This is a genomic window from Streptomyces sp. NPDC052396 (genome assembly GCF_044593195.1).
In the GTDB taxonomy this organism is placed as follows: Bacteria; Actinomycetota; Actinomycetes; order Streptomycetales; family Streptomycetaceae; genus Streptomyces.
The window spans coordinates 52798-166081 of record NZ_JBIUAW010000001.1 but is presented as its reverse complement, the minus strand read 5'-3'; the positions used below and the strand labels follow the sequence as shown (position 1 = coordinate 166081).

The following is a 113284-nucleotide window of genomic DNA, read 5'->3' as shown; positions in this document are numbered from 1 at the left end:
CCACCATCCCCATCCCGCTCGGTTTGCCAAGCCAGCGCCGACGCGCATTCAACGGCCGCTCCCTGGATGAGGTGACCGCCGAGCTCACCGACGAGATCCGCGAGCTCTACTCCGCTGACCAGGTCCCGTGGGTGATCGGCTACAGCGGCGGCAAGGACTCCACCGCCGTCCTCCAGCTCGTCTGGACCGCCTTGAAAGAGCTGCCAGCCGACCAGCTCACCAAGCAGGTCCACGTGATCTCGACCGACACTCTGGTCGAGAACCCCGTCGTCGCTGCCTGGGTCACCACCTCACTGGAGACCATGGCAAAGGCCGCCGATGAGCAGGGCCTGCCCATCAAGCCGCACCGACTCACGCCAGAACTCAAGGACACCTTCTGGGTCAACCTAATCGGCCGCGGCTATCCGGCGCCGCGCCCCAAGTTCCGTTGGTGCACCGAGCGTCTCAAGATCAAGCCGTCGAACTCGTTCATCCGCAACGTCGTCGCCGCCCACGGCGAGGCAATCATGGTGCTGGGGATCCGCAAGGCCGAGAGCCAAGCGCGCGCCCGTGCCATGGAGAAGCACGAGAAGCGCCGGGTGCGCGACCGTCTCTCCCCCAACGCCAACCTGCCCAACTCGCTCATCTACAGCCCTGTCGAGGACTGGACTGACGACGATGTGTGGGAGTTTCTCATGCAGCGCCCAAACCCCTGGGGCTACAACAACGAGGACCTTCTCACCATGTACCAGGGTGCCTCCGCTGACGGTGAGTGCCCGCTTGTTGTCGACTCCACCACCCCGTCCTGCGGCTCCTCCCGCTTCGGCTGTTGGACCTGCACCCTGGTCGAGCAGGACAAGTCGATGTCCGCGATGATCCAAAACGACGAGGAGAAGGAGTGGATGCTTCCACTCCTTACTCTCCGCGACAAGCTGGACGCGCCCTTCGGCTACTACACTGACGGCGACCCGGACCTGCCCCCGGGCCGCAAAGCGCCCTTCCCCCGCCCAGACAAGCCAGCCCGCGACTTTCGCCGCATGAACGGCAAGGTCATGCTCTTCAATGACGACGCCATCCACGGTCCGTATAAGCAGGACTATCGCGAGCGGTGGCTGCGGGAGCTGCTGGAAGCGCAGACCTGGATTCGTGCCAACGCTCCCGAGCACGTTCGCAACATCGAGCTGATCACTCTCGACGAGCTACGCGAGATCCGCCGCATCTGGGTCTTCGACAAGCATGAGATTGAGGACACGCTCCCGCGCATCTATCGGGAAGCGACCCTCGAGGAATTCCCTGGCGGCCCACTGGACGAGCAGCTGATCATGGGTGCCGATGCCATGGAGATCCTCAAGGAGATCTGCGGCGACGACCCGCTGCACTACGGTATGGTCCGCGAGTTGCTCTCTGTCGAGCGTCAGTACCGCACCATGACCCGCCGCGCCGGCCTTTTCGAAGCGCTGCAGAAGGCCGTGGAGAAGGGCTACTACGAGGACGACGGGGACGCCGTCGCATTCGCCCAGCGCAAGAAAAAGTGGCGTAACGAAGCCGTCCAGACCCTGACCTTCGACGAGGACAACGAACTCGATGCTCCTGCGTAAGATCACCCTCTCCGAGTTCGGGGCCTACCGGGGTGAGCAGTCCCTCGACCTCACGCCGAAGAAGAACAAGCCGATCATCCTCGTCGGCGGCCTCAACGGCTGCGGCAAGACCACCCTGCTCGATGCCATCCAGCTCGCCCTGTACGGCCCGCGCGCCCGCTGCTCCGGCCGCGGCGGCAAGTCGTACGAGACTTACCTGCGTGAGTCCATCAACCGCCAAGCCGACCCCACCCGCGGCGCCGCTGTCACGCTCGACTTCACGGTCACGGTCGAGGGCCGCGAGCAGTATTACTCGGTCGTTCGGAGCTGGCGCGTCTATGGCAAGTCAGTCAAGGAATTCCTGAACGTCCTCGTCGACGAGCAGTACGGCGAGCACGCCAAGAGCTCGCGCAAGCAACCCGTGCTCAAGTTCAACCGGCTACTCAGCGAAGGCTGGGCCGACCACGTCGAGGACCTGCTGCCCCTGGAGGTCGCCTCCCTCTCCTTCTTCGACGGCGAGAAGATCGAGTCGTTGGCCGACCCCGACCGGGCCGCCTCCGTCATCGAATCCGCGGTCCGCTCCCTCCTCGGCGTCAGCACCGTCGAACAGCTCCGCACCGACCTCCAAGCTCTGCAGCGTCGGCAGAAGCTCTCCGACGAGGAGCAGCACTTGCTGGACGGGATCCGGGAACAGGAGCAGAAGCGTGAGCGCGCTCAGCAGGAGGTCGATGAGGCCCTCCAGAAGCTCGCCCAGCTGCGTGTTGAACACGACACCGCCAAGCGCACTCTCAAAACCGTCGAGCAGGTGTACAAGAAGGAAGGCGGTGCCCTCTTCGAACAACGCGTCGATCTGGAGAGCGCCCGCAAGGCCGCCGCAGCCCGGCTAGCGGAAACGCGCGCCACGCTCATCGCGAGCGCCAGCGGTTCCCTGCCGCTGCTAATGGCCGCTGACCAGCTCAACGCCGTCATCAAGCAGGCTCGCCGTGAGCGCGTGGCCGCCCAGTCCCGCGAAGTCCTCGACGTCCTCGCCGAGCGCGACGTCTGGCTGCTGGAGCAGCTGCCCGAACAGGCCCGCGAGGAAGCGCTCAAGGCCATGGAGGCTGACCGGGCCGATCGAGCCGCCGCCGCTGAACTCGACGTCGACTTTCAGCTGCCCGCCAACATGCCATCACAGCTGGAGGCACTCACCCGGTCCATGAACGTCGAGCGTGACCGCTCCCGCAAGCTTCTCGCCGACGCCGAAGCCGTGAGCGAAGAACTCGCCCAGCTGGACCGCCAGCTGGCCGGCGTCCCCGAGAAAGATAAGGTGTACGCGCTGCAGGAAGAGCGTGCCGAACGAATGCATGCCGTCGCCGCCGCGGCCAACGCTGTCGAACGGGCTGCCGAGCGCCTTGAAGCGGCCAAGCGGGACCGGGCCAACGTCGCTGCCGACCTGGAGCGCGCCCACAACGACTACATCCGCACCAAGGTCAAAGCAGAGGAAGTCGAGCGCATCATCCGCTTCTCCGAGAAGGCTCGCGAGACCCTCGCCCGCTTCTCCGACGCGCTGCTAGCGCGGCACATCAGCCGCCTCGAAGTCGCGATGTTGCAGAGCTTCCAAACCCTCATGCGCAAGCAGGGACTGGTGAAGGACGTCCGCATCGATACGAACAAGTTCACGCTCACTCTCTCCGATGCCGCGGGCGAAGAAATCAGCCCGGGACGGCTCAGCGCCGGTGAGCGCCAGCTACTCGCCGTCTCCCTGCTGTGGGGTCTGATGAAGGTTGCCGGCAACCGGCTGCCCAGTGTCATCGACACCCCACTCGGCCGCCTCGACAGCCGCCACCGCGAGCACCTCGTCGACCGCTACTTCCCCTACGCCAGCGATCAGGTCCTGCTCCTCTCCACTGACGAGGAGATCGACGAGCACCTTCTGGGCCGCCTCAACAAGTCCATCGCCCAGACCTACACCCTCACCCACGACGACACCGAGCTCACCACCAAGGTCGTCGAGGGCTACTGGTGGAACCGAGGAGCCAGCCATGTCGCTTGAGAACGTCCGCCTCTCCCAACCGGCCAAGGATCGCCTCATCCGCCTCAAGCGCACCACCGGCATCACGCAGTGGAACGTCCTGTGCCGCTGGGCCCTCATCCTCTCCTTGAAGGACCCGTCCACCCCGCTCGTCCGAGACATCGTCACCGACTCCAACGTCGAGATGAGCTGGAAGACCTTCGCCGGCGCCCACGGCGACATCTACCTCGCCCTCCTCAAGCAGCGCTGCATCGAGGACGGCGAGGTCCCGACGGATGAGAACGCCGCGAAGATCCTCACGGTCCATCTGCACCGCGGCATCGGCTACTTGGGCGGTCAGAAGGAACTGACTACGATTGAAGGGTTGATCGGGTCAGTAGCTTCCTGAACTAAGCAATCACTTCCGGGAGTTCGGGTTGGCACGCCCCTGTATGGCATCAGCATTAAGTCACCCGAACACTCATTCCTGCGGCTAGACTGCAGCGTATGGCATCGGGGCACGGCAGTACCACCCTCCAGCTCAACCTCGTCGGCATCGGCGAGATCCTGCGCAACGACCGGCTGGTCGTCCCTCAGTTCCAGCGCGCGTACTGCTGGAACGTGGACCGAGAGGTCCGGGACTACTGGACAGACCTGAGCCGCGCGATCCGCACGGGGGTAGACGAAGAGTATTTCTTCGGCACGATTGTCCTCACCCAGGACGGCCCGGAGAGCCGCAAGAAGATCATCGACGGCCAGCAGCGGCTCGTCACGTCCTCTCTTCTGATCGCTGCCATCCGCGACGAGCTACATCGCCTGGGCCACTCCCGCGCTCACCTCATCGGCGATGAGTTCCTGGCCAGTCAGGCTTGGGATGCCGAAGGGACCGAGCCGCACCTCAAGCTCAATGAGGACGACAACCCGCCCTTCCATGGCATCGTGACCCGCAGCACGCTGCCCGCTTATCCGGCCAAGCGCTCGGACTCTGAGGTCGTCAAAGCGTACGGTTTCTTTCGCGAGCAGCTCGCAGAGCTTACGGCGCGGTACGGTGCGGAGGCCACGCACGAGCTCCTGAAGTGGGTCAAGTATGTCCAGCAGCGCGCGCAGCTCGCCGTGGTCGAGACCCCCTCCGAGGCCGATGCCTACGTCATCTTCGAGACCCTCAATAACCGTGGCGCCGACCTGACTACCGCCGACCTGCTGAAGAACCACCTCTTCGGCGCAGCCAAGCTGCACCTCGACTCCGTGCGCAACAACTGGCACAAAGCGATCGGCGCCCTGTCGCTGACAGCAGCCAACGATAAGTTCACCAAGTTCCTGCGGCACTACTGGAGCTCGCAGGTTGGCAAGGTCACCGAACGGGACCTGTACGCGCAGATGCGGAAGCGGGTGGCGCAAAGTCAGGATGCGCTGGCCTTCTCAGAGGAGCTCCTGACGGCCGCGCGTATCTACGCCGCGGTGTCCGACCCCAGTCACGAGATCTGGGCCGAGAAGTGTTCGGGCCGCCGCCCGGCGCTCGACACCCTTGCCCTGTTCAACCTCGCCCCCAACAGGATCCTTCTACTCGCGGCCGTTGAGCACCTACCGCCCGCGCAGATCGAAAAGCTACTCAAGGCCATGGTCAACTGGTCTGTGCGCGGCATGATCATGGGAGCCATGAACCGGGGCCGCTACGAGGACCTCTACTCACAGGTCGCCGTAGACATCCGCCGAGGCAAAATCACGAACGTCTCCCAGATTCGCGAGCGCTTGAACGACCTCATTCCCTCCGACAGCGACTTTAAGGCGCAGTTCACCCTCGCCACCCTGGGGCGAGGCGACGCCAGCAAGATTGCTCGCTACTACCTGAGCGCTCTGGAAAAAAGCTACAAGAAGGACGGTCAGCCGGAGTTCGTCCCCAACGACAACCCCAGCGAAGTCAATCTGGAGCACGTATACCCGCAGAACGCGGCAGCTGAGGACTGGTCAGAATTCATCAGCGAGAGCGGCAACCGTGAGGACGCCGACAGCTGGGTCTACCGCCTCGGCAACATGGTGCTGCTGCCCGCTGGTTCCAACTCCCGCCTCGGCAATAGACCGTTCAAGGACAAGGCCGAGATCTTCCAGCATTCGCAGCTCGCTTTGACCCGCGAGGTCGGCGAAAGCCCCACCTGGACTCCGGAGGCGATCCAGGCACGGCAAGAGCGCCTGGCAGCACTGGCAGTGCACACCTGGCCGCGGTGACATAGCTACCTGCTCCGAGCCGCACTGTAGATGTGAGATAACGAGGATGGGCCTGTTCCGGAGCTAGCGCACGAGCCAGGGAGGGCTATCCGCGTACAGTCTTCCGCCTGACAACGCTACCCGTTCGCGACCCAAGAGTAAGGGCTCACGTCCTCCTACCGAAAGGTCGTACCCTGAGAAGGGCAGTCATCACTCGGAGTAGCAGCGTAAAGATCCAGAGGGGTGCTCGGACCCTTATCCGAGCACCGCCCCTGGTCCGCCACCACTACCAATCCAGCGCAGCGCTCGACATCAATTCTCCAATGTCGTCCTTCTTTTCCGCCGGCGAAGCCTTGAGGGCTTCGAGGACAAGTTTGGCTACGACGGTGTCGAGGTTCTGAGTGGGCTGGCGATTGATTTCGACCTTCAGATAGCCGAGGCCACCGTTGGCGTACTCCTCGAAGATGAGGATGCGTTCGGGGAGCCGATCATCGGCGAGGATCTTCGGATCGTCCTCCTGCTCGACCGCCGCGAGCATATCGAGGAGGACGTCACCATAGAGACGGCCCTCCATGAGAGCTAGGCGGATAGGTTCGCCGTGCTGCTCAAAGGGCTCTCGGCGACCCTTGCGGCGCCCCAGCATCGCGGCGAACATCATCGCCTCGACCATGGTGCCGAACGGCCCGGTCTTCTTGTCGGTGAGCTCGGCGAGCAGTGCGTCGTGAGTGTGGGGGCGCCGGAAGCGGTCTGCAGCAGCCATCAGACGATCACCTTCTCCAGGACGGTGTGCTCGAAGTCACCACGGGAGACGTACGGTACGGCGCGGTTGTTGATCTCGATCGTCTTCTCCTCCGCCGACGGTTTCGACGTATAGGTGCGCAGCACATACATGCGGCTGGCTGCCTGCTGCAAGTTCTCCATGACCTTGCCGCGCGCCTGCGACTGCGAAAGCAGTGTGATGATCTGCGAGGTCAAGGCAGGCAATGCCTTCGAGATCTCATCCTGATAGGTGAGGTCAAGGCTGCCAAAGGGAGCGTCCATGACGATCGGGTAGATGCCACCACCGCCCCTCAGTGCGCTCTCGTCCGTGCGGTTCTTGCGGTCGTTGAAGTTCTTAGCGACCTCGGAGACAGCTCCGACGAAACTGAGGCCGAGGATCTGGTTCTCGCCAGTGGAGCGGATCGCAACCCCATTCGGCGAGCGCAGCTCCAGCTCGAAGGAGTCGCTCAGCTCGGGCACATAGGTCTTAATGAAGATCCGAGAGAAGACCTCCTTGACCTTTCTATCGAGCTGATTACGGACCTCCTCCGTCTTGATCACGAGAATCTCGGTGAGAGCGTCACAAACCTCGTTGACCAGGTTGACCTGTCTTTGGATCTTGCGAGAATCTTCATTCTTAGCCTCTGCAGATTTGTAATGGCGGGCAACGCCCTCCAACTCCTGCTTGATCGCGACAACCCGGTTCTCGGCCTCGCGGTGCGCAACGCGAGCCTCGGTCTCCTTCTCACCAAGCTGTTTGCGGCGATCGACCAGGCGCTTTACGTCCTGGATGTTCACACCTTCCAGCTGGCGGTCGACCTCAGTGCGCTCAGCCTCTAGCTGGCTAATCGCCGTATCCGACTGCTGGATATCGCTGGCGTTGGTGGTGAGCTGGTCAAGGAGCTCCTGCCGCTTGTCTCGCATGTTTCGCATCTGACCATTGACAAAGAGCCATCGAGATTCGACGTCAGCAAGGCCGGCGTTATATCGGCGTTGACTGAGCTCCTCGTACTCAGGGGTGCCCTCCTTGACTGGGCGGCCGCACATACACAGATGGTCTTCGAGTAGCTCCTCAATGAAGCTGCGCTGAATCCCAGCCGGGAGCTGGCGGCGTTCCCGCATCCTATCTGCGAGTTCGATGACTTTGTCATCGAGACCGCCGGTGAAGGCCAGGAAGCCGTGCTTAGACAGCAGATCGCGCTTGCGGCTCTTAAAGCCCGCGAGCTTCTCTCGCTCCTGACCGATGCGGCGGGTCAGGCGCTCGCGCTCCTTCTGCAGTGGCTCTGCCTGCTCGTTCTGGCGCAGCGCACGGCCGATAGAAACGATCTCCTGCTGGAAGGCACTAATCTCGGCGGACAGGCGAAGCATCTCTTTTTCTTCGGCTCGTTGCCGCGTTTCCAACTCCTCCGTGCGGTCGGTGAGCTGCTTAAGACGGCTGTCACCCTTGGAGTCAATCTCGCGAGCAAGCTTACGGGCCGCCTTTGGTAGGTCCTCGATGGCGCACTCGATGGCCTCCAGATTGAGGAGGGTCTTGATAGCCTTCTTGACCTCCTCGTTGTTCCCATCGCCAGAAAACATCTTCTCCATACGCTCACCGTTGAAGAAAAAGAACCGGCGTAGACCTTGTGGCAGGATCTTCTCAATCCGATCCTGGCCGTTGGCGACGGTCCGGGCCTCCCCGTCTGGGCCGATCTCGGTGACGGTGAGTGTGGGAGCAACCAGCTGTTGGTCGTCCGACTGCTTGGTAACGGTGACATCTCGGGTGACAGAAAACCGGATGCCCTCATGCTCGAAATCGAGGCGTACCGAGGAGGAGACCGCCTCGCCGAATGGCGTATCGGTCCACTTCTTGTCGTGGATGACCCGCTGCTGCTGCTCGACGTCATCCGAGAAAGTACCGTACAGCGCCCAGGCGAAGGCGTTGAGCAAAGTGGTCTTCCCTGCGCCATTCTCCCCGAAGATGAGCACGGCGGGCCTGTCGTCGTCGACGGAGAGATCGAGGGCCTGTTCACCGTAAAAGGCGCGGAAGTTCTTCAGAGTAAGTTTGAGCAGCTTCACTTGATGAGCCCCCTAGCAGCCTCCACGATACCGGGGACGACCTTCGTCGAGTTCCGGATGTGAATATTCTCGTTCTCCAGATCGATGACTTTCTGAACGAGTTCGAAGGCTTCGGGCGACAGCTCGCTTAGCACGTCGCGCACCGTCCGGACCGGGGGCTGGCCGGCGGCTTCGTCACTCACGGTTACTCCTGTGTTGATTTCGGAGGCGGGTGGATGGGGCATGAGGGGTCTGAAGTTCTCGGTGGTCTGGGGACTCAGGTATCGAAGAGGCCGTACCGCTCTCGGACCGGACGCAGCACATCAAGAGTGGTCGCTTCGTTGTCAGCGAGGTGGGCGAACTCCTCGACGCGCGCAAGCTCGCGGCGCAGCAGGTTGCGCTCCGTCTCGAGCTGGATCGCGTCGTCGCCTGAGGGTGGGACGACGACGAAGTCGACGATGTCGGCGCGGTCCTTGCCAGGCGCCTTACGCAGCACGCGGCCGCGACGCTGGATGAATTGGCGGGGATTGGAAGAGCTCGCCAGCAGGTAAGCGGTATGTGAGGCGGGGACGTCGACGCCTTCGTCCAAGCAACGCATAGAGACGATGGCCTGCAATTCGTCGCGTTCGAAGCGCCACAGAATGTCCTGGCGCACGAGCCGCTTTGTCTCGGAGGTATAGCGGGCAACGGCCATGCGGAGATCGTTGCCGACCATGCGCATCACCTGGTCGAGCTGGCGCGGCCCGTCGATGCCCTGCTCATGCAGGAGCGGATGCTTACCCTCCGCGCAGTAGATCAGCTGGTGCCTGCCCTTGTGCCTCTTCTCGATCTCCACGTACAGGGCTTCCAGCTTGCCGCGGGCATGGCCGATGATATCTGCGCGCTTCTTCAGCAGTTTTCCAAGCGGGCTGTCCTTGTCGGCGGACTCCTTCAAGTCCGTGCCCGCCGCGATCAATCGCGCGATCTTGGCACTGACCTGGGCGTACAGCTCTGCCTCCTCGTCGTCCAGCTCGACGAGGACGGGCGTGTATGTGTAACGGCACAGGGCATCGCGGCGGATAGCCTCGCCAATGCCCATCTCGAAGACGATCTCGTCGAAGTAGCACTTGAGGGCGTCCGTGCCCTCCTCGTCGAACCAGCGCTCCGGAGTGGCGGACAGGCCAAGCCGGTACTGGGCCTTCTCCGGCAGCTGGGTGCGTAGGTAGCGGGCGCCGAGATTGTGCACCTCGTCGGCGATGAGCAGTAGCTGACCAGCATAGGAGTCAAGGAGGTTCTGGAAGGTCTCGCCACCGAAGGTGGCGTTGGTTGTCACCATGACGCCCCCACTCGCGGCACCGAGGGCGAGTGCATGAAGCAGATCGTGGGCCCGCAGAGACCAACTGCTGATGGATTCGTACGCACGGATAGGTGTGACGCCAAACCGCTCGATGTCTTTCGCCCACTGGTCGACGAGGTGCTGGTACGGCGCTACGACGACCGTGAGCAGAGAGGCGTCTTCCTTTTCGCGAAGAAAAGAGCTGAGCTGGGCTGCGGCCGACAGTGCAGTCAAGGTCTTTCCGGTGCCGGTGGCCATGCGCAAGATTCCGCGGCCCTGGTTGCGGAACCAGTTCTGCACGGCCTCCTTCTGGTAATCACGTACGGCCAGACTGTGCGGGATGCCGAGCACGCCGGTCGGTGCCTGGACGGTGGTAGCAATGGGGGCGCCGACCGGCAGCAACTCATCCAGATCGTCCCGGCCAGCCGTCGCTTGTGCGCTGCGTTGGACGACTCTCTTCGCAGCCTCGGTGAACGGGACGACGCGTAGCGTGGGCGTGCGGTCGTTCCACAGGTCATCGAAGTTCTCGCTGATGCGAGCGGCGCGATCGGCGTCACGCGGATCCCAGCTACGGAAGACCTCGATCGCCTCGAAATTGCCCACGAGCCCCGAGCGAGTCTCGTTCGCACTCCCCTTGAAGGCAACGACATCGCGCCCGTCGCGAAAGACGCCCATCTTCTCGTGATACATCCCAACGCGGCCGCGCTCCTCGACGTAGGCCAGCTTGAAGTCGATCTGGCCCTCGGCAACCAGCCGCCCGAGCTTGCCCAGTCCGCGCGCACCTCGAAGATCCTCCGTCGCCTGCTCTAGATCTCGCAGGGCAGCACGTTTCATCACCGCGCGCACCTCGTAGCCGGCTTCGATGTCGTTGATGTCCTCCTGATCGAGATAGGGGGACGCGACGACTCGCATCGTGCCACCACGCGCGGCGAACATGTCGATGCCCTCCCCGAGCACGGCGAGCACGGACGCGGTGAAGTAGCCGACGGCCCGGTCATAGCTGGTGGACGAGGCCAAGGCCGGGAGGTAGAAATCCTTGACCATGCTGCTTCGGTCGCTGCGGTAGTCGGACGCCACGCCGCAAGCGCGCAGGGGACGGATACCGGTCATCAGATCAGCCCCATCTTGTTCATAAGGTCGTCCACGTCAGGCGCGCTGTCGTTGGACCGGGGCTGGGAAGCGTGGGTGGGCGTGACGGATGGCTCCGTGGCAAGGCCGTCCGTAAGGCGGCGGACTACGCCACCGCGAGCGGTGAAGGGCGGGGAGGACATGGTCTGGCGCAGGCTCGACTCCTTGACCCCGAAGTCGCGGCAGAGCACGCGCACCACCTCGTCCGCGTCGACTGCACCACCGTGCTCATCGACCATGTCAGACACCAGTTCCTTGATCGGCTTGTACATCGGCAGGCCCCACTCGGTTAGTGCCCACTGGTCCTTCTGACTGCGGCTAAAGCGCGGGTCGGCGTCGATCTGCTGCTTTAGGTAGCTGGCACCAATCGAGACACCAGCTCGGGTTTTCAACTCATCGAGGGTCAGAGAGTGGTCAGCTTTGCGGAGTACGGCCTCAACCGCGTCGAGGCGGTCGTCGTCGCGGCGGGTTCCGCCGTACAGGTTGGCATCACCGCAGGCACGCCTGCTCGTACCCGTCCCGCGTACATCAATGGTCCAGGTGTCCCAGCCCGCCGAGACGAAGCGTCGGTCGCTCACCAGCCCCTGACGCAACGTCCGCAGTTGACCCTCCCGACCTAGGGTTGCAAGGATCTCGCGCGAACTCAGCGGTGCGGCGCTGCGGGCGAGGATGCCATGAGCCTCGTCGATCAGCTGTTTCAGCCAGGCTGCGCGCTGCGCCTCCCGGGTGCTGGAAGGACTGCCAGGTGAGGCGAGGAAGAAGTCCTCAGTTTCGTCTATGTCATCGTCCTGGGTAGCGGCGCTGGCGTCGAGCAAGATGGGGACGGGAGCAGCTGCCGTCGGCTCGGCTGACGGGGCGTCGACTATGCGGGCCCCTTCGACAGGATCGGTGGGCTGTACCGCGAGTTGGAAAGCGTGGGCGGATCCCAGGGCTTCCAGCTCCTCCTGGACAGTCGCGGCGGCGGGTGCCTCGGCGATCAAATCCAGCTCGGCGGCGGGCGCGGGTGCCTCTGCCGGGCTCTCAGCGGGCTCACGCAGTAGGTACCAAGTGCCGGCCAGGGTGATGGCGAAGCAGTCGTTGGCGAAGAGGACCTTGGCTACCTGAGTTTGGGAGACGGAGGGGCCGAGGGCACCCTTGATGCGCGAGGTGGTTAGGCCCTTGGGCTCGGCGTCGAGGACCGCGACGATGCGGTCAACAATGGATGGGAACGCGCCGACGTCCTCCGCAGTCGGTACTTCGCCCCGTTCAACTAGGCCGGCTGCATCGAGTAGGGCCGACTCGCTGTCGTCGGCTAGGAGTTCGGCATTGTCCTCCACGACCTCGGCTTCCTCAGCCTCCTCGAAGCTCCTGCTACGTCCCGTGACCAGCTCCGGTCCCGGCTCAGCATGACACTCTGTCGGTTCCAACTGGCTGGAGAGTCCTGGCGCAGGGGGCATCCAGCCTCCTGTCGCTCCCAGGAGGCTGTCGCGGATGGAGCGGGCGGTCGCTCCGAGGTCGTCATGAAACTCGTTAGCCTTCTGGAGGACCTCACCGAGGGTCATCGGAAGTCGGAGATTTTCGTTTATTTGAAGGAGGTTAGCCAGACGCTGGAGGTGCTGGGCGAGGTCAGCCGGGGCGGCGGGGGCTCCCTCGCCGGAGGCGGGCAGAGGAGCCGAGACCTGGCGGTCGTCGCAGGTGAAGCCACAGTGAGTGAGCCAGCTGCGGAGAGTGTCCGGGGCCTCTGGGATGGGGACGGCGCGCTGGTCGAGGAGGCGGCAGGCGGCGGGCAGGCTGATGGATTCGCCGGGGGCTAGATCGAGAGCGCGGGCGGTGGCAATTGCGCATTCGCCAAGGTCACCGTCATAGGACCACTGGCCGGTGGGGTCATCGGCGGCACCTTGCCAGCGCAAACCCGTGAGCAGCTGGAGGACGGTAAGGCGTTCCCCAAGGCGGTCAGCGAGCAACGGGTGGCGCCGCAGGAGCGCACTGGTCTCGCAGGGCGTCTGCAGGTCACGTTCCGCCTGAGCTATGGCCTCACCAACGGCCCGGTCCCGGGCAAGGACACCGTCGAGGCTGAGCGCGACGACGTTGCGGCGGAAGCGGACGTGCTCCCAATCGAGGGCGTGCCGCCGGGCGAGCTCCTCAAGTGGGAGCGGGGCGTCGGCACAGAAGTGCTGCAGGACGATGTCCCGATCGAGGCTGGTGAGCTGCTCGTACCAGAGGTGGAATGCGTTCATGGCCCTCGGACGTCCGGTCAGGTGGTGGCGATCTCCGGGAAGGGCAGTTAGCGGATCGCTGCCCGCAGCGGGCTGGGGCAGCCGGCGCGGGTGCCGATGGCGCCTTTCGTCTCCTGGCACGGCAAACTCGTACTGTAAGGCCACGGCTGGCTGCACTCGCCCCTCCCCTCGGCGCTTGCATGTTTGATGTCATCGAATCGTGTGGTCTGAGACAAACGTAGCGGCCACCACTGACGTTGATATTGCCAGGCAGGTTCCGGTGGTTGTGGCTCGGCCGCTGACCGGCGTCTTGTTGGGCTGTCTCCTTTTTGTCAACCGGCTCATCCGGGCCAAGCGGTGGATCGACCAATCCGAACCCATCCCACCACGGGCCTGAGAGCCCGCGTCACGATCGGTAGAGCATCTCCCAATCCCACCGCAGATCACGCTTGACTTAATGACACAATCATTGTGTCATTACAGGGTGCTATACGTGACACCCTCCCTAGACGCTGATGACCTGCGAGTCCTCGATGAGATTCAGGCGATGCGCCATGGCCTGCGGCACATGCTGCGAGCTACTCCGCACTGGACCCGGCAGCTGCGGCGCAACCTCACCGCGAGGGCGATCGCCGGCTCGAACACCATCGAGGGATACGCCGCGACGGTGGACGACGTGGAAGCCCTCATCACCGGTGAGGAGCCACTGGAGACCGGTGAGAAGACACGGGCCGAACTCGAGGGCTACCAGCGGGGTGTGACCTACATTCAGGCCCTGGCCGACGCCGACGAGGACTTCCGGTACGACGCCGGGCTCCTCAATGGCCTGCACTTCATGCTGCAGGGCCACCATCTCGACAAGCGTCCCGGCCGATGGCGCGACGGCCCGGTCTACGTCACCAGCCCCGACGATCCGGTTGTTCCCGCCTACACCGCTCCGGACCACGAAGACGTCCCTGGGCTGATGCGTGAGTTCATCGACTGGCTCAACGAAGGCGACCTTGACGTCCCGGTCCACGTCCGGGCCTCCATGGCCCACCTCAACCTCGTCAAGATCCACCCATGGAAGGACGGGAACGGGCGCATGTCCCGGGCCCTCTCTACGCTGGTCTTCTCCCGTGAGGCCCTGATGCCGCCCGAGTTCTCCTCCATCGAGGAATGGCTGGGCCGGGGCCAGAACACCTACGCGTACTACCAAGTCCTGGAAGAGGTCGGCGGCCCACGCTGGAGTCCGAAACGCGACACCTACCCCTGGATCCGCTTCTGCCTCACCGCCCACCACCGCCAAGCTCAGCAAGCCCAGCGGCGCTTCGATCTCATGTCCCGTGCCTGGGTCCGCCTTGTCGAGGCCGTGGAGGAGACCGGTTTGGACGAGCGGGTCGTCTACGCGCTGCTACCCGCCTTCTCTGACGCCAAGGTCCGCCGCACTGTCTACCAGCATGACGCCGACCTCAGCGATCAGCAGGCAATCCGCGACATTCGGGAGCTCGTAACCCGTGGCTGGCTCGTCCCCCACGGCAATGCTCGCGCCCGCTACTACGCCCCCGGCCCTCTCATGAACCCCGTCCGGGAAGAGATCCGCCAGTCCCTGGAGCCGTACATCGATCCTTACCGCCGGGAGCGGTGCCCCTCTCCCCGCCTCCGAACGCGTGCTCGCGAAATGAACAGGCTGGTGTGATGTGAGGTCTCAGGAGTTGGTGGGTGTGTCCAGTGGCGTACAGGCTCTGGCGAACGACGAGTTCGGGTACCCAGTTCGACTGGAACAGGAACGCGTCCGATTCTCCGCACTCGAGTCGGCGTCGGCAGAGTTCCGGACATCGCACGTGTCCTGGCCGTGACGTCACCGGCGACCTACGTCGCCGCGTACAGGGACGAGATGTCCTGCGCAGCCTCGATGCGCCGCTCCAACTCCTTGACCTGGCCGCTGATGCAGTGCGCATATGCGGCAAAGAGCATCGCCACGCTGGTACCGGCCCACTCCGCGACCTGGGCCGGTGGAATGCCGTTATTCAGCCACGTCGTCAGGCACGTGTGCCGCAGGTCGTAAATGCGCTTTCCGGTCGGGGACGCGTACACGTGGGGTGGCAATGTCGCGTGTCGGGCGCGGTCCCAGGCGCGTCGGTAGACAGATCCTGCAAGGACGTCACCTCTCTCACCCTGAAACAGGCGGTCGTTGGGCCTCAGACGTTCAGCGCGTATGTGTTGACGCAGGGTGCGGGTGAGGGCGGGGTGGCAGGGTACGACTCGTGTCTCGCCTACGGCCCGGGCCTTGAGCGGTCGACGCTCGTGGGCAGTACCGGTGCCGGTCCAGTGCCGTCCGACCTCGGGCTCCGCAGCATGGACGGTCAGTTCACCCCACTGATCCGAGGCCCCCACCTCAGGCAGTGTGGCATCCGCAACTGTCAGGGCGATGGCCTCCTCTGGCCGCGTTCCCGTGTAATAGAGCGCGGCGAAGAATGCGTGGAGTCGGCAGCCGCTGCGCGGCCGGCTCCGTATCCAGGCGAGCAGCCCGGCCGCTTGTCGCGGATTGAGCAGACAGCGGCGGTCAATGGCGCTGGCCGTCCGCGGCACGCAGCCCCTCTCCTTGGGAAGGGGATTGACCAACAGGACGCCGTGGTCAATGGCGTATCCCATGACCAGGTTCAGCACTCGGCGATGGCGCTTCACCGAGGAGGCGGCCGCTGCCGAACCGTCCAGCAGCGTGCCGAGGACGAGCATCACGTTATCGATGACAGCGGGGTCGTTCCAGGCTTTCATGGTCGGGGTGTGCCGCTGCACCCAGCCAAGGGCTGCCGCGACGTCGTCCGGCGCGCTGGCACGGCGGTCGGTGTTGAAGGCCCATTCCGAGAGCGCCGTGCGGAGTCTGCGGGAGCTGACGCCGGGCGGGACCCGGCTCAGCAAAGCAGTCGTAGTGATCATGAGTGTCCGGGCGGTGTTCTTGCGGTGGTTCGCCGAGACATACGGCCACTGGGCATCGACGAATTGAAGGGCGAAGTCGTACCAGCCGACCGACGATGCCCTGGGCTCGTGCCCCACCGGCAAGCCGGTGGATACGTTGAACGGATCACCGCGGTGCGTCGCGGTCACCAGTTCCGCGCGGAACCCGTCCGCGAGTGCGAGTGTCTGGAACGTCTTGCGGTGACGCTCCCCTGCAACCGACCAGCGCACCCCGTACGACACACGCTGGCACCCCGAGCCGGGTTCGATCTGCCACACCCGGACGTCATAGGTAGTCTCCATCAGTCCGCACCTCCATCAAGCATCGCCCTCGATGCCGGGTCGCAGCACGTACCGGAGCACCGACGACGCTCTCCCCCTCACCTGCACGATCCCACCGGCGCCAGGCCCCACCACCGCAGCGCTGGGGCACCTTGCCCTGAACACGGCAAGCTCTCATCTCGGCGGCCGAGCCCATGGCCGTGTGATGCCACACGGAGTCTCGATGCCGCTGCCGCTGACCGCCGCCGATGCGCTGTTCGTCCCCCGCCCTCAGGGCGACACGGATGGCCACATGGCAGGCATGACCGACGACTCGATCAACCAAGATCGTCCCCTATACGTCCCACAAAACGTCTGACGCCGCGTCATGTCTGCCGAAAGGTGCAGGTCAGAGAGGCAAGAGCCACGGCAGAGTGGGCCTCTTCTAAGCGCTTGGCCGCAGGTTCGAGTCCTGCCGGGGGCGCCATCGGTCTTCCGCCGGCGACAGTGGTGAACCGGCCATTTCGCATCGCACGGCAACGCGTCCCACGCTTGGCATCGCCCTCCCGAACTCGGCTGCCCACGGGCCCTTTTGCCGGCCGGCACCCCTTGATCACGGCGGCTCGCCCTTCCCTCTCTCCCCCCTGCCCGTATAGCCTCAATCCGGGCGCGAGAGGCGGGCCCGGGGGTCAACTCGGCAGGCAGCGGGTTGAGTTCCGTCGTGAGAAGCCGAGAAGAACAGCGAAGGACGTCACCGTGCCCACCGGGAATCTGCTGGCCATCAGTGATCTGCATGTCGCCTACCAGGAGAACCGGGCTGTCGTGGAGTCCCTGCGACCGGACACCGACCAGGACTGGCTGATCGTCGCGGGCGATGTCGGCGAGCGGTACGCGGACATCGAGTGGGCGCTGGGGCTGCTGGCGCGGCGGTTTGCCCGGGTGATCTGGGCGCCGGGCAACCATGAGCTGTGGACCGTCCCCAAGGACCCCTGCGACCTGCGCGGCGAGAAGCGCTATCTGCACCTGGTGGAGCTGTGCCGGAGCCTGGGCATCGACACCCCCGAGGACCCGTACCCGGTGTGGGACGGGCCGGGCGGGCCGGTGGCGGTGGCGCCGCTGTTTGTGCTCTACGACTACTCGTTCCGGGTGCCGGAGGCCCACAGCAAGGAGGAGTCGCTGCTGCGGGCCCGGGAGGCCGGGGTGGTGTGCAGTGATGAGTACTTCCTGCACCCGGACCCCTACCCGGGCCGGGAGGACTGGTGCCGGGCCCGGGTCGCCTACAGCGAGCAGCGGCTGGCGGCCGTCGACCCCGCCCTGCGCACGGTGCTGGTCAACCACTGGCCGCTGGTGCGCGAACCCACCCGGATCCTGCGCTATCCCGACTTCGCCCAGTGGTGCGGCACCGAGCTGACCGCCGACTGGCATGTACGGTTCCGGGCCGCCGCCGCGGTGTACGGGCATCTGCACATCCCCCGGGTGACCCGGCACGACGGCGTGCGGTTCGAGGAGGTCTCGGTCGGCTATCCGCGCGAGTGGCGGCCACGCGGACCGCGGCGGCTGCCCCGGCAGATCCTGCCGGTGCCGGCGGACGACCGGGAGGGGTTCATCCGGTGATCGAGCGGCTGGTGCCGTCCTGGGCGGTCGCCGAGGAGGCGTTCGAGGACGCGGCACAGGATGTGACAAGCGTGCTGTTCCCGGAGGAGGCCGCCGCGGTGGCGCGCGCCGTGCCGCGCCGGCAGCGGGAGTTCGCCACCGTACGGGTCTGCGCCCGGGCGGCGCTCGGACGGCTGGGCCACGCCCCGGCACCGCTGCTGTCCAGCCGGCGCGGTGCGCCGCGCTGGCCGGACGGGGTGGTCGGCAGCATGACCCACTGCGACGGCTACCGGGCGGCCGTGGTGGCCGGTGCGGCGGACGCGGCCTCGCTGGGCATAGACGCCGAGCCCAACGGCCCGCTGCCGGACGGGGTGCTGCGCATGGTCTCGCTGGAGAGCGAGCGCGCCCTGCTGGCGCGGCTGGCCGCCGAGCGGCCGGAGGTGCACTGGGACCGGCTGCTGTTCAGCGCCAAGGAGAGCGTCTTCAAGACCTGGTATCCGCTCACCCAGCGGGAACTGGACTTCAGCGAGGCTGAGTTGAGCATCGATCCGGGGGCCGGGACGTTCCAGGCCCGGCTGCTGGTGCCGGGGCCGGTGGTGGGCGGTGAGCGGCTGGACGGGTTCACCGGCCGCTGGCTGGCCGACCAGGGACTGGTGGTCACCGCCATCGCTTTGCCCGCGCCCGCCGGCGAGGCGGGCCGGGAGCCGGCCGAGGAGCTCCGGGTCCGGTGAAGCGGGTCCGGTGACGGACACGGGTGTGGCGCCCGCCGACCAGGTCGGGGGCGCCACACCGGCGGACGTTCCGCTTGTGGCGGCCGTCCGGTTCGCGGAGGGTGTTCCGCGCGTCAGGCGTTGATGCAGGTGTTACCGCTCGCCGCGTTCAGCAGGGCGATGATGTCGATGGAGTTGCCGCAGAGGTTGATCGGCACATGGATCGGGATCTGAATGACATCACCCGAGAGAACACCCGGCGAGTGAGCGGCCACGCCCCTCGCGTCCGCGTCGGCTACGGCGGTGCCGGTAACGCCGGCAAGAGCGACGCCCACGGAGGCGGTCAGTACAGCTGCCTTGGCGAATCGTGACATGTGGTGACACCTTTGTTCGGTCTGACGGAACGAGCTCACGGCCGGTGACCGGTCGCAGCCCGGATAAACGCCTGCCAGACACAAAGGTTTCGTCGGTGAAGCGGACGGGTGACGGTCTGTCACCAGAAGGGATGCGTCCGGAAACATACCGGTTCGCCCCGGCGTCCCGGGCCGTCTGTACAGCGCGCCACCGCGCCCCTTACAAAAAAGAGGAGGGACGGGCCCAGGGGAGGCAGTGATGCGCAGGATCGCGATCGTCGGGGCGGGACAGGCCGGGCTGCAACTGGCGCTGGGGCTGCGGACCCTGGCCCCGGACGACTATGAGGTGCTGGTGGTGTCCGCGCGGCGGCCGGCGGAGATCCGGGCCGGGCGGGTGCAGTCCACCCAGCAGATGTTCGAACCGGCGCTGGCCCTGGAGCGGGCGCTGGGGCTCGGACTCTGGGATGCCGTCGCGCCCCGGATCACCGGCGCCGAGCTGGTCACCGCCGACCCGCCGGGCACCCGCGCCCTGACCGTCACCGGGACCCTTCGGGCACCCGCGCAGTCCGTGGACCTGCGGCTGAAGACCGCCCGCTGGCTGGAGCTGTTCGAGGAGCGCGGCGGCCGGGTGGAGTACCGCTCGCTCACCGCCGGGGAGCTGCCCGCGCTGGCCGCCGCCCAGGACCTGACCTTGGTGGCCACCGGGCGCGGCCCGCTGGGCGAACTCTTCGGCCGGGACAAGCGGCACAGCCCCTATGACGGTCCGCGCCGCACCCTGGCCGTGGTCTATCTGCACGGGGTGGCCCCGCAGCCCCGGCTGCCCGGCCATCTCCGGCTGATCGCCACCCCGGGGGCGGGCGAGCTGTTCCTCATCCCCGGCCTGACCCTCTCCGGGCCCTGCGACATGCTGCTGTGGGAGGCCGTGCCCGGCGGGCCCCTGGACCGCTGGCACCAACTGGCCACACCGGAGGCCGTGTTGGCACGCTCACTGGAGCTGATGCGCCACCACGCACCCTGGGAGTACGAGCGGTGCGCCGGCGCGGAACCCACCGACGCCGGGGCCTCGCTGGTGGGGGCCGTCACCCCGGTGGTGCGCCATCCGGTCGCCGAGGTCGCCCCCGGCTCCCATGTCCTGGGCCTGGCCGACGCGGTGGTGCTCAATGACCCGCTGGCCGGGCAGGGCTGCAACACGGCCGCGCACTGCGCCGACCACACCCTGCGCCGCATCCTGGACCGTGGCGAGCGCCCCTTCGACCGGGCCTGGCAGCAGCAGACCTTCGCCGGCTGGTGGGAGGAGCGCGCCCGGCACTCCACCGCCTTCACCAATCTGCTGCTGGACGGCGCCCCGGAGCATATGCGGCAGACGCTCCGGGCGGCCGCCGGACATCCCGAGATCGCCCACCGCTATGTCAATGGCTTCGCCGACCCGGCCGACTACCGGGAGTGGCTGCTGGAGCCCGAGCGGGCGGCTGCCTATCTGGCGGCCGTGACGGGGCGGCCGCCGGGGCCATGAGTTAGCGTGACCCGGTGAACAGGGCGGATCCGGGAGCGGTGGCAAGAGCGCGGGGCCAGGGACCGGTGGTGTGCGCGGTCTCGGTCGGCGGCGGCCTGGGCGCGGCCGCCCGCTATGCGGCCGGGCTGTGGTGGCCCACCCCCGGCCATGCCTTCCCCTGGACCACCCTGGGGATCAATGCCGTGGGCTGCGCGCTGATCGGCGTGCTGCTGGTGACCATCGCCGAGCGTGGCACCCCCCATCCGCTGGCCCGGCCCTTCCTGGGCACCGGGGTGCTCGGCGGGTTCACCACCTTCTCCACCTATGCGGTGGACATCCAGCAGCGGCTGGCCGGCGGCCACCCGGCCGCGGCGCTCGGCTACCTGGCCGGTACCCTGGCCGCCTCGCTGGCGGCGGTCTGGCTGGCGGCCACCGCCACCCGCCGGCTGCTGGCACCCGGACCGGGGAGGCAGGGATGAGAGAGCTGCGGGGCCAGGCGCTCCGGCTGACGGTGCTGCTCGGCGAGTCGGACCACGCCCATGGCAGGCCGCTCTACTCCGAGCTGGTGCACCGCGCCCATGCCGCCGGGCTGGCCGGGGCCAGCGTCTTCCGCGGCATCGAGGGCTTTGGCGTCTCCTCGCTGATCCACACCACCCGGCTGCTGTCGCTCAGCGAGGACCTGCCGGTGGCCGTGGTGATCGTGGACACCGAGGAGCGGGTACGGGCCTTCCTGCCGGAAATCGGCCAACTGGCCGGTGACAGTTGCCTGGTGACCCTGGAACAGGTCGAGGTCCTGCACTACCGGGGGTCGGCCCCCGCGTGAACTGGCTCCTGGTCATCGCCGGCGCCATGGCCGGCGCCCCACTGCGTTACCTCACCGACCGGGCCGTGCAGTCCCGGCATGACTCGGTCTTCCCCTGGGGCACCTTTGTCGTCAATGTCGTGGGCTGCCTGATCCTGGGCGTGATCACCGCCATGGCCCCGGAGAAGCTGCGGCTGCTGCTGGGCACCGGCCTGTGCGGTGGTCTGACCACCTATTCGACCTTCTCCTATGAGACCCTGCGGCTGGCCCAGGACGGCGCCCGTGGCTACGCCGCCGCCAATGTCCTGGCCAGTGTGGTGTGCGGGCTGGGTGCGGCGTACGCGGGCGCGGCCCTGGGCCAGGCCCTGCGGTAGGCAGCGTCCCCATCGGACGATGGCTACCGCAGTACCTGTTCCATCAGCACCGCCCGCAACTCCCGTGCCGCGCGCGGCGGTGGGGCGTCCGTGCGGTGGGCCACCGCCACGGTGCGCCGCATCCGCTCGCCCTCGAACGGGGTGACCCGCAGCCCCGACCGGGCCGCCACCATGCCGGGCACCACGGCCAGGCCCAACCCGGCCCGGACAAAGCCCAGTACGGCGTCCATCTCCCCGCCCTCCACGGTGAAGGAGGGCTCGAAGCCGGCCGTCCGGCAGGCGCCGATGGTCATTTCCCGCAGGTCATAGCCGCGCCGGAACATCACCATGGGCTGCCCGCGCAGTTCCTCGACCCCGATCCGCTTCCGCCGGGACGGTGGCGGGACGGACGGCGAGGTGACCACCACCAGCTCCTCATGGAGCAGTTCGGTGGTGGTCAACGCCGGGGCGCCCACCCCCAGCGGGGTGATGATCAGCGCCAGGTCCAGGCCGCCCGAGGCCAGGGTGCGTACCAGGTCCTGGGAGCCGCCCTCGTCGATCAGCAGCTCGATGCCGGGGAAACGGGCGTGGTAGGCGCGCAGCACATCGGGCACCAGGCTGGCGCAGAGGCTGGGCGGGGCGCCCAGCCGTACCCGGCCGCGCCGCAGCTGGGCCACCTCCTGCACCTCCCGGTGGGCGGTCTCCGCATCGGCCAGGATGCGGCGGGCCAGCGGCAGCAGCGCCTCCCCGGCGTCGGTGAGGGTGATGTTGCCGCGCGCCCGGTGGAACAGGGCGGCCCCCAACTCCCGTTCCAGCGAGCGGATCTGCTGGGACAGCGAGGGCTGGGCGACATGCAGCGCCTCGGCGGCCCGGGTGAAGTGGCGGACTTCGGCGATGGCCGTGAAATAGCGGAGCTGCTGGAGTTGCACCTCACCAGCTTAGATAGGCATTGCCTATGGAAACCAGCCGGACCATGTCTTGGACGCATCGCCGGTTCCCGGCCTAGCGTCGGCTCCATGGCACTGGCGACGACCCGGACGGCACGCCCCCCGTCCCTCCCCCGATCCCTGTGGCGCTCGACCGTGGGCAAGAAGGCGGTCATGGCCGTCACCGGCCTGATCATGCTGGCGTATCTGGTCGCCCATATGCTGGGCAACCTCAAAGTGTTCTTCGGCGCCGGGGAGTTCAACCACTACGGGCACTGGATCCGCACCATCGGCGAACCCTTCCTGCACCATATGTGGTTCCTCTGGCTGGCGCGGGTGGTGCTGACCGCCTCGGTGCTGCTGCACGGCGTGGCCGCGTACCAGCTCAGCCGCCGCGACCGGGCGGCGCGCCCGGCGAAGTACCAGCACACCCGGCAGCGCACCAGCTATGCCACCCGCACCATGCGCTGGGGCGGGGTGATCCTCGCCCTGTTCATCGTCTGGCACATCCTGGACCTCACCACGCTCACCGTGAACCCCAACCACCAGGAGGGCCACCCGTACCAGAACCTGGTCGCCTCCTTCGACCGCTGGTATGTCTCCGCCTTCTATATCGCCGCGATGCTCGCCCTGGGCCTGCACATCCGGCATGGCTTCTGGAGCGCCGCCCAGACCCTGGGCGCCAACTCCCCGCGCCGCGACCGAGTGTTCAAGGCCCTGGCCAATCTGCTGGCGGCCGTACTGACCTGTGGCTTTATCGCCGTCCCCGTGGGCGTCCTGACCGGAGTCGTGAGCTGACCATGTCCTCGTACCCGCGCTACACCACCGGCGATCCGGTGGCCGACACCAAGTCCCCCGAGGGCCCGATAGCCGAACGCTGGGACCGGCGCCGCTTCACCGCCAAGCTGGTCAACCCCGCCAACCGCCGCAAGCACACGGTGATCGTGGTGGGCACCGGGCTGGCCGGCGGCGCCGCCGGGGCCACCCTGGCCGAACAGGGCTACCACGTCGTCCAGTTCTGCTACCAGGACTCCCCGCGCCGGGCCCACTCCATCGCCGCCCAGGGCGGCATCAACGCGGCCAAGAACTACCGCAACGACGGCGACTCCATCCACCGCCTCTTCTATGACACCGTCAAGGGCGGCGACTTCCGCGCCCGTGAGTCCAATGTGCACCGCCTCGCCCAGATCTCGGTCGAGATCATCGACCAGTGCGTGGCCCAGGGAGTTCCCTTCGCCCGCGAGTACGGCGGCCTGCTGGACACCCGCTCCTTCGGCGGCGTCCAGGTCTCCCGCACCTTCTACGCCCGTGGCCAGACCGGCCAGCAGCTGCTGCTGGGCGCCTACCAGGCGCTCTCCCGGCAGATCGCGGCCGGACAGGTGGAGATGCATCCGCGCACCGAGATGCTGGACCTGATCGTGATCGACGGACGGGCGCGGGGCATCGTCGCCCGCGACCTCATCACGGGTGCCGTCTCCACCCACTTCGCGGACGCCGTGGTGCTCGCCAGCGGCGGCTACGGCAATGTCTTCTACCTCTCCACCAACGCCAAGAACTCCAATGCCACCGCGATCTGGCGGGCGCACCGGCGCGGCGCCTACTTCGCCAACCCCTGCTTCACCCAGATCCATCCCACCTGCATCCCGCGCTCCGGCGACCACCAGTCCAAGCTGACGCTGATGAGCGAATCGCTGCGCAACGACGGCCGCATCTGGGTGCCCAGGGCGAAGGGGGACCGCCGGCCGCCCGGAGAGATCCCCGAGTCCGAGCGCGACTACTACCTGGAGCGGATCTACCCCTCCTTCGGCAATCTGGTGCCGCGCGACATCGCCTCCCGCGCCGCGAAGAACGTCTGTGACGAGGGACGCGGCGTCGGCCCCGGCGGCCAGGGCGTCTACCTCGACTTCGCGGACGCGATCCGCAGGATGGGGCGGGCGGCGGTGGAGGCCAAGTACGGCAACCTGTTTGAGATGTACGAGCGCATCACCGCCGAGGACCCGTACCAGGTGCCGATGCGCATCTATCCCGCGATCCACTACACCATGGGCGGGCTGTGGGTGGACTACGACCTCCAGACCACCGCCCCCGGCCTGTTCGCCATCGGCGAGGCCAACTTCTCGGACCATGGCGCCAACCGGCTGGGCGCCTCGGCGCTGATGCAGGGCCTGGCCGACGGCTACTTCGTCCTGCCGGCCACCATCAACGACTATCTGGCGCGGCACCCGCACGACGAGGTGCCGGACGACCACCCGGTGGTACGGGCGGCGGTGTCCGAAGTCACCGGCCGCCTGGACCGTCTGCTGGCCGTGAACGGCGACCGCACCCCCGACTCCTTCCACCGCGAGCTCGGCGAACTGCTCTGGGACGAGTGCGGAATGGCCCGTACCGAGCATGGGCTGCGCAAGGCGCTGGACCGGATTCCCGCGCTGCGGGAGGAGTTCTGGCGCCGGATCAAGGTGCCGGGGAGCGGCGAGGAGCTCAACCAGTCCCTGGAGAAGGCCAACCGGATCGTGGACTATCTGGAGCTCGCCGAGCTGATGTGTCTGGACGCTCTGCACCGCGCCGAGTCTTGCGGCGGCCACTTCCGGGAGGAGAGCCAGACCGGCGACGGGGAGGCGGCCCGCCGGGACGAGGAGTTCGGGTACGCGGCCGCCTGGGAGTTCACCGGTACGGGCGGCGCGCCCGTGCTGCACAAGGAAGAGCTGGTCTTCGAGTACGTCCAGCCGACGCAACGGAGTTACGCGTGAATCTGACCCTGCGTATCTGGCGGCAGCGCCAGGCGGATGAGGCCGGCGCCATGACCACATATGAGGTCACCGGCATCAGCGAGGACATGTCCTTCCTGGAGATGCTCGACCAGCTCAATGAGCGGCTGATCCTGGAGGGCGAGGAGCCGGTCGCCTTTGACCATGACTGCCGGGAGGGCATCTGCGGCGCCTGCGGGATGGTCATCAACGGCCAGGCGCACGGCCCCGAGCGGACGACCACCTGCCAGCTGCATATGCGGCACTTCACCGACGGCGACACGATTGATGTGGAGCCATGGCGGGCGGCGGCATTCCCGGTGGTGAAGGACCTGGTCGTCGACCGGTCGGCCTTTGACCGGGTGATCGGCGCGGGTGGATATGTCTCGGTGCCAACCGGCTCCGCGCCGGAGGCGCATGCCACGCCGGTACCGAAGCCGGTGGCGGACCTCGCGTTCGAGCACGCGGAGTGCATTGGGTGCGGGGCATGTGTGGCCGCCTGCCCCAACGGCTCGGCGATGCTGTTCACTTCGGCGAAGGTGGTGCATCTGAATGTGCTGCCGCAGGGGGCACCGGAGCGGGAGTCCCGGGTGCGGGGGATGGTCGACTCGATGGACGCCGAGGGCTTCGGCGGCTGCACGAATACGGGTGAGTGCGCGGTGGCCTGTCCCAAGGGGATTCCGTTGTCCTCGATCGGGCGGATGAACCGCGAGTATCTGCGGGCGATGGTGAAGGGGACGCCTTCGGGGGGTCGATGACCGTACGGGGTACAGGGGTTGCGCATTCTGCCCTTGTGCATCGCGTTTCACCCGCGGGCCGTCAGTGGCTGGTCGCGCCCACGCGGCGGAGCCGCATGGGAGAGCCGCCTAGCGCCCCTTACGGGGCACCCGGCGCCGGTAATAGCCATAGGTCTGCGCCAGCAACAACGGCCCCCACAGGGAGAACAGACCGCTGACCGTCAGCGCCAGCACATCCCAGCCCGGCGCATAGGGATAGCGCAGACCGGACAGCTGGAACGCGGTCAGCAGCCAGTACCCCAGCAGCCCGGTGAACGCCAGCCCGGCGAGCCCGGCCGGCGCGATGACCGCCATCGGTGGCACTCGCCTGCCACCTATCCTCGGCACCCACTCCGGCACGGTCTCGCCCCACCACCGCACCAGCCCGAAGCAGAACAGCGCCAGGCACTCGGACAGCACGCTGAGGCTGACCACATAGGGCACGTTCCAGACCGACGGCGGCATCACCGCGCCACCCATGCCGTAACCGAAGCCGATCGGCAGCCGCCAGAAGCACACCGGCAGTCCCAGCAACGGGATGAGGTGGGCGACCCGCTCCGCCCAGCGCGGCACGGGCCGCTCCGTACTCCTGACCGGCACGTCCGGGCGTGCCACCATGTTGATCGCCATGCCATGAGCCTCTCGCGGCCCCGGCGGCCCGGGATCGGGCCATGGCATGAGCCGCATCCCCCGCCCGGTGGAGGCGGGGCCCGGCCTCAGCGGGCGTAGGAGCCGATGCCCTCCAGGCAGTAGACGTACTGATTGATCGTCAGCCCGCCCCGCGTGGACCGCTCCGAGAAGGTGTACTGCGTACCGTCGATGCTGCGGCACCGCTCCATGTCGCTGGTCGCGTAGAAGACATGGATGACCTTGTAGTGGGCGTCGGCGGCCGTGCAGGAGACCTCATGCACACCGCTGACGCTCACCGGCGTCGTGGAGTCCGGGATCTTGCCGTTGAGGCAGGTCCCGGTGATGTGCGGCAGCACCGGCGGCGGTGCCAGCGTGATGGGCGGCAGGCTGAACCGTGGAACGGGAGGTACGTAGTGGTAGGTCGGGGCGGCCGGCGGGGAGTAGGTGTCGGTGGGTCTGGCATACCCCGAGGGCGAGCTGTCGCTGGACGCCGAGGACGTGGAATCGCTGTGGTGGTTCAGCGCGAAGACCAGGGCCAGCACGGCGGCCAGGCCGAGGACGGCGAACAGCCCCACCACCGGGCCTTTGCTGGCAGGCGGCCGGGCCCCTGCCACCTGGATCCGGATCAGCACCTCGCCCTCTGCGGTGGGCACCGTGATGACCGCACCGTTCTGCACCGGCGGAATGCGCACGGTGACCGGGCCGGTCGGCAGCTGAACGATCTGGATGACACCCTGAGCCGCCTGTTGCGGGGTCAGCGTTAACGGGACTTCTATCGGCACCGAGGCTCCATGAAGCTCTGGAGGCGGCGCGACTCCCCCGGGCGACCGCCTCGTCAATGCCCCAAGTGTGGCCAGCTACTGGCCAGTTGCCCAGCGGTATGGCATAACACCTCTGCCGGCCCGGGAGAGAAATGGATCACACCCCGCCTCCGCCGGGAGCCTGCGGGGTGGGGAAACCCTTATGAATCAGCCCTTGGGCCGATGGTTTCCCCACCCTGGCACGAGCCGGCTCAGCGGGCCCCGAAGTCCTGGGTCCAGCGCGGGCCGCCCGGGGCCTGGTTGATGCCTACGCCGAGGTCCTTGAAGGAGCAGTTGAGGATGTTGGCCCGGTGGCCGGGGCTGTGCATCCAGGAGTCCATGACGGAGGCGGGGGTGGCCTGGCCATAGGCGATGTTCTCGCCGTAGGTGCTCCACTGGTAGCCGGCGGCGGTGATCCGCTCACCGGGGCCCTGGCCGTCCGGGTTGGTGTGGTCGAAGAAGTTACGGGCCGCCATGTCGTCGGAGTGGCGCTGCGCGGCGGCGGCCAGCTGGGAGTTGTTGCGCACCGGGGAGCAGCCGACCTTGCCGCGCTCGGCGTTGACCAGGGCTATCACCTGCTGCGCCAGCGAGCCGGAGGCATCGTCCACGGTGGGCGACACCGGCTTGGGGACCGGGCGCTCGGAGGTGGCGCTGGGCTCGGGGGCCTCGGTGCTGGGCCGGGCCGAGGGCTTGGCGGTGTGGGAGGCCGAGGCGGAGGGCTTGGCCTTGGGGGAGGGCGAGGCGCTGGGTCGCGCGCTGGCGGAGGGGCTGGGGGAAACCACCGACTGTGTACGGTCGTTGAGGGCGCGCACCTGGCTGGGCTCACTGGCGGACTGGCCGCGTACCTCCCGGTCCGAGGAGTCGGTGAAGAGGTAGACACCACCGGCCACCGCGGCCAGCACGGCGGCCGTACCGGCGGCCAGGACGCCCTTGCGGCTGCCGGGGCGGGCGGCCCGCCGGTGTCCCCGGCCCTTGACGTGCGAGGCATGCGACGCGTGCGAGGCGTGTGAGCTGTGCGAGACGGAGGGGGAGGCGGAGGTGGCCGGTATGGACTGGGTGGCCGCCATCGACTCGGTCCGCAGCACCGTCGCGCCGCGCCACCAGTCCAGCAGGGCCGCCGTCACCGGCACCAGGCCGAAGCCCACCAGCAGGCCCTCGGCCGGCACCAGGGCGGACCAGGCGCCGCCGCACTGGGCGCAGGTACGGGCGTGGCGGGCGATGCGCTTGCGCCACAGGGCGGAGGGGGTGCCGTCCCAGGGTGCGAGCAGGGCGGCGAGTTCGGGGCAGCGGGGGCTCGCGGACAGCGCCCGTACCACCCCGCGCGCGGTGTCCAGCTGGGCCTTGGTGCGCTGGACGCGGACGGCGGTGTGCTGCGGGGTGAGTTCCAGTGCGGCCGCCACCTCGGCGCGGGTCAGCTCGCCCGCGGCCTCCAGCCACCACAGGGAGAGGGCCTCCCGCTCGCCCGGGTCCAGCCAGCGGGTGGCCTCCACCACCTCGCGGCGCTGGCCCTGCAGGCCGAGGCGGACGATGGTCAGGGAGACAAAGTCCCCGGCGGGGTCGGCGACCTGGGCCACGGTCTCGGGCAGTTCGCTGACCGGGGTCTCCGGCCGCTGGTTGCGCCAGTGGCCGCGTATCTGGTTGGTGGTGATGGCCACCAGCCAGGAGCGGAAGCTGGCCGGATCGCGCAGTTCCTGGAGGCCGTTGACCACGCGGAGCATGGTCTCCTGCACCACGTCGTCCACGTCCGCGTGCCCGTTCAGGGCCCGTCCGACGATGTTGTAGACGAGCGGCATGCAGGCGGCGACCAGCTCGTCCTGCGCGGCGGTGTCCCCCGCCCGGGCCGCCTCTATCAGGGCCACATTCTCCATGTGCACGCCCCACACACCCCTCTCGTTGGTTTACGGCCGACATAGAGGAGACGGCTCGGGGAGGACTGGATAACAGAAATTCGAGCCGAGGAGAGTGGCGCGCGTCACATCGAGGATGCGTTACAGGGAACGTCACACCAGGAACTCGCGGAGCAGGCCGGGTGACACCTCCTCGACAAAGGCGACGGCCTCGTCCGCCGCCAGGTCGCGGATGTGGTGGCCGTCCGAGCCACGGGCGACGGCCAGCGCGGCGGTGGCGGTGACCACCCCGGCCCGGCGGGAGAACGGGGAGTCGGTGAAGGTCCAGGCGATCACGGCATCACGGTCCAGGGCCACCGTCCGGCGCCACAGGGTGCCCGAGCGGATGACCAGCCAGCGGCCGCGCCGTTCATGACCCAGGGCGCGGTAGGCGCTGTGCGCCAGGGCGCGGGCGAGCGGGACGGAGAGCAGGAGCCAGCCCAGGGCGCACCAGAGCAGGACCGGGGTGAGCAGGGCGCCGAGCACGGTCAGGGCGACGGCCGGCGGAAGGACCACCCAGGTCAGGACCCTGGTGACCCGGCGGCGCCGGGCGACCAGGGGGTGGGCCCTGAGGCGGTCGGTGTCGATCTCCTCGCCCAGCACCCCGGCCCGTACCCGCAGGGCTTCGGCCCGGGGGCCGGGCGGCATCAGAACGCTGCGCTTCTGGTTCTCCTCGCGGTTGCCCAGGCCGCCCGCCACGGCATGCACGGTGGCCCCGCCGCCGGAGCGCAGCAGCAGCGGTTCCTCGATGCTGACGCCGCGCAGCCGGGCGCGCTCGATGGACACCGAGTGGGTGGTGAACAGGCCCCGGCTGACCCGCAGGGTGGCGGGGTCGGACCACTCCAGCCGGTAGCGCCACCAGTCCTTGATGTAGAGGACCACGGCGCCCAGGGTGCCCAGGGCGAGGACGGCCAGCAGGGCGATCGGAACGGTCAGCCACAGGGCGCGGTGGCCGAGTTCGGTGAAGCTGTGCCGTACCCAGCCGATCCGCCAGGGTTTGATGCCCATGCCGTCCAGCGCCCGCCATAGGCCGCCGCCGGCGGTCAGCACTCCGCCGAACACCCAGAAGGTCAGCGGGGCGTAGCGCAGCCAGCGGGCGTCGGCGGTGGCGAGCACCGCGTCGTCGGACGGTCTGGTGTGGCTGAGCAGTTCGGCCCTCAGCCGCTCGGCCTCGGTGCGGGAGAGCGCCTCCAGGGCGATCCGGCCCTGATGGCCGCCGGTTCCGGCGCGCAGCACCACCAGGCTCAGGGCGCGCTGGACCGGAGTGGCGGTCAGGTCGACATTGCGGATCCGGTGCAGGGGTATGGAGCGGGACTGCCGGGTGAGCAGGCCGGTACGCAGCTCCAGCGAGTCGGCGGTGATCCGGAATCTGGTGCGACGCCAGGTGATGAAGCGGGAGGTGGTGAGGGTGGTGAAGACCAGCGCGATGATGCCGAGGGTGACCCACTCACGGGTGGTGAGGTGACCGCCGGTGGCCAGGGCGGCCAGCGCCAGCGACCCCAACGGCGGCCCCAGCCAGGCGCAGTGGGCGAGCAGGGTGCGCGCGTCCAGCCGGCGCCAGGACTGCTGGCCGGTGGCGGTCACGCCGCGTCCTCCCGTACCAGTCGGGCGGCCTCGGCGATCCGCTCGGCCATCTGCCGGGCATCGTCGTCGAGCAGGCCGGAGATGCGCACCGCGCCGGCCGTGGAGGCGGTGGTGACGGTCACGGTGGCCAGCCCGTACCGGCGTTGCAGCGGCCCGCGCACGGTGTCCACGGTCTGCACCCGGCTCAGCGGGGCGATCCGGCGGCGCTGCCAGAACCAGCCGTCGGCGGTGTAGACGGCCGACTCCCCCACCTCCCAGGCGTGCACCCGGTAACGCAGGCCGGGCATCAGCAGGATGACGGCCAGGGCGGGCAGCACCAGGACGACCACGGTCAGCGGGGCCAGCCAGGGCAGAGCACCGGGGAAGAACAGGACGCAGAGCACCAGCAGGGCGGTGGCGGCCAGCAGCAGCGGGCCGCCGGGTATCAGCAGCGCCCGTACGGTCCACCAGCGCCGCGCCCGGGGATCGACCCGGTTGCGGGGCGGACGGAGCCTGAGCCGTGTCTCGGACATGGTGGATCCCCCTTTTCGGCGCTGCCGGTAAGGTATAGCAATACAGCTGACTTGAAAAAGGGAAGGCGGCATCACCGGTGCCCAGGCGCGTGGACCACGAGGAACGGCGGCGGCGGATCGCCGGAGCGCTGTGGCGCATCGCCAGCACCCGGGGACTGGAGCGCGCCAGCCTGCGCGAGGTGGCCGCCGAAGCGGGCATCTCACTGGGGCAGTTGCAGCACTACTTCGCCGGCCGGGAGGAGATGCTGCGCTTCACCCTGGAGCACTTCGGCGCCGTGTCCGAGCAACGGATCCAGGCCCGGCTGGCGGCCGGCTATCCCGAGCCGACACCCCGGGCCGTACTGCGGGAGATCGCCGCGGAGTTGCTGCCGCTGTCGGAGGAGCAGCGGATAGGACTTCGGGTGCAATTGGGCTATTTCGTCCGGGTGTTGCACGACGAGGCGCTGCGGCCCTACGCCCGGGAGGGGGCGCTGGCGCTGCGCGGGGTGCTCGTCGATCAGCTGCGACTGGCCGCCGGGCGCGGCGAGTTGGTGGCCGGTGCCGATCCGGAGCGGGAGGCGGTGCTGCTGCTCGCCCTGACGGACGGGCTGGCGAACGCGGTGCTGCTGGATGTCCTCGACCCGGAGCGAGCCATGGACTTGGTGGACGCCCACCTTGGGCGGTTGTTCAGCGGTGCGGGCTGATCACTCGGGGGCCGTCTTTCGGCTGCGGGCCGCCTGTGGCCGGTCGCGCCCACGCGGCGGAGCCGCAGGGGAAACGGCCCCGCGCCCCTGACGGGGCGCCCCCCGCGGACGAACTACACCCGCCGAGCCGCCCGGTTGCGCCCGCCCGGCCCCGGGGAGAGCGCGGAGGCGAGCTCCTCCAGGGCGTCCACCAGCAGCTCGGAGCCGCGTACCGCCACCCCCTCGTCGCCCTCGGCGGCGTGCCACTCCTCCAGTGCCCGGCGCAGCGCCACACAGTCCAGGGCCCGGCGTTCGCGGACCGCGGCCACCGCCTCCGGCAGGGCCTCGCGCAGCGCCGACGCGAACTGCCCGGCGGCGGGCGAGGGCTGGGCCTCCCGGTCGGGCAGATGGGCCTCCATCAGCATGGTGACCCGGCCCAGCGTGGCCAGCGCCGCCTCCGCCGCCCGCTCGGCGGTGCGCGAGATGCCCCGGTGCCGCACCGGCTCCTTCAGGGCGCGTTCGGCGGCGTCCTCCCAGGTCACCCGGGCCGCCCGGGCGTCCAGCAGCGCCTCGCGCACCCGGCGTGGCTTACGGTCGGCGGGCCGGGCGTGGGCGTCCAGCACCGCCAGCGCGTACTGGCCGTTGGCCGCCAGCCAGTCGGCCAGCCGGTCGCGCAGCCGTGGGGTCTCCCAGATCGGCAGCAGGGCGTACCCGGCCATCGCCAGCAGCCCGCCCAGCAGGGTCAGCGCCACCCGGGCCTGGACGGTCTGCGACCAGCCCTCGCCCACCATGCCCAGCAGGAAGATCACATAGGCCCCGATACAGGCGGAGACCACGATGTAGCCGGTGCCGGTGAGCAGATAGCCCAGCCCCACACAGACCACCGCCAGCGCGGCGCAGACCGTCACCCCGGGGTGCAGCAGGGCGGCCAGCGCGGCGCCGATCAGCACGCCGATGACGGTGCCGACAAAGCGGGCCACACCTCGGGCGTAGGTCTGGCCGAAGTCGGGCCGCATGATCATCACGGACGCCATCGGCGCCCAGTAGCCATGGCCCAGCGGCAGCGCGGTGCCCAGCAGATAGCCGAGCGAGGCCACCGCGGAGACCCGTACCGCGTGCCGGCCGATGGGTGAGGACCAGCGGGCCTCCCGGCTCAGCGCGCGCAGCGCCACCGGCACCAGGCGGGGCATGGTGGGGCGCGGCAGATGCCGGCGCTCCTCCCCCGGTGTCCGGGCGGGTGCCCGCCGGGTGCCCGGCTCGTCGGTCTGGTCCACCGCGTCGCCCAGCAGGGCCATCAGGCGGTACGCGGAGCGGCGGGCCGGACCGGTGAGCATCGGACCGGACTCCGGCACCCGCAGCACCGCCACCGCCTCCGGCGGCAGCTTCACCGGCTTGCCCCAGCGGATGGCGCGGGCCACCGCGTCCAGCACCACGGCGGTGGCGCCCAGCAGGTCCCGTACCCGGTCCCGTTCCGGGCCCTCGGCGGGGGCGCCGACCACCGGGTCGGCCAGCGCGGCCAGCACCGGGCGCAGCCGCTCGGCGATACCGCGCGGGCCGCCCAACTGGCGCGGGCGGTTGCGGGCCTGGCGGGGAGTGAGCTCGGCGGCCTCGCGGGCCTCCATCAGCGGGTGCGGGTCGAAGGGGGCCATCGGGTCGTGCCGGAGCCGGCGGGCGTAGTCCGCCTCGGCGGCCAGCGCGTCGGCCAGCGCGTCCCGTTGCAGCCCCCAGGGCCGGATCGGGAACACCACGATCAGCAGCGCCTGCACCAGACCGCCCACCACGATCAGGGCGGCATGGTGCACCGCGCCCCACACCGAGGTGGGCAGGGTGACGGTCACCAGCATCACCGCGACGGTCTGGGTGGCGATCAGCCCGGAGACCGGGCCCACCGCCCAGGCCATCCCGGCCAGCAGCGTCCACACCACCAGCAGCGCCACAAACACCACATGGTTGAAGGCGGCCAGATAGCCCAGGAAGGTGCTGACGCCCAGCCCGACCGCCACCCCCAGCGCCAGCACCGGACGCGGCCGCCAGCTGCGCTGGAAGCTGGCCAGGCCGGCGGCGAAGGCGCCGAAGGCGGAGGAGACGGCCAGGGCGGGCGTGCCAAAGGCCAGCAGCACGCCGATGACCAGGGCCACACCACAGGCACTGCGCAGGGCGAGCTTCGGCTCGAGCGGGATCCGCTCGATCGTCAGCCCCGCTCGGGCGGTGTCCTTCAGGGCGGAAGACCAGGTCATGGCCTGAGCTTACGGAATGGCCTGTTCTAGTCGGTTCCCAGCGCCCGTCAAGGAGCCCTCAACGATGGCTGGGGAAGCCCAGGTCCACGCCGCCGTCCGAGCCCGCGCCGAAGGCGCTGATGGATTCCGTGGGCCAGCGGGTGGTGACCACCTTGCCCCGGGTGTAGAAGTGGACGCCGTCGTTCCCGTAGATGTGGTGGTCCCCGAAGAGCGAGTCCTTCCAGCCACCGAAGGAGTGGTAGCCCACCGGCACCGGGATCGGCACATTGACCCCCACCATGCCCGCCTGCACCTCCAGTTGGAAGCGCCGGGCCGCGCCGCCGTCCCGGGTGAAGATGGCGGTGCCATTGCCCCAGGGCGAGGAGTTGATCAGGGCCACGCCCTCCTCATAGCTCTCGGCCCGCAGCACACACAGCACCGGCCCGAAGATCTCGTCCCGGTAGGCATCGGCGGTGGTGGACACCCGGTCCAGCAGGGAGAGCCCGATCCAGTGCCCGTTCTCATGGCCCTCCACCGTGAAGCCGGTGCCGTCCAGCACCACTTCGGCGCCCTGGGCGGCGGCCCCGGCCACATAGGAGGCGACCTTGTCCCGGTGTTCCCGGGTGATCAGCGGGCCCATCTCCGAGGTGGGGTCGTTCCCCGGCCCGATCTTGATCTTCTCGGCCCGGTCCCGGATCTTCGCCACCAGGGCGTCGCCGGTGTCGCCCACCGCGACCACCGCCGAGACGGCCATGCACCGCTCCCCCGCCGACCCGTAGGCCGCGGACACCGCGGCGTCCGCGGCCACGTCCAGGTCCGCGTCCGGCAGCACCAGCATGTGGTTCTTGGCGCCGCCCAGCGCCTGCACCCGCTTGCCGTGCGCGGAAGCGGTGCGGTGGATGTGCCGGGCGATGGGAGTGGAGCCGACGAAGGAGACGGCGGCCACGTCCGGGTGCTCCAGCAGCCGGTCCACCGCCACCTTGTCGCCGTTGACCACATTGAGCACCCCGTCCGGCAGCCCGGCCCGCTGGGCCAGTCCGGCCAGCAGCAGCGCGGCCGAGGGGTCCTTCTCGCTGGGCTTGAGGACAAAGGTGTTGCCGCAGGCGATGGCCAGCGGGAACATCCACAGCGGCACCATGGCCGGGAAGTTGAACGGGGTGATGCCCGCCACCACCCCGAGCGGCTGGCGGATGGCGGCCACATCGACCCGGTTGGAGACCTGGGTGGACAACTCCCCCTTCAGCTGGGTGGTGATGCCACAGGCCAGCTCCACGATCTCCAGCCCACGGGCCACCTCGCCCAGCGCGTCGGAGTGCACCTTGCCGTGCTCGGCGGTGATCAGCCGGGCCAGTTCCTCGCGGTGCGCGTCCAGCAGCGCCCGGTAGGCGAACAGCACCGAGGTACGGGTGGCCAGCGAGGAGGTTCCCCAACTCCCGTACGCCGCCTTGGCGGCGGCCACCGCGGCGTCGACCTCGGCCGCCGAGGCCAGGGCCACCCGGGTGGTGACCTCGCCGGTGGCGGGATCGGTGACGGGCCCATATGAACCGGAGGCGCCCTCGACGGCCTGGCCGTCGATCCAGTGGTTGACGGTCTTCATGTCCTGCTGCCTCTCAGTGACCTAGGTAGCGGCGACGTGCGGCGGCGTTCTTGTCGTACTCCGCCCGGGCCGCCAGGGCCGCCGGGCGGGTCGCGGTCCGGGCGACGGGCACATCCCACCACGCCTGGGCGGGTGGCGCGCCCGACACTGTGTCGGCCGTTTCGGTCTCCACATGGACACAGACGGGTCCCTCGGCGGTACGGGCCGCCGCCAGCGCCTCGGTCAGCTCGGCGGTGGTCCGCGCCCGCAGCACCGCCATGCCCAGCGAGGCGGCGTTGGCGGCCAGGTCCACCGGGAGCGGGTCCCCGGTGTACGAGCCGTCGGGCGCCCGGAAGCGGTAGGCGGTGGCGAAGCCCTCGCCGCCGACCGAGGCGGACAGCCCGCCGATGGAGGCATAGCCATGGTTCTGGATCAGGACCACCCTGACCGGGATCCGTTCCTGGACGGCGGTGACCAGTTCGGTGGGCATCATCAGATAGGTGCCGTCACCGACCAGGGCCCACACCGGACGGCCGGAGGCCAGGTGCACCCCCAGCGCGGCCGGGATCTCATAGCCCATACAGGAGTAGCCGTACTCCACGTGGTAGTCGCCGGTGCCCCGGGAGGGCCAGAAGCGGTGCAGGTCGCCGGGGAGCGACCCGGCCGCGTTGATCACCACGTCCCGGTCGCCGGTCACCCGGCTGAGCGCGCCCAGCACGTGGAGCTGGGTGGGACGGGCGTCCGGCTGCCCCGGCGCCAGGGCGCGCTCGGTGACATGGCGCCACTCATGACGGCCCCGGATGTACCCCCGCTCGTAGTCCTCGGGCACCCGGTAGCCGGCCAACTCCGCGCGCAGCGCCGCCAGTCCGGCCCGGGCGTCACCGGTGAGGGCCAGGCCGCAGAGCTTGTGGGCGTCGAAGGAGGCGATATTGAGGTTGGCGAACCGCACCCCGGGGGCGGCGAAGAGGGTGGCCGAGGCGGTGGTGAAGTCGGTGTAGCGGGTGCCCACCCCGATCACCAGGTCGGCGTCCCGGGCGAGTTGGGCGGCCACCGCGGTGCCGGTGTGGCCGATGCCGCCCAGGTCCATGGGCAGTTGGTGGTCCACCGCGCCCTTGCCCGCCTGGGTGGTGGCCAGCGGAATGCCGGTGGCCAGCGCGAAGGAGGACAGCTCCGCCTCGGCCCCGCTGTGCCGTACCCCGCCGCCGACGACCAGCAGCGGGCGGCGCGCGGCCCGTACCGCCCGGGCCGCCTCGGCCACGGCGGCCGGGTCCGGCACCGGGCGGCGGACCGGCCAGATCCGGTCGGCCAGGAACTCCTCGGGCCAGTCGAAGTCCTCGGCCTGCACATCCTGCGGCAGCGCCAGGGTCACCGCGCCGGTCTCGGCCGGGTCCGCCAGCACCCGCATGGCCTGCAGGGCGGCCGGGATCAGCGCCTCGGGGCGGGTGATCCGGTCGAAGTAGCGGGAGACCGGGCGCAGGCAGTCATTGACCGAGACATCGCCCGCGGTGGGCAGTTGGAGCTGCTGGAGCACCGGGTCGGCGGGGCGGGTGGCGAAGGTGTCACCGGGCAGCAGCAGCACCGGCAGATGGTTGATGGTGGCCAGGGCGGCGCCGGTGACCAGGTTGGTGGCGCCGGGGCCGATGGAGGTGGTCACCGCCTGCGCGGACAGCCGGCCGCGCTCACGGGCGTAGCCCACGGCGGCGTGCACCATGGCCTGTTCATTGCGGCCCTGGTGGAAGGGCATGCCCGCGTCGCCGGTCTGCCCGGTTTCCAGCAGGGCCTGGCCGATGCCGGCCACATTGCCATGGCCGAAGATGCCCCAGCAGCCGGCGATCAGGCGCTGCCGCCGCCCGTCCCGCTCGCTGTACTGATGGGCCAGGAACTCCACCAGTGCCTGGGCGACGGTGAGCCGTCGGGTCATCGGGGGTCTCCTGCCGGGTAGAGCGGCAGCCGGGGGTCCACCGGCTGCCGGGGCCAAGTGCCGCGGATCCAGGCGTGGTCGGGGTGGTCCCGGATGAGCCAGGCGCGCTCGGCGCCGGGCCCCGCCATGACATTGAGGTAGTACATATCGTGCCCGGGGGCGGCGATGGACGGACCGTGCCAGCCGTCCGGGATCAGCACCGCGTCGCCGGTACGGACCTCGGCCAGCACATCCGTGCGGTGGCCGGGGCCGGAGGGGGTCACCCGCTGGTAGCCCAGGCCGGCGGTGCCCTGCGCTTCGGCGATCTCGTAGTAGTAGATCTCCTCCAGCGCGGACTCCTCGCCCGGGTGCTCCTGGTCGTGCTTGTGCGGCGGGTAGGAGGACCAGTTGCCGCCCGGGGTGAGCACCTCCACCGCGATCAGCCGGTCGCACTCGAAGGTGTCCGCCGCGGCGAAGTTGTTGACCTGGCGGGAGCAGGGGCCGCTGCCGCGGAGCTCCACGGGGATGCCGGAGGCGGGGCGGTAGCGGGCGGGCAGCCGGCGTTGGCAGCGGGCGCCGGGGAGGGCGAAGCGGCCGCCGAGGGCGGTGGCGAGGGTGAGATGTGTGTCGCGAGGGGCGTAGACGAAGTCGGTGGTGGCGGTGAACGGGCTTGCGCGGCCCTGAAGTTCAAAGGCCTCGCCCTCGGTGAAGACGGTGCATCCGCCGGTGAGCGGGAGCACGATCCACTCGCTGTCTCCGGTGGGGAAGGTGTGGCGGCCGCCGGGGGGCAGGTCGAGGATGCGAAGAGAGGTCCAACTTGCCCATGAGGGGGTGATGTTGAGGGAGTAGGGGCCGGAGCGAGTGGAGTTGGCGGGGAGGTGGTGGCGACTGTTGGTGGTCAAGGTTGCGGTCTCCTGTGGTTGCGTGTCCTCAGACTCCGAACGGGCTGAGCAGCAGCGCCACCGCCCGGTCCACCGCCCCCGCCACATCCCCGTCCGCCGGGTAGAGCAGGGCGCGGCCGGCCACCAGGCCACGGACTCCCGGCAGCCGCAGGCCGGTTCGCCATCGTTCGTACACCCCTTCCTCCTCGTCACCGCCCAGCAGCACCACCGGCAGCGTGGTGGCCCGCAGTGCCCGTTCCAGGTCGGCGGGGTCCGCGGTGACCGGGACCTTCAGCCAGGTGTAGGCGGAGCTGGCGCCCAGCCCGGAGGCGATGGCCAGGGAGGTGGCCACGGCCTGGGCGCCCAGCTCGCTGCGCAGCCGTCCGTCCGAACTGGTGCACAGGAAGGGCTCGATGAACAGCGGCAGTCGCCGTGCGGCCATGGCGTCCACCACCCGGGCGGCCGACTCCAGAGTGCGCAGCGAGCCGGGGTCCTGGTAGTCCAGGCGCAGCAGCAGCTTGCCCGCGTCAAAGCCGCGCCGGGCGAGGTCCTCGGGGCCGGGTCCGGTGAAGCGGTCGTCCAGTTCGAAGGAGGCCCCGCGCAGTCCGCCGCGGTTCATCGAGCCCATCACCACCTTGTGCTCCAGGGCGCCGAGCAGCAGCAGGTCGTCCAGGATGTCGGCGCTGGCCAGCACCCCGTCGACGCCGGGGCGGGACAGTGCCAGGCACAGGCGTTCCAGCAGCCCGGCCCGGTCGGCCATCACCGGGCCGCGGCCGCCCACCTCCAGTGCGCCGCGCGCCGGGTGGTCGGCGGCGATGACCAGCAGCCGGCCGTGTTCGCCCAGCAGCGGGCGCCGGGCCCGCCGGGCGGCGGCCTCGGCGATGGCCTCGGGGTGGCGGCTGCGCACCGTGGTGAGGTCGGCGATGGCGATGCTCATGGGCGCCGTCCGGCCAGCAGGGCCTCGATCTCGGCCGGCTCCGGCATGGCCGAGGAGCAGGCGAGCCGGGAGGCCACCAGCGCCCCGGCGGCATTGGCGTACCGGAGCACCTCGGTCAACTCCCCTCCGGCCAGGAGCCCATGGCACAGGGCGCCGCCGAAGGCGTCGCCCGCGCCCAGGCCGTTGAGCACCGCCACCTCGACCGGCGGCACCTCGGCGACGGTCCCGTCCCGGTGCACGGCCAGGACGCCCTTGGGGCCCTGTTTGACCACCGCCAGCTCGACCCCGGCGGCCAGCAGGGCCTCCGCGGCGGCCCGGGGTTCCCGCACCCCGGTGGCCACCTCGCACTCGTCGGCGTTGCCCACCGCCACCGTGGCCCCGGCCAGCGCGGCCGTGTAGTACGGCCGGGCGGCCGCCATGGCGTCGGCGGCGGTGCGTCCGCCGTCCCCGGAGGCGCCGCCTTCACCGCCCCAGAACACCGGCCGCCAGTCCAGATCGAACACCGTGATGCCGCGCCGGTCGCGGGCCCGGAGCGCGGCCAGGGTGGCGGTGCGGCTGGGCTCCTCGCACAGGCCGGTGCCGGTCATCCAGAAGACCCCGGCGGCCCGGATCGCCGCCAGATCCAGGTCCTCGGCGGTCAGATGCAGATCGGGGGCCTTGGGGCGGCGGTAGAAGTAGATCGGGAAGTCATCGGGCGGGAAGATCTCACAGAAGGTGAGCGGGGTGGGATACCCGGTCACCGGGGTCACCCAGCGGTCGTCCACCCCGAAGCCACGCAGCGCCCGGTGCAGAAAGGCGCCGAAGGGGTCCGCCCCGGTGCGGCTGATCAGCGCGGTGCGGCGGCCCAGCCGGGCGGCGGCCACGGCCACATTGGCGGCCGAGCCGCCCAGGAACCGGCCGAAGGTCTCCACCTCGGCCAGCGGCACCCCGGGGCGCAGCGGATAGAGGTCCACGCCGAGGCGGCCCATGGTGATCACGTCATACGGTCCGGCGGGCGGCTCGCTCATGGGCTCAGGTCTAATGGCGCCCGCTCGACCCTGTCAAGGAATTGTCCTTACATATAGACGTGTTGGGCATCCGGCATGACCTTACGTCCGTATGTCCTGTCGAAGCCTTGACACCTCCTCCGCCCGGGCCGGAGGCTGGCCTCAGCCCCGTCCCGGCGACAGAAGGGCCCCGCCGCATGGCCTCCACCCCCCATCCGGTCCTGGACCGCATCCGGATCGGCTCGGCGCCCGACTCCTGGGGCGTCTGGTTCGCCGACGATCCACTGCAAGTGCCCTGGCGGCGCTTCCTCGACGAGGTGGCCGAGGCGGGCTACGAGTGGATCGAGCTCGGCCCCTACGGATATCTCCCCACCGATCCGGGCCGGTTGCGCGAGGAGACTGCCCGGCGCGGGCTGCGGGTGTCCGCGGGCACGGTCTTCACCGCGCTGCACCGGGGGCCCGCGGTCTGGGACGAGACCTGGGCGCAGGTCTCCCGAGTGGCCTCGCTGGCCCGGGGGATGGGGGCCGGGCATCTGGTGGTCATCCCCGCCTTCTGGCGCGACGACCGCACCGCCGAGCCCCTGGAGGACCGGGAGCTGACGGCCGTCCAGTGGCGCCATCTCGCCACCGGGACGGAGCGGCTGGCCCGCGCGGTGCGGGAGGAGTACGGGCTGGAGATCGCGGTCCATCCGCACGCCGACACCCATATCGACACCGAGGAGCATGTCACCCGCTTCCTGGACGCCACCGATGCCGGCCTGGTCAACCTCTGCCTGGACACCGGGCATTACGCCTACTGCGGCGGGGACAGCGTCCGGCTGATCGAGACCTATGGCGAGCGGATCGGCTACCTCCATCTCAAACAGGTGGACCCGGCCGTGCTGGCCGAGGTCACCGAGCGGGGCACGCCCTTCGGTCCGGCGGTGCGCCAGGGCGTGATGTGCGAACCGCCGCTGGGGACACCGGCGTTGGAGCCGGTGCTGAGCGCCGCCCAGCGGCTGGGCGTCGACCTCTTCGCCATCGTGGAACAGGACATGTATCCCTGCCCGCCGGACCGTCCGCTGCCCATCGCCCGCCGCACCCGCGCCTTTCTGCGCTCCTGCGGGACCTGACCGCCACCACCCTGGAAGCGAACGCCGCCCAGGAAGCGAACCGGGAAGACAGCCCATGAGCCTGCGCATCGCCCTGCTGGGAGCCGGCCGGATCGGCTCGTTCCACGCCCAGACCCTCAGCCGGATGCCCGAGGTGGCCGAGCTGGTGATCGCCGACGCCGATCCGGCCCGGGCCGCGGCGCTCGCCGGGCGGACCGGCGGCCGGGCGGCCCCCGGAGTCGACGAGGCCCTGGCGGGCGGGGCCGACGCCGTGGTGATCGCCACCGCCACCGCCGCGCACGCCGAGCTGATCGGCCGGGCGGCCGCCGCCGGGCTGCCCGCCTTCTGTGAGAAGCCCATCGCCGTGGACCTGCCCGGCACCGCCCGCGCCCTGCGCGAGGTGGCCGCGGCCGGCACCCTGCTCCAGATCGGCTTCCAGCGCCGCTTCGACGCCGGCTATCTGGCCGCCCGCGAGGCGCTGCGCTCGGGCCGGCTGGGCCGGGTGCACACCATCCGGACGGTCACCTCCGACCCCGCTCCCCCGCCCGCCGAGTTCCTGCCGCTGTCCGGCGGACTGTTCCGCGACTGCATGGTGCATGACTTCGACGCGGTGCGCTGGCTGACCGGGCGGGAGGTGACCGAGGTCTACGCCCGTGGCTCGGCCGGCGGCGCCCCCTGCTTCCGGGAGGCGGACGATGTGGACACCGCCACCGCCCTGCTCACCCTGGACGACGGCACCCTGGTCAGCGCCACCGCCACCCGCTACAACGGCGCCGGCTACGACGTGCGCACCGAGCTGTGCGGCGAGCGGGACCAGTGGGTGGTGGGGCTGGACGGCCGTACGCCCGTCACCTCCGCCGAGCCGGACGGCCCGGCCGCGCCCCGGCAGCCCTGGACCGGCTTCCTGGAACGGTTCGCGGGGGCGTACCGGGCCGAGCTGGCCGCCTTTGTGGGTGCCGTGCACGGCGCGCGGAACAGCCCGTGCCCCGGCACCGAGGGCCTGCGCGCCCTGCTGGTGGCCGAGGCCTGTGAGCTGTCCCGGCGGGAGAACCGGCCGGTCAGGACGGCGGAGCCGGCCGAGCGGGCCGGGCTCGGCTGACCGCCGGCCCGCGCGGGGCACGTCACCCCCTGGTTACGGTCGTCACGTTTGGGCGAGTCTTCTGTCACAGCCGCTCGACAGCCCGCTCCGGGGCGCCGGCCGCATCGTTCACCCGGGCCATGGTGCTGATCAAGAAGGCCGCGCCGCAGTCCCCCCGCCGGAGCCCCCTCCGCGGCTGCGGCGCAGCGGAGAGGCGCGAGAGATGACCGACCGTCGACTCTGGTCCTACCGGGAGATCGCAGCGCACATCGGGGTGCAGACCGACACCGTGCGTTCCTATCGCAAGCACGGCCTGCTGCCCAGCCCGGATCTCACCGAAGGCGGAAAACCTTATTGGTTCGCCGACACCATCCGGATCTGGGTGGCCCAGCGCCCCGGCAATCGCCCCCGACGCTAAGACCCCGACGCTCCTCATACCCCCTGGGGGAATACCCCCAGGGGGTATAGTGTTGACGCAGGAACCGGCCGATCGGGCACCTGCCGAACGGCCGGCACATTGTTCACAGCCTTCACAAGGAGCACCGGCATGACTTCCGAGACGAACACCGCCTCCACCGTCGTCTACCAGGTGAGCGGGATGACCTGCGGCCACTGCGAGGGTGCGGTCAACAGCGAGATCTCCGCCATCGCGGGGGTCACCTCGGTCAAGGCCGATGCCACCACCGGCCGGGTCACCGTCACCGCCACCGGCCCGCTGGACGACGAGGCCGTACGGGCCGCCGTGGACGAGGCCGGCTATGAACTGGCCGGGCGCGCCTGAGCGAGCTGCCCCCTACCGCCTCACCTGAGCCCTGATTTCCCCATCAGGGCTCTTGCCCTTTTACACCCCTTTTGCCAAGAGACCTAGATCACAAGCATTTGGGGGTAACCATTTCGGCCATCGATTGGTCTAACCAGGCAGTGCTGGACCGTCTTGGGGGACGGTCGGGCCACGCGTGGCCGGGGCACGTACCCGGGGAGCTTTGAGCGGCCCTCCCGTACGTACGCGTCCCGGCAGATGCGTGCCGCCACGGACTCCCGGGCGGATCCCGTGGGGGGAATCCGAGCCGGGCGGAAAACGCCCCGTTCCGACCCGTGGGGGGATCGGACACGGGGCGTTTTTCATTTGCCGTCCGTCTTTCGCCCGAGATGCGGGCTTACTTCGCCTTTACCTGTATAAAAACCGGACGCCCCGGCCCCGCCTCCGCAAGGAAGGCCGGGCCGGGGCGCCTGGGTGCGGGCGGCCGGTGCGTCAGCGCTGTGCGACGGGCACGAAGTCGCGCTCCACCACACCGGTGTAGATCTGCCGCGGGCGGCCGATCCGGGAACCCGGCTCCTTGATCATCTCGTGCCACTGGGCGATCCAGCCGGGGAGCCGGCCGAGCGCGAAGAGCACGGTGAACATCTCGCTGGGGAAGCCCATGGCCCGGTAGATCAGGCCGGTGTAGAAGTCCACGTTGGGGTAGAGGTTGCGCGAGACGAAGTAGTCGTCGCTGAGCGCGTGCTCCTCCAGCTTGAGCGCGATGTCCAGCAGCTCGTCGGACTTGCCGAGGGCGGCCAGCACATCGTGCGCCGCGGCCTTGATGATCTTGGCGCGCGGGTCGAAGCTCTTGTAGACCCGGTGCCCGAAGCCCATCAGGCGGACGCCGTCCTCCTTGTTCTTCACCTTGCGGATGAAGGCGTCCACATCACCGCCGGAGGCGGCGATGGACTCCAGCATCTCCAGCACCGCCTGGTTGGCGCCGCCGTGCAGCGGACCCCACAGGGCGTTGATGCCGGCCGAGATGGAGGCGAACAGGTTGGCCTGCGAGGAGCCCACCAGGCGCACCGTGGAGGTGGAGCAGTTCTGCTCGTGGTCGGCGTGCAGGATCAGCAGCTTGTCCAGGGCGCTGACCACCACCGGGTCCAGCTCGAACTCGGCGGCCGGCACCGAGAAGGTCATGCGCAGGAAGTTCTCGACATAGCCGAGGTCGTTACGCGGGTAGACCACCGGGTGGCCGATCGACTTCTTGTAGGCGTAGGCCGCGATGGTGGGCAGCTTGGCCAGCAGGCGGATGGTGGAGAGGTTCCGCTGCTTCTCGTCGAAGGGGTTGTGGCTGTCCTGGTAGAAGGTCGACAGCGCGCTGACCACGGAGGACAGCATGGCCATCGGGTGCGCGTCACGCGGGAAGCCGTCGTAGAACCGCTTGACGTCCTCGTGCAGCAGGGTGTGCCGGGTGATCTCGTCCTGGAAGCGCGACAGCTCGTCCGCGGTGGGCAGCTCGCCGTTGATCAGCAGGTACGCGGTCTCGATGAAGGTGCTGCGCTCGGCCAGCTGCTCGATCGGGTAGCCGCGGTAGCGCAGGATGCCCTGCTCACCGTCGAGGTAGGTGATGGCGGACTTGTAGGCGGCGGTGTTGCCGTAACCGGAGTCCAGGGTCACCAGACCGGTCTGGGCACGCAGCTTGCCGATATCGAAGCCCTTGTCGCCGACAGTGCTGCCGACCACCGGGTAGGTGTATTCGCCGTCCCCGTAACGCAGTACTACAGAGTTGTCGCTCACGTCATCCCTCACCGACGTTGTGCCTCTTCTTTGAGGTGCCCTGACTACCCCTACCTTCCCCCATTTGGCCCAGGAACGTGCACTCGGGGTCGGCCATAGGGCCTATGGACGGCACTCAGTGCCGCCAACCTGGCCATACTGCCCCCTTCGTCCAGATTGGTAAACCGTTCAGAGACGAACAACACCTCCGGCCCCGAGCCGGTGATCGAGGGCGGTGCAGCGCCGGCCCGCTCCGACCGTACGCACCGCCTGCCCCAGGGCCCGCCGGGAGCCCACCAGCACCACCAACCGTTTTGCCCTGGTCACCGCGGTATAGAGCAGATTGCGCTGGAGCATGGTCCAGGCGCTGGTGGTGACCGGGATCACCACGGCGGGATACTCGCTGCCCTGAGAGCGGTGGATGGTCACCGCATAGGCGTGCGCCAGCTCGTCCAGCTCGTCGAAGTCATAGGCGATCTCCTCATCCTCGTCGGTGCGGACGGTCAGCCGCTGCTCCACCGTGTCCAGCGCGGTGACCACCCCCACCGTGCCGTTGAAGACGCCATTGGCGCCCTTCTCATAGTTGTTGCGGATCTGGGTGACCTTGTCGCCGACCCGGAACACCCGGCCGCCGAAGCGGCGCTCCGCCAGGTCCGGGCGGGCGGGGGTGATGGCCTGCTGGAGCAGGCCGTTGAGGTGGCCGGCGCCGGCCGGGCCGCGGTGCATGGGGGCCAGCACCTGGACATCCCGGCGCGGGTCCAGGCCGAATCTGGCGGGGACGCGCCGGGCGGCGACATCCACCGTGAGCCGGCCCGCCTCCTCGGTGTCCTCCTCCACAAACAGGAAGAAGTCGGCCAGGCCCGAAGTGATCGGGCTCTGCCCGGAGTTGATGCGGTGGGCGTTGGACACCACCCCGGACTGCTGGGCCTGCCGGAAGATCCGGGTGAGCCGGACCGCCGGCACCGGGCTGCCCGGGGCGAGCAGATCGCGCAGCACCTCGCCGGCGCCCACCGAGGGAAGCTGGTCCACATCCCCCACCAGCAGCAGATGGGCGCCCGGCGGCACCGCCTTGGCCAGCTTGTTGGCCAGCAGCAGGTCCAGCATGGAAGCCTCGTCCACCACCACCAGGTCGGCGTCCAGCGGGCGGTCCTTGTCATAGGCCGCGTCCCCGCCCGGCTTGAGCTCCAACAGCCGGTGCACGGTGGAGGATTCGGCCCCGGTGAGCTCGGCCAGGCGCTTGGCGGCCCGGCCGGTGGGCGCGGCCAGCACCACCTTGGCCTTCTTGGCCCGCGCCAGCTCCACCACCGAGCGCACCGTGAAGGACTTGCCGCAGCCCGGGCCTCCGGTGAGCACCGCCACCCGGCTGGTCAGGGCCAGCCGGACGGCCTGCTGCTGCTCGGGCGCCAACTCGGCGCCGGTGCGCGCCGCCAGCCAGGCCAGCGCCTTGTCCCAGTCGATGTCCCGGAAGGCGGCCAGCCGGTCCTCGGAGCAGCGCAGCAGTCTCGACAGCTGCCCGGCCAGGGAGAGTTCGGCCCGATGGAAGGGGACCAGATAGACGGCGGTGACCGGCTGCCCGTCCTCCGGCCCGGGGACGGTCTCCCGCACCACCCCCTCGGGATCGGCGGCCAGTTCGGCCAGGCACTCGATGACCAGCCCGGTGTCCACCTGGAGGAGTTTCACCCCGTCCGCGATCAGCCGCTCCTCGGGCAGAAAGCAGTGGCCCTGGTCGGTGGACTGCGAAAGGGCGTACTGCAGACCGGCCTTGACCCGGTCCGGGCTGTCATGCGGGATGCCCACGGCCTGGGCGATGCGGTCGGCGGTCAGGAAGCCGATGCCCCAGACATCGGCGGCCAGCCGGTAGGGCTGGTTGCGCACCACCGAGATGGAGGCGTCGCCGTACTTCTTGTAGATGCGTACCGCGATGGAGGTGGAGACGCCCACGCCCTGGAGGAAGACCATCACCTCCTTGATGGCCTTCTGCTCCTCCCAGGCGGCGCCGATCATCTTCGTCCGCTTGGGGCCCAGGCCGGGGACCTCGATCAGCCGGCCGGGCTCCTTCTCGATGACCTCCAGGGTGTCGATGCCGAAGTGCTCGGTTATGCGGTCGGCGATGCGCGGGCCGATCCCCTTGATCAGGCCGGAGCCCAGATAGCGGCGGATGCCCTGGACGGTGGCGGGCAGCACGGTGGTGTAGTTCTCCACCGTGAACTGGCGGCCGTACTGCGGGTGGGAGCCCCAGCGGCCCTCCAGGCGCAGCGACTCGCCGGGCTGCGCGCCGAGCAGCGAGCCGACCACCGTGAGGAGTTCGCCCCCGCCGCGGCCGGTGTCCACCCGGGCGACGGTGTAGCCGTTCTCCTCATTGGCATAGGTGATCCGCTCGAGAACCCCTTCGAGGACCGCCAGTTGAACCATGGTCCGACGGTACAGCGGGGGTCGGACAGCACTTGGCGGCCCCTGGAATTCGAGGGGCCCGGTCCCTGACCGAGCCCCTCGTCTCCCCCCGCCGGCTTCCCCTTATCCCCCCGGATGTCTCCCCCCGGGAAGCCGGATGCCAGATACGACCCGTGGGAGCGGCGCAGGGTTGCAGCCGATCCGAAGCGTTATCAATCCGTTACCCGCGGTGGTGGCCGTCCCGCCCGCCGCCCGGGAAGCCGTTGACCATGAAACTGGCTTTCTCCACCCTCGGTGTCCCCGGTCTGCCGATCCCCGATGTGCTGCGGCTCGCCACCACCCATGGCTATGCGGGGGTGGAACTGCGCGCGCACCCCGAGGAACCGGTGAATCTCGGCTTCCCGCCCGAGATGCGGGCGGAGACGGTGCGGCGGTTCGCCGACGCGGGCGTGCTCCCACTGTCCGTGGCCGGCTACGCCCAGGTGGCGGCGCCCGGACCGGACGAGCCGGTGGTGGACCAGCTGACGGAGCTGATCCATCTCGCCGCGGACCTGGGCGCCCCCTTTGTCCGGGTCTTCCCCGGCGGCGGCGACCAGCCGGCCGGGCAGGCCGACGCGCAGGCGGCGCGGCGGCTGGGCGCGGTGGCCCCGGCGGCCGCGGACGCCGGGGTGCGGATGCTGCTGGAGACCCATGACTCACACCGCCGGGCCGAGGATGTGGAACGGGTGCTGGGCCTGGTGGGGCACCGTCAGGTGGGCGCGCTCTGGGATGTGCTGCACACCTGGCTGGCCGGCGAGGCACCGGAGACCAGCGTTCCGGCGCTGACGCCCTACCTGGGCTATGTCCAGGTCAAGGATGTCGCCTCGGCGGACGACCTGACTCCGCTGCCGCCGGGCAAGGGCGCGCTGCCGCTGGGTGCCGCGGTGGCGGCGCTGTACCGGGCCGGCTGGGACGGGTGGCTGTGCTGGGAGTACGAGAAGCGGTGGCATGCGGGGGCCGCGCCGTTCACCCAAGTCGCGGACGCCGGGCGGGAGTTCCTGGACCGCCTGGTCGCGGGGTAGCCCGTCCGGGCCGCCCTCAGTCCGTCGCCACGGCCACCGCGCACCCGGCCAGCACCACACCCATCACCCCGCGCTGCGCCCGCAGCCACCCGGGCCGGGCCCGCAGGAAGGCCGACAGTGATCCCGCGGTCAGCGCTATCAGCGCGTTGACGCTCACCGCCACCGTGATCTGGACCAGTCCCAGCAGCAGGGACTGCACCGGCACCGCGCCCCGGTCCGGGTCCACGAACTGCGGCAGCACCGACACATAGAGCACCGCGATCTTGGGGTTGAGCAGATTGGTGACCAGCCCCATGGTGAACAGCCGGCGCGGCGGGTCGGGCGGCAGCGGCCTGGGCGCGAAGGGCGAGTCCCCGCCCGGCCGCAGCGCCTGCCAGGCCAGCCAGGCCAGATAGCCCGCTCCGGCCAGCTTGACCGCCTGGTAGACCACCGGCACCAGGGAGAACAGGGTGGCGATGCCGGCCACCGCGGCCAGCAGATAGACAAAGAAGCCCGCGGCCACCCCCAGCAGCGAGACCAGCCCGGCCCGCCGTCCCTGGGTCACCGACCGGGACACCAGGTACATCATGTTCGGTCCGGGAGTGAGCACCAGGCCCAGCGCCACCAGCGCCATGCCCAGCATGGCGTGCACAGAGATCACATGCATGCGAGGAGCATCACCCGCACCAACCATGTAGCACCAGCGCGTGGTTCTGCATGATGGGATTCAGCAACGCTCAACAATGCTCGACCAGGAGGGGGCCGGGACATGCTGGACCTGACGCGGCTGCGCGCCCTGCACGCCGTCTCGTTGCATGGCTCGGTCAGCGCCGCCGCCCTCGCCCTGGGCTACACCCCGTCCGCGATCTCCCAGGCCATCGCCAAGCTGGAGCGCGAGACCCGCACCACCCTGCTGGAGCGGCGCGGACGCGGGGTGGTGCTCACCGATGCCGCCGAGGCGCTGGCCCGGGCCGCCGCCGAACTGCTGGCGCTGGCCGAGCGGGCGGAGAGCGAGCTGGAGGAGCGGCGCGGCAAGCCCGCCGGCCGGCTGGCCATCGGGGCCTTCGCCACCGCCGCCCGCGATCTGCTGCCCGGGGTGCTGGCCGCGCTCGCCCGGGAACACCCCGCGCTGGATGTGCGGATGACGGAGGTGGACCCGCATCTGTCGGTGGACCTGGTGGCCCGGGGCGCCCTGGACCTGGCGGTGGCGCACGACTGGGACTCGGTGCCCCGCCCCGCGCCGGAGGGCATGGAACGGGCGGAGATCGGCACCGACCACTGCGATGTCCTGGTGCCGGCCGGCCATCCGCTGGCCGGCCGGGACACCCTGGTCCCCGCCGACCTGGCGCACCACCGGTGGATCTGCCAGCCGCCCGGCACGGTCTGCCACGCCTGGCTGATCCGCACCCTGCGGGCCACCGGCCATGAGCCCGAAGTCGCCTACCAGGTGGCCGAGTTCCACACCCAGCTGGCCCTGGTGGCGGCCGGCCTGGGCATCGCCCTGGTCCCCCGCCTGGGCCGGGGTCCGCTGCCCCCGGAAGTACGGGCCCTGCCCCTGGAACCGGCGCCGGTGCGCCGGGTGTCCGCCTACTGGCGCACCGGCGCCGCCCGCCGCCCCGCCGTCGCCGAAACCGTCCACCTCCTGCGCACGCGCTGGGGCGCCCGGTAAGGGGCGCGGGGAACTGCGCGACCAGCCACCCATGGCCCGCGGCCGAACGACAAGGGACATCGGCAGACGCCCGTATCGTCACCAGGCGCAGCCCGGTGGGCGCAACCGCGCGGGAACCCCCGAGCCCGGCCCCGCGTCAAAGCGCCGTGCCGTCGGGGAGTCCGCGGTGCGCGGCCGGCGCCCCCGCCCCCGCCCGCGGCCGACGGCACGCCGCCGCCCGGTGCGCCCCCTGCCAACCACACCGGCGGCGGCCCCACTTGGCGCGCCGGGCCACACACCCATGCGCCCCCGGAAGTCACCAGCACACCTGGCGAGCCACACCCCCATGCGGTAACCCTGGTGGGAACCCTGCTCGTTGGGAGCTGTATGCGCCATCCCGCGCTACCGACAGCGCTGTTCGTCCTCGCCGTGCTCTACGCACCGGTCGCCCTCACCGACTGCCACACCCCGGGCCGCGAGGACCCCGGAGCGGCGGCGGCCGGCGGTGAGCGGGAGACACCCCCGCCCGCCCCGGTCTACCTGGCGCGGGACGCCTGTGCCGGGCCCGCTCCGGGCCACACCCAGCTGGACTGCGCGGATCCCCGGGCCGTCGCCCGGGTGCTGGCCCGCTACAACGGGCCGCCGGACAGCGGCCCCCGCTGCCCGGCGGACACCGACTTCGTCCTCCGCCTCTCAGCCGTGAACGCCGGGGACTCGGAGGATCTCAGCGCCCCCGAGGGCTATGCCTGTATGCGCGGTCTGCACCCACCGCACCCGGGCGACCCGGGCATGGGCGGCGGTCCGCTGACCGTGCTCGGCGACTGCGTCTACACCGAGCGCCCCGGGGTGGTGAAGGAGACCGCCTGCGACGGCTCGCACGCCCACCCGCCGGAGTACCGGATCGCGACGGCGGCGCACACCCGGGACGCCTGCCCGGATGGCACCGACCTCTATGTACACATCGGCGGCGGGACACCCATCGGGTGTGCCCGCCGCCTGAGTTGACGCGAAACCGGCGCGAAACCGGTCGGCTACGGCCGCAGGGAGGTCATCCGCTCCGGCTGCGCCTTGTCCAGCTTGGCGTCGTACGGCGCCAGCGGCTGGGCACGCCGCTCGTCCCGCTGTACGGCCGCGGGCGCCACGCCCGCCCAGCGCAGCACCTCGGCGGTGGCGGTGGCCCGCTCATCGGCCACCAGCTGCGCGATGTTGGAGCCATGGTTGCCGCCCGGCGCGAAGAACCGGTAGTCATGCCGGGCCTCGGCGCCCTTGCCCACGCTGAACGGCTTGGCACCCCACGGATCGTTCTGCCCGTAGACGAACAGCATCTGCCTGCTGTCCTGGCGCACCCAGCGGTCGACGTCCGCCATCTCTCCCGGGTGCCACTTCATCGGTATGTCGCGCGGGACGTAGACCCGCGGCTGGTTGATGCCCGGGTAGCGCAACTCCCCCTTGAGCTGGGGGTACTTGACGTGGGGGTAACCCAGCTCGGTGCCCGCCTGGTAGTAGTACGGGGTGAACCGCTCCATGCCCTGGTCGGTGTAGCCGTCAAAGCCCGAGATGTCGTCGATGAACTTGTACAGCACATCGGTGGACGCCTTGGTGGCCGGCACCGAGGCACAGTCGCTCTGCAGGTGGTACTGCCAGAACGACCACACCAGGTCGAGCACCACATTCTCGTACGCCTTGTCGGCGCTGCCGACGACCTTGAAGGTCTTGCCGTTGTCCCGGGCCCACTTGGTGTAGCGGTCGACGATCTCCTTGCGGCGCACCAGCGCCTCACGCTGCACCGAGTTGAGCTGCTTGCGGCAGGCCGCGTCGCCCACGGTGGCGAAGAACTTGTCGTAGGCCGAACCCTCCTTGGTCACCACGTCATTGGGAGCGACATAGGCGACGGTGCCATTCATGTCGTGCGGGAAGAAACGGCGGTAGTAGGTGGCGGTCATGCCGCCCTTGCTGCCGCCGGTGGCCAGCCAGTTCTTGTTGTATACGGGCTTGAGCGCCTGGTAGAGGCGGTGCTGGTCATTGGCCGCCTGCCAGATGTCCAGCTTGGACCAGTCGGCGGGCTGCGGCCGGGACGGAGTGAAGAAGCGGTACTCCATCGAGACCTGGTTGCCGTCCACGATCCGGGTCGGCTCGCTGCGGCTGGGGGTGGTGGAAACGTTGTAGCCGGAGGTGTAGAAGACGGTGGGCCGGTCAGTGGCCTTGTGCAGCAGGGTGAAACGCTGCTCGAAGGTCCCCCGGTCCGGGTGACGGTGGTCTATCGGCTGCCGGTAGGTCAACACGAGGTAGCGGTAGCCCGGATAGGACTTCTCCTCGACAAACCGCATCCCGGGAATCTTCAGGATGCGGTCCTTGATGTCCGGCTCGGTGGCGGTGGCCGCCCCGGCGGTCACGGTGCCGGCGCCGAGTGCTCCTATCAGCACTGCCAGCGCCAGCAACCATCTGAGAGCCTTGCGCATACGCCCTCCCCTGGGTTCGCAAAGGTCGCGGCGAACCTATCGGGGGAAACATCGGACGCGCCAGACCCCTCTTGTCACACGGTGCTCGTCTCGAACTCCCCGGTGAACGTGCGCCAGAGCTGTGCGTACCGGCCGTTCAGGGCCAGCAGTTCACCATGGGTGCCGTCCTCGACCACCCGGCCATGGTCCAGCACCACCACCCGGTCGGCACGGGCGGCGGTGGTCAGCCGGTGCGCCACCACCAGGGTGGTGCGCCGCCCGGCCAGCCGGTCGGTGGCCTCGTTGACCAGTGCCTCGGTGGCCAGATCCAGGGCGGCGGTGGCCTCGTCCAGCAGCAGAATGTCCGGATCCACCAGTTCCGCCCGGGCCAGGGCGATCAACTGCCGCTGCCCGGCGGAGAGGTTACGGCCCCGCTCGGCCACCGGGTGCATAAAGCCGCCGTCCAGCCCGGCGATCATCTGGTGGGCGCCCACCGCCCGGGCCGCCGCCTCCACCTCCGCGTCACTGGCCTCCGGACGGCCATAGGCGATGGCGTCCCGGACCGTGCCGGGGAAGAGGTACGGCTCCTGCGGGACCACGCCCAGCCGTTGCCGGTAGCCGGTCATATCGAGCTCGCGCAGGTCGCGCCCGTCCACCCGGACCGCGCCCGAGGTCGGGTCGTAGAACCGGGCGACCATCTTCACCAGGGTGGACTTGCCCGCGCCGGTCTCGCCCACAAAGGCCACCGTCTGCCCGGCCGGGATGGTCAGCCGGATCCCGGCCAGCGCCTCCTCCGCCGCGCCCCGGTAGTTGAAGCACACCTCGTCGAAGACCACCTCACCGGTCAACTCCTTGACCTCGGCCGGCCGTTCGGCGGCGGGGGTGGTGGTGGGCTCACGGAGCAGCGCCTGGATGCGGCCCAGGGAGACGGTGGCCTGCTGGTAGCCGTCGAAGACCTGGGAGAGCTGCTGCACCGGCGCGAAGAACAGGTCGATATAGAGCAGATAGGCCACCAGCGCACCGGCGGTGAGGGTCCCGTCGCTCACCCGGCCGGCACCCACGATCAGCACGGCGGCCGAGGCCACCGAGGACAGCAGCTGGACAAACGGGAAGTAGACCGAGATCAGCCACTGCCCGCGCACCCGCGCCCGCCGGTACTCATCGCTGCGCCCGGCGAACCGGTCGGCGCCCGCCGCCTCCCGGCGGAACACCTGGACGATGCGCAGCCCGGCCACGCTCTCCTGGAGGTCGGCGTTGACCACCCCGACCCGTTCCCGGGCGAGTTCATAGGCCCGTACGCTCTGCCGGCGGAAGAACACCGTGCCGATCACCAGCAGCGGCAGGGTGGCGAACACCACCAGGGCCAGCTGGACGTCCAGCACCAGCAGCGCGACCAGGATGCCGAAGAATGTGAGCACCGAGACCACCGCGGTGACCAGACCGGTCTGCAGGAAGGAGGACAGGGCGTCCACATCGGTGGTCATCCGGGTCATGATCTTGCCGGTGAGCTCGCGCTCGTAGTAGTCGAGACCCAGCCGCTGCAACTGCGCGAAGATCTTCAACCGCAGGGCATAGAGCACCCGTTCACCGGTCCGCCCGGTCACCCGGGTCTCCCCCACCTGGGCGGCCCACTGCCCCAGCACCACCAGCAGGGCCAGACCGGAGGCGGCCCATACCGCGCCCAGCGCCATCCGCTGCACACCCTGGTCGATGCCATGCCGGATCAGCACCGGCAGCAGCAGTCCGGCGACCGCGTCCGCCGCCAGCAGCAGCAGGCCCAGCGCCAGCGGCGCCCCGAAACCGCGCAGCAACTGCCGCAGGCCATAGCGGGATTCGCCGCGCAGCGCGCGCTCCTCGTCCACCTCCGGGGTGTCCTCGGCCGGCGGCAGCGCGGCCACCTTGGCCAGCAGTCCGGGGTCGGCTGTCATGCCGGGGGCCGCGGACTGTTCGGCGTTGTCGGGGCGTACCCACAGCGACGGGGTGACGCCGTCGATGACCTTCCGGCCATGGCGGCGGGGCGGCGCCTCGCCGTCGAAGGCGCCGCCGGCCAGCCCGGCCGGGTCCCTGGGCGTCTCGGCCAGTTCATCGGGGTCGGTCAGCAGCCGCCGGTACAGCTCACAGCGCTCCTGCAACTCCTCGGCGGTGCCCACGTCCACCAGACGGCCGCCGTCCAGCACCGCGATCCGGTCGGCCAGTTGCAGGGTGGAGGCCCGGTGGGCGATCAGCAGGGTGGTGCGGCCGCGCATCACCGAGCGCAGCGCGGTGTGGATCTCATGTTCCACCTGGGCGTCCACCGCCGAGGTGGCGTCGTCCAGCAGCAGCAGCCGGGGGTCGGTGAGGATGGCCCGGGCCAGCGCTATCCGCTGGCGCTGGCCGCCGGAGAGGGTGAGCCCCTGCTCGCCGACCTCGGTGTCATAGCCCTCAGGCAGCGCGGAGACAAAGCCGTCGGCCTGGGCGGCGCGGGCGGCGGTGCGTATCTGCTCGTCGGTCGCCTCCGGCAGACCGTAGGCGATATTGGCGCGGATGGTGTCGGAGAACAGGAAGCTGTCCTCGGGCACCAGCCCGATGGCGGCGCGCAGCGAGGAGTGGGTCAGCTCGCGCACATCCTGGCCGCCGATGCGCACCGCGCCGGAGGTGACGTCATAGAAGCGCGGCAGCAGCAGCGCCAGGGTGGACTTGCCGCTGCCGGAGGCGCCGACCACGGCCACCGTCTCGCCGGGCTCGATGCGCAGCGAGACCTCGTCCAGCACCGGGCGCCGGTGGTCGTAGCCGAAGGAGACCCGGTCGAACTCCACCGAGGCGTCCGCGTCGGCGGGCAGCTCCCGGGCCTGCGGGTGCTCCGCCACCACCGGCTCGGTGTCGATGAGTTCCAGCACCCGCTCGACCCCGGCCCGGGCCTGCTGGCCCACGGTGAGGACCATGGTGAGCATCCGCACCGGGCCGATCAGCTGGGCCAGGTAGGTGGAGAAGGCGACAAAGGTGCCCAGGGTGATCTGCCCCCGGGTGGCCATCCAGCCGCCGAGCGCCAGCATGGCCACCTGTCCCAGGGCGGGCACGGCCTGCAGCGCGGGGGTGTAGCGGGCGTTGAGGCGCACGGTGCGCAGGCGGGCGGCGAACAGTTCGCGGCCCACCGCGCGGAGCTTGCCGGTCTCCTGGGCCTCCTGGCCGAAGCCCTTGACCACCCGGACTCCGGTGACGGCACCGTCCACCACCCCGGCCACGGCGGCCGCCTGGCCCTGGGCGTACCAGGTGGCGGGGAAGAGCCGGGCCCGGCTGCGGATGGCCAGGAACCACAGGGCCGGGGCCACCGCCAGGGCGACCACGGTCAGCAGCGGGGAGAGCACCGCCATCACCACCAGGGAGATGACGAACAGCAGAATGTTGCCGATCATCATCGGCAGCATGAACAGCAGGCTCTGCACCAGTTGCAGATCGCTGGTGCCCCGGCCGACCACCTGGCCGGTGGAGAGCTCGTCCTGGCGGACGCCGTCCAGCCGGGCGATCGAGGCGTACATCTCGGTGCGCAGATCGTGCTGGACATCCAGGGCCAGGCGTCCGCCGTAGTAGCGGCGGACATAGGTGAGGCCGTAGACCACCAGCGCGGCGACCACCAGCAGGATGGCCCAGGGGGCCAGCGGGCGCCGGTGGGAGCCGATGACATCGTCGATGATCAGCTTGGGTATCAGCGGCACCAGGGCGGTGACGGCCATGCCCAGCAGTGAGGAGCCCAGGGCCAGCAGGACCGCTCCGCGATACCGCCAGCAGTACCCCGCCAGTCTCCTGGCCCAGCCCTGCCCGGTTCCTTCCGCCGCCACCGGCCACCTCCCGTATGTGCTCAGCTGCCGGAAGGCCCCAACACCACAACCGGCGGATTTCATCCCGCCGCAACAGGGGGCAACACCGCGGTGACCGGCCGGATTCCTGGCAGCTGCCGGATTACCGGGGAAATGTCAGATTCCTGGGAGGTACTGGATCAGCAGATCGATCAGCTTGATGCCCAGGAACGGGGCGATCAGCCCGCCCAGGCCATAGCGCCCCAGGTTGCGGCGGAGCAGATCATGGGCGGAGGACGGGGCGTAGCGCACCCCGCGCAGGGCCAGCGGGATCAGGGCGACGATCACCAGGGCGTTGAAGATGATCGCCGAGGCGATGGCCGAGGTGGGGCTGTGCAGGCCCATGATGTTGAGCTTCTCCAGGCCCTCATAGCCGGCCACCCCGCCGAACATGGCGGGCACGATGGCGAAGTACTTGGCCACGTCATTGCAGATGGAGAAGGTGGTCAGGGCGCCCCGGGTGATCAGCAGCTGTTTGCCGACCTCGACGATCTCGATCAGCTTGGTGGGGTTGGAGTCCAGGTCCACCATGTTCCCGGCCTCCTTGGCGGCCGGAGTGCCGCTGTTCATGGCCACCCCGACATCGGCCTGGGCCAGCGCGGGGGCGTCATTGGTGCCGTCGCCGGTCATGGCGACCAGATTGCCGCCCTGCTGCTCCGCACGGATGCGGGCCAGCTTGTCCTCGGGGGTGGCCTCGGCCAGGAAGTCGTCCACCCCGGCCTCGGCGGCGATGGCCTTGGCGGTGAGCGGGTTGTCACCAGTGATCATCACGGTCTTGATGCCCATGGCGCGCAGGTCGGCGAAGCGCTCGGCGATGCCGGGCTTGACCATGTCCTTGAGGTGGACGGCGCCCAGCACCCGGGCGCCGTCCACGTCCTCCATCGCGACCAGCAGCGGGGTGCCGCCGCCGGCCGCGATGGAGTCGGCGATCCAGCCGGCCTCGGCGGGCACGCTGCCGCCGCGCACGGCGACCCAGTTGAGCACCGCCGAGGCGGCGCCCTTGCGGATCCGGCACACCTCGCCCTCCCAGGCGAAGTCCACGCCGCTCATCCGGGTCTGGGCGCTGAAGGGAACGAACCGGCCGTGTGCCAGCTCCTGTTGGGGACGTTCGCGCAGCCCGTACCGCTCCCGGGCCAGCGTCAGGATGGAGCGGCCCTCCGGAGTCTCGTCCGCCAGCGAGGCCAACTGGGCGGCGTCCGCCAGCAGTTCGGCGGCCACGCCCTTGACCGGGACGAACTCGGCGGCCTGCCGGTTGCCCAGGGTGATGGTGCCGGTCTTGTCCAGCAGCAGGGTGCTGACATCACCGGCCGCCTCAACGGCCCGTCCGGACAGGGCGATCACATTGCGCTGCACCAGCCGGTCCATGCCCGCGATGCCGATGGCGGACAGCAGCGCCCCGATGGTGGTGGGGATCAGGGTGACCAGCAAGGCCACCAGCACGGTGATGGTCTGGGGGGCGCCCGCGTAGTCGGCCATCGGCTGGAGGCTGACCACGGCCAGGATGAAGACCACGGTCAGCGCGGCCAGCAGGATGTTCAGCGCCAGCTCATTGGGGGTCTTCTGCCGGGAGGTGCCCTCCACCAGCCCGATCATGCGGTCCAGGAAGGTGTTGCCGACCCGCGAGGTGATCCGGACCACGATCCGGTCGGAGAGCACGGTGGTGCCGCCGGTGACCGAGCTGCGGTCGCCGCCGGACTCCCGGATGACCGGCGCGGACTCGCCGGTGATCGCCGACTCGTCCACGGCGGCGACCCCGTCCACCACCTCGCCGTCACCCGGCACCACCTCGCCGGCCTCCACCACCACCACATCATGGGGCTGGAGCCCGGCGGCCGGAACGCGCTCTTCCGCCCAGTCCCGGGGCCCGCTGCCGACCCGCCAGGACCGCAGCCGACGGGCCACCGTGCCGGCCCGGGCCCGGCGCAGGGTCTCCGCCTGCGCCTTGCCACGGCCCTCGGCCACCGCCTCGGCCAGATTGGCGAAGATCACCGTGAGCCAGAGCCAGCCGCTGATCAGCCAGCTGAACACCGAGGGGCTGAACAGCGCGGACAGCGTGGTCAGCGCGGAGCCGACCTCCACCACAAACAGCACCGGGTGGCGCACCATCACCCGGGGGTGCAGCTTGCGCACCGCCTCCGGGAAGGCGGTGACCAGCTGCCGGGGGTCGACCGCCCCGCCGGCCACCCGCCGGTGCCGTCTGCGGCGCGAGGGCTCCGGCGGCGCGGGGATCGGCGGGGTGACGTCCTGCTCGGGGGCCAGGTGCAGCATCGGGTGCCTTTGCCGGTTCGGGGTGGTTGATCACCCCAGCCAACCGTGCGGGGATCCGGCGGCACCGGCTTCCTGACGGCCCCTTGGCGCCCTGCGGCCCCGGACTTACGCGGCCTTTACGCCTGGCTCCGACTCGCCGCGATCTGTCGGGACATGATCGTCGTCAGCTCATAGGCCGTGTGCGAGGCCGCCACCGAGGTGATCTCGGCGTGGTCATAGGCCGGGGCGACCTCGACCAGGTCGGCGGAGACCAGGTGACAGTCGGACAGCCCGCGGATGATCTCCAGCAGCTCCCGGGAGGTCAGACCGCCGGCCTCGGGGGTGCCGGTGCCGGGGGCGTGGGCCGGGTCCAGGACGTCGATGTCGATGGAGATGTAGAGCGGGCGGTCGCCGATGCGCTGGCGGAGCTGGTCGGCGATCTCGTCCACGCCACGGCGCATCACATCGGCGGAGGTGACGATGCCGAAGCCCATCTTGGCGTCGTCGTCCAGGTCCTTCTTGCCGTAGAGCGGACCCCGGGTGCCCACATGGGAGAGGGCCGAGGTGTCCAGGATGCCCTCCTCCACGGCGCGCCGGAACGGAGTGCCATGGGTGTACTCGGCACCGAAGTAGGTGTCCCAGGTGTCCAGGTGCGCGTCGAAGTGCAGCAGGGCCACCGGGCCGTGCTTACGGGCCACCGAGCGCAGCAGCGGCAAGGCGATGGTGTGGTCACCGCCCAGGGTCATCAGCCGGGCGCCGGTGTCCAGCAGCTCGTCCGCGGCGGCCTGGATGGTGTCCACCGCCTCGTCGATGTTGAACGGGTTGGCGGCGATATCACCCGCGTCGGCGACCTGCGCCAGGGCGAAGGGGGAGGCGTCCTGCGCCGGGTTGTAGGGGCGCAGCAGCCGGGACGCCTCACGGATGGCATTGCCGCCGAAGCGGGCGCCGGGGCGGTAGGAGACACCGGTGTCGAAAGGCACGCCCACGACGGCGACATCGGCCGAGCCGACCTCGTCAAGGCGCGGCAGCCGGGCGAAGGTGGCCGGACCCGCGTAGCGCGGGATGCGGGAGGAGTCGACGGGGCCGCGCGGTTCACGCGGGGCTGCGGCGGTGGTCATGCGTGGAGCCTCTCGGGACGCTGCCTGGGACGTACCCGAGGGTAGGCAGGGGCCCGGGCCCCGCACATATACGGAACTGAGGATCCGGATTCGTTTTATGGACACCACGTCCATCGCGCCGCCGCCCGGGGAAGAATGGCCCCATGCCGATACCGCTGTCCGTGCCCGGCCGCGCCGAACTGCTCGACCACCTGGTCCATACCCATATCGCGGGCGTGGTGGCGACGCCCCGGGCCAACAGCCTGGACCACTACCGCAAGCTCGCCCACGGCGACCGGCTCCACTGGCTGGGGGTGGACCTGGGCGACCGCTGGGTGGACGAGCAGGACGTCCTGGCGGTGATGGCCGAGCGGTGCGGGGTCAGCGACGATCCCGAGCTGCGCACCGGCCAGGACTACATCGACCCGGAGCTGACGGTGGCCGCGCTGGAGCGGGCCGCCGCCTTCCTGCGCAAGGCGGCGGAGACCGGGCAGCGGGTGCTGCTGGCCACCGGCCACCCGGGCGGACTGCTGGATGTGCACCGGATGACCGCCGCCGCGCTGCGCGCCGCGGGCTGTGAGATCACCGCCCTCCCGCTGGGCCTGACCGCCGACGAGGGCCGGGTGCACCCGGTCGCGGACGTGGCCGTGTACGAGCGCGGCGCCACCCTCTGGCACACCCACTCCCCTGCGCCGATGGCCGCTGTCCTGGACGGCCTGGCCCGGAGCGGCCGCCCGCTGCCGGAGCTGGTGATCGCCGACCATGGCTGGGCGGGCTGCGCGGCCCAGCGCGGCATCGACGCGGTCGGCTACGCCGACTGCAACGACCCGGCCCTCTTCCTCGCCGAGGCGGAGGGCACCCTGGGGGTGGCTGTACCGCTGGACGACCATGTCACCGACCCGCGCTTCTACGAGCCGATGACCGCCTATCTGCTGTGGTACGCGGGGCTCCTATAGGGGCGCGGGGTCGTCACCCGACGCGGCTCCGCCGCCGTTCCAGCCGCGCACCGCCAGCCAACTGCCCCCGTACAGCACGCCCGCCTCGACGCCCCGCAGCGCCAGCCCCGATATAAACCGTCTGACGCCGCTGAGTTCGAGCACGCGCTGATGCCAGAAGAACATCAGCACCACCCCCAGCATGATGACCACCACCCCCGCGGCCATCAGCAGCACCCGCGACACCATCCCCAACCGCCCGTCCCCATAGGGCATTTCGTACCTCCCCCGGCCAACTCCTCTTGGTAAAGAGAGTACAAGTGCCCACTGACAGAGCCCCACCGGGATCCGGTCAGCGCGGTACCCGCACAACCCCCTCCTGGATCACCGAGACCGCCAGCCGCCCGTCCTGGGTGAAGATCCGGCCCCGGGCCAGGCCCCGGCCGCCCTGGGAGGTGGTGCTCTCCTGGTCGTAGAGCAGCCATTCATCGGCGCGGAACGGGCGGTGGAACCACATGGCGTGGTCCAGGCTGGCGCCCACCACATCGCCCACCACCCAGCCGCCCCGGCCATGGGCCAGCAGCACCGAGTCCAGCAGGGTCATATCGGAGACATAGGTGGCCAGGCAGACATGGAGCAGAGGATCGTCCGCAAGCTTGCCATTGGTCCGGAACCACACCTGTGACCTGGGCTCGCGCGGCTCGCCCGCGCTGCCGAACGGCGGGTCGTCCACATACCGCAGATCGACCGCGGCCCGTGCCCTGAGCAGCCGCTCCACCACGGCCGGCCCGCCTATCCGGTCGGCGTGCCGGGCCAGCATCTCGGCCGGCGCGGGCAGGGTGAGCGGGTCCGGCGCGAAGGGCATCGGCTCCTGGTGCTCCAGCCCCTCCTCCCAGGTCTGGAAGGAGGCGGAGAGGTGGAAGATCGGCTGCCCGTGCTGGACGGCCACCACCCGGCGGGTGGTGAAGGAGCGCCCGTCGCGGATCCGGTCCACGGTGTAGACGATGGGCACCCGGGGGTCGCCCGGGCGCAGGAAGTAGGCGTGCAGGGAATGCGCAAGCCGGTCCTCGGGCACCGTGCGCCCGGCGGCGACCAGTGCCTGCGCGGCCACCTGGCCGCCGAACACCCGGGGAATGAGCGCATGGCGGCTGATGCCACGGAAGATGTCCTGCTCGATGCGTTCCAGGTCGAGCAGGTCGAGCAGGTCTTCCAGGGGAGTGCTGGGCTCGGTCACGGTGTTCACAGGCCCATCGACTTGGCGATGATGGACCGCATCACCTCGCTGGTGCCGCCGTAGATCCGGCTGACCCTGGTGTCCGCGTACAGCCGGGCGACGGGGTACTCCATCATATAGCCGTAACCACCGTGCAGCTGAAGGCACTTGTCGATGACCACCGCGGCGCGCTCGGTGGTGAACAGCTTGGCCGAGGCGGCGTCGGCGACGGTCAGCTCGCCGGCGTCATGAGCCTCCAGCGCCCGGTCGACCACCGCCTGCATGGCGTCCACCTCGGACTTGCAGTCGGCCAGTACGAACTTGGTGTTCTGGAAGGAGGAGACCGTCTTGCCGAAGACGGTGCGGTCCTGCACATACGCCTTGGCGAACTCCAGCGCGGCGGCAGACTGGGCATAGGCACTCACCGCGATGCCCAGCCGCTCCTGCGGCAGGTTCTGCCCCAGGTAGGAGAAGGCCTTGCCCTCCTCACCGAGCAGATCCCCGGCCGGCACCCGGACGTCATTGAAGAAGAGTTCGGCGGTGTCCGAGGTCTTCAGCCCCAGCTTCTCCAGCTTGCGGCCCACCGTGTAGCCCTCGGAGGCGGTGTCCACCACCAGGATGGAGATGCCGCCCCGGCGGTCCTCGGGGGTGGCGGGAGCGGTGCGGGCGCAGACCAGCACCCGGTCCGCCTGGACGCCGCCGGTGATAAAGGTCTTGGCGCCGTTGAGCACATAGTGGGTGCCGTCCACGGAGAGCCTGGCCGTGGTGCGCATTCCGGCCAGGTCGGAGCCGGTGCCCGGCTCGGTCATGGCGATGGCCGTCATCATCTCGCCGCTGACGAAGGGCGGCAGCCAGCGCCGCTTCTGCTCCTCGGTGGCATAGGCGAGCAGATAGGGCAGGCAGAGCGCGGTGTGCACCCCGCTGCCGCCGAAGCTCACCCCGGCCCGGGCGCACTCCTCGACGATCACGGCCTGGTACTTGAAGCTCGACTCACCCGCACCGCCGTACTCCTGGGGCACCTCGATGCCGAACACGCCCAGCTCACCGAGCTTTTTGTAGAACTCGCGGGGCACCATTCCGGCCTCGCGCCAGTCGTCGTAGCAGGGGACGACCTCCGCGGCGATGAACTCGCGGATCGTCCGGCGGAATGCCTCATGGTCGTCGTTGAACACGGTGCGACGCACAACTACCCCCTTGGGCGGGCCGGTTCACCGCGACCCGGTGTTGGCTAAGCGCTTGCTCAGTGGAGTCACCGGGAAAGCTACCGGCCGGTCACCTGACTGTCCAGAATGCAACCGTCATTCGGAGAGCGCGGCCAGCGCCCCGTGCGCCAGCCGCCGCAGCAGCGCCGCGGTCGCGTCACGGCCGGGCAGCGCGCCCGGACGGCCCAGGTGCGGCGTGGAGTTGAGCAGGCCGAACACCGCGTGCACGGCCGCCCGGGTGTCGGACTCGGCGACGCCCGGACGCAGCTGCCGCACCGCCTCCACCCACAGCTCCACATACTGCCGCTGCAGCGACCGCACCAGCTTGCGGTCGCTGTCCCGCAGCTGGCCCAGCTCCCGGTCGTGCAGCACGATCAGCGCGCGGTCGTCCAGCGCGAAGTCGATATGCCCGTCGATCAGGGAGCCCAGCACGGCGGCCGGACCGTCACCCGCCTCGGTGGCCGCGGCCACCCGCTGACGGCCCTCGGTGAGCAGCCGCCCGCTGATGCCGACCAGCAGCTCGGCCAGCATGGCGTCCTTGCCGGCGAAGTGGCGGTAGAGACCGGGGCCGCTGATCCCGACGGCCGCCCCTATCTCGTCCACGCCCACGCCGTGGAAACCGCGCTCGGCGAAGAGCCGGGCCGCCTCCTGGAGGATCCGCTCACGGCGGCTGGGGGCGGCGCCGGCGGGGAGGAGCGCCCTGGCTCGGCTGGCTGCGTCGTTCACAGAAGAAAGTGTAGACAGGTTCGTTAGCGCGCGTTAACCTGAACGTGGAGTTAACGCTCATTAACAAGGCTCCTCGATGAGTGGATCGCAACGATGAGTGGCTCGCGACCCAAGCGGGGCCGCAACGAGCAAGGGAGCTCGTGTCCATGCAGGAGGCACCGGTGCTGACCAGCACCGCAGATCCGGCGTCCGACGCCTGGCAGGCCAATGAGGCCGCGCATCTCGAGCTGGTGGCCCGGCTCCGGGAGAAACTGGCCGCCGCCCGGCTGGGCGGCGGGGAGCGGGCCCGGCAGCGGCACACGGCCCGGGGCAAGCTGCTGCCGCGCGAGCGGGTGGACGCCCTGCTGGATCCCGGCTCACCCTTCCTGGAGCTGGCCCCGCTGGCGGCCGACGGGATGTACGGCGGCGAGGCGCCGGCGGCCGGGGTGATCTCCGGCATCGGCCGGGTCTCCGGCCGTGAGGTGGTGATCGTCGCCAATGACGCCACCGTCAAGGGCGGCACCTACTACCCGATGACGGTCAAGAAGCACCTGCGCGCCCAGGAGGTCGCGCTGGAGAACCGGCTCCCCTGCCTGTACCTGGTGGACTCCGGCGGCGCCTTCCTGCCCATGCAGGACGAGGTCTTCCCGGACCGCGAGCACTTCGGCCGCATCTTCTACAACCAGGCCCGGATGTCCGGGGCCGGCATCCCGCAGATCGCCGCGGTCCTGGGGTCCTGCACCGCGGGCGGCGCCTATGTCCCGGCGATGAGCGACGAGGCGGTCATCGTGCGCGGCCAGGGCACCATCTTCCTGGGCGGCCCGCCCCTGGTGAAGGCGGCCACCGGCGAGGTGGTCACCGCCGAGGAGCTGGGCGGCGGTGAGGTGCACTCCAAGGTCTCCGGCGTCACCGACCACCTCGCCGAGGACGACGCCCACGCCCTGCGCATCGTGCGCACCATCGTCTCCACCCTGGGCCAACGCGCCCCGCTGCCCTGGCCGGTGGAGCCGGTGGCCGAGCCCAAGGCCGATCCCGCCGGTCTCTATGGCGCGGTCCCGGCCGACTCCCGTACGCCCTACGATGTGCGCGAGGTCATCGCCCGGGTGGTGGACGGCTCCCGATTCGCCGAGTTCAAGGCCGAGTTCGGGCAGACCCTGGTGACCGGCTTCGCCCGGATCCACGGTCATCCGGTGGGCATAGTCGCCAACAACGGCATCCTGTTCTCCGAATCCGCCCAGAAGGGCGCCCACTTCATCGAGCTGTGCGACCAGCGCGGCATCCCGCTGGTCTTCCTGCAGAACATCTCGGGCTTTATGGTCGGCCGGGACTATGAGGCGGGCGGCATCGCCAAGCACGGCGCCAAGATGGTCACCGCCGTCGCCTGCACCCGGGTGCCCAAGCTCACGGTGGTCATCGGCGGCTCCTATGGCGCGGGCAACTACTCGATGTGCGGCCGGGCCTACTCCCCCCGCTTCCTGTGGATGTGGCCCAACGCCAAGATCTCGGTGATGGGCGGCGAGCAGGCCGCCTCGGTGCTGGCCACCGTCAAGCGCGACCAGCTGGAGGCCCGGGGCGAGAACTGGAGCGCCGAGGAGGAGGACGCCTTCCGCGCCCCCATCCGCGAGCAGTACGAAACCCAGGGCAACGCCTACTACGCCACGGCCCGGCTCTGGGACGACGGCATCATCGACCCGCTGGAGACCAGGCAGGTGCTCGGCCTCGCCCTGACCGCCTGTGCCAACGCGCCCTTGCCGCAACGGGATCCTGCCTCTCCCGGCTATGGCGTCTTCCGGATGTGAGGGGACTGCTGACCATGTTCGAGACCGTCCTGGTGGCCAACCGAGGCGAGATCGCCGTCCGGGTGATCCATACGCTGCGCAGGCTGGGCATCCGCTCGGTGGCCGTCTTCAGTGATGCCGACGCGGACGCCCGCCATGTGCGCGAGGCCGACACCGCGGTGCGGATCGGCCCGGCGGCGGCCGCCGAGAGCTACCTCTCCATCGAGCGGCTGCTGGACGCGGCCGCCCGCACCGGCGCCCAGGCCGTGCACCCCGGCTATGGCTTCCTCGCCGAGAACGCGGCCTTCGCCCGGGCCTGCCAGGAGGCGGGCCTGGCCTTCATCGGACCGCCCGCCGGGGCCATCGAGCTGATGGGCGACAAGATCCGGGCCAAGGAGACGGTGCGGGCGGCGGGCGTACCGGTGGTGCCGGGCTCCTCCGGCAGCGGCCTGAGCGATGCCCAACTGACCGCGGCCGCCCGGGAGATCGGGATGCCGGTGCTGCTCAAGCCGTCGGCCGGCGGCGGCGGCAAGGGCATGCGGCTGGTGCGCGAGGCGGCCCTGCTGGGCGAGGAGATCGCGGCCGCCCGGCGGGAGGCCCGGAGCTCCTTCGGCGATGACACCCTGCTGGTGGAGCGCTGGATCGACCGGCCCCGGCATATCGAGATCCAGGTACTGGCCGACGGCCACGGCCAGGTGATCCACCTGGGCGAGCGCGAATGCTCCCTGCAGCGCCGCCACCAGAAGATCATCGAGGAGGCGCCCAGCGTCCTGCTGGACCCGGACACCCGGGCCGCGATGGGCGCCGCCGCGGTGCAGGCGGCCCGCTCCTGCGGCTACACCGGCGCGGGCACGGTGGAGTTCATCGTGCCGGGCAACGACCCCTCCTCCTACTACTTCATGGAGATGAACACCCGGCTCCAGGTGGAGCACCCGGTCACCGAGCTGGTCACCGGGCTGGACCTGGTCGAGTGGCAGCTGCGGGTCGCCGCGGGCGAGCACCTCGGCCTCACCCAGGAGGCGGTGGCCCTCTCCGGCCACGCGGTGGAGGCCCGGATCTGCGCCGAGGTCCCGGCGCGCGGCTTCCTGCCCTCCGCGGGCACGGTCCGGGCGCTGCGCGAGCCGCGCGGCGAGGGCATCCGGGTGGACTCCGGACTGGCCGAGGGCACCGAGGTGGGCACCTCCTACGACCCCATGCTCGCCAAGGTCATCGCCCATGGCCCCGACCGGGCCACCGCCCTGCGGCGGCTGCGGGCCGCACTGGCGGAGACGGTGGTGCTGGGCGTCGACACCAACACCGGCTTCCTGCGGCGGCTGCTGGCCCACCCCGAGGTGGTCTCCGGCGACCTGGACACGGGCCTGGTCGACCGGGACGGGGCCGTGCTGGCCGAGACACCGGTCCCCGACGAGGCATATGCGGCGGCGGCGCTGCTGCGCCAGGCGGAGCTGGAGCCGGCGGCCGGGCCCGGCTGGACCGACCCCTTCTCGGTACCGAGCGGCTGGCGCATCGGCGGCGAACGGGCCTGGACCATATATGAGTTGAAGGTGCCGGGCCATGCCCCGGTGCGGGTGCGGGTGCGGGGCCGTGCGGCGGGCGCGGAGGTCATGGTGGAGCGGGACTCCACCGACCACGAGCCGGCCTCCGGGGCCGCGCCGGCCACCGCGCTCGGCGCCATGGACGGCAAGGGTGTCAGGGCAGTCCTGCGGTCCGGGCCGGAAGGCGCCGGCGGCCGAGGACGGCCGGTCGCGGGCCCGGGGGACGCCCTCCCCGTTCCGGGCACCACCCGCACCGTGATCCTCGAACTCAACGGGGTCACCCACCACTTCACCAGCGCGGAAAGCCCCGCGGGGACCTGGCTCGGCCGCGCCGGCGACGCCTGGCACCTCACCGTGCACGACCCCGTCGCGGAACGGGCCGGCGGGGCCGCCGCCCATGCGGGGGCGCTCACCGCGCCGATGCCGGGCACCGTCACCGTGGTCAAGGCGAGCGTCGGTGACACCGTGACCGCGGGCCAGAGCCTGCTGGTGGTGGAGGCGATGAAGATGGAGCATGTCATCGCCGCGCCCCATGACGGCACCGTCACCGAGCTGGATGTCACCCCCGGCAGCACGGTCGCCATGGACCAGGTCCTCGCCGTGGTCACCCCCGCCACCACCGAGGAGGAGTCATGATCGACGGACTTCCCATGGCCGTACCCGACCCGGCCCTCCCCCGCCGGGTGCGCATCCATGAAGTGGGGCCCCGGGACGGGCTGCAGAACGAGCGGGCCACCGTACCGACCGAGGTCAAGGCCGAGTTCATCCACCGGCTGGCCGCGGCGGGCCTGGACACCATCGAGGCCACCAGCTTTGTCCACCCCAAGTGGGTTCCCCAACTCGCCGACGCCGAACAGCTGATGCCGCTGCTCGGCGACGTCCGGGCCCACCTGCCCGTGCTGGTGCCCAACACCCGTGGGCTGGAACGCGCGCTGGCCCTGGGCGTCCGTGAGATCGCGGTCTTCGGCAGTGCCACCGAGTCCTTCGCCAAGGCCAATCTCAACCGCACCGTCGATGAATCCCTGGAGATGTTCGCCCCCGTGGTGGACGCCGCCCGGCAGGCCGGGGCCACCGTCCGCGGCTATCTCTCCATGTGCTTCGGCGACCCCTGGGAGGGCGCCGTCCCCCTCGACCAGGTGGTCAGGGTCAGCCGCCGGCTGCTCGACCTCGGCTGTGACCAGCTGAGCCTGGGCGACACCATCGGCGTGGCCACCCCCGGGCAGGTCACCGCCCTGCTCACCGCCCTCAACCAGGCGGGCGTGGAGACCGGACGGCTGGCCGTCCACTTCCATGACACCTATGGCCAGGCCCTGGCCAACACTCTTGCGGCGCTCCGCCATGGCGTCACCACCGTGGACGCCTCGGCCGGCGGCCTGGGCGGCTGCCCCTACGCCAAGAGCGCCACCGGCAATCTCGCCACCGAAGACCTTGTCTGGATGCTGCACGGCCTGGGCATCGAGACCGGCGTCGACCTCGGCCGTCTCACCGCCACCAGCGTCTGGATGGCCGGCCGGCTGGGCCGGCCCAGCCCCTCCCGCACCGTGCGTGCCCTCTCCCACCAGGAGTCCTAGCCATGTCGCTGGATCACCGCCTCACCCCCGAACACGAGGAACTCCGCCGCACCGTCGAGGAGTTCGCCCACGATGTCATCGCGCCCAAGATCGGCGACTTCTATGAGCGCCATGAGTTCCCCTACGAAATAGTGCGTGACATGGGCCGGATGGGCCTGTTCGGCCTGCCCTTCCCCGAGGAGTACGGCGGCATGGGCGGCGACTATCTGGCGCTGGGCCTGGCGCTGGAGGAGCTGGCCCGGGTCGACTCCTCGGTGGCCATCACCCTGGAGGCCGGGGTCTCGCTGGGCGCCATGCCCATCTACCGCTTCGGCACCGAGGAGCAGAAGCGCCAGTGGCTGCCCCGGCTCTGCTCGGGCGAGATCCTGGGCGCCTTCGGGCTGACCGAGCCCGAGTGCGGTTCGGACGCCGGCGGCACCCGCACCACCGCCCGGCTGGACGAGGCCACCAATGAGTGGGTGATCAACGGCACCAAGTGCTTCATCACCAACTCCGGCACCGACATCACCGGTCTGGTCACCGTCACCGCCGTCACCGGGCACAGCGAGCAGGGCAAGCCGCTGATCTCCTCGATCATCGTCCCCTCCGGCACCCCGGGCTTCACCGTCGCCCCGCCCTACTCCAAGGTCGGCTGGAACGCCTCCGACACCCGGGAGCTGTCCTTCTCCGACGTCCGGGTGCCGGCCGCCAATCTGCTCGGTGAACAGGGGCGCGGCTACGCCCAGTTCCTGCGGATCCTGGACGAGGGCCGGATCGCCATCTCCGCCCTGGCCACCGGCCTGGCCCAGGGCTGTGTCGACGAGTCGCTGGCCTATGCCCGTACCCGCCACGCCTTCGGCCGTCCCATCGGTGCCAACCAGGCCATCCAGTTCAAGCTGGCGGATATGGAGATGCGGGCCCACACCGCCCGCCTGGCCTGGCGGGACGCCGCCTCCCGGCTGGTCCATGGCGAGCCCTTCAAGAAGGAGGCCGCGCTCGCCAAGCTCTACTCCTCGGAGATCGCGGTCACCAACGCCCGGGAGGCCACCCAGATCCACGGCGGCTATGGCTTTATGAACGAGTACCCGGTGGCCCGGATGTGGCGGGACTCCAAGATCCTGGAGATCGGGGAGGGCACCAGCGAGGTCCAACGGATGCTGATCGCCCGAGAGTTGGGCCTGACCGACTGACACCGGTGCGCCGTCGGGCCCGTATCGCCACAACTCGCCTGTCCTGCAAGAATTCACCCCATGGCTGAGATCATTCAGAGGGACGGCAGCTGGACCTTCGACGGCAGCACCATACGTATCGTCCCGGGCCGGGAGCGGGGCGTGCATCTGGTCCGCCAGACCCTGGGCGAGCTGGCCGTACCGCTGGCCGCCCTGGCGGGCGTCTCCTATGAGCCCGGCCGCAAGGGCGGCCGGCTCAGGCTGCGGCTGCGCGAGGGCGCCGACCCGCTCAGCCAGGTGACCCGCGGCCGGCTGCCGGAGGCCGCCGACCCGTATCAGCTGAGGGTGGAGGCGGACCGCTCGGGCGTCGCCGAGTACTTCGCGGACGAGGTGCGCAACGCCCTGCTCCTGGACCAGGTGCCGGACGGCCCGCTGGACCGCTATCTGCTGCCCGGGCCGGCCCTGCCGCTGTCGGTGGCGGCCGGTGACGGCACCGTTTCCTTCGACGGCGAGCGGGTCCGTCTGGAGTGGAACTGGCTCACCGAGGACAGCAAGTCCTCCGGCGGCCCGCGAACCCTGCCCCTGACCGAGATCGCCGCCGTGGAGTGGGTGCCCGGCGCCGGCCTGGAGAACGGCTATCTGCGTTTTGTGGTCCCCCAGGCGCCCAGCAAGGCCCCGCCCAAGCACGACCCGCACGCGGTGGAGCTGTTCGGCTTCAAGAAGGATGGGCTGATGGCCCTGCTCGCCGCCGCGGTGACGGCCCGGCTGCCACACCCCCGCCAACCCCGCGAGGAACCGGCCTTCCTGGTGCCGCCACTGCCCGCCGCGCACTCCGGCGCCGGCCAGGACCCGGATCCGGCCGGTTCCGATCATGACGCCCTGCTGCGCCGACTGCGCGAGCTGGGTGAACTGCATCACAGCGGAATCCTCACCACCGAGGAGTTCGCCGCCGCCAAGCAGGCCATCCTCAAGCGCTTCTAGATCACTCGACACCCGCAAAGGTCCAGACCTGCCCGAATTCGGGCAGAATTCTTGCGAAAGTGACGCCTACCCCTCAGGATCAACGGGTGCTCGAACGCCGTATGTCCCATGACGACCTGGTGGATCACCTGGTGCGCAGCACGCCGCTACAGCGCGGCGAGGCCGCCCGGGTGGTCCTGGACGTGCTGGCGTACTTCGACGAGACGACCGAGGAGTTCGTCCGCCGCCGCCACCGCGAGCTGCAGTCCGGCGGCATGGTCAACGCGGAGATCTTCGAACGGATCGCGGCCGAGCTGCCGCACCGTGCGGTGTCCCCGCCCGAACTCTCACTGCGGCAACTGCGCCGCATCGTCTACGGCTGACCGCCGAAGCGCCGCACCGCCGCGGCTGGTCAGTGAGCACCCATGAACGCCTGCCCAGGGAGGGTCACCTATGTGTGGAATCGTCGGATACATCGGTAAGCGCGATGTCGCCCCGCTGCTGCTGGAGGGCCTCCAGCGCCTGGAGTACCGCGGCTATGACTCCGCGGGCATCGCCCTGCACGCCGGCGGCAAGACCGGCGGCCTGAAGTCCGCCAAGGCCAAGGGCCGTGTCCGCGAGCTCGAGGCCCGGCTGCCCAAGCGCTTCAACGGCACCACCGGCATCGCCCACACCCGCTGGGCCACCCATGGCGCCCCCAATGACGTCAACGCCCACCCTCACCTGGACGCCGAGGAGAAGGTCGCGCTCGTCCACAACGGCATCATCGACAACGCCGCCGAGCTGCGCACCCGCCTCACCGCCGAGGGCATCACCTTCCTCTCGGACACCGACACCGAGGTCCTCGTCCACCTCATCGGCCGCTCCCAGGCCGCCACCCTGGAGGAGAAGGTCCGCGAGGCCCTGCGGCACATCGAGGGCACCTACGGCATCGCCGTGCTGCACGCCGACTTCCCGGACCGCATCGTCGTCGCCCGCAATGGCTCCCCCGTGGTGCTGGGCATCGGCGAGAAGGAGATGTTCGTCTCCTCCGACGTCGCCGCCCTGGTCAGCCACACCCGCCAGGTGGTCACCCTGGACGACGGCGAGATGGCCACCCTCAAGGCCGACGAGTACCGCACGTACACCACCGAGGGCTCCGCCACCTCGGCCCAGCCGACCACCGTGGAGTGGGAGGCCGAGTCGTACGACATGGGCGGCCACGACACGTATATGCACAAGGAGATCCACGAGCAGGCCGACGCCGTGGACCGCGCGCTGCGCGGCCGCATCGACGACCGCTTCTCCACCGTGCACCTGGGCGGCCTCAACCTGGACGCCCGCGACGCCCGCGCGGTGCGCCGCGTCAAGATCCTCGGCTGCGGCACTTCGTACCACGCCGGCCAGATCGGCGCCCAGATGATCGAGGAGCTGGCCCGCATCCCCTCGGACGCCGAGCCGGCCTCCGAGTTCCGCTACCGCAACCCGGTGGTGGACCCGGACACCCTCTACATCGCGGTGTCCCAGTCCGGTGAGACCTATGACGTCCTCGCCGCCGTCCAGGAGCTCAAGCGCAAGGGCGCCCGGGTCCTGGGCCTGGTGAACGTGGTCGGCTCGGCGATCGCCCGGGAGACCGACGGCGGCATCTACGTCCACGCCGGCCCCGAGGTCTGTGTGGTCTCCACCAAGTGCTTCACCAACATGGTGGTCTCCTTCGGGCTGCTCGCCCTGCACCTGGGCCGCATCCGCGACCTGTCGGTGGCCGACGGCAAGCGGATCATCGAGGGTCTGCGCAAGCTCCCCGCCCAGATCTCCGAGATCCTGGCCAACGAGGAGCAGATCGAGAAGCTGGCCGCGGAGTACGCCGACGCCAAGTCGATGATGTTCATCGGCCGGGTCCGCGGCTACCCCGTCGCCCGTGAGGCCTCGCTCAAGCTCAAGGAGGTCTCGTACATCCACGCCGAGGCCTACCCGGCCTCCGAGCTCAAGCACGGCCCGCTGGCCCTGATCGAGCCCGCCATGCCCACCGTGGCGATCGTGCCCGATGACGAGCTGCTGGAGAAGAACCGCGCCGCCCTGGAGGAGATCAAGGCCCGCAGCGGCCGCATCCTCGCCGTGGCGCACCAGGAGCAGGAGAAGGCCGACCACACCATCGTGGTGCCCAAGAACGAGGACGAGCTGGACCCGATCCTGATGGGCATCCCGCTGCAGCTGCTCGCCTACTACACGGCCAAGGCCATGGGCCGCGACATCGACAAGCCGCGCAACCTGGCGAAGTCCGTCACCGTCGAGTAGCCCCCAGACCGGGGTGATCGCCCAGGAGCGGGCCTGTCCCCCGCGGCGATAGGCGGTCACCCCGACGGCAGACGGCGCTCCCCGCGCGTGCCACCAGGCGCGCGGGGAGGCCGCCTCCCCGGTGCCGGCGCCAGGGCGCCAGCGGTGATGCCACCGGCCCCGGGAACCGTCACCTCCCGTCCGGCGGCACGCACTTGCCGGAGTTCTACCCGCGGTGGGGGCACCATCCACCCCTACGCATGGGTAGGTTGAGCATCGCTTCCTTGACGCCGCAGATCATCACCCTTGTCACACAGGCAAGTTGACGCCCCGCGATAAAAAGGCCACCGTCAGAGGCCGGCAGGGGCCGCTAGGGGATGACGACCACGGGCCGCTGCGCCCGCCGCGCCAGCCGCCCCGCCACCGAGCCGAAGATCCGCCCGACAATGCCATGGGTGGTGCCCACCACAATGGCGTCGGCCGCGTACTCCCGCCCCACTTCCTCGAGTTCATGGCAGATGTCGCCGCCGCGCTCCACCAGGATCCACGGCACCTCGGACAGATGGTCCGCACACGCCAGCTCCAACCCCAGCACCTCGGTGCGGTGATCGGGCACATCGACGAAGACCGGCGGCTCACAGCCCGCCCAGACGGTCGTCGGCAGCCGGTTGGCGACATGGACGATGATCAGCCCTGAGCCCGAGCGCCGGGCCATGCCGATTGCATACGCAAGCGCTCGTTCGCTGGACATGGATCCGTCGAAGCCCACCACGACACCGTGCTGGAACGCCGGGTCGCAGGAATGACGTGATTCTTCCGCCGCTTCGGGGTGCGCCGTCTGATCGGCGACCCGCTTGCGGTCCGCGGGTTCGGGGAATTCGTGACCGGCCATGGGGTGTCTCGGCGAGGGAAGTCCTCTTGCGGAGGGAATCGGCGGTGGACTGGGTGCGGTTGTCGGTGCACGCGGTGCACGACGGACGGCAGAGAGAATCCGTCCGGGATTCATCTTTTCAAGGGCTTACCCCCCAGGGTACGGCCCCACTCACCGGGTGCCCAGGGGCGTGACGGCTCCAGGACCGGGGGCCGGCGGACACCGAGGACCCCCGGCGCCGCCCGTCCGACGACACCGCGGGACGCCGCCGCACCGGGCGGGCAGGCGGCGGGCGCCGAGCCGACGACTGCGGCACACGGTCTCCCTCAACGGTTCGGATGGTGACGAAGTGAGCGTTCACCGGAGCATGCACGAGGCCGACGCGGAGCGCAATGCCCCGGTCTCACCACCCCTGCCCGCCTCCCGAGTGACCCACACGCCGGGCGGCCGTTGTACTACCGCCAGCAGCCGCCAGCAGGGAGCCGCTTAAGTGCCCGGAACCCGTGATGACGCCCAGGACGACGCCGCCGAGCGGGAATCGCCCGATCCGGTGAGCGACGTGGTCCGCTGGGCGGTCTTCAGCTGTGTCCTGGTACCCGTGGTTCTGCTGATGTGCGGTCAGTCCTTCGGTGGCGCCGCCGGCTGCGCGGCCGGGCTGGTGGCCGTCACCTGCGCCTGCCGGGCGCTGCTGCGCCAGGCCGAGCGCGCCACCGGCCGGGCCTGGGCCGAGCAGTCGGCCCCGCACCGCGGCCGGCACGGCCGCACCGGCTCCAGGACGCACCGCGGAACCCGTCATCCGGGCTCGGGTACCGCATTGGACTGAGCCATCGGCCATAACGACCCATAGCTTTTCGGCCAACTTCGAGCCGGAGCCCTCAGCTTGGCCTGAGTGCCCCCCAACAGCCGGTCGACCAGCAAGTAAGGCGTCGTCGCGGGCGGTTGCACCCTACGGGGATTGGGCAGGGGCGAGAGGCGTACTTTTCAGCGGGCCCTGCAAGTGCAACGCTTCGTGATCGAACGCTTCGCGCCAAGTTGTCATGTCGACATAGAGCCAGGTGGTGAACTGGTCACCGCGACTTCGTCTGACCCAGTAGATTCGATCTTGGCCATGACCGGCGGGGGAACCGTTCAGGACCGAGGGGAAACGTGCAGGACCGAGAGGACTCGACCGCCGAGGGGGGCTTAGCGCCATGAGCCAGGACTCCACGACCGTACCGGAGACCGTGCGCAAGCTCTCCGGACGCCGCCGCCGTGAGATCGTCGCCGTACTGCTCTTCAGCGGCGGCCCCATCTTCGAAAGCTCCATTCCGCTCTCCGTGTTCGGAATCGACCGACAGGACGCCGGAGTTCCCCGCTATCGCCTGCTGGTGTGCGCGGGTGAAGATGTGCCATTGCGAACGACCGGCGGCCTGGAATTGACCGCACCATATGGGCTGGAGGCACTCTCCAGGGCCGGCACCGTGGTGGTGCCCGCCTGGCGGTCCATCACCCAGCCGCCACCGCCCGCCGCACTGGACGCCCTGCGCAGGGCCCATGAGGAGGGCGCCCGCATCGTGGGACTGTGCACCGGGGCCTTTGTACTGGCCGCGGCGGGTCTGCTGGACGGCAGACCGGCCACCACGCACTGGATGTACGCGCCCACGCTCGCCAAGCGCTATCCCTCGGTCCATGTGGACCCCAGGGAGTTGTTCGTCGACGACGGTGACGTACTGACCTCCGCGGGCACCGCGGCGGGCATCGACCTGTGCCTGCACATCGTCCGCACGGACCACGGCGCCGATGCCGCGGGGGCCCTGGCCCGCCGGCTGGTGGTGCCACCGCGGCGCAGTGGCGGCCAGGAGCGCTATCTCGACCGGTCTTTACCGGAGGAGATCGGCGCCGACCCGCTGGCCGAGGTCGTCGCCTGGGCGCTGGAGCACCTCCACGAGCAGTTCGACGTGGAGACGCTGGCCGCCCGTGCGTATATGAGCCGCCGGACCTTCGACCGGCGCTTCCGCTCGCTCACCGGCAGCGCTCCGCTGCAGTGGCTGATCACCCAGCGGGTGCTGCAGGCGCAGCGGCTGCTGGAGACCTCGGACTACTCGGTGGACGAGGTCGCCGGACGCTGCGGCTTCCGTTCGCCGGTGGCGCTGCGCGGGCACTTCCGCCGCCAGCTCGGTTCGTCCCCGGCCGCCTACCGGGCGGCCTACCGGGCGCGCCGGCCGCAGGCCGGGGAGGGCCGGGCGGAGCGGGGCGAACGGCCGGAGCGCGCGGACCGCACCGAGCGGGGCGAGCGCTTCGACCGGCCGGAGATCGGTGAGCCGCGCTCCGGTGAGTCCCCGGTGCTGGCCGGGCGGCGGGCCGCGCTGGCCGCCGCGCACTCGGTGGCCGGCGGGCCGCTGGGTCCGGGGCAGCAGCACCACGGCGGGCATGGCCTCCACCCGGGGCCGGGGCAGGGACCGCATGGTCTGGGGCATGGGATGGGCCATGGGACGAATCCGGTGGAACCCGGCAAACCGGAGTCCGATCTCTACAGCCCGCACCTGCCCGGCCAGCGAGAGCGCCCCGTAGGGTGAGTCACATGAACGATCGCATGGTGTGGATCGACTGCGAGATGACCGGGCTCTCGCTGTCGGACGACGCACTCATCGAGGTGGCCGCCCTGGTCACCGACTCCGAGTTGAACATCCTCGGCGACGGTGTGGACATCGTCATCCGCCCGCCCGCCGAGGCCCTGACCACCATGCCCGAGGTGGTGCGCCAGATGCACACGGCTTCCGGGCTGCTCGCGGAGCTGCACGGCGGGACGACGCTGGAGGAGGCGCAGCGCCGGGTCCTCGAGTACATCCGCGAGTACGTCCCGGAGCCGGGCAAGGCCCCGCTGTGCGGAAACTCGGTCGGCACCGACCGCGGTTTCCTGCTGCGGGACATGCCGGAGCTGGAGCGCCACCTGCACTACCGGATCGTCGATGTCTCCTCGGTGAAGGAGCTGGCCCGCCGCTGGTTCCCGCGGGCCTACTTCGCCAGCCCCAAGAAGGCGGGCAACCACCGGGCGCTGGCCGACATCCGGGAGTCCATCGCCGAACTGCGCTACTACCGCGAGGCGGTCTTCGTACCGCAGCCCGGCCCGGACTCCGACACCGCGAAGGCGATCTCGGCCAAGCACGTCCTGGCCGAGCCCGGAGAGTGACGTAGCTCGCTCCCGGCTTCACCGAAAGCCGGGAGCGAGCACCCCTCAGGACCCTGTAGACTTCTTCTCGGCCGGTGGGAAACACGGAAACAAACGCCGGACATGGTGGGTATAGCTCAGCTGGTAGAGCACCTGGTTGTGGTCCAGGATGTCGCGGGTTCGAGTCCCGTTACTCACCCTGATCAGACCGAGGCCCGGTCCGCACTCGCGGACCGGGCCTCGGTCGTTGTGCGCTGAAGGGCTGTCAGCCGCGGGCCGTCCTGCCCCAGCGCTGGGACTGGAACTTATGGCCGAAGGATTTATTGAGCTCCTTCTGCCCATGCTCGGGGGCCAGGGTGACCGAGCGGCCCTTGAACTCCCGGTGCTCCCAGACGGTCACCTCGCTGCGGCCGTGGTTGTAGAGCGACTCCACATGCGCCAGGTCGCGGTTGCCGGTGAGGTCCTTGCTGTCCCCGGTCAGCCGGGTGACCTTGCCGGTGTAGTTGCGGCCGCTGTAGGCGCACAGGCTGCCGGCCGGGCAGCCGGCCGGGGCGGTGCCCTGCCCACCCGCTCCTCCCCCGTCGGCCCCCTGCCCGCCGGACGCGAGGGCGGCGGGAGCGGCGGACAGCATCAGGGCGGCAAGGCTGAGGGTGACGGCGGTGCGCCACGGAATGCGATCAGTCATAAGCCAAGAGTTAACAGAACCGGTTTCGGGAAAACGGTTCGCCGATGCCCGGTGTTGACCACGTCACACGTCCGGCCGCCGCGTCCTTGACTCTCCGCCCAGATACGGCAACCTTTCAGAACAAACCTCCCCGCTCCCAGCCCAGTTGACCGCCCATGCGCCCACGGGCGCCGGGAAGGACGCCATGCGCGGCAGCATCCGCATCCGCCGGGCGGCGCCGCCGGCCGTGCTGCTGGTCACCGCGCTGCTCCTGACCGCGCTGCTCGGCGGTTGCGCCCGGGGCGGCGGAAACGGCCGGACCACCACCCTCACGGTGGGCACCTTCGGCGTCTTCGGCTACCAGCAGGCCGGGCTCTACGCGGCGTACCAGCGGCTGCACCCCGAGATCACGATCAAGGAGAGCGTGATCGAGCGCAATGATGTCTACTACCCGCAGCTGCTGACCCATCTGGCGGCGGGCAGCGGGCTGGCCGACATCCAGGCCGTGGAGGTGGGCGGCATCCATGATGTGGCGGCCGCCCGGGGCGGTCTCTTTGAGGACCTGGGCCACGCCCCCGGGGTGCGCCGGTCGGCCTGGCTGGACTGGAAGTGGGCCCAGGCCACCGCCCCGGACGGCCGGACCATCGGGCTGGGCACCGATATCGGCCCGGTCGCCCTGTGCTACCGGAAGGACTACTTCCGGAAGGCCGGGCTGCCCACCGGCCGGGAGGCGGTGGGCCGGCTGTGGGCCGGCGACTGGGGCCGCTACCTCGCGGCCGGCCGCGCCTACCGCGAGCACGCTCCCCCGGGCACGGTCTTCACCGACTCGGCGGCGGGGCTGTTCAACGCCGTGCTGCACGGCTACGCCGAGCGTTACTACGACCGCGCCGGCCACCCGCACTTCACCGACAGCCCGGCCCTGCGGACGTCCTGGGACCTGGCCATGCGGGCCGTACGGGACGGACTGACCGCGCGCCTCAAGCAGTTCGAGAAGCCCTGGGACCAGGCCTATGCCAACGGTCGCTTCGCCACCGTGGCCTGTCCGCCCTGGATGCTGGGCTATATCAAGGAGAAGTCCGGGGAGGCGGGCCGCGGTGTCTGGGATGTGGCGGCCGCCCCCCGGCCGGCCAACTGGGGCGGCTCCTTCCTCACCGTGCCCCGGGCGGGCCGGCACCGGGCGGCCGCCATCGCGCTGGCCGTCTGGCTGACCGCGCCCGAGCAGCAGGCGGCGCTCTTCGCCAAGCAGGCCAGCATCCCCTCCACCCCGGCCTCCTACGCCATGCCCAAGGTCGCCGGCGCCCATAACCCCTACTTCGGCGGTGCCCCCACCGGGCGGATCTTCGCGGCGGCGGCCCGCGGGGTGCCGACCCTGGTGATCGGGCCCGATGAGCAGCAGATCGGCTCCGCCTTCATCGATGTGGGCATTCCCCAGGCCGAGCAGCAGGGCAGGTCCCCGGCGGCGGCCTGGGCGGCGGCCCAGCGGGAGATCCACAACGCGGTGGACCCATGACGGCCACGGCCACGGCCACCACGGCCGAGGAGCCCGCCGCGCCGCCCACCGGAAGGCCGGGCGGCCGCCGCCACCGATGGGGGGTGAAGTGCGGCCCCTATGTCTTCCTCGCCCCCTTCTTCCTCTGCTTCGCCGCCTTCGGCCTCTTCCCGCTGCTCTACACCGGCTGGACCTCGCTGCACCGGGTGGAGCTGACCGCCCCGGAGCGGATGGAGTGGGTGGGGGCACACAACTACCTCCGGCTGCTCACCGATGACTTCTTCTGGAACGCGCTGGCCAACACCGTCATCCTGGGGGTGCTGTCGACCGTCCCCCAGCTGCTGATGGCCCTGGGGCTGGCACAGCTGCTGCACTACCGGCTGCGGGCCGCCACCTTCTGGCGGGTGGCGCTGCTCACCCCGTACGCCACCTCGGTCGCCGCCGCCTCGCTGGTCTTTGTCATGCTCTACGGGCGGGACTACGGCCTGGTCAACTGGGCGCTGGGCGCGGTGGGGCTGGGGCCGGTGGACTGGCAGAACGGCACCTGGAGCGCGCGGCTGGCGGTGTCCTCGATCGTCATCTGGCGGTGGACGGGCTACAACGCGCTGATCTATCTGGCGGCCCTGCAGGCGGTGCCCGAGGAGCGGTACGAGGCGGCGGCGCTGGACGGGGCCTCGCGCCTGGGGCAGTTCCGCCATGTCACGGTGCCCGCGCTGCGGCCGGCCATCGCCTTCACCCTGGTGGTGTCCGCCATCGGCGCCACCCAACTCTTCGGCGAGCCCCTGCTGTTCGGCGGGGCGGGCGGCCAGAAGGGCGGGGCCGCGCGGCAGTTCCAGACGCTGGGGCTCTACCTCTATGAACAGGGCTGGTTCCACTACCACTTGGGCAGGGCCTCGGCCGTGGCCTGGGCGATGTTCCTGATCCTGCTGGCGGCCGGGGCCGTCTGCGCCCTGTCGGCGCGCCGGCTCGGCCGGGGGCGGTGGCCATGAGGACCGCCGGCCGCCGGGCCACCGCCGTGGTCCATACCGTGCTGGCGCTGTTCACCGCGGGCTCGCTCTTCCCGCTGGTGTGGACGGCCGTGGCCGCCTCCCAGGACAACGCCCGGCTGGCCGCCACCCCGCCGCCACTGCTCTTCGGCACCCGGCTGCCGCACAACCTGGGGCGGGCCTGGAGCGAGGCCGGTCTGGGCCGGGCGCTGCTGAACACCACGGTGGTGGCCGGCACCATCGCGCTGAGCACGGTGCTGTGCTGCACCCTGGCCGGTTTCGCCTTCGCCAAGCTGCGCTTCGCCGGCCGCCGGACCCTGCTGGCGGTGGTGATCGGCACCATGATGGTGCCGCCCCAGCTGTCCGTGGTCCCGCTGTTTATGCTCGTCGCCCGGCTGGGCTGGGTGGACCGGCTGCCGTCGGTGGTGCTGCCCGCCCTGGTCAGCGCCTTCGGGGTGTTCTTTATGCGGCAGTACCTGGCCGGGGCGCTGCCCACCGAGCTGATCGAGGCGGCCCGGGTGGACGGTGCGGGCAGCCTGCGTCTGGTGCGGCATGTGGTACTGCCCGTCGCCCGGCCGGCCATGGCGGTGCTGGGGATGCTCTCCTTCGTCCAGTCCTGGAACGACTTCTTCTGGCCGGTGATCGCGCTGACCCAGCAGAACCCGACCGTCCAGGTGGCGCTCACCGGCCTGGGCCGAGGCTATGTGCCCGACCAGGCGGTGGTGATGGCCGGTGCGCTGCTGGGCACCCTGCCGCTGCTGCTGGCCTTCGCCCTGCTCGGCCGCCACATCACCGGCGGCATCATGCATGGCGCGGTCAAGGGCTGACCCATGTTCCCCTCCTCTCCCTCCCTCACCTCCGGAGCACCGCTATGCCCAGCCAGTTCCCCCATGGCTTCGTCTGGGGCGCGGCCACCGCGGCCTATCAGATCGAGGGGGCGGTCCATGCGGACGGCCGTACCCCCTCCATCTGGGACACCTTCAGCCACACCCCGGGCAAGGTCCTGGGCGGGGACACCGGAGATGTCGCCGACGACCACTACCACCACTGGCGGCAGGACATCCGGCTGATGTCCGGACTGGGCCTGGGCGCCTACCGGTTCTCGGTCTCCTGGCCGCGCGTCCAGCCCACCGGCCGCGGCCGCGCCTCCCGGGCCGGGCTGGACTTCTACCGGCGGCTGGTGGACGAGCTGCTGGCGCACGGCATCCAGCCGGTGCTGACCCTCTACCACTGGGACCTGCCCCAGGAACTGGAGGACGCCGGCGGCTGGCCGGAGCGGGAGACCGCGCACCGCTTCGCCGACTACGCGCGGCTGGTCGCCGAGGCACTGGGCGACCGGGTACCGGAGTGGGCCACTCTCAATGAGCCCTGGTGCAGCGCCTTCCTCGGCTACGCGGCCGGGGTGCACGCCCCCGGCCGCACCGACGAGGCCGGCGCGCTGCGCGCCGCCCACCATCTGAACCTGGCGCACGGTCTGGGCGCCCAGGCACTGCGCGCCACGCTGCCCCGGGGCGCCCGGGTCGCGGTGGTGCTCAACCCCAACGCGGTGCGGGCCAGGAGCACTTCGGCCGAGGACGCGGACGCCCGGCGCCGGATCGACGCACTGTCCAACCGGATCTTCACCGGGCCGATGCTGCATGGCGCCTACCCCGATGACCTGCTGGCCGACACGGCGGGTATCACCGACTGGTCGTTCGTCCGCGACGGCGACACCCACACCATCCGGCAGCCGCTGGACTGGCTGGGCATCAACTACTACACCCCGTCCGTGGTGTCGGCCGCCACCGGCGAACCACCGTCCGCCGGCCCCACCGCCTACCCGGGCGCCCAGGGCGTGGCCTTCCACCAGCCGCCCGGCAAGCAGACCGCGATGGGCTGGACCGTCGACCCCAGCGGCCTCTACGACCTGCTGATGCGGTTCTGCAACGAGGTGCCCGGACTGCCGCTGGCGATCACCGAGAACGGGGCCGCCTACGAGGACCGGCCCGACATCCAGGGAGCGGTGCACGATCCGGAGCGCGTCAACTATCTCCACGCCCATCTGCAGACGCTGCTGCGGGCCCTGGCCGACGGGGCGGATGTCTGGGGCTATTTCGCCTGGTCGCTGCTGGACAACTTCGAGTGGGCGTATGGCTACAGCAAGCGGTTCGGCCTGGTGTACGTGGACTACGCCACCCTGGAACGCACCCCCAAGACCAGCGCCCGGTGGTACCGGGAGGTGATCCGCAGCGGGCAACTGGCCACCGGAGTACCGAGATTCAGCTGAACACCGAGGGCGGCGGCTCCGGGGAGGGGCGGGCGGTGGCGTCGGTCACCGGGGCGGCGCCACCGGTGAAGTCGGCCAGCGCACGGCCGTGTTCGACCCGGCCCTGCTGGGGGTCGCTCGCACAGCGCCGGGTCAGCTCGGCCACCGGCAGCGGGCGGGCCGCGGCCAGCAGCACCGCATTGCCGAACCGCCGGCCGCGCAGCACCGCCGGGTCGGCGGCCAGGCAGAGCTCGGGGAAGACGGTGCGCACGGTGGCGATCTGTGCCTTGAGGTGGGCCAGCGGCGGTCCGTCCGCCAGGTTGGCGGCGTAGCAGCCGTCCGGGCGCAGCGCCCGCCGCACCTCGGCGGTGAACTCGGTGCTGGTGAGGTGGGCCGGGGTGCGGGCGCCGCCGAACACATCGGCGATCACCAGGTCGGCCCAGCCGTCGGGGATCCTGGCCAGCCCCGCCCGGGCGTCGGCGGTGCGCACCCGGATCCGCCAGGCCGGGTCCAGCGGCAGTTCCCGGCGGACGAACTCCACCAGCGGGCCGTCGATCTCGATGACCTGCTGGGTGGAGCGGGGGCGGGTGGCGGCGACATACCGGGCCAGGGTGAAGGCCCCACCGCCCAGGTGCAGCACCCGCAGCGGGGCGCCGGGCGGGGCGGCCAGGTCGGCGATATGGCCCAGGCGCCGCTGGTAGGCGAAGGCGAGGTACCCGGGGTCGTCGGGGTCGACATGGGACTGCGGGGCCCGGTCGATCAGCAGGGTGCGGGCCCGGGGCCGGTCACGGTCCGGTTCGAGTTCCGCGAGACCGCCGTCGACCTGGGCGGATGCCATGCCCTCGGCCGGGCGGGCGCGTCGTCTTGCCATGCGGCAAGTATCGCCCGGCCATGGCGCCGGTGGTTCAGCGGCAGCGGTCGACGGCCTCGATGGTGCGCGCCGCCTCGCCCAGCGCGGCCCGCAGCACCACCGGGTCGGTGGCGGCGGAGAAGGCGGCGTCCGGCGCCACCAGCCAGCCCGTCCCGGAGACCGGGGGCTCCGCGCGCCCGGCGCGGGAGGCCCGCCCATAGGTCTGGGTGCAGGCGCTGCCCGGCACATCCCAGCCGGCGGCGGTGCCGGGCGGCACCAGGAAGCCGAGGGTGTGGCAGTCCCCGTCGTGCAGCACGGGACCCACCACGGCGCCGCCGTCGCGCAGCCGCAGGATGTCGACCGCCTCCAGCCCCTGCCGGGCGGGCACGGTCACCAGGTCACAGGGCGCGTACTCGTCCTCCGCCAAGGGAAGCCCCTCCTCCGCAACTTCTCGCTGCAACTGCGCTTGCGTGGTTCAACTGCCCTGGCCCGTCAACGGCTACGGGCATGGACCGCCGCAAAGGATGGCAGTTCATGGCGGATGGCGAGTGGGATATCCGTTTTGTAGCCAAACCGGGCGGAGCGGGGCCACCGGAACCGGTACGGTCGTCTCCGCCGCACGGCAGCACCGGTGTTCGCACCGGCGGCATCCGCCAGGACCGAAGCAGGAGAGGCGTCCGGCCATGGCCCCGTTTCCGGCGTCGCCGGCCCCGGTACCCAACACGGCCTTCCGCGCCCTGCGCGGGCAGCGTTCACCTGGGGAGTTCGCGGCGGCCGTACGGCGCGCGGCCCGGGAGATCGGGGAACAGGTCGCCTGCGACGCGCGGTACATCGGCCGGGTCGAGTCGGGCGAGATCCGCTGCCCCAACTACGCCTACGAACGCGTCTTCCGGCATATGTTCCCCGGCCGCGAGCCGGCCGAAATGGGGTTCCTGCCACGGGAGACGGTGCGTGGCCGAGGGGCGCGCAACAGGAGGAACGCGCTGCCACCGCGCACCGAGAGCCCTGTGGACGGTCATGCGCCTGATCCCGGGTACCAGGAAGTCAACAGGGACCGTCCCGGCGGCGAGGAGAGCGAAGTGTTGCGTCGCGCGTTTATGACCGGCGGTACCGCCGCCATGGCCGCCGCCTCCCTGGGCGGCATACCGGGCATGCCGGCCATCCCGGCCCCCCGTCGCGCCGGTGACAGCGAGGCCCGGGCGGTGGAGGAGGCGGTGCGGCAGATCCGGCTGCTGGACGACCGGCACGGGGCGGACGCCCTCTACCGGCGGGCCGCCCGGCCGCTGCGGGCGGCCCATGAACTGCTGGACGCCGCGACCCGCCGGCAGGAGGTGGCCGACCGGCTGCACATCGGGGCCGGTGAACTGGCCATCTCGGTGGGGTGGTTGGCGCATGACTCGGGCCGGCTGGCGGATGCCCGCTCGCACTACGCGGAGGCGCTGGCCACCGCGCGGGTCATCGGGGACGCCGGGCTGGAGGCGCACGCCTTCTGCAACACCGCCTTCCTCGCCCGGGACGCCGGACGGCCGCGCGAGGCGCTGCGCGCCGCCCAGGCCGCCCAGCAGGCGGCGCGCGGGCTGGGGTCCGCGCGGCTGCTGTCCCTGGTGGCGCTGCGGGAGGCCGGGGGCTGGGCCGGGCTGGGGGACCGTACGGCCTGCGAGGGGGCGCTGTCCCGGGCCCGGACGCTCTTCGAGCGCGGCGCCGGGGACGCGGACCCGGAGTGGATGACCTTCTTCGGCGAGGCGGAGCTGGAGGGGCTGGAGGCGCAGTGCCGGTCGGCGCTCGGCGAGTGGGGGCGGGCGGCGGGCCACGCGCGGCGGGCGGTGGCCCTGCAGGACCCGCATTTCGCGCGCAATATCGCCCTCTACACCGCGCAGCACGCGGGCGATCTGGCCCGGGCGGGCGAGCCGGAGGCGGCCGCGGCCGCGGGTGAACGGGGTCTGGACCTGCTGGCCGGCGTCCGGTCCGCCCGGATCCGGGCGATGCTGGCCGATACGGCCCGGAGCTTGCGGCGGCATCGGCGCAATGGGCGGGTCTCGGACTTCCTGGACCGCCAGGGCGTTGGGGGCGGGGTGCGCGCCTGAGGCGCCGGGGGCCGGGCCGTTGCCATTCGGGTGCGGGCCGTCTCCGGCTGGTCGCGCCCGCGCGGCGGAGCCGCATGACGCAACCGCCCCGCGCCCCTGACGGGGCGCGCCCCTACCCGAAGTGCCCGGTGTCGTTCCAGCGCTCGATGGCGGGGGCGTCGTAGGCCCAGCCCAGGATGGACAGGGAAGTCGGGTCCAGGCGGATGCGGGCCGCGAAGGAGGCGTCCAGGCCCAGCCAGCGGGCACCGATGGTGCGCAGGATGTGGCCGTGCGCGAAGACCAGCACATCGCGGTCGGCCGAGCGCGCCCAGGCGATCACCTCGTCGGCCCGCGCGGAGAGCTCGGCCAGCGTCTCGCCCTCCGGGACGCCGTCGCGCCAGATCAGCCAGTCCGGGCGGTCGGCCTTGATCTCGGCCGGGGTCAGCCCCTCATAAGCGCCGTAGTCCCACTCCAGCAGTGCGTCCCAGGTGCTCGCCCGGCCGCCGAAACCGGCCAGCTCACAGGTCTCGGCCGCACGCCGCAGCGGGCTGGTGCGCACCTCCACGTCCGGCAGGCCGTCCCAGGGCGCCCGGTGCAGCCGCTCGCCCAGCAGCTTGGCGCCGCGCCGCCCCTCGTCCAGCAGGGGGATGTCGGTACGGCCGGTGTGCCGGCCGGAGCGTGACCACTCGGTCTGCCCATGCCGGGCCAGCAGGATGCGGGGTGCCGCGGACGCCATCGGAGAGTGCCCCCTCGAGCTTGGTGATGGGTGCTTCGGACAGACCGCACAAATGCCATGAACTGCGGCATTCGGCACTGGTCCGACCAGCCTCTATCATCACTCACTTGCGCTGTGCACAACCTCGGGGGCCAGTACTGGCGTCTTAAGCCCATGCCCCTCGGAGGAGCCCCAACGGCGGGCGAACTCGGCGTTTCCGGGAAGTCGCGGGGCGGTGTGCGACCGATGTGGCGTACACCGTACGGTTGCTTGCGCGCTAGTTGGCCGCCTGAACACATGGAGAGCGTTTCGGATGTACCGCACCGCACCACTCGGGAAGCGGCCGCGCTGGTGGACCGAACTGCCCCTGATAGCCGTCGTGTACGCCATGTACTCGGCCGGCCGGCTCCTGGCCCGGGGGGATGTGCAGTCGGCGGTCGGCCACGGTCTGTCGATCCTCGATCTTGAGAAAACGTTTCGAATAAACCTGGAGCACCCACTCAACCGGTTGTTCACCAACAACCCGGTGCTGGGTGTGCCGGCCGACTTCGCCTATGCCTCGCTGCACTATGTCGTCACCCCGGCCGTGCTGATCTGGCTCTTCCGCCGGCACTCCGAGCACTACCGCAAGCTGCGCACCTGGCTGCTGATCTCCACCATGATCGGGCTGATCGGCTTCACCCTGCTGCCCACCTGCCCGCCCCGGCTGCTCGACCCCAGCCATGGGTTCGTGGACACCATGCGGCACTACTCCTCGTACGGCTGGTGGGGCGGCGACGCCAGCGCCCCCCGCGGGATGGGCTCACTGACCAACCAGTACGCGGCCATGCCCAGCCTGCACGTCGGCTGGGCGCTGTGGTCCGGGCTGGCACTGTGGAAGTACAGCAGCCGCACCTGGGTCAGAGTGGCCGGCGTCGCCTACCCACTGGCCATCGCCCTGGTGGTGATGGGCACCGCCAACCACTACTTCCTGGACGCGGTCGCCGGAGTGGGCGTGATGGGCCTGGGCTATCTGCTGGCCGCCCCCGCGCTGCGGTTCACCGGTGCGCTGCGCTCCCGCTTCGGCAAGGACGGGACCGGCCAATCCGCCGAGACGGCCCCGGCTGTCGGTGGCGAATGCGAGACTTCGGCACGTAGTGCACGTACGGCACAGCCGGAGACCCTTCGCGAGGCGGATCCCAGTGACCCCATCCCTCGACAGCTCCCCCGCCAGGCCGTCCGGGGCGAGGCCGCCGACGGCAGCCCCGACGGCCGCCCCGACGGAGCTGCGACAGCGGCTCGCTGAGCTGCGCGGCGCCGCCGTGCCCCCGCGCCCGCTGGACGCCCGGGCACTGGCCGCACTGGCCGCCAACCCCGGCTGCCGGCGCCGGGCGCTGCTGGACGGCGCCGGAGTGGACAAGGGAGCGCTCGCCCGGACCTTGGGCGCCCCGGCCGCCTTCGGCCGCTCCCAGTTTGCCTTCGTCCGCGGCCATGCCTTCGAGGCCCGGGTCAAGGCGGACGGCGGCGCCGAGCTGGTCCGGCTGCTGAGCGAGCGGCTGGGCCACGCCCCGCCCGGACCGGACGAGGTGGACACCCCGGAGCTGACCGCCGCCGGCCCCGAGGGCCGTACCGCGCGCACCGCCCTGGCCCTGCGGCAGGCCACGGAGGCCGGCCGCTGGGCGCTGCTGGACCACCCCCTGCTGGCGCTGGCCATCGCCGGCACCCCGGCCTATCTGGAGCCGGACGCCGTGGTGGTCGCCCCCGACGGCGGCTGGACGGTGGTGGAGATCAAGTCCTTCGCCATGATCGACGGCGCCGCGGACGCCGCCAAGGTGGGCGCCGCCGCCCGCCAGGCCGCGGTCTACGCCCTGGCCCTGGAGAGCGTGGCGGACCGGCCGGCGGCCGGCCGGGTGAGCGAACAGGCCCTGCTGGTCTGCCCCCGGGACTTCTCCAACCTGCCCACCGCCGCCCTGGTCGACCTGCGCAAACCGCTGGCCACCACCCGGCGCCAGCTCTCCCGGCTGGTCCGGGTGGAGGAGATCGCCGCCGGCCTGCCGGACGGCACCTGCTTCGACCCCGGCCGACCGGCCGCCGAGCTGGCCACCGCCGTGGAGTCGGTGCCGGCCGCCTACGCCCCCGACTGCCTGGCCGCCTGTGAGCTGGCCTTCCACTGCCGGACCCGGGCCCGGCGGGCCGGGCTGGTGGAGCAGCTGGGCCGCTCGGTACGGGCCGAGCTGGGCGGGCTGACCACGGTGGAGTCGGTGCTGGCCGCCGCCGGGGGCACCGAGGGCGACCCGGCGGACCCGGCGGTGGCCGCCCTGCGCCGGGCCGCCGCGCTGCGCGCCGAGGCGCTGGGCCAGGAGGCCATGGCATGTCGCTGATCACCACCCTGGCCCGGTTCGAGGCGGTACGGGACGGCCGGGCCCGGCCCGCCGCCACGGTCCGTCACCGGCACCTGGCCGAACGGCCGTTGGTGCTGGTCCCGCTGACCACCGCGGGCGAGACGGGCGCCCCGCTGGGCGCGCTGGTGGGCACCGACCGGGCCGCGCCCCGGCTGCTGACGGTCTGCCAGCCGCGCAACCGCGACCAGCGCTCCGCCTTCCTGGCCGAGCTGGCCGAGGAGGTGCTGCCCCATATGGAGAGCTTCGCGGACCGGGTGACCAACGAGGAACGCACCGAGACCGACCCGGCCACCGGGCGGCGCGTCCCGGTCACAGCGGAGCTCTGCACCGACGCCCCGCAGCTGCTGGTGCCCAGCGCGGCGGGCGTGGAGTACGTACGGCTGCTGGGCCGCTCGACCCGCTTCCGGCGCACCGCCGAGCAGGACCCGGCGGCCGCGCACCCGGCCCCGCCCCGGGTGCCGATGCTGGGCCGCTGGCTGACCCACTTCGCCGAGCGCGCCCAGGTGCCCGGGTCCTCGCTGCTGCTGTCCATGACCGGGCTGCTCACCCGGCACTGGGCCACCGGCCAGAGCCCGCTGGAGGACCAGCACCTGGGTGCGCTGCTGGCCTGGATCGATCCGCCGGACGGGCTGACCGGCGCCGAGGCCGCGCTGGCGGCGGAGCTGGCCCGGGACGCCGAGGGGCTGCTGTGCCATCCGCCCGCCGGCCCCGCCACCGACCCGGCCTTCGACAACAAGCGCCTGGCGCCCGCGCTGGCCCGCTACGACCGGGCCCGGACGCTGGGCCGGGGCCTGGCGCGGGCCGAGGCGGAGCTGGCGGAACTGCTGGCGTCCCAGCTGCGCCCCGCCTGGGATGCCGTCTGGCACGGCCTGGATCTGCTGCGCGCCCTGCCGGAAGGGGCCCATGTGGCCGAGCGCTGGAAGCGGGACCGTTGGTCCTACACCGGCCAGCGGGACCGGATCCGGGCCGGGGAGCCCCCGCAGCCCCGGCGGGACGACGCGGTGACCGCCGCCCGCAAGCTGGCCGCCCGGGAGACCGCGCAGGCCCGGCTGGAGGCCCAGGAGGCGCTGGACGATCCGCTGGTGATGGCCGGGCGGCGGCTGGCCGGCGAGGCGTTCGCCGGGGAGGTCACCGAGGTGGTGATGGAGTACACCGAGGCCAGGGTGGCCCGGCCGCGCCCGCTGGTGACGGTGCGCACCGAGGACGCCCCGCAGCCGGCCGAGGGGGCCAGGCTGTACCGGATGCTGGACGGCGGCCGGACCCAGACCGGCGAGTTCACGGCGGCCGGGCCGGGGGTGCTGACCGTCCGGCTGACCGGGGGCATGGGACGCGGCCGGGAGCCGGAGCCGGGTTCGGTGCCGGAGCCCGGGGACCGGGTGTGCTGGACCCTCTTCGAGCACGCGCCCCGGGGCGGCCCCCGGCTGCCCGAGCCCGAGCAGACCCCCTGGACCCACGGCGGCCCGCCGGGCACCATGACCGACGAGCCCGACCCGGTGACCGCGGAGGACTACCTGTGACCACCGTGCCCCTGGCGCGCACCGGCGGCTTCGACCCGGCCGCGGCGGCCTCCGCCGCCACCGAGGCCATCCTGCGCGACACCCTCGATCCCCGGCACCGCGGTGTGGTGGTGGACTCCCCGCCCGGGGCCGGGAAGTCCACGCTGGTGGTCAGGGCCGCGCTGGAGCTGGCCCGGGCGGGCCGGCGGCTGATGATCGTCGCCCAGACCAACGCCCAGGTGGACGACCTGGTGCTGCGGCTGGCCGAGCAGGACGACCGGCTGCCGGTGGGCCGGCTGCACAGCAGCGAGCCGCGCCCCTACGACCCGGCGCTGGACGCGCTGGAGTCGGTGGTGACCTCGGCCAAGGCCACCGAGCTGGCCGACCTGGAGGTGGTGGTCTCCACGGCGGCGAAGTGGGCGCACACCAAGGTGGCAGAGCCCTGGGGCCAGGCGATCGTGGACGAGGCGTACCAGATGCGCTCGGACGCGCTGCTGGCGGTGGCCGGGCTGTTCGAACGGGCGCTGTTCGTGGGCGATCCCGGCCAGCTGGACCCCTTCAGCGTGGTGGGCGCCGAGCAGTGGGCGGGGCTGTCCTACGACCCCTCGGCCAGCGCGGTGTCCACCCTGCTGGCCCACAACCCGCGGCTTCCGCAGCACCGGCTGCCGGTCTCCTGGCGGCTGCCCGCCTCGGCGGCGCCGCTGGTCTCGGACGCCTTCTACCCCTACACCCGGTTCCGCAGCGGCACCGGACCGGGCGAGCGGCGGCTGGCCTTCGGGGTGCGCTCGGACGGCTCCGGCCCGGACCGGGTGCTGGACGAGGCGGCCGAGTCCGGCTGGGGGCTGCTGGAGCTGCCCGCCCGCCATACGCCGCGCACCGACCCGGAGGCGGTGGGCGCGGTGGCCCTGGTGGTACGCCGGCTGCTGGACCGGGGCGGCGCGGTGACCAGCGAACGCTCCCCCGGCCCGGTGCCGCTGACCGCCGGCCGGATAGCGGTGGGCACCGCCCACCGCGACCAGGCGGCGGCCGTCCGGGAGGCGCTGCACGGGCTGGGGGTGACGGGCGTCACGGTGGACACCGCCAACCGGCTGCAGGGCCGGGAGTTCGAGGTGACGGTGGTGCTGCACCCGCTCTCCGGCCGCTCCGACGCCACCGCCTTCCACCTGGAGACCGGCCGGCTGTGTGTGCTGGCCTCCCGGCACCGGCACGCCTGTGTGGTGGTCTGCCGCGCGGGCGTGGACCGGCTGCTGGACGAACACCCCTCGACGGAGCCGGTGCGGCTGGGGGTGGCGGTGAAGTTCCCGGATGGCTGGGAGGCACACCACGCGGTGCTGGCACATCTGGCGGAGCACCGGGTGCGCTGGCGCCCGTGACCGGGCGCGGGCCGTGACCGGGTGCGGGCCGTGACCGGGTGCGGGCCGTGACCGGGTGCGGGCCGTCCCGGTCCCGAACGGGCCCGGCGCCCTTGCATGGGGCGCGACAATGGATGGCGGCTGACGATCCTGGAGGTAAGTACATGTGCGAGCCGAAGCAGGCTCCCGGCGCGGGTGACGGTGGCAACCGCCGGCTGAGGCCCGCCCCGCTGCTCTTCGAGCCACCCGAGTCCGTGGCCGAGGCCGAGCACTTCTTCGACCTCGAGTCGATCGAGGACCCCCGCGAGCTGCTGGCGCGCTCCACCGAGCTGGCGCTGGCGTTCCGTGCCGCGGCGGACCGGGCGACCGAGTACCAGGCGGTGGCCGCCGCACAGCTGGCCGATCCCCGGCGCTTCGACCGGCTGCCCACCTCTGTGATCGCGGAGCGCGCCGAGTGGAGCGAGGACTACGCGAAGAAGATGGTCGAGTTCGGCCGTGACCTGATGCGCGGCAGCAGGACGCCGGACTGAGCGGACCCTGCGGACTGAGCGGACTCAGCAGACCGGAAGGTTCGTCCCCGGCACGGCTCATGGCCCGGAACCATGAGCCGTTGGCATATGCGGCGCGTAATTTAGCGCACCCCGCTCCACCGTGTCCCGAGTTCCGGCAACAAGGGCGAACACCCCGGCCGTCCCCGCCGACCATGGACTCATGGACACCAGGCCGCGCACCGCCCACCCCGCACCCCCTGTCGCCGCCCGCGTCAACTCCGCCGGCGCCGGCTGGCTGGCCTCGGCCAGCCCGTTCCCGCGCAGCGTGCTTGCCCTGTGGGCGGACAACCCCGGCGCCACCATGGTGCTGCCCTGCGGCCGGGCCTTCGATGTGATCGCGCTGCCGGCCCTGTTCGGGCGCCGGGTGCTGGACCGGCTGTGGTCGGCCGGCCCCGGTTCCGGCCCGGTCGCCGCCCAGCAGAGCCGGCTGCTGCTGTTCACCGCCCCCGGCACGGCCCAGCGGCTGCCCGCCCTGCTGGGCTGGGAGGAGTGGGGCGGCCGGGAACGGCCCGGGGTGCCGCCGCTGCTCTGCCATGGCACCGGCGACGCGGTGACCGTCCCCCCGCTCTGGCCGCCGGACGAGACCGAGCCCACCCCGCCCAGCACCCGCTGGCTGGTCGCCCCCGAGGAGCGCCACCCCTGGCTGCCCGGCCCGGAGACCCTGCTGTGGGCCTGTGTGCGCACCGCGCGCACCGCCCGCACCGAGGGCCGTGGCACGCCCGTGACCAGCGCACCCACCATTCCCCGGGGCTGAAACATACGGATTTTTATTCCACCGGAAGAGGGTGCTAGAGTCTTCCACGTCAGCAGGCGCCGCTAGCTCAGTTGGTTAGAGCAGCTGACTCTTAATCAGCGGGTCCGGGGTTCGAGTCCCTGGCGGCGCACAGACAGCAAGAGGCTCCTCACTTCGGTGAGGGGCCTCTTGTGTTATCCGCCCGACCCCCTCAGTCCCCCAGTCCGTCAGTCCCGGTTGACCCGCACCGTCCAGGTCCCGCCCGGCGCCCGCCCGGTGACCGTCACCCGTACCCCGTCCACCGGGCTGGACAGCGTCTCCCCCACCCCCAGCGGGGCGTCCGCCAGCGGCGGGTAGACCGCCTGGCCCGCGCAGGCCCGGCGGCCGGGATGGCCGTTGAGCACCTGGATCGGCCCGGAGCCGGAGGGCGTATCGCTGCGCACCCGGTAGACCAGCACCCCTTCCGCGCAGGTGGTGGTGTCATTGCCGGCGGCGGTACGCGCCTCCATGACCAGGGCGGCGGTGGGGCCGGTGCGCACCGCCACCAGCCGGGTGCGGTCATCGCCGCCCGGCCGCATGGGTGTCTCCAGCGGTTCGATGTCATGCACGCTCTCGCCGCGTCCGGTGACACAGGCCACCTGGCGCTGGCCGATCCAGCCGAGCTTCCACTTGTGCCAGGCGAAGGGGTCGGAGGCCAGCCCGAACTGGCTGCCCATGAGGTCCCAGTCGCCGACATGGGTGTCCCAGTCGCCCTTGCCCTCGATGGGCCGGTGGTAGAGGTCCGGCAGGTCCAGGACATGGCCGGTCTCATGGGCGAGCACATTGCGGTCCGGCGGGTGGTGCTCGAAGACGGTGACCACCCGGCGCAGTTCGGTGCCGTCCACCCGCAACGGCCGGTCCAGGTTGACCACCTTGGTGGCGTCGGAGTCCACACCCGGGGCGTCCGGGTCGGCGACCAGGTAGACCAGCCCGTAGTCGGCGAAGCCCACCACGCCGCGGACGGCGGCGATGGCGTCCCGCAGATAGGCCGAGCGCAGCTCGCCGTCCCAGTCTCGCTGTATGTGGTACGCGGTGGACGGCCGGGGCATCCGGAACCACCGGTTCACCGGGTGCGGACGCACCGAGAACCGGCCGTAGGAGGCCCGTTCGAAGAACCGGGAGGTGGCCGGGAAGTGGTCGGCCGCCAGTTGGGCGGGGGTGGTGACGGGCCGTGAGTCCGGGAAGGACAGGAAGACCATCAGGGCGTCCAGCCGTCCGTCGGGGCGTGGATAGGCCGGGTTCCAGCTGTCCAGGCCCTCGGAGTGGTGGGCCTGGGTGCGGGGCAGTGCGCAGGGGCCGCCCGGCCCGATGGCCCGCGCCGGGCCCGCCACCACGGTCGCGGCGATGGCGCTGAGGGCGGTGAGCACGGCGCCGACGCGGCGCAGCAGGGGCCGGTCCACTCCCAGGGGTGTCGGCGGACGCACCACATCGACCTCCGGGGACGGATTGGGGACGCCTCACCCACCCTCGGGTGGTTTGTGGTGTTATGCCCTGTTCCGGTCCGCCAGTCGAGTGATGGGGCCGACTTCTGGGTACATCACACTCAGTCACGGATGGTCAATCGACAAGCCGCGGCCATACAGCCTCAGACGGGAGTGCGCATGGCCGTGCAGGGACGCACAGAAACGGTCAGACCCGGGACGGCGGCTCCACCGGGGCGGCCAAGCCGCTGGAACGGTCACCGCGCGAGCTCTATGATCGCCACATTTGCAGCACGGAATCCCCCCTACAGGCGGCCAAATACGGCCATTTCGACCACGCGTATGACAACCGTGAACGCCGCACTCACCAGTGCGGACCGAATGCCACGCGGGAGCGAGCGGTGAGCGGAACCCTCGACGGCCAGGGCGGCGCACCGGCGTCGGCCGTCACACAACGTGACGTCAACTCGAATGATTTCCGCGCCGCCTTCCAGGCCGCGCCCCTCGGGATGGCCCTCGTCGGCCGGGACGGCCGGGTACGCATCGCCAATGACGCGCTGGGCGCGCTGCTGGACACCGAGCCGGCCCGGCTGGCGGGCTGTCCGGTGGACGGGTTCACCGGGCTGCGCGAGGACCCGCGCACCTGGCAGACCTGCCAGGAGGTGCTGCTGGGGCACCGGGAGCGGCTCGGCTGCACCCGGCGGCTGCGCCGGCCCGGCGGCCGGGTGGTCTGGGCGGAGGTGATCCTCTCCGCGCTGCCGGACAGCTGTGATGTCCTGCTGTCGGTGGCCGACATCACCGAGCGGCGCGATCTGCGGGCCCGGCTGCGGCACTTGAGGATGCATGACGCGGTGACCCGGCTGCCCAACCGCAGCCTGTTCTTCGAGCGGCTGGCCGCGGCGCTGACCGCGGCGGCCATGAACCGGCGCGGCAGCGGCCGGATCGGCCTGTGCTATCTGGACCTGGACGGCTTCAAGGCGGTCAATGACACCCTGGGGCACCAGGCCGGCGACCGGCTGCTGAGCGCGGTGGCCCGCCGGCTGACCGAGTGCGCCGCACCCGGCGGGCACCTGGTGGCCCGGCTGGGCGGCGATGAATTCGCCCTGCTGGTCGAGGAGTCCACCGGCACCGAACAGCTGGTGCGGCTGGCCACCGCCGTCCAGGCCGCCCTGCAGCGGCCGTTCGAGGTGGCCGGGCAGCGGCTGTCGGTGTCGGCCAGCATCGGCGTGGTGGAACGCCCGGCCGCGGGCACCCATGCCACCGAGCTGATGCAGGCCGCGGACACCACGCTCTACTGGGCCAAGGCGGACGGCAAGGCCCGCTGGGCCCTCTTCGACCCGGAGCGCAACGCCCACCGGATCACCCGCCAGGCACTCTCCAGCACCCTGCGCCCGGCGGTCGAACGGGGCGAATTCACCTTGCAGTACCAGCCGTTGGTGGGGCTGGGCGACGGTGTGGTACGGGGCGTGGAGGCGCTGGTGCGCTGGCGGCACCCGCGGTTCGGGACGCTGGCGCCCAACCGCTTCATCGGGCTGGCGGAGGAGACCGGGGCCATTGTGCCCCTCGGCCGCTGGGTCCTCCGCACCGCCTGCCACCAGGCCCGCCGCTGGCAACTGGCCCGGCCGGCCCGGCCATTGGTGGTCTCGGTGAATGTCGCCGTGCGGCAGGTCTGGGACTCCGACCTGGTCGCCGATGTGGCCGCCATCCTGGCCGAGACCGGACTGCCGCCCCGGCTGCTCCAGTTGGAGCTCACCGAGTCGGCGGTGATGGGCTCCTCCGGCCGTCCGCTGCAACAGCTGCGTGCCCTCAGCGACATGGGGGTGGCCATCGCCATCGACGACTTCGGCACCGGCTACTCCAACCTCGCCTACCTCAGCCGGCTGCCGGTCTCCACGCTCAAGCTGGACGGGTCCTTTATGCATGGCTTCCGCGCCGGCGAAGACCCCAACCCGGCGGACGAGACCATCGTGGAGGCACTGGTCCAGCTCGCCCACCGGCTGGGGCTGACGGTGACCGCCGAATGCGTGGAGAGCGCCGAACAGGCGGAGCGGCTGGGGCGGATCGGGTGCGACACCGGGCAGGGCTGGTTCTACTCCCGCCCGGTACCGGCCGACCGCATCTCGGCGCTGGTGGGGGGCGCCCCGTAAGGGCGCGGGGCCGCTGCGCTCATGCGGCTCCGCCGCGTGGGCGCGACCAGCCCACGACGGCCCGCGGCCAAGCGGCAGCTCAGCCCCGTGGCAGCTCAGCCCCGCGGCAACCCATACGCGTCCGCCACCAGGTCATAACTCCGCAACCGCGCCTCCGCCCCATGCACATTGGCGGTGAGCATCAACTCATCCGCCCCGGTCCGGGCGACCAGCGCGTCCAGCCCGGCCCGTACTTCGTCCTTGGTACCGAAGACCACATTGCGCAGCCGGTCCTGGATGAACTCCTGCTCCACCGGCGTCAGCCGGTGCTCCTCGGCCTCCTCCGGCGTGGGCACCAGTCCCGGCCGCCCCATGCGCAGCCGCAGCATCGCCAGCGAGCCGGTGAGCACCTGCCGGCGCGCCTGCTCCGCGCTGTCCGCGGCCACCACCTGCACGCCGATCTTGGCGTAGGGGCGGTCCAGCACCGCCGACGGCCGGAAGGACTCCCGGTACAGCTCCAGCGCCGGGACGGTGTTGGCCGCCGAGAAGTGGTGGGCGAAGGAGAACGGCAGTCCCAGCGCCCCGGCCAGCCGGGCGCTGAAGCCCGAGGAGCCCAGCAGCCAGACCGAGGGCCGGTCGGCCCGCTGCACCCCACCGGCCACCCGGCCCTGCACCGGGCCGGGCACGGCGTGGATGCCGGCACAGGGATGGCCCTCGGGGAAGTCGTCGTCCAGGAAGCGGATCAGCTCGGCCAGTTGCCGGGGGAAGTCATCGGCCCCTTCGGCGGACTCGCCGCGGCGCAGCGCCGCGGCCGTCGCGCCGTCGGTGCCCGGCGCGCGCCCCAGGCCCAGGTCCACCCGCCCCGGCGCCAGCGCTTCCAGGGTGCCGAACTGCTCGGCGATCACCAGCGGGGCGTGATTGGGCAGCATCACCCCGCCCGAGCCCAGCCGGATCCGGTCGGTGTGCGCGGCCAGGTGCGCCAGGATCACCGCCGGGGACGAACTGGCGATGCCCGGCATCGAGTGGTGCTCGGCCACCCAGAAGCGGTGGTAGCCACGCCGCTCGGTGAGCCGCGCCAGGTCCACGGTGGAGCGCAGCGCGTCCCGCGCGGTCCGCCCGCTGCCCACCGGCGCCAGGTCCAGTACCGACAGCGGTACCGGGGCGCTTCCCCTGGGGGTTGCCCGGATGCTCTCGTCCTGCGCTGTGGTCACCGTCGGCCTGCCTCTCTCGCGCTCGCGCATCTGCCGGGACGACAACCGGAGAGCTTCTCCGGTTTATTCCCGGCCCCGTTCCCGTATTGGCATATGCCGAGATCGTTGAAGTCCGGACAACAGGCGCCCCCGGTCGCGATTCTGCTCAATACCCGCTGCCAGCAGGCAACTTGGCCCCCTATGGTGGGAGCGGGAGACCCATCGCAAACCGCAAGGGGGACACCGTGGCACTCAAGCCCGAGCCGACCGCACCGCTGCGCTCGGTGCGGCACGCCCTGCGGGTACTGGAATCGGTGGCCCGGCACTCCGGCGGCGTGGCCGAACCCCAGCTGGCCCGGGAGACCGGGCTGCCCACCGGGCAGCTCTCCCGGCTGCTGCTGATGCTCCAGGACGAGGACTACCTCCGGCCCACCCCGGACGGCGGCTATGTACTCGGCGACTCCCTGGTCCTGCTGGGTTCCGGCGCCGGCCGCGAGCAGGCCCTGCGGCAGAAGCTGCAACGCTCGCTGTCCGCGCTGCGCGACACGGTGGGCGCCGCCGTCTACCTCAGCGGCTATGTCGACGGCGAGATCAGGATCACCCACTACGCGGACGGGCCGGGCACCCCGGCGGTCCATGAGTGGGTGGACTTCCGCAGCGCCGGACACGCCCTGGCGGTGGGCAAGTGCCTGCTCACCCAGCTCGACCACGACGAGCGGCGCGATCATCTGTCCCGGCACCGCACCGCCCGGTTCACCTCCCGCACCATCACCAGCGAGAAGGCCCTGCTGCGCAGACTGGAGTCGCAGCCCGCCACCGTCCCGGTGCTGGACCTGCAGGAGTACGCGCTGGGCACGGTCTGCGCCGCGGTGCCCATCACCGCCGGATCGGCGGTGGGCTCGCTGGCCCTCTCGCTCCCGCTGACCGACGCCCACCGGCTGCGCGAGGCCGCCGACACCCTCAACCGGCACGCGGCCCCGATGCTGCTCTCACTGGTCCTGTGACGGAGGTGGTCGGAAGCACCCTCCGGGACCAGGTAGTATTTACCTCGTCAGCAGGCGCCGCTAGCTCAGTTGGTTAGAGCAGCTGACTCTTAATCAGCGGGTCCGGGGTTCGAGTCCCTGGCGGCGCACAGACGGCAAAAGGCCTCTCACCACCGGTGAGGGGCCTTTTGTGTACCCGCCGCCACCGCCGGCCATGACTTATGTCATCGCCAATCCGGTGATCGCCGAATCTGCCGCCCCCGCGCGCCCCCGGACAGACTTCTGGTCATGGACACCGCGACCACCACCGCCCCCGCGACCACCACCCCCGCCGCCCCGGCCGCCGGCATCAAGCCGCTCCCGGTCTGGTTCTTTGTCTTCGAGGGAGCCATGTCCGCCTCCTTCGATCTGTTCAAGGCGAACCCCCACGCCCTGCTGGTGCTGGTCGCACTGGGCATCGCCAACCTGATCGCCTCGCTGACCGTGCTGCGCCCCCGGCTGCGCATGATGAAGGGGCTGCTGAAGAACAAGGACACCCGCAAGGTGGCCCTCGGCCTGATCGCCCTGCGGTTCGCCGTCCACCTGGTGATGGGCGCCATCGGGTACCAGGCCACCTCGGCCGCCGCGCACTACGCCTTCGCCGCCCTGATGACGGCGACCACCGTCACCCTGCTGTGGTTCTCCCAGCGCACCGCCCTGCGCGCGGTGGCCGCCGCCCGGGCCTGAGCGGCCGGCGCGGCCCGGCCCGGCCCGTAGCATGGAGGCCGCCCGCCCGGCCGCGACAGGAGAGGAAAGCCAGTGCCCCAGCGCCGTCGCCCGACGACCGCGGCCGCACTCGCCCTCCTGCTCCTGACGCTGCTCTTCGCCCCACTGGCCACCGGCCCGACGGCCGCCGCGCACCCCGCGCGGACCCCTGTCGCGCTCGCCCAGCCACACCAGGACCTCCGCCCGCACGCCGACGCCACCGGCTCCGGTGGCAGCTGCCGGCCCCTGGACCTGCCGGTCAAGGGTGCCGAAGTGGTCCTCGCGCACGGCCAGCCGGACCCGTTGGCCACCGCGGGTGCCGCCCGCACCCCGCTCGCCCAGGCACACCCCGCCCCGGCCGGGCCGTCCCGCGCCCCGCCGCCTCCGGTCGCCGGGCGCGCCGCGCTCCTCCCCGTCCTGCGGATCTAGACCCGCCCCGCACGGCCCCATGCCGGGCCGTGCTTCGCCATGTCCAGATTTCGCATGACGCACGGAGATATACAGATCTATGTCCAAGAAGGTGCCTGAGAAGGCCGCCCTCACCCCTGCCCGCCGTCTGGCCGCCATCGGCGCCGTCCTCGCCCTGGTGGTCGCCGTGGTCGCGGCCGGCATCGCCCTCGCCGGCGGCTCCGAGGGCTCCGGCAAGCACCGGCCCACCGCCTCCGGCAGTCCCTCCGCCGACCCCCAGCAGAAGCTCTACGACCAGCTGGCGAGCACCACCAGCCGCCGCGCGAAGGACGACCCGCTGGCCCTCGGCCGCGCCGACGCCCCGGTGGTGCTGATGGAGTACGCCGACTACCAGTGCTCCTTCTGCGGCCGCTTCACCCGGGAGAGCCAGCCCCGGCTGGTGAAGAAGTATGTGGACTCCGGGGTGCTGCGCATCGAGTTCCGTAACTTCCCGATCTTCGGCGAGCCTTCGGTCCGGGCCGCCCGCGCCTCCTGGGCGGCCGGACAGCAGGGCCGGTTCTGGCAGTTCCACGACGAGCTCTACGCCAAGACCCGTAAGGGCGACGCGCTCGCCGAGGACAAGCTGGTCGGCATGGCCGAGGACGCCGGGGTGAAGGACCTGGACAGGTTCCGCGAGGACCTCAAGGGATCCGCCTCCGCATCGGCCGTCAAGAAGGACCAGGAGGAGGGCTATGGACTGGGTGTGCAGAGCACCCCGTCCTTCCTGGTGGGCGGCCGGCCGGTGGCCGGGGCCCAGCCGATGGCGGAGTTCGAGCGGGCCATCGAGCAGGCCAAGGCCGCGGCCGAGGCGAAGAAGTGAGCGACATCGGCTACCTCGCCGCCTTTCTGGGCGGCGTCCTCGCCCTGGTCAGTCCGTGCAGCGCGCTGCTGCTGCCGGCCTTCTTCGCCTACTCGCTGGCCAGTCCCGGCCGGCTGCTGCTGCGCACAAGTGTTTTCTACCTGGGGCTGGCCACCACGCTGGTGCCGCTGGGCGCCGCCTCCACGGCCGCCAGCCGGCTCTTCAACGGCCATCGCGAGCTGCTGATCACCCTCGGCGGCTGGACGGTGATCGCCATGGGCGCGGCCCAGATCCTGGGCCTGGGCTTCGCCTCCCGCCGCGCCCAGCGGGCGGCCGGCCGGCTCACCCCGCGCACCGCCGCCACCACCTTCCTGCTGGGCTGTGTCTACGGCCTGGCCGGGTTCTGCGCGGGCCCCATCCTGGGCGCGGTGCTCACCGTGACCGCGGTGCACGGCAACCCGGTGTACGGGGCGTCCATGCTGGCCGTCTACGCGCTGGGCATGGCGCTGCCACTGTTCGTCCTGGCCCTGTGCTGGGACCGCTTCCGGCTGGGCACCCGCGGCTGGCTGCGCGGGCGCGAACTACGGGTGGGACGGCTGCGGCTGCACACCACCTCCCTGGTGTCCGGGCTGTTCTTCATCGGCATCGGGGTGCTCTTCCTGCGCTATGACGGCACCACCGGCCTGCCCGGGGTGCTCGACGCCGACCAGGAGTTCCGGCTGGAGGAGCTGGCCTCCCGGGTGGGCGACGCGGTGCCCGACTACGCACTGCTGGCCGTCATCGCCCTGCTGGTCGCGGGCGCGCTGGCCCGCTATGCCTTCCGCGGCCGGACGCCGGCCGCGGAAGAGGATCAGAACTGCACATCCGAACAGGCGTAGAAGGCGTTGCCGGTATCCGCGATGGTCCACACCGCGAGGATCAGCTGCCGGCCGGACTTCCCGGCCGGAATGGTCCCCTGGTGTTCGACGATGGCGGACTCCGGCACCCGGCCGTCGTAGGGCACCGTCAGGAACGGCTCCGGCTCCAGTTCGGAGCGGGTCAGCGGCCGACTGGGGTCATAGGTGTCATTGGTGAGGTAGTAGCGGAAGTCGCTGGTGGCGTGGCGGGCCGTCAGCCGCCAGCGGAAGGTGTAGTCCTGGCCCGCCGTGAGAGCGGTGGTGGGCCAGGCGCCACCGCGCGGGTCGTCGAGTTCGGCGAAGCGGCTGTTGCCGCCCGCACAGAGGGTGCCGTCGGCGGGGCCGGCGTCCGGGAAGCCCTTGGGCCCCTCGACGCTCTGCGGCTCCCACTGGATCTCACCGCAGTCCTGCACCGTGCCCTGGGCACAGAACTCCTGGCGGCTGGTGGGGGCGTCGGCGTAGCCGTGGCTGCTGGCGGTGCCCGCGGTGGACAGCACCGACACCCAGGCGAGTGAACAGCCGACGATCACCGCACTGATCTTTTTGCGCATGCTGCGCTCCTCGAGAACGTGGGGGGTTCTTGAGTCCGATGGGGGGTGCGGTCTAGACCAACTCGGAGACTAGACCCCTCCAATGGTCATGTCCAGGCCAAAGTGCGCGACAATTCGGTCGGTGTTCGCCCGGGACGCCTCGACCTGGTCACCATGGGGCCCGTCATTGCCCCGCACCCAGGCCGGCGCCCCCGCCGCATCCCGGCCACCAGCCAACTGCCGTTCCACCAGCCGCCGTTGACGAAGCTCATCGACCGTCTCCAGGTACCAGAGCCGGGCCGGACAGGCCCGGGCCGGCGTGGACTTCCCGGCCCCGGGCGGCCCGGCGATGCCCAGTGCGGTGCGTTCCCCGGCGCGGCCCGCCAGCCGCCAGGCTTCGGCCGCCAGGCTTCGGCCGCCAGTTCGGTGATCCCCATGCCGGCACCCCGGATGGACCCCGCGCCCGGCCGTCAGCCGCGGCCCTCGGTCACAGCCCTCGGTCACAGCCCTCAGTCACAGCCGTCATCGTCGTCCTCGTCACAGGAGTCGTCCGGCGGGTCCACCCGGCCATAGAGGTTGGGGCTGTAGTGGGCGAAGGTGGACACCCGCACCTTGGTGCCCGGCTTGGCCGCCTCCAGGTACTGCCCGTTCCCCAGGTAGATGGCCACATGGTGGACGCCGGAGGCCCGGCCGTCGCTGGACCAGAAAACCAGGTCGCCCCGGCGCAGCGCGCCGCGCTTGATGCGCCGGGTGGCCCGGTACTGGTCGGCGGCGACCCTCGGCAGGCTCACCCCGACCCGGCGGTACGCCTGCTGCACCAGCCCGGAGCAGTCCCAGCGGTGCGGCCCGGTGCCGCCCAGCGCATAGGGGTCCCCCCGGTGCGCCAGGGCGTAGGCGACGGCGGGCTCCAGGGGGCCGGCCGGTGTGACGCCCTCCGGGCGGCCGCCGGCGGACTCGGCCGCCGCCGGCCGGGCCGGCTCCTCCGGAAGCACGGCCACCGCCCCGCCGTCCGCCGGAGCGCTCTCGCCGGCCGGCGCCGCGCCGGGCGCCTCCGGCCCGCCGTCCGCCGGTACCACCCCCGGCTCCTCCGGCCGCGCCGCCCGGCTGGGCGCGGCATCCGGCGGCCCGGCGGCGGCCGTCCCCGGCCCGGCCAGCACCGCGGCCCCGACGGCCGCCACAATCACTCCGCGTACGGCGCACCGGCGCACCGCGCCCTCGCCCGTCGCACCCGCGGCCCGCGCCTGGGCGCAGGGGGTGCAGCCGCAGTCGCCGGGTATCTCCTCGCAGCCGGAAGCACGCATCGCTCTGCCGCCTTTCGCGCACAGTCCGTAGTGCAGCCTCTCAGCGGTGCGCCCGCCGCGCACCCCGAGGAGCCCGGGTCGGCGGCCCCGCGCCGGCGCGTTCGCCCAGGCGGGACGGGCTTCCAAGGCCGGGACCAGGGGTGTAGCCCACCGGGGTGGTCAAGGGCACCCCCAGGCGTGAGGTAGAGTTTTCTCTGTCAGCAGGCGCCGCTAGCTCAGTTGGTTAGAGCAGCTGACTCTTAATCAGCGGGTCCGGGGTTCGAGTCCCTGGCGGCGCACAGACGGTTTAAGGGCCTCTCACCAGTGGTGAGGGGCCCTTAAGCGTTCCCCAAGGCTTAGGTGTGCTGGCCAAGCGGATCCTGGCAGGGCACAGTCTCCCAATGGCGAGTGACCTGCTGGAGCGGATCAAGCAGCTGATCATCGACCGCCGGCTGCCGCCGGGGGCGGTCATGCCCTCCGAGCGGGAGCTGACCGAGCTGCTGGGCGCGGGCCGCACCTGCGTCCGGGAAGCGCTCAAAGCACTGCAGGCCATGGGCATCGTGGAGATCCGGCATGGCTTCGGCACCTATGTGGGGCCGATGTCCATGGGGCCGATCACCGAGGGCCTGGCCTTCCGCACCGTCGCCGGCCACTACCGGGGCGAGGACAGCCTGCTCCAGCTGCTGGAGCTGCGCGAGGCGCTGGAGACGGGCCTGGCCGGGCGGCTGGCCGGACGCCTGCCCGAGGCGGACCTGGCCGAGCTGGACGCCCTGGTGACCCGGATGGAGGAGGAGGCGCTGGACGGACCGGTGCGGGTGGAGACCGACCGGGCCTTTCATGCCGCGCTCTGCCGGGGGCTGGACAACCCCTTGCTGAGCGAGGTCCTGGAGGCGTTCTGGAACGCCTACCGCCGGGTACGCGCGGATCTGCCCGAGCAGCGCTCCGCCGATCCGCGCGCCGCCTGCGCCCGGCACCGCGAGATCGTCGCGGCGGTACGGGCGGGTGACGCGGTACGAGCGGAAGCGGCCATTCGCGATCATTTTTGCAACATTCGCACTCACCTTCGCCTGACGTACCGCTTTGCCCGGTAAACAGGTTGTTTCACCCTTGCGATCATGATGGCCCGTCAGAGATCCTGAACCGGCCGACTCTGCCCAACATCACGATCATCCAGGGGAGTTGGACGGTGCCGGAGGGAGCCGGCACCCGGGGGCCACGCCGGTCGAGGGGGCCGGCCAGGGCCCGGTGAACGCGCACACCACGCAGCCGAAGCTGCGTGCGGGGGGAATGACTCATGACATCCACGCCTGCCGATGCCCGGCGGCACACCCTTGACCCGTCCGGGACCACCCGGGTGCGGGTCCCCGCTCCGGCCACTCCGGACGGCCGGCGGTACGGCCCGGTTTCCCGGCCCGTCCACCCGCCCCACCACAGAACCCGCCCACGCTACGACTACGAGCACTACAGCCGGCTGGCCGGGCCGCTGACCGACCCCGGCCCCGGCCCCTACCGGGTCCGCTACCGCAGCCTGCTGGCCGAGGAACCGCACCGGGTGCAGGCCGCCCTGCTGCTGGGCCTGGCCCCGGTGGTCTCCCTGGCGCTGCTGATCTGGCTGATGCAGCCCGCGCACTGGACCCACCGGCAGAACGGCACCCTCCTGATGCGGACCCTGGACACCGTGATGCTGGTGTCCATCGGCCTCATCGAGCTGTTCCGCACCATGAACGTGGCCTCCAACGCCCATGCCACCCTGGTGGCCCGCGACCCGATACCCGTGGTCCCGCAGAACGGCACCAAGGTCGCCTTCCTCACCTCCTTTGTCCCCGGCAAGGAGCCGGTCGAGATGGTGACCCGCACCCTGCAGGCCGCCGTGCGGGTGCGCCACCGGGGCCCGGTACACGTCTGGCTGCTGGACGAGGGCGACGACCCGGAGGTCAAGGACATCTGCCGGCGGCTGGGCGTACGCCACTTCACCCGCAAGGGAGTGGACAAGTGGAACCAGCCCAAGGGCCCGCACCGGGCGAAGACCAAACACGGCAACTACAACGCCTGGCTGGACGCCCACGGAGACGAGTACGACTACTTTGCCTCGGTGGACACCGACCATGTTCCGCTGCCCAACTTCCTGGAACGGATGCTGGGTTACTTCCGTGACCCGGATGTCGCCTTTGTCGTTGGACCACAGGTGTACGGGAACTACCAGGCGGCCGTCACCAAAGCCGCGGAGAGCCAGCAGTTCCTCTTCCACGCCCTGATCCAGCGGGCCGGCAACCGCTATGGCGCGCCCATGTTCGTCGGCACCAACAACGTGGTCCGCGTCAGCGCCCTCAAGGGCATCGGCGGCCTCTATGACTCCATCACCGAGGACATGGCCACCGGCTTCGAACTGCACCGCCACCGCAACCCGGCCACCGGCCGCCGCTGGCGCTCGGTATACACCCCGGATGTGCTCGCGGTGGGCGAGGGGCCGAATGCCTGGACGGACTTCTTCACCCAGCAGCTGCGCTGGTCCCGGGGCACCTACGAGACCATCCTCAAGCAGTTCTGGAGAGCTCCGGCCGGTCTTTCCCCGGGCAAGTTCCTCAACTACTCGCTGATGGTGATCTACTACCCGATGACCGCGGTCAACTGGATGCTGGGCGCCCTGAGTTGTGCGCTGTTCCTGGGACTCGGCGCCTCCGGCATCCGAATCGACTCCTCGGTCTGGATGATGCTCTACAGTGACGCCGCCGCCCTGCAGATCGGCCTCTACATCTGGAACCGCCGGCACAATGTCTCCCCGCATGAGCCCGAGGGATCCGGCGGCCTGGCCGGGATGGTGATGTCCGCGCTCTCCGCGCCCATCTACGCCCGCTCGCTGATGGACGCCGTGCTGCGCCGCAAGAGCCGCTTTGTGGTCACCCCCAAGGGAGACTCGGCCAGCCCGGACACCCTCTTCGGCACCTTCCGCGTCCACCTGTTCTTCCTCGCGGTCTTCGGCGGTTCGCTGGTGGCCTCGTTCTTCCTGGGCCACACCCACGCGGCCATGCGCACCTGGGCGGCACTGGCCGTGCTGATCACCCTGGCGCCGATCGGCGCCTGGTGGTGGTCCCTGCACCACAGCAAGCAGCAGCCCGAGGGGGCCACCCGATGAAGTTCCGGCCGTACCGGATCAGCCGTCGCACCCGCCGCACCGCGGTGGGTTCGGTGGTCGTCCTCGCACTGGCGGGCATGAACGCGCCGGCGATCTGGGGCTACGCCTCCGGCCAGTACCACCAGTACAAGATCAACCGGCCCGCGTACAAGGCGAAGAACGGCCACTGGGAAGCGGTGGACGTCCCCGACGAGTACCGCATCAACACCATCCACGCCGCCCTGCTGCACACCGGCAAGGTGCTGCTGGTGGCCGGCTCCGGCAACAACGCCGCCCACTTCAAGGCCCAGTCCTTCCGCACGGTCCTGTGGGACCCGGTGAAGGACACCTACAAGAACATCCCCACTCCCAAGGACCTGTTCTGCGCCGGGCACACCCAACTCCCGGACGGCAAGCTGCTGGTGGCCGGCGGCACCCAGCGCTACGAGAAGCTGGAGGGCGATGTCACCAAGGCGGGCGGCCTGATGATCGTCCACAATGAGAACCCCGACAAGCCGATGACCTTCCCCGCCGGCACCCGCTTCACCGGCGGCCGCACCGGCAAGACCTTTGAGTCCAAGGACCCGGTGCTGGTCCCGCGGGCCAAGAAGGAACAGGACGGCGGCAAGATCAAGGTCACCGTCAGCACCGCCCGGGTCTATGTGGAGGCGCTGCACAAGGGCCCCAAATACGAGACGGGCCTCACCGACAACTACCGCATCGAGGGCCTCAGCGGCGACGATGCCCGCAACTCCTATGGCATCGCCAACAAGTTGTCCTTCGACAAGAAGGACTTCCAGGGCATCAGGGACTCCTTTGAGTTCGACCCGGTGGCCGAGCGCTATATCCCGGTCGACCCGATGAACGAGGCCCGCTGGTACCCCACCCTGACCACGCTGGCGGACGGCAGGGTGCTCTCGGTCTCCGGACTGGACGAGATCGGCCAGGTGGTCCCGGGCAAGAACGAGATCTTCGACCCCAGGACCCGCAAGTGGAGCTACCTGCCCCAGCAGCGCTTCTTCCCCACCTACCCCGCGCTCTTCCTCACCGACAAGGGCCGGATCTTCTACACCGGTTCCAACGCCGGCTACGGCCCGGCCGACCAGGGCCGGGACCCGGGGCTGTGGGACCTGGGCAGCAACAGCTTCACCCCGGTTCCCGGCATCAGCGACCCGGACATCCTGGAGACCTCCATGTCCGTGCTGCTGCCGCCCGCCCAGGACCAGCGCTATATGGTCCTGGGCGGCGGCGGGGTGGGCGAGGACAAGAAGGTCACCGCCCGGACCCGGATCGTCGATCTGCACGACTCCAGCCCGCGCTTCCACGACGGGCCCAGCCTCTATGCCAAGGTCCGCTACCCCAGCAGCGTCATCCTCCCCGACGACACCCTGCTCACCACCAATGGCTCGGGCGACTACCGGGGCCGCAGCGCCTCCAATGTGCTCAGGGCCGAGATCTACGACCCCAAGGCCAACACCTCCCGCCCGGTGGCCGATCCACTGGTGGGCCGCAACTACCACTCCGGCGCCCTGCTGCTGCCGGACGGACGGGTGATGACCTTCGGTTCCGACTCGCTTTTCGGCGACAAGGACAACACCGTCCCCGGCACCTTCCAGCAGGAGATCGACCTCTACACCCCGCCCTACCGCTACCGGGCCACCAAGCCGGAGTTCGGGGACACCGGGGACCGGACGGTAAAGCTGGGCGGCAGCACCCACTACCGGATCAGTTCCGTTCATCCGGTGACCAAGGCCCGGCTGATCCGGCCGGGTTCCTTTACCCATGTCACCAACATCGAACAGCGGTCGATCGCCCTGGACTTCGGCAGGACCCCGGACGGCATCACCGTCACCCTGCCCAAGGACCCCTCACTGGTGCCCCCCGGCTGGTACATGCTGATGGTGGACGATGACCAGGGCACGCCCTCCGAGGCGGTGTGGATCAGGGTGCCGCAGGACGGACAGCAGTAACTTACCGGTCAGCCACGGGCGTTGCGGGCCAGCTCCAGGGCGTAGCTCTCCCACCACTGGCCCGCCTCCGGGCCGCCCTTGCAGGGCCCGTCCGACTCCCCCGGCCGCTTCACCCACAGATAGGCGTCCACCAGCGGGTCGCCGGTGGCATTGGTCGGGGGTACGCCCAGGGCCCGGCCGGAGGGGTTGCACCAGGCCTTCTCATGGTCGTCGCCGTCGGAGAGCGGGCCATTGCCGTTGCGGCTGGTGTCGATGACAAAGTGCTTGCCGCCGAGTTGCTCGGAGAGGGTGCGCCCGTACTCCTTGCTGGCCTCGGTGGTCTGGAAGTTGGAGACATTGAGCGCAAAGCCGTCGGCCTTGTCGATCCCGGCCCGCTCCAGCGGCTCGGCCATCCGGTCGGCCGGGGTGACCCAGCTGGGGTTGCCGGCGTCCAGGTAGACCTTGGTGTGCGGCTGCTCCTTGAGCCTGGTGACGGCGTCCTTGAGCAGGGCGTAGCGCTCCTCGTGGAACCGCTGGGGGGTGCAGCCGTCCTCCATGTGCGGCAGGGCGTCGGGCTCCAGGATGACCGTGGCCCGGCGGTCGCCGATGCCCTGGGCCGCCTTGTTCACCCAGGCCCGGTAGGAGTCGCCGTCGGAGGCGCCGCCCTGGGAGTACTGGCCGCAGTCACGGTGCGGGATGTTGTAGAGCACCAGCAGGGCGTCCCGGTCGGCCTTGGCGGCGGCCTGGGTGAAGCCCCGGGTCTGGCCGTCGGGGTTGTCGGCGCCGATCCACTCGGCCATCGGCTGTTCGGCGATCTTGCCGATCAGCTGGGCGTCCTGGTTCTTGCCGGCCTGCCGCAGCCGGTTCTCCTCCTTGGCCGCGGTGCCATCGGGGTTCACCCAGAACGGGGACTGCCCCTTGGGCCGCTGGGCCGGCGGCGGTACGGCCGTGCTGCCGGCGGGCGCGGGCCGGGAGGAGTTGCTGTCGAAGGAGCAGCCGGCGAGCAGCAGCAGCGCTCCCGCCGCCGTTCCCACCCGCGCCAGGACCGCATGGGCCGGGCGGGTGTGGCCGGTGTGACTGCCGTACATCCACTCCCCCTTGGGTGTACCGCCGGGAGGCTTCTGGGGCGCTCCTCGGGACAACGACCGGGTCGTCCCATGCTGGCACAGCGGTGGGGAACACCGTGTGCGATCACACCATGACATCGGGCGGAATCGCTCTCCCGGAGCACTCTGCTCACTTTGTTCACCTGAGGGTCTCATCGGTGTCCGGTGCCGGTCAGATAGGCGGAGACCACCACATTGGCGCGGTAGGTGCGGTGCGCGCGGTCGTACTCGCCGCCGCAGGTGATCAGCCGCAGTTCGGCCCGGGCCGGGTCGCGGGGGCCGTAGACCCGTACCGGGTCGAAGCCCTCCTTGGCCACCACCGCGACCTCCTCCACGGTGAAGTCGGCGGTGGAGCCGTCGTCCCGGCCGACGCTGACGGTGTCGCCCCGCTTGAGGGAGCCGAGGTCGTAGAAGACCGCGGGGGCGCTTTCGGTGTCCACATGGCCGACCAGCAGGGCGGTGCCCCGGCTGCCGGGCCGGGTACCGTCGCGGTACCAGGCCACCGCGCCCGGCCGTTGGTACGGCGGCGGTTCCACCGCGCCCTGCGGGGTCAGGCCATGGCCCTCCACGGGGGCGCGCAGGCCCAGGCCGCGGATGGCCAGCGATTCGGGCCGGGCGCCGGGCAGTGGCGGGAGCGGCGGTGGCAGGGCCCGGGCGGGCGGACGGCCCGCGGCGGCCATATCGCCGGTGGCGGGCGCCATGGTGCCGGGCCCCTCGGTGGCCTCCCGCCCCCACAGCCACAGGGCGAGCAGCAGTATGGCCCAGGCCGCTCCGGTCAGCAGCCGGCCAGGTCCCCCGGTGCGCGGTTCCGACTCCGACATGGCGGGGGACCGGTTCCCTCAGCGCTCGGGGTCGTTGTTGCCGGCGGCGTTGCTGCGGCGGCGGTGCCAGATCAGCCCGCCGGCGATCAGCACTCCGGTGCCGCCGACGATCAGTCCGGGCATGCCGGGGGCCTCGCCGGCGGCCATGCGCGCGGTGCCGCCTCCGCCGGCCGGTTCCGGGGCCACCGGCATCGGGCCCTCGTACCGCTCATGCTCGTCATCGCGGCCGTCGTGCTCCAGGCCGGGCGGGGCCTGGTAGGAGTCCGTTTCGTCGTGCCCCTGGTGCCGGTCCCGTCCGTCCTGGTCGACCACCACCAGCCGGCCCTGGGCCACCCCGTCGTGCCCGTCGCAGTCGATCCGCACCGGGTAGCTGCCGGCGCGCACGGTGGAGCGGACGGTGGCGTCGGCGACATGCCCGGTGGTGTCCCGGGCCAGCCGGGCGCTGGCGACAAATGCCTCGGAGACCGCGGTGGCCCGCTCGTCCCGGCAGCCGGCCGCCCGGATCCGCACCTCGGAGCCGGGTCTGCTGGCGATGGGGTAGAAGTCGACGGTTCCCAGCCGGATGTACGGCTCGTCCAGTGCGTGGGCGGGTACGGCACCGACGGCCAGGAGCGTCAGGGCGCCGCACAGGGCGGAGCGGACTGAGAGCATGGTGAACCTCCTGCTTCAGAGGTTCACCCGGCGGGGCGGGGCCGCGCATCCGCTCCGCGACGGCATTACTCCATTCAGTGACCCGGACCCCGGTCAGACCAGTTCGACCAGGTCCGCGATGGAGTCGACGACCCGGGACGGCCGGAACGGGTAGCGGTCGATCTGGTCGCGCCCGGTCAGCCCGGTGAGCACCAGGAAGGTCTCCATCCCGGCCTCCAGGCCGGCCAGCACATCGGTGTCCATCCGGTCACCGATCATGGCGCTGGTCTCCGAGTGGGCGCCGATGGCGTTCAGACCGGCCCGCATCATCAGCGGGTTGGGCTTGCCCACGAAGTAGGGCTCCCGGCCGGTGGCCTTGGTGATCAGGGCGGCCACCGAGCCGGTGGCGGGCAGCGCGCCCTCGGCGGAGGGCCCGGTCTCGTCCGGGTTGGTGGCGATGAACCGGGCCCCGGCATTGATCAGCCGGATCGCCTTGGTGAGCGCCTCGAAGGAGTAGGTGCGGGTCTCGCCCAGCACCACATAGTCCGGGTCGGCGTCGGTGAGCACATAGCCGATGTCGTGCAGGGCGGTGGTCAGCCCGGCCTCGCCGATGACATAGGCGGTGCCGCCGGGCCGCTGGTCGTCCAGGAACTGGGCGGTGGCCAGCGCCGAGGTCCAGATGTTGGCCACCGGCACATCCAGCCCGATGCGGCGCAGCCGGGCCTGGAGGTCGCGCGGAGTGTAGATGGAGTTGTTGGTCAGCACCAGAAAGGGCTTGCCGGAGTCGCGGAGCCGCTTGATGAAGGTGTCGGCACCCGGGACCGGGATGCCCTCGTGCATCAGCACACCGTCCATGTCGGTGAGCCAGGATTCGATCGGCTTGCGCTCTGCCACTGCGTGACTCCAGGTGTGCCCGTGGGGAGGGGAACCGGGGCGGCGCCGCTTGTGCACCGTCCCGGCACCTCCAGGGTAATCAGCTCCCGGTGGCCGCCTTCCAGGCGTTGACATAGGAGGTGAGGTTCTTGTCGATGCCGGCCCAGTCCGGGCGGAAGACCTCCACCCCCTGCATGATCTTCGCCAGGGAGGCGGCGTTGCGGTCCTCGGCCTTGATGTCGGTACGGGCCGCGAAGCCGCCGGCCACCGAGGAGACCTGGCGCTGGACCTTCTCGGAGAGCAGATAGTCCAGGAACTTCTTGCCGTTGGCGGTGTGCGGGGCGTGGTTCACCAGGCCGGCGGCGTAGGGCAGGGCGAGCGTGGTGGGCTTTCCGTCCTGGCCGGCGGGGAAGAAGATGCCCTGGTTGGGCATGGTCTTGGTGTTGGCGTAGTTCATCTGGACATCGCCGTTGGCGACCAGGAGTTCGCCCTTGTCGGTCTTGGGGGCCAGCTGGCCGGTGGAGGAGGACGGGCCGACGTTGTTCTTCTGGAGCTTCTTCAGATAGTCCAGGGCGGGTGCCTGGCCGCCGAAGTCATGCATGGCCTTGACCAGTACGGCCGTTCCGTCGCCGGCCACACCGGGGGTGGAGTACTGGAGCTTGCCCCGGTACTTCTCGTCCAGCAGGTCCTGCCAGGTCTTGGGCGGGGCCTCATGCTGGGACTGGTGGTAGATAAAACAGAGGTAGTTGTTGACCACCGAGGTCCATTTGCCGCCCGGGTCCTTGTCGTCCGCCGCGACCTTGTCGGCGCCGTCCGGGGTGTAGGCGGCCAGCAGCCCCTTGCCGTCGGCCTGCTGGATGAACGGCGGCAGGGTGACCACCACATCGGCCTGGGTGTTGGCGCGTTCCCGGGCCAGGCGCTGCACCATCTCGCCCGAGCCGCCCTCCACATATCTGACCTTGATCCCGGTGTCCTTCCGGAAGTCGGCGAAGACCTGGTCGTAAAAGCCCTTGCCGTCCTCGGACTTGAGGCCGTCGGCGCTGTAGACGGTGATCTCCTTGGCGTCGGCGTTCGCCGAGCCGCCGCAGGCGGCCAGGGTGCCGCTCAGCAGGAGGGTGCCGAGGGCGGCGGCGAGCGGCTTGCGGTAGCGGTCCATGACGTGTCGGAACTCCTTGGTGCGCGGGGCTGGTTCAGCGGTAGGTGGCTCGGGTGCGGATCCGGGAGACGGCGAACAGGACCAGCAGGGTGCCGGCCATCAGCACCACGGCCAGTGCCGCCCCGGTGAACAGCGCCCCCCGGTCGGTGGCGCCGAAGATCCTGACCGGCAGTGGCAGCCAGTCGGGCGGGTAGAGCATCATGGTGGCGCTCAACTCGCCCATGGACAGGGCGAAGCAGAGCCCGCCGGCGGCCG

Annotated in this window: 100 protein-coding genes and 4 tRNA genes (2 of these 104 running past the window's edge); 58 read left to right on the top strand and 46 right to left on the bottom strand. The window is 70.8% G+C overall.

Going from position 1 to position 113284, the window contains the following annotated elements; genetic code table 11:
• The 4 genes from dndC to ACIHFE_RS00805 all read left to right on the top strand — a co-directional run.
• Positions 1-1577, top strand: partial view of a DNA phosphorothioation system sulfurtransferase DndC gene (gene dndC / locus ACIHFE_RS00820; RefSeq protein ID WP_400103158.1) — the 3' portion only. Its footprint begins 7 nt before the window's first position; 1577 of the gene's 1584 nt are visible here — the last part of the coding sequence; the start codon falls outside the window, past its left edge; the stop codon is at positions 1575-1577.
• Positions 1564-3588 carry a DNA sulfur modification protein DndD gene (dndD, locus tag ACIHFE_RS00815; protein ID WP_400103156.1) on the top strand — a complete coding sequence of 675 codons (2025 nt, stop codon included), beginning with the start codon at positions 1564-1566 and terminating at the stop codon, positions 3586-3588. Before dndC ends, dndD begins: the two co-directional genes overlap by 14 nt.
• Positions 3578-3955: a DNA sulfur modification protein DndE gene (dndE, locus tag ACIHFE_RS00810; RefSeq protein ID WP_400103154.1), complete on the top strand. Its 378-nt coding sequence runs from the start codon at positions 3578-3580 to the stop codon at positions 3953-3955. Before dndD ends, dndE begins: the two co-directional genes overlap by 11 nt.
• A 98-nt stretch (positions 3956-4053) precedes the next feature.
• On the top strand, positions 4054-5769 hold the full coding sequence (locus tag ACIHFE_RS00805) for a DUF262 domain-containing protein (RefSeq protein WP_400103152.1): 1716 nt from the start codon (positions 4054-4056) through the stop codon (positions 5767-5769).
• A gap of 265 nt (positions 5770-6034) precedes the next feature.
• Here the strand turns inward: ACIHFE_RS00805 and ACIHFE_RS00800 are convergent, their stop codons facing one another.
• The 5 genes from ACIHFE_RS00800 to ACIHFE_RS00780 all read right to left on the bottom strand — a co-directional run bounded on the left by ACIHFE_RS00800 (position 6035) and on the right by ACIHFE_RS00780 (position 13203).
• The gene (locus ACIHFE_RS00800; protein WP_400103150.1) at positions 6035-6508 is read right to left on the bottom strand and encodes a DNA phosphorothioation-associated protein 4; all 474 of its coding nucleotides are present in this window, start codon (positions 6506-6508) and stop codon (positions 6035-6037) included.
• Positions 6508-8565 carry an AAA family ATPase gene (locus ACIHFE_RS00795; protein ID WP_400103148.1) on the bottom strand — a complete coding sequence of 686 codons (2058 nt, stop codon included), beginning with the start codon at positions 8563-8565 and terminating at the stop codon, positions 6508-6510. The genes ACIHFE_RS00800 and ACIHFE_RS00795 overlap by 1 nt, the downstream gene beginning before the upstream one ends.
• Positions 8562-8747, bottom strand: coding sequence for a hypothetical protein (locus ACIHFE_RS00790; RefSeq protein WP_400103146.1), 186 nt, complete (start codon positions 8745-8747; stop codon positions 8562-8564). The genes ACIHFE_RS00795 and ACIHFE_RS00790 overlap by 4 nt, the downstream gene beginning before the upstream one ends.
• A 74-nt stretch (positions 8748-8821) precedes the next feature.
• On the bottom strand, positions 8822-10969 hold the full coding sequence (locus tag ACIHFE_RS00785; RefSeq protein ID WP_400103144.1) for a DEAD/DEAH box helicase family protein: 2148 nt from the start codon (positions 10967-10969) through the stop codon (positions 8822-8824).
• Positions 10969-13203, bottom strand: coding sequence for a hypothetical protein (locus tag ACIHFE_RS00780; RefSeq protein WP_400103142.1), 2235 nt, complete (start codon positions 13201-13203; stop codon positions 10969-10971). The genes ACIHFE_RS00785 and ACIHFE_RS00780 overlap by 1 nt, the downstream gene beginning before the upstream one ends.
• A gap of 472 nt (positions 13204-13675) precedes the next feature.
• On the opposite strand from ACIHFE_RS00780, the gene ACIHFE_RS00775 reads away from it, so the two are divergent.
• A complete protein-coding gene (locus tag ACIHFE_RS00775) occupies positions 13676-14860 on the top strand; it encodes a Fic family protein (RefSeq protein WP_400103140.1) in 1185 nt (394 codons plus the stop codon).
• A gap of 173 nt (positions 14861-15033) precedes the next feature.
• Here ACIHFE_RS00775 and ACIHFE_RS00770 read toward each other — a convergent pair whose 3' ends face one another.
• Positions 15034-16422 (bottom strand): tyrosine-type recombinase/integrase, encoded by a 1389-nt coding sequence (locus ACIHFE_RS00770; protein WP_400103138.1) that lies wholly within the window; start codon positions 16420-16422, stop codon positions 15034-15036.
• A gap of 202 nt (positions 16423-16624) precedes the next feature.
• On the opposite strand from ACIHFE_RS00770, the gene ACIHFE_RS00765 reads away from it, so the two are divergent.
• From ACIHFE_RS00765 to ACIHFE_RS00755, 3 genes are all read left to right on the top strand, one after another.
• Entirely contained in the window at positions 16625-16759 is a 135-nt protein-coding gene (locus ACIHFE_RS00765; protein ID WP_400103136.1) for a hypothetical protein, read from the top strand.
• Positions 16760-17136: 377 nt separating this feature from the next.
• Positions 17137-17994 carry a metallophosphoesterase family protein gene (locus tag ACIHFE_RS00760; protein WP_400103134.1) on the top strand — a complete coding sequence of 286 codons (858 nt, stop codon included), beginning with the start codon at positions 17137-17139 and terminating at the stop codon, positions 17992-17994.
• Positions 17991-18704, top strand: coding sequence for a 4'-phosphopantetheinyl transferase (locus tag ACIHFE_RS00755; RefSeq protein WP_400103132.1), 714 nt, complete (start codon positions 17991-17993; stop codon positions 18702-18704). Before ACIHFE_RS00760 ends, ACIHFE_RS00755 begins: the two co-directional genes overlap by 4 nt.
• A 113-nt stretch (positions 18705-18817) precedes the next feature.
• Here the strand turns inward: ACIHFE_RS00755 and ACIHFE_RS00750 are convergent, their stop codons facing one another.
• A complete protein-coding gene (locus ACIHFE_RS00750; protein ID WP_400103130.1) occupies positions 18818-19057 on the bottom strand; it encodes a chaplin in 240 nt (79 codons plus the stop codon).
• A gap of 238 nt (positions 19058-19295) precedes the next feature.
• On the opposite strand from ACIHFE_RS00750, the gene ACIHFE_RS00745 reads away from it, so the two are divergent.
• Genes ACIHFE_RS00745 through crcB form a run of 4 tightly spaced genes read left to right on the top strand, consistent with a single transcriptional unit; the run spans position 19296 to position 21704 of the window.
• Positions 19296-20549, top strand: coding sequence for a styrene monooxygenase/indole monooxygenase family protein (locus ACIHFE_RS00745; RefSeq protein ID WP_400103128.1), 1254 nt, complete (start codon positions 19296-19298; stop codon positions 20547-20549).
• A 14-nt stretch (positions 20550-20563) separates the two neighbouring features.
• Entirely contained in the window at positions 20564-21007 is a 444-nt protein-coding gene (locus tag ACIHFE_RS00740; protein ID WP_400103126.1) for a fluoride efflux transporter FluC, read from the top strand.
• Positions 21004-21351 (top strand): DUF190 domain-containing protein, encoded by a 348-nt coding sequence (locus tag ACIHFE_RS00735; protein ID WP_400103124.1) that lies wholly within the window; start codon positions 21004-21006, stop codon positions 21349-21351. Before ACIHFE_RS00740 ends, ACIHFE_RS00735 begins: the two co-directional genes overlap by 4 nt.
• A complete protein-coding gene (crcB, locus tag ACIHFE_RS00730) occupies positions 21348-21704 on the top strand; it encodes a fluoride efflux transporter CrcB (protein ID WP_400103122.1) in 357 nt (118 codons plus the stop codon). The genes ACIHFE_RS00735 and crcB overlap by 4 nt, the downstream gene beginning before the upstream one ends.
• Before the next feature lie 23 nt (positions 21705-21727).
• On the opposite strand, the gene ACIHFE_RS00725 is transcribed toward crcB, so the two are convergent.
• Positions 21728-22612 (bottom strand): LysR family transcriptional regulator, encoded by an 885-nt coding sequence (locus tag ACIHFE_RS00725; RefSeq protein WP_400103120.1) that lies wholly within the window; start codon positions 22610-22612, stop codon positions 21728-21730.
• An 87-nt stretch (positions 22613-22699) separates the two neighbouring features.
• Here ACIHFE_RS00725 and ACIHFE_RS00720 point away from each other — a divergent pair, with 87 nt between their 5' ends.
• Genes ACIHFE_RS00720 through ACIHFE_RS00710 form a run of 3 tightly spaced genes read left to right on the top strand, consistent with a single transcriptional unit; the run spans position 22700 to position 26111 of the window.
• Positions 22700-23407 (top strand): succinate dehydrogenase cytochrome b subunit, encoded by a 708-nt coding sequence (locus tag ACIHFE_RS00720; protein WP_400103118.1) that lies wholly within the window; start codon positions 22700-22702, stop codon positions 23405-23407.
• Positions 23408-23409: 2 nt separating this feature from the next.
• Positions 23410-25356 carry a fumarate reductase/succinate dehydrogenase flavoprotein subunit gene (locus tag ACIHFE_RS00715; protein ID WP_400103116.1) on the top strand — a complete coding sequence of 649 codons (1947 nt, stop codon included), beginning with the start codon at positions 23410-23412 and terminating at the stop codon, positions 25354-25356.
• Complete coding sequence (locus ACIHFE_RS00710) at positions 25353-26111, top strand: succinate dehydrogenase/fumarate reductase iron-sulfur subunit (RefSeq protein WP_400103114.1); 759 nt, start codon at positions 25353-25355, stop codon at positions 26109-26111. Before ACIHFE_RS00715 ends, ACIHFE_RS00710 begins: the two co-directional genes overlap by 4 nt.
• Positions 26112-26219: 108 nt before the next feature.
• On the opposite strand, the gene ACIHFE_RS00705 is transcribed toward ACIHFE_RS00710, so the two are convergent.
• From ACIHFE_RS00705 to ACIHFE_RS00685, 5 genes are all read right to left on the bottom strand, one after another.
• A complete protein-coding gene (locus tag ACIHFE_RS00705) occupies positions 26220-26759 on the bottom strand; it encodes a hypothetical protein (RefSeq protein ID WP_400103112.1) in 540 nt (179 codons plus the stop codon).
• A gap of 86 nt (positions 26760-26845) precedes the next feature.
• A complete protein-coding gene (locus ACIHFE_RS00700) occupies positions 26846-27541 on the bottom strand; it encodes a hypothetical protein (RefSeq protein WP_400103110.1) in 696 nt (231 codons plus the stop codon).
• Between the two features lie 230 nt (positions 27542-27771).
• On the bottom strand, positions 27772-29427 hold the full coding sequence (locus ACIHFE_RS00695; RefSeq protein WP_400104378.1) for a sigma-70 family RNA polymerase sigma factor: 1656 nt from the start codon (positions 29425-29427) through the stop codon (positions 27772-27774).
• A gap of 132 nt (positions 29428-29559) precedes the next feature.
• A complete protein-coding gene (locus tag ACIHFE_RS00690) occupies positions 29560-31029 on the bottom strand; it encodes a PH domain-containing protein (protein WP_400103108.1) in 1470 nt (489 codons plus the stop codon).
• Positions 31026-31541 (bottom strand): PH domain-containing protein, encoded by a 516-nt coding sequence (locus tag ACIHFE_RS00685; protein WP_400103106.1) that lies wholly within the window; start codon positions 31539-31541, stop codon positions 31026-31028. The genes ACIHFE_RS00690 and ACIHFE_RS00685 overlap by 4 nt, the downstream gene beginning before the upstream one ends.
• A 77-nt stretch (positions 31542-31618) precedes the next feature.
• On the opposite strand from ACIHFE_RS00685, the gene ACIHFE_RS00680 reads away from it, so the two are divergent.
• On the top strand, positions 31619-32224 hold the full coding sequence (locus tag ACIHFE_RS00680; RefSeq protein WP_400103105.1) for a TetR/AcrR family transcriptional regulator: 606 nt from the start codon (positions 31619-31621) through the stop codon (positions 32222-32224).
• Positions 32225-32337: 113 nt separating this feature from the next.
• Here ACIHFE_RS00680 and ACIHFE_RS00675 read toward each other — a convergent pair whose 3' ends face one another.
• The 6 genes from ACIHFE_RS00675 to iolC are packed head-to-tail and all read right to left on the bottom strand — an operon-like array spanning position 32338 to position 40720.
• Complete coding sequence (locus ACIHFE_RS00675) at positions 32338-34440, bottom strand: FUSC family protein (RefSeq protein WP_400103102.1); 2103 nt, start codon at positions 34438-34440, stop codon at positions 32338-32340.
• 58 nt (positions 34441-34498) lie between these two features.
• Positions 34499-36016, bottom strand: a complete 1518-nt coding sequence (mmsA, locus tag ACIHFE_RS00670) for a CoA-acylating methylmalonate-semialdehyde dehydrogenase (protein WP_400103100.1) — start codon at positions 36014-36016, stop codon at positions 34499-34501.
• 13 nt (positions 36017-36029) lie between these two features.
• A complete protein-coding gene (gene iolD / locus ACIHFE_RS00665; RefSeq protein ID WP_400103098.1) occupies positions 36030-37916 on the bottom strand; it encodes a 3D-(3,5/4)-trihydroxycyclohexane-1,2-dione acylhydrolase (decyclizing) in 1887 nt (628 codons plus the stop codon).
• Positions 37913-38797, bottom strand: coding sequence for a 5-deoxy-glucuronate isomerase (iolB, locus tag ACIHFE_RS00660; RefSeq protein WP_400103096.1), 885 nt, complete (start codon positions 38795-38797; stop codon positions 37913-37915). The genes iolD and iolB overlap by 4 nt, the downstream gene beginning before the upstream one ends.
• A 28-nt stretch (positions 38798-38825) precedes the next feature.
• Entirely contained in the window at positions 38826-39713 is an 888-nt protein-coding gene (locus ACIHFE_RS00655; protein ID WP_400103094.1) for a deoxyribose-phosphate aldolase, read from the bottom strand.
• Positions 39710-40720, bottom strand: coding sequence for a 5-dehydro-2-deoxygluconokinase (gene iolC / locus ACIHFE_RS00650; RefSeq protein ID WP_400103092.1), 1011 nt, complete (start codon positions 40718-40720; stop codon positions 39710-39712). The genes ACIHFE_RS00655 and iolC overlap by 4 nt, the downstream gene beginning before the upstream one ends.
• Before the next feature lie 176 nt (positions 40721-40896).
• Between iolC and ACIHFE_RS00645 the strand changes: the two genes are divergently transcribed.
• From ACIHFE_RS00645 to ACIHFE_RS00630, 4 genes are all read left to right on the top strand, one after another.
• On the top strand, positions 40897-41811 hold the full coding sequence (locus tag ACIHFE_RS00645; protein WP_400103090.1) for a sugar phosphate isomerase/epimerase family protein: 915 nt from the start codon (positions 40897-40899) through the stop codon (positions 41809-41811).
• Positions 41812-41872: 61 nt separating this feature from the next.
• A complete protein-coding gene (locus ACIHFE_RS00640) occupies positions 41873-42889 on the top strand; it encodes a Gfo/Idh/MocA family oxidoreductase (protein ID WP_400104377.1) in 1017 nt (338 codons plus the stop codon).
• Between the two features lie 202 nt (positions 42890-43091).
• A complete protein-coding gene (locus tag ACIHFE_RS00635; RefSeq protein WP_400103088.1) occupies positions 43092-43286 on the top strand; it encodes a helix-turn-helix transcriptional regulator in 195 nt (64 codons plus the stop codon).
• A gap of 129 nt (positions 43287-43415) precedes the next feature.
• Positions 43416-43649, top strand: coding sequence for a heavy-metal-associated domain-containing protein (locus ACIHFE_RS00630; protein WP_400103086.1), 234 nt, complete (start codon positions 43416-43418; stop codon positions 43647-43649).
• Positions 43650-44120: 471 nt separating this feature from the next.
• Here the strand turns inward: ACIHFE_RS00630 and ACIHFE_RS00625 are convergent, their stop codons facing one another.
• Together ACIHFE_RS00625 and ACIHFE_RS00620 are read right to left on the bottom strand one after the other, a co-directional pair.
• Positions 44121-45410 carry a citrate synthase gene (locus ACIHFE_RS00625; RefSeq protein WP_400103085.1) on the bottom strand — a complete coding sequence of 430 codons (1290 nt, stop codon included), beginning with the start codon at positions 45408-45410 and terminating at the stop codon, positions 44121-44123.
• Between the two features lie 168 nt (positions 45411-45578).
• Complete coding sequence (locus ACIHFE_RS00620; protein ID WP_400103082.1) at positions 45579-47801, bottom strand: ATP-dependent RecD-like DNA helicase; 2223 nt, start codon at positions 47799-47801, stop codon at positions 45579-45581.
• 248 nt (positions 47802-48049) lie between these two features.
• On the opposite strand from ACIHFE_RS00620, the gene ACIHFE_RS00615 reads away from it, so the two are divergent.
• The gene (locus tag ACIHFE_RS00615) at positions 48050-48841 is read left to right on the top strand and encodes a sugar phosphate isomerase/epimerase family protein (RefSeq protein WP_400103080.1); all 792 of its coding nucleotides are present in this window, start codon (positions 48050-48052) and stop codon (positions 48839-48841) included.
• A 16-nt stretch (positions 48842-48857) separates the two neighbouring features.
• Here the strand turns inward: ACIHFE_RS00615 and ACIHFE_RS00610 are convergent, their stop codons facing one another.
• Positions 48858-49481, bottom strand: coding sequence for a LysE family translocator (locus tag ACIHFE_RS00610; RefSeq protein ID WP_400104376.1), 624 nt, complete (start codon positions 49479-49481; stop codon positions 48858-48860).
• 108 nt (positions 49482-49589) lie between these two features.
• Between ACIHFE_RS00610 and ACIHFE_RS00605 the strand changes: the two genes are divergently transcribed.
• Together ACIHFE_RS00605 and ACIHFE_RS00600 are read left to right on the top strand one after the other, a co-directional pair.
• Complete coding sequence (locus ACIHFE_RS00605) at positions 49590-50489, top strand: LysR family transcriptional regulator (RefSeq protein WP_400103078.1); 900 nt, start codon at positions 49590-49592, stop codon at positions 50487-50489.
• A 366-nt stretch (positions 50490-50855) separates the two neighbouring features.
• Entirely contained in the window at positions 50856-51473 is a 618-nt protein-coding gene (locus tag ACIHFE_RS00600) for a hypothetical protein (protein WP_400103076.1), read from the top strand.
• A gap of 26 nt (positions 51474-51499) precedes the next feature.
• On the opposite strand, the gene ACIHFE_RS00595 is transcribed toward ACIHFE_RS00600, so the two are convergent.
• The 4 genes from ACIHFE_RS00595 to speB all read right to left on the bottom strand — a co-directional run bounded on the left by ACIHFE_RS00595 (position 51500) and on the right by speB (position 60104).
• Positions 51500-52927, bottom strand: a complete 1428-nt coding sequence (locus ACIHFE_RS00595; protein ID WP_400103074.1) for a S28 family serine protease — start codon at positions 52925-52927, stop codon at positions 51500-51502.
• A gap of 74 nt (positions 52928-53001) precedes the next feature.
• The gene (locus ACIHFE_RS00590) at positions 53002-56784 is read right to left on the bottom strand and encodes an ABC transporter ATP-binding protein (protein ID WP_400103072.1); all 3783 of its coding nucleotides are present in this window, start codon (positions 56782-56784) and stop codon (positions 53002-53004) included.
• A 72-nt stretch (positions 56785-56856) separates the two neighbouring features.
• Positions 56857-59007 (bottom strand): potassium-transporting ATPase subunit KdpB, encoded by a 2151-nt coding sequence (gene kdpB / locus ACIHFE_RS00585; protein ID WP_400103070.1) that lies wholly within the window; start codon positions 59005-59007, stop codon positions 56857-56859.
• Between the two features lie 116 nt (positions 59008-59123).
• On the bottom strand, positions 59124-60104 hold the full coding sequence (speB, locus tag ACIHFE_RS00580) for an agmatinase (RefSeq protein ID WP_400103068.1): 981 nt from the start codon (positions 60102-60104) through the stop codon (positions 59124-59126).
• Positions 60105-60247: 143 nt separating this feature from the next.
• On the opposite strand from speB, the gene ACIHFE_RS00575 reads away from it, so the two are divergent.
• A complete protein-coding gene (locus ACIHFE_RS00575) occupies positions 60248-61039 on the top strand; it encodes a phosphatase (RefSeq protein ID WP_400103065.1) in 792 nt (263 codons plus the stop codon).
• Here ACIHFE_RS00575 and ACIHFE_RS00570 read toward each other — a convergent pair.
• The 4 genes from ACIHFE_RS00570 to ACIHFE_RS00555 form a co-directional block, all read right to left on the bottom strand.
• The gene (locus ACIHFE_RS00570) at positions 61034-61294 is read right to left on the bottom strand and encodes a hypothetical protein (protein WP_400103063.1); all 261 of its coding nucleotides are present in this window, start codon (positions 61292-61294) and stop codon (positions 61034-61036) included. The two genes, ACIHFE_RS00575 and ACIHFE_RS00570, sit on opposite strands and share 6 nt — an antisense overlap.
• 76 nt (positions 61295-61370) lie before the next feature.
• Positions 61371-62252 (bottom strand): acyl-CoA thioesterase, encoded by an 882-nt coding sequence (locus ACIHFE_RS00565; protein ID WP_400104375.1) that lies wholly within the window; start codon positions 62250-62252, stop codon positions 61371-61373.
• A gap of 5 nt (positions 62253-62257) precedes the next feature.
• The gene (locus ACIHFE_RS00560; RefSeq protein ID WP_400103061.1) at positions 62258-63415 is read right to left on the bottom strand and encodes an acyl-CoA dehydrogenase family protein; all 1158 of its coding nucleotides are present in this window, start codon (positions 63413-63415) and stop codon (positions 62258-62260) included.
• Between the two features lie 114 nt (positions 63416-63529).
• The gene (locus tag ACIHFE_RS00555; RefSeq protein ID WP_400103059.1) at positions 63530-64159 is read right to left on the bottom strand and encodes a TetR/AcrR family transcriptional regulator; all 630 of its coding nucleotides are present in this window, start codon (positions 64157-64159) and stop codon (positions 63530-63532) included.
• A gap of 146 nt (positions 64160-64305) precedes the next feature.
• Here ACIHFE_RS00555 and ACIHFE_RS00550 point away from each other — a divergent pair, with 146 nt between their 5' ends.
• The 7 genes from ACIHFE_RS00550 to glmS all read left to right on the top strand — a co-directional run bounded on the left by ACIHFE_RS00550 (position 64306) and on the right by glmS (position 73404).
• Positions 64306-65937, top strand: coding sequence for a carboxyl transferase domain-containing protein (locus tag ACIHFE_RS00550; protein ID WP_400103057.1), 1632 nt, complete (start codon positions 64306-64308; stop codon positions 65935-65937).
• A 14-nt stretch (positions 65938-65951) separates the two neighbouring features.
• Complete coding sequence (locus tag ACIHFE_RS00545) at positions 65952-68087, top strand: biotin carboxylase N-terminal domain-containing protein (protein ID WP_400103055.1); 2136 nt, start codon at positions 65952-65954, stop codon at positions 68085-68087.
• Positions 68084-69022: a hydroxymethylglutaryl-CoA lyase gene (locus ACIHFE_RS00540; protein ID WP_400103053.1), complete on the top strand. Its 939-nt coding sequence runs from the start codon at positions 68084-68086 to the stop codon at positions 69020-69022. Before ACIHFE_RS00545 ends, ACIHFE_RS00540 begins: the two co-directional genes overlap by 4 nt.
• A gap of 8 nt (positions 69023-69030) precedes the next feature.
• Entirely contained in the window at positions 69031-70191 is a 1161-nt protein-coding gene (locus tag ACIHFE_RS00535; RefSeq protein WP_400104374.1) for an acyl-CoA dehydrogenase family protein, read from the top strand.
• Between the two features lie 60 nt (positions 70192-70251).
• Complete coding sequence (locus ACIHFE_RS00530) at positions 70252-71151, top strand: DUF4429 domain-containing protein (protein WP_400103051.1); 900 nt, start codon at positions 70252-70254, stop codon at positions 71149-71151.
• An 86-nt stretch (positions 71152-71237) separates the two neighbouring features.
• Positions 71238-71513 carry a hypothetical protein gene (locus tag ACIHFE_RS00525; RefSeq protein ID WP_109281265.1) on the top strand — a complete coding sequence of 92 codons (276 nt, stop codon included), beginning with the start codon at positions 71238-71240 and terminating at the stop codon, positions 71511-71513.
• A gap of 70 nt (positions 71514-71583) precedes the next feature.
• Positions 71584-73404: a glutamine--fructose-6-phosphate transaminase (isomerizing) gene (gene glmS / locus ACIHFE_RS00520; protein WP_400103049.1), complete on the top strand. Its 1821-nt coding sequence runs from the start codon at positions 71584-71586 to the stop codon at positions 73402-73404.
• Positions 73405-73753: 349 nt separating this feature from the next.
• On the opposite strand, the gene ACIHFE_RS00515 is transcribed toward glmS, so the two are convergent.
• Positions 73754-74275, bottom strand: coding sequence for a universal stress protein (locus ACIHFE_RS00515; RefSeq protein ID WP_109281267.1), 522 nt, complete (start codon positions 74273-74275; stop codon positions 73754-73756).
• Positions 74276-74744: 469 nt separating this feature from the next.
• Between ACIHFE_RS00515 and ACIHFE_RS00510 the strand changes: the two genes are divergently transcribed.
• The 4 genes from ACIHFE_RS00510 (at position 74745) to ACIHFE_RS00495 (ending at position 77601) form a co-directional block, all read left to right on the top strand.
• The gene (locus ACIHFE_RS00510; protein WP_400103046.1) at positions 74745-75077 is read left to right on the top strand and encodes a hypothetical protein; all 333 of its coding nucleotides are present in this window, start codon (positions 74745-74747) and stop codon (positions 75075-75077) included.
• Between the two features lie 367 nt (positions 75078-75444).
• Positions 75445-76809, top strand: a complete 1365-nt coding sequence (locus ACIHFE_RS00505; protein ID WP_400103044.1) for a GlxA family transcriptional regulator — start codon at positions 75445-75447, stop codon at positions 76807-76809.
• Between the two features lie 5 nt (positions 76810-76814).
• Positions 76815-77423 carry an oligoribonuclease gene (orn, locus tag ACIHFE_RS00500; RefSeq protein ID WP_400103042.1) on the top strand — a complete coding sequence of 203 codons (609 nt, stop codon included), beginning with the start codon at positions 76815-76817 and terminating at the stop codon, positions 77421-77423.
• Between the two features lie 105 nt (positions 77424-77528).
• Positions 77529-77601 (top strand) — tRNA-His (locus ACIHFE_RS00495).
• Between the two features lie 66 nt (positions 77602-77667).
• On the opposite strand, the gene ACIHFE_RS00490 is transcribed toward ACIHFE_RS00495, so the two are convergent.
• Positions 77668-78087, bottom strand: coding sequence for a peptidase inhibitor family I36 protein (locus ACIHFE_RS00490; RefSeq protein WP_400103040.1), 420 nt, complete (start codon positions 78085-78087; stop codon positions 77668-77670).
• Between the two features lie 184 nt (positions 78088-78271).
• On the opposite strand from ACIHFE_RS00490, the gene ACIHFE_RS00485 reads away from it, so the two are divergent.
• Genes ACIHFE_RS00485 through ACIHFE_RS00470 form a run of 4 tightly spaced genes read left to right on the top strand, consistent with a single transcriptional unit; the run spans position 78272 to position 82807 of the window.
• A complete protein-coding gene (locus ACIHFE_RS00485) occupies positions 78272-79576 on the top strand; it encodes an ABC transporter substrate-binding protein (RefSeq protein WP_400103038.1) in 1305 nt (434 codons plus the stop codon).
• Positions 79573-80544, top strand: coding sequence for a carbohydrate ABC transporter permease (locus ACIHFE_RS00480; protein ID WP_400103036.1), 972 nt, complete (start codon positions 79573-79575; stop codon positions 80542-80544). The genes ACIHFE_RS00485 and ACIHFE_RS00480 overlap by 4 nt, the downstream gene beginning before the upstream one ends.
• Positions 80541-81368, top strand: a complete 828-nt coding sequence (locus ACIHFE_RS00475; RefSeq protein WP_400103034.1) for a carbohydrate ABC transporter permease — start codon at positions 80541-80543, stop codon at positions 81366-81368. The genes ACIHFE_RS00480 and ACIHFE_RS00475 overlap by 4 nt, the downstream gene beginning before the upstream one ends.
• A 44-nt stretch (positions 81369-81412) precedes the next feature.
• Positions 81413-82807, top strand: a complete 1395-nt coding sequence (locus tag ACIHFE_RS00470; protein WP_400103032.1) for a GH1 family beta-glucosidase — start codon at positions 81413-81415, stop codon at positions 82805-82807.
• Here ACIHFE_RS00470 and ACIHFE_RS00465 read toward each other — a convergent pair.
• Complete coding sequence (locus ACIHFE_RS00465; protein ID WP_400103030.1) at positions 82800-83657, bottom strand: spermidine synthase; 858 nt, start codon at positions 83655-83657, stop codon at positions 82800-82802. The two genes, ACIHFE_RS00470 and ACIHFE_RS00465, sit on opposite strands and share 8 nt — an antisense overlap.
• Positions 83658-83691: 34 nt before the next feature.
• Entirely contained in the window at positions 83692-84096 is a 405-nt protein-coding gene (locus tag ACIHFE_RS00460; protein ID WP_400103028.1) for a hypothetical protein, read from the bottom strand.
• Positions 84097-84319: 223 nt separating this feature from the next.
• On the opposite strand from ACIHFE_RS00460, the gene ACIHFE_RS00455 reads away from it, so the two are divergent.
• Positions 84320-85720 (top strand): tetratricopeptide repeat protein, encoded by a 1401-nt coding sequence (locus ACIHFE_RS00455; RefSeq protein WP_400103026.1) that lies wholly within the window; start codon positions 84320-84322, stop codon positions 85718-85720.
• A 112-nt stretch (positions 85721-85832) separates the two neighbouring features.
• Here the strand turns inward: ACIHFE_RS00455 and ACIHFE_RS00450 are convergent, their stop codons facing one another.
• The gene (locus tag ACIHFE_RS00450) at positions 85833-86435 is read right to left on the bottom strand and encodes a histidine phosphatase family protein (protein ID WP_400103024.1); all 603 of its coding nucleotides are present in this window, start codon (positions 86433-86435) and stop codon (positions 85833-85835) included.
• Positions 86436-86727: 292 nt separating this feature from the next.
• Here ACIHFE_RS00450 and ACIHFE_RS00445 point away from each other — a divergent pair, with 292 nt between their 5' ends.
• The 7 genes from ACIHFE_RS00445 (at position 86728) to ACIHFE_RS00415 (ending at position 93078) form a co-directional block, all read left to right on the top strand.
• On the top strand, positions 86728-87699 hold the full coding sequence (locus ACIHFE_RS00445; protein WP_400103022.1) for a phosphatase PAP2 family protein: 972 nt from the start codon (positions 86728-86730) through the stop codon (positions 87697-87699).
• A complete protein-coding gene (locus tag ACIHFE_RS00440; RefSeq protein ID WP_400104373.1) occupies positions 87590-88774 on the top strand; it encodes a hypothetical protein in 1185 nt (394 codons plus the stop codon). Before ACIHFE_RS00445 ends, ACIHFE_RS00440 begins: the two co-directional genes overlap by 110 nt.
• On the top strand, positions 88765-90312 hold the full coding sequence (locus ACIHFE_RS00435) for a hypothetical protein (RefSeq protein ID WP_400103020.1): 1548 nt from the start codon (positions 88765-88767) through the stop codon (positions 90310-90312). The genes ACIHFE_RS00440 and ACIHFE_RS00435 overlap by 10 nt, the downstream gene beginning before the upstream one ends.
• Positions 90309-91664 carry an AAA domain-containing protein gene (locus ACIHFE_RS00430; protein WP_400103018.1) on the top strand — a complete coding sequence of 452 codons (1356 nt, stop codon included), beginning with the start codon at positions 90309-90311 and terminating at the stop codon, positions 91662-91664. Before ACIHFE_RS00435 ends, ACIHFE_RS00430 begins: the two co-directional genes overlap by 4 nt.
• A 143-nt stretch (positions 91665-91807) precedes the next feature.
• On the top strand, positions 91808-92173 hold the full coding sequence (locus ACIHFE_RS00425; protein ID WP_400103016.1) for a hypothetical protein: 366 nt from the start codon (positions 91808-91810) through the stop codon (positions 92171-92173).
• Positions 92174-92354: 181 nt separating this feature from the next.
• Positions 92355-92948, top strand: coding sequence for a bifunctional DNA primase/polymerase (locus tag ACIHFE_RS00420; protein WP_400103014.1), 594 nt, complete (start codon positions 92355-92357; stop codon positions 92946-92948).
• 56 nt (positions 92949-93004) lie between these two features.
• Positions 93005-93078, top strand: a tRNA-Lys gene (locus ACIHFE_RS00415).
• A gap of 76 nt (positions 93079-93154) precedes the next feature.
• On the opposite strand, the gene ACIHFE_RS00410 is transcribed toward ACIHFE_RS00415, so the two are convergent.
• Positions 93155-94393, bottom strand: a complete 1239-nt coding sequence (locus tag ACIHFE_RS00410; protein ID WP_400103012.1) for a M6 family metalloprotease domain-containing protein — start codon at positions 94391-94393, stop codon at positions 93155-93157.
• A gap of 395 nt (positions 94394-94788) precedes the next feature.
• On the opposite strand from ACIHFE_RS00410, the gene ACIHFE_RS00405 reads away from it, so the two are divergent.
• Complete coding sequence (locus ACIHFE_RS00405) at positions 94789-96534, top strand: putative bifunctional diguanylate cyclase/phosphodiesterase (protein ID WP_400103010.1); 1746 nt, start codon at positions 94789-94791, stop codon at positions 96532-96534.
• A 95-nt stretch (positions 96535-96629) separates the two neighbouring features.
• Here the strand turns inward: ACIHFE_RS00405 and ACIHFE_RS00400 are convergent, their stop codons facing one another.
• Complete coding sequence (locus tag ACIHFE_RS00400) at positions 96630-97754, bottom strand: LLM class flavin-dependent oxidoreductase (RefSeq protein ID WP_400103008.1); 1125 nt, start codon at positions 97752-97754, stop codon at positions 96630-96632.
• A 194-nt stretch (positions 97755-97948) separates the two neighbouring features.
• On the opposite strand from ACIHFE_RS00400, the gene ACIHFE_RS00395 reads away from it, so the two are divergent.
• The 6 genes from ACIHFE_RS00395 (at position 97949) to ACIHFE_RS00370 (ending at position 101554) form a co-directional block, all read left to right on the top strand.
• On the top strand, positions 97949-98707 hold the full coding sequence (locus ACIHFE_RS00395; protein ID WP_400103006.1) for an IclR family transcriptional regulator: 759 nt from the start codon (positions 97949-97951) through the stop codon (positions 98705-98707).
• 54 nt (positions 98708-98761) lie between these two features.
• A tRNA-Lys gene (locus ACIHFE_RS00390) sits at positions 98762-98835 on the top strand.
• Positions 98836-98974: 139 nt separating this feature from the next.
• Complete coding sequence (locus ACIHFE_RS00385; protein WP_400103004.1) at positions 98975-99412, top strand: hypothetical protein; 438 nt, start codon at positions 98975-98977, stop codon at positions 99410-99412.
• Positions 99413-99484: 72 nt separating this feature from the next.
• A complete protein-coding gene (locus tag ACIHFE_RS00380; protein WP_400103002.1) occupies positions 99485-99859 on the top strand; it encodes a hypothetical protein in 375 nt (124 codons plus the stop codon).
• A gap of 79 nt (positions 99860-99938) precedes the next feature.
• Positions 99939-100697 (top strand): DsbA family protein, encoded by a 759-nt coding sequence (locus tag ACIHFE_RS00375; protein WP_400103000.1) that lies wholly within the window; start codon positions 99939-99941, stop codon positions 100695-100697.
• The gene (locus tag ACIHFE_RS00370; protein ID WP_400102998.1) at positions 100694-101554 is read left to right on the top strand and encodes a cytochrome c biogenesis CcdA family protein; all 861 of its coding nucleotides are present in this window, start codon (positions 100694-100696) and stop codon (positions 101552-101554) included. The genes ACIHFE_RS00375 and ACIHFE_RS00370 overlap by 4 nt, the downstream gene beginning before the upstream one ends.
• Here the strand turns inward: ACIHFE_RS00370 and ACIHFE_RS00365 are convergent.
• The 3 genes from ACIHFE_RS00365 to ACIHFE_RS00355 all read right to left on the bottom strand — a co-directional run bounded on the left by ACIHFE_RS00365 (position 101527) and on the right by ACIHFE_RS00355 (position 103403).
• Positions 101527-102123: a lytic polysaccharide monooxygenase gene (locus tag ACIHFE_RS00365; RefSeq protein WP_400102996.1), complete on the bottom strand. Its 597-nt coding sequence runs from the start codon at positions 102121-102123 to the stop codon at positions 101527-101529. The genes ACIHFE_RS00370 and ACIHFE_RS00365 overlap by 28 nt on opposite strands.
• Before the next feature lie 69 nt (positions 102124-102192).
• A complete protein-coding gene (locus ACIHFE_RS00360) occupies positions 102193-102606 on the bottom strand; it encodes a hypothetical protein (RefSeq protein ID WP_400102994.1) in 414 nt (137 codons plus the stop codon).
• Positions 102607-102611: 5 nt separating this feature from the next.
• On the bottom strand, positions 102612-103403 hold the full coding sequence (locus tag ACIHFE_RS00355; protein ID WP_400102992.1) for a C40 family peptidase: 792 nt from the start codon (positions 103401-103403) through the stop codon (positions 102612-102614).
• Positions 103404-103607: 204 nt separating this feature from the next.
• Between ACIHFE_RS00355 and ACIHFE_RS00350 the strand changes: the two genes are divergently transcribed.
• From ACIHFE_RS00350 to ACIHFE_RS00335, 4 genes are all read left to right on the top strand, one after another.
• Positions 103608-103681 (top strand) — tRNA-Lys (locus ACIHFE_RS00350).
• 102 nt (positions 103682-103783) lie between these two features.
• Complete coding sequence (locus ACIHFE_RS00345) at positions 103784-104473, top strand: FadR/GntR family transcriptional regulator (protein ID WP_400102990.1); 690 nt, start codon at positions 103784-103786, stop codon at positions 104471-104473.
• A 203-nt stretch (positions 104474-104676) separates the two neighbouring features.
• A complete protein-coding gene (locus tag ACIHFE_RS00340) occupies positions 104677-106515 on the top strand; it encodes a glycosyltransferase family 2 protein (RefSeq protein ID WP_400102988.1) in 1839 nt (612 codons plus the stop codon).
• Positions 106512-108464 (top strand): galactose oxidase-like domain-containing protein, encoded by a 1953-nt coding sequence (locus tag ACIHFE_RS00335; protein WP_400102986.1) that lies wholly within the window; start codon positions 106512-106514, stop codon positions 108462-108464. Before ACIHFE_RS00340 ends, ACIHFE_RS00335 begins: the two co-directional genes overlap by 4 nt.
• A gap of 8 nt (positions 108465-108472) precedes the next feature.
• On the opposite strand, the gene ACIHFE_RS00330 is transcribed toward ACIHFE_RS00335, so the two are convergent.
• The 6 genes from ACIHFE_RS00330 to ACIHFE_RS00305 form a co-directional block, all read right to left on the bottom strand.
• Positions 108473-109531 (bottom strand): glycoside hydrolase family 6 protein, encoded by a 1059-nt coding sequence (locus ACIHFE_RS00330; RefSeq protein ID WP_400102984.1) that lies wholly within the window; start codon positions 109529-109531, stop codon positions 108473-108475.
• Positions 109532-109701: 170 nt separating this feature from the next.
• Complete coding sequence (locus ACIHFE_RS00325; RefSeq protein ID WP_400102982.1) at positions 109702-110370, bottom strand: class F sortase; 669 nt, start codon at positions 110368-110370, stop codon at positions 109702-109704.
• Between the two features lie 18 nt (positions 110371-110388).
• The gene (locus ACIHFE_RS00320) at positions 110389-111021 is read right to left on the bottom strand and encodes a hypothetical protein (protein WP_400102980.1); all 633 of its coding nucleotides are present in this window, start codon (positions 111019-111021) and stop codon (positions 110389-110391) included.
• Between the two features lie 93 nt (positions 111022-111114).
• A complete protein-coding gene (locus ACIHFE_RS00315) occupies positions 111115-111894 on the bottom strand; it encodes an HAD-IIA family hydrolase (protein ID WP_400102978.1) in 780 nt (259 codons plus the stop codon).
• 79 nt (positions 111895-111973) lie between these two features.
• On the bottom strand, positions 111974-113029 hold the full coding sequence (locus ACIHFE_RS00310; RefSeq protein WP_400102976.1) for a 2-aminoethylphosphonate ABC transporter substrate-binding protein: 1056 nt from the start codon (positions 113027-113029) through the stop codon (positions 111974-111976).
• 34 nt (positions 113030-113063) lie between these two features.
• On the bottom strand, positions 113064-113284 hold the final stretch of the coding sequence (locus tag ACIHFE_RS00305; RefSeq protein ID WP_400102974.1) for an ABC transporter permease. It continues 577 nt past the right edge of the window; only the last 221 of its 798 coding nucleotides appear in the window; its start codon lies off the right edge, out of view; its stop codon occupies positions 113064-113066.

Coding starts and splice junctions, on each gene's coding strand:
- dndD (WP_400103156.1), top strand. CDS start 1,564: ATGCTCCTGCGTAAGATCACCCTCTCCGAGTTCGGGGCCTACCGGGGT.
- dndE (WP_400103154.1), top strand. CDS start 3,578: ATGTCGCTTGAGAACGTCCGCCTCTCCCAACCGGCCAAGGATCGCCTC.
- ACIHFE_RS00805 (WP_400103152.1), top strand. CDS start 4,054: ATGGCATCGGGGCACGGCAGTACCACCCTCCAGCTCAACCTCGTCGGC.
- ACIHFE_RS00800 (WP_400103150.1), bottom strand. CDS start 6,508: ATGGCTGCTGCAGACCGCTTCCGGCGCCCCCACACTCACGACGCACTG.
- ACIHFE_RS00785 (WP_400103144.1), bottom strand. CDS start 10,969: ATGACCGGTATCCGTCCCCTGCGCGCTTGCGGCGTGGCGTCCGACTAC.
- ACIHFE_RS00780 (WP_400103142.1), bottom strand. CDS start 13,203: ATGAACGCATTCCACCTCTGGTACGAGCAGCTCACCAGCCTCGATCGG.
- ACIHFE_RS00770 (WP_400103138.1), bottom strand. CDS start 16,422: ATGGAGACTACCTATGACGTCCGGGTGTGGCAGATCGAACCCGGCTCG.
- ACIHFE_RS00765 (WP_400103136.1), top strand. CDS start 16,625: ATGCCGCTGCCGCTGACCGCCGCCGATGCGCTGTTCGTCCCCCGCCCT.
- ACIHFE_RS00750 (WP_400103130.1), bottom strand. CDS start 19,057: ATGTCACGATTCGCCAAGGCAGCTGTACTGACCGCCTCCGTGGGCGTC.
- ACIHFE_RS00745 (WP_400103128.1), top strand. CDS start 19,296: ATGCGCAGGATCGCGATCGTCGGGGCGGGACAGGCCGGGCTGCAACTG.
- ACIHFE_RS00735 (WP_400103124.1), top strand. CDS start 21,004: ATGAGAGAGCTGCGGGGCCAGGCGCTCCGGCTGACGGTGCTGCTCGGC.
- ACIHFE_RS00720 (WP_400103118.1), top strand. CDS start 22,700: ATGGCACTGGCGACGACCCGGACGGCACGCCCCCCGTCCCTCCCCCGA.
- ACIHFE_RS00715 (WP_400103116.1), top strand. CDS start 23,410: ATGTCCTCGTACCCGCGCTACACCACCGGCGATCCGGTGGCCGACACC.
- ACIHFE_RS00705 (WP_400103112.1), bottom strand. CDS start 26,759: ATGGCGATCAACATGGTGGCACGCCCGGACGTGCCGGTCAGGAGTACG.
- ACIHFE_RS00695 (WP_400104378.1), bottom strand. CDS start 29,427: ATGGAGAATGTGGCCCTGATAGAGGCGGCCCGGGCGGGGGACACCGCC.
- ACIHFE_RS00685 (WP_400103106.1), bottom strand. CDS start 31,541: ATGTCCGAGACACGGCTCAGGCTCCGTCCGCCCCGCAACCGGGTCGAT.
- ACIHFE_RS00675 (WP_400103102.1), bottom strand. CDS start 34,440: ATGACCTGGTCTTCCGCCCTGAAGGACACCGCCCGAGCGGGGCTGACG.
- mmsA (WP_400103100.1), bottom strand. CDS start 36,016: ATGAAGACCGTCAACCACTGGATCGACGGCCAGGCCGTCGAGGGCGCC.
- iolD (WP_400103098.1), bottom strand. CDS start 37,916: ATGACCCGACGGCTCACCGTCGCCCAGGCACTGGTGGAGTTCCTGGCC.
- ACIHFE_RS00655 (WP_400103094.1), bottom strand. CDS start 39,713: ATGAGCATCGCCATCGCCGACCTCACCACGGTGCGCAGCCGCCACCCC.
- iolC (WP_400103092.1), bottom strand. CDS start 40,720: ATGAGCGAGCCGCCCGCCGGACCGTATGACGTGATCACCATGGGCCGC.
- ACIHFE_RS00645 (WP_400103090.1), top strand. CDS start 40,897: ATGGCCTCCACCCCCCATCCGGTCCTGGACCGCATCCGGATCGGCTCG.
- ACIHFE_RS00635 (WP_400103088.1), top strand. CDS start 43,092: ATGACCGACCGTCGACTCTGGTCCTACCGGGAGATCGCAGCGCACATC.
- ACIHFE_RS00630 (WP_400103086.1), top strand. CDS start 43,416: ATGACTTCCGAGACGAACACCGCCTCCACCGTCGTCTACCAGGTGAGC.
- ACIHFE_RS00620 (WP_400103082.1), bottom strand. CDS start 47,801: ATGGTTCAACTGGCGGTCCTCGAAGGGGTTCTCGAGCGGATCACCTAT.
- ACIHFE_RS00615 (WP_400103080.1), top strand. CDS start 48,050: ATGAAACTGGCTTTCTCCACCCTCGGTGTCCCCGGTCTGCCGATCCCC.
- ACIHFE_RS00605 (WP_400103078.1), top strand. CDS start 49,590: ATGCTGGACCTGACGCGGCTGCGCGCCCTGCACGCCGTCTCGTTGCAT.
- ACIHFE_RS00600 (WP_400103076.1), top strand. CDS start 50,856: ATGCGCCATCCCGCGCTACCGACAGCGCTGTTCGTCCTCGCCGTGCTC.
- ACIHFE_RS00595 (WP_400103074.1), bottom strand. CDS start 52,927: ATGCGCAAGGCTCTCAGATGGTTGCTGGCGCTGGCAGTGCTGATAGGA.
- ACIHFE_RS00590 (WP_400103072.1), bottom strand. CDS start 56,784: ATGAAATCCGCCGGTTGTGGTGTTGGGGCCTTCCGGCAGCTGAGCACA.
- kdpB (WP_400103070.1), bottom strand. CDS start 59,007: ATGCTGCACCTGGCCCCCGAGCAGGACGTCACCCCGCCGATCCCCGCG.
- speB (WP_400103068.1), bottom strand. CDS start 60,104: ATGACCACCGCCGCAGCCCCGCGTGAACCGCGCGGCCCCGTCGACTCC.
- ACIHFE_RS00575 (WP_400103065.1), top strand. CDS start 60,248: ATGCCGATACCGCTGTCCGTGCCCGGCCGCGCCGAACTGCTCGACCAC.
- ACIHFE_RS00570 (WP_400103063.1), bottom strand. CDS start 61,294: ATGCCCTATGGGGACGGGCGGTTGGGGATGGTGTCGCGGGTGCTGCTG.
- ACIHFE_RS00550 (WP_400103057.1), top strand. CDS start 64,306: ATGCAGGAGGCACCGGTGCTGACCAGCACCGCAGATCCGGCGTCCGAC.
- ACIHFE_RS00545 (WP_400103055.1), top strand. CDS start 65,952: ATGTTCGAGACCGTCCTGGTGGCCAACCGAGGCGAGATCGCCGTCCGG.
- ACIHFE_RS00540 (WP_400103053.1), top strand. CDS start 68,084: ATGATCGACGGACTTCCCATGGCCGTACCCGACCCGGCCCTCCCCCGC.
- ACIHFE_RS00530 (WP_400103051.1), top strand. CDS start 70,252: ATGGCTGAGATCATTCAGAGGGACGGCAGCTGGACCTTCGACGGCAGC.
- glmS (WP_400103049.1), top strand. CDS start 71,584: ATGTGTGGAATCGTCGGATACATCGGTAAGCGCGATGTCGCCCCGCTG.
- ACIHFE_RS00515 (WP_109281267.1), bottom strand. CDS start 74,275: ATGGCCGGTCACGAATTCCCCGAACCCGCGGACCGCAAGCGGGTCGCC.
- ACIHFE_RS00505 (WP_400103044.1), top strand. CDS start 75,445: ATGAGCCAGGACTCCACGACCGTACCGGAGACCGTGCGCAAGCTCTCC.
- orn (WP_400103042.1), top strand. CDS start 76,815: ATGAACGATCGCATGGTGTGGATCGACTGCGAGATGACCGGGCTCTCG.
- ACIHFE_RS00490 (WP_400103040.1), bottom strand. CDS start 78,087: ATGACTGATCGCATTCCGTGGCGCACCGCCGTCACCCTCAGCCTTGCC.
- ACIHFE_RS00485 (WP_400103038.1), top strand. CDS start 78,272: ATGCGCGGCAGCATCCGCATCCGCCGGGCGGCGCCGCCGGCCGTGCTG.
- ACIHFE_RS00480 (WP_400103036.1), top strand. CDS start 79,573: ATGACGGCCACGGCCACGGCCACCACGGCCGAGGAGCCCGCCGCGCCG.
- ACIHFE_RS00475 (WP_400103034.1), top strand. CDS start 80,541: ATGAGGACCGCCGGCCGCCGGGCCACCGCCGTGGTCCATACCGTGCTG.
- ACIHFE_RS00470 (WP_400103032.1), top strand. CDS start 81,413: ATGCCCAGCCAGTTCCCCCATGGCTTCGTCTGGGGCGCGGCCACCGCG.
- ACIHFE_RS00465 (WP_400103030.1), bottom strand. CDS start 83,657: ATGGCAAGACGACGCGCCCGCCCGGCCGAGGGCATGGCATCCGCCCAG.
- ACIHFE_RS00455 (WP_400103026.1), top strand. CDS start 84,320: ATGGCCCCGTTTCCGGCGTCGCCGGCCCCGGTACCCAACACGGCCTTC.
- ACIHFE_RS00450 (WP_400103024.1), bottom strand. CDS start 86,435: ATGGCGTCCGCGGCACCCCGCATCCTGCTGGCCCGGCATGGGCAGACC.
- ACIHFE_RS00445 (WP_400103022.1), top strand. CDS start 86,728: ATGTACCGCACCGCACCACTCGGGAAGCGGCCGCGCTGGTGGACCGAA.
- ACIHFE_RS00435 (WP_400103020.1), top strand. CDS start 88,765: ATGTCGCTGATCACCACCCTGGCCCGGTTCGAGGCGGTACGGGACGGC.
- ACIHFE_RS00425 (WP_400103016.1), top strand. CDS start 91,808: ATGTGCGAGCCGAAGCAGGCTCCCGGCGCGGGTGACGGTGGCAACCGC.
- ACIHFE_RS00420 (WP_400103014.1), top strand. CDS start 92,355: ATGGACACCAGGCCGCGCACCGCCCACCCCGCACCCCCTGTCGCCGCC.
- ACIHFE_RS00400 (WP_400103008.1), bottom strand. CDS start 97,754: ATGCGCGAGCGCGAGAGAGGCAGGCCGACGGTGACCACAGCGCAGGAC.
- ACIHFE_RS00385 (WP_400103004.1), top strand. CDS start 98,975: ATGGACACCGCGACCACCACCGCCCCCGCGACCACCACCCCCGCCGCC.
- ACIHFE_RS00375 (WP_400103000.1), top strand. CDS start 99,939: ATGTCCAAGAAGGTGCCTGAGAAGGCCGCCCTCACCCCTGCCCGCCGT.
- ACIHFE_RS00365 (WP_400102996.1), bottom strand. CDS start 102,123: ATGCGCAAAAAGATCAGTGCGGTGATCGTCGGCTGTTCACTCGCCTGG.
- ACIHFE_RS00355 (WP_400102992.1), bottom strand. CDS start 103,403: ATGCGTGCTTCCGGCTGCGAGGAGATACCCGGCGACTGCGGCTGCACC.
- ACIHFE_RS00345 (WP_400102990.1), top strand. CDS start 103,784: ATGGCGAGTGACCTGCTGGAGCGGATCAAGCAGCTGATCATCGACCGC.
- ACIHFE_RS00340 (WP_400102988.1), top strand. CDS start 104,677: ATGACATCCACGCCTGCCGATGCCCGGCGGCACACCCTTGACCCGTCC.
- ACIHFE_RS00335 (WP_400102986.1), top strand. CDS start 106,512: ATGAAGTTCCGGCCGTACCGGATCAGCCGTCGCACCCGCCGCACCGCG.
- ACIHFE_RS00330 (WP_400102984.1), bottom strand. CDS start 109,531: ATGTACGGCAGTCACACCGGCCACACCCGCCCGGCCCATGCGGTCCTG.
- ACIHFE_RS00325 (WP_400102982.1), bottom strand. CDS start 110,370: ATGTCGGAGTCGGAACCGCGCACCGGGGGACCTGGCCGGCTGCTGACC.
- ACIHFE_RS00320 (WP_400102980.1), bottom strand. CDS start 111,021: ATGCTCTCAGTCCGCTCCGCCCTGTGCGGCGCCCTGACGCTCCTGGCC.
- ACIHFE_RS00310 (WP_400102976.1), bottom strand. CDS start 113,029: ATGGACCGCTACCGCAAGCCGCTCGCCGCCGCCCTCGGCACCCTCCTG.